This is a genomic window from Treponema sp. SP13 (assembly GCF_050938355.1).
Lineage (GTDB): Bacteria > Spirochaetota > Spirochaetia > Treponematales > Treponemataceae > Treponema_D > Treponema_D socranskii.
Map to the genome: position 1 here is coordinate 691,483 of NZ_JADOVM010000001.1, position 115,343 is coordinate 806,825.

85 protein-coding genes and 3 pseudogenes (2 of these 88 only partly in view) are annotated in these 115,343 nt (G+C 49.5%); 41 read left to right on the forward strand and 47 right to left on the reverse strand.

From position 1 onward, the window contains the following. The 4 genes in view from IZU26_RS03090 to IZU26_RS03105 are tightly spaced (at most 29 nt apart) and all read left to right on the forward strand, a layout consistent with a single transcriptional unit that may run on beyond the window. Nucleotides 1-575 carry the 3' portion of a BMP family ABC transporter substrate-binding protein gene (locus IZU26_RS03090; protein ID WP_433276683.1) on the forward strand. 439 nt of this gene lie to the left of the window's left edge, so only the last 575 of its 1,014 coding nucleotides appear in the window; its start codon lies off the left edge, out of view; it ends in the stop codon at nucleotides 573-575. 29 nt (nucleotides 576-604) lie between these two features. Further along, nucleotides 605-2,047 carry an ATP-binding cassette domain-containing protein gene (locus tag IZU26_RS03095; protein WP_433276685.1) on the forward strand — a complete coding sequence of 481 codons (1,443 nt, stop codon included), beginning with the start codon at nucleotides 605-607 and terminating at the stop codon, nucleotides 2,045-2,047. Beyond that, nucleotides 2,044-3,060 (forward strand): ABC transporter permease subunit, encoded by a 1,017-nt coding sequence (locus IZU26_RS03100; RefSeq protein ID WP_433276687.1) that lies wholly within the window; start codon nucleotides 2,044-2,046, stop codon nucleotides 3,058-3,060. Before IZU26_RS03095 ends, IZU26_RS03100 begins: the two co-directional genes overlap by 4 nt. Then, nucleotides 3,041-3,874, forward strand: coding sequence for an ABC transporter permease subunit (locus tag IZU26_RS03105; protein WP_433276690.1), 834 nt, complete (start codon nucleotides 3,041-3,043; stop codon nucleotides 3,872-3,874). The genes IZU26_RS03100 and IZU26_RS03105 overlap by 20 nt, the downstream gene beginning before the upstream one ends. Nucleotides 3,875-3,973: 99 nt before the next feature. Here the strand turns inward: IZU26_RS03105 and IZU26_RS03110 are convergent, their stop codons facing one another. Beyond that, entirely contained in the window at nucleotides 3,974-4,675 is a 702-nt protein-coding gene (locus IZU26_RS03110; RefSeq protein ID WP_021330620.1) for a YfcE family phosphodiesterase, read from the reverse strand. 5 nt (nucleotides 4,676-4,680) lie between these two features. After that, the gene (locus tag IZU26_RS03115; protein ID WP_310822964.1) at nucleotides 4,681-5,427 is read right to left on the reverse strand and encodes a hypothetical protein; all 747 of its coding nucleotides are present in this window, start codon (nucleotides 5,425-5,427) and stop codon (nucleotides 4,681-4,683) included. Between the two features lie 190 nt (nucleotides 5,428-5,617). On the opposite strand from IZU26_RS03115, the gene IZU26_RS03120 reads away from it, so the two are divergent. After that, on the forward strand, nucleotides 5,618-7,246 hold the full coding sequence (locus tag IZU26_RS03120) for a Na/Pi cotransporter family protein (RefSeq protein WP_433276999.1): 1,629 nt from the start codon (nucleotides 5,618-5,620) through the stop codon (nucleotides 7,244-7,246). Nucleotides 7,247-7,262: 16 nt separating this feature from the next. Here the strand turns inward: IZU26_RS03120 and ybaK are convergent, their stop codons facing one another. Further along, complete coding sequence (gene ybaK / locus IZU26_RS03125) at nucleotides 7,263-7,745, reverse strand: Cys-tRNA(Pro) deacylase (protein WP_433276694.1); 483 nt, start codon at nucleotides 7,743-7,745, stop codon at nucleotides 7,263-7,265. Nucleotides 7,746-7,826: 81 nt separating this feature from the next. On the opposite strand from ybaK, the gene IZU26_RS03130 reads away from it, so the two are divergent. The 3 genes from IZU26_RS03130 to IZU26_RS03140 all read left to right on the forward strand — a co-directional run bounded on the left by IZU26_RS03130 (nucleotide 7,827) and on the right by IZU26_RS03140 (nucleotide 11,756). Then, complete coding sequence (locus tag IZU26_RS03130) at nucleotides 7,827-8,741, forward strand: DUF4097 family beta strand repeat-containing protein (protein WP_433276696.1); 915 nt, start codon at nucleotides 7,827-7,829, stop codon at nucleotides 8,739-8,741. Between the two features lie 128 nt (nucleotides 8,742-8,869). After that, on the forward strand, nucleotides 8,870-10,294 hold the full coding sequence (locus IZU26_RS03135; protein WP_433276698.1) for a lyase family protein: 1,425 nt from the start codon (nucleotides 8,870-8,872) through the stop codon (nucleotides 10,292-10,294). A 127-nt stretch (nucleotides 10,295-10,421) separates the two neighbouring features. Beyond that, on the forward strand, nucleotides 10,422-11,756 hold the full coding sequence (locus IZU26_RS03140) for an acetate kinase (protein ID WP_021330678.1): 1,335 nt from the start codon (nucleotides 10,422-10,424) through the stop codon (nucleotides 11,754-11,756). A gap of 144 nt (nucleotides 11,757-11,900) precedes the next feature. Here IZU26_RS03140 and IZU26_RS03145 read toward each other — a convergent pair whose 3' ends face one another. Beyond that, nucleotides 11,901-12,791 (reverse strand): DUF4349 domain-containing protein, encoded by an 891-nt coding sequence (locus IZU26_RS03145; RefSeq protein ID WP_433276700.1) that lies wholly within the window; start codon nucleotides 12,789-12,791, stop codon nucleotides 11,901-11,903. Nucleotides 12,792-12,915: 124 nt separating this feature from the next. Between IZU26_RS03145 and IZU26_RS03150 the strand changes: the two genes are divergently transcribed. Further along, nucleotides 12,916-14,730, forward strand: a complete 1,815-nt coding sequence (locus IZU26_RS03150; protein ID WP_433276702.1) for a RelA/SpoT family protein — start codon at nucleotides 12,916-12,918, stop codon at nucleotides 14,728-14,730. A 99-nt stretch (nucleotides 14,731-14,829) separates the two neighbouring features. Then, complete coding sequence (locus tag IZU26_RS03155) at nucleotides 14,830-15,636, forward strand: hypothetical protein (protein WP_433276704.1); 807 nt, start codon at nucleotides 14,830-14,832, stop codon at nucleotides 15,634-15,636. Nucleotides 15,637-15,700: 64 nt separating this feature from the next. Here IZU26_RS03155 and rnhA read toward each other — a convergent pair whose 3' ends face one another. Genes rnhA through gdhA form a run of 3 tightly spaced genes read right to left on the reverse strand, consistent with a single transcriptional unit; the run spans nucleotide 15,701 to nucleotide 18,739 of the window. Further along, the gene (rnhA, locus tag IZU26_RS03160) at nucleotides 15,701-16,171 is read right to left on the reverse strand and encodes a ribonuclease HI (protein WP_433276706.1); all 471 of its coding nucleotides are present in this window, start codon (nucleotides 16,169-16,171) and stop codon (nucleotides 15,701-15,703) included. Between the two features lie 60 nt (nucleotides 16,172-16,231). Then, nucleotides 16,232-17,332: a tyrosine-protein phosphatase gene (locus IZU26_RS03165; protein ID WP_433276708.1), complete on the reverse strand. Its 1,101-nt coding sequence runs from the start codon at nucleotides 17,330-17,332 to the stop codon at nucleotides 16,232-16,234. A gap of 60 nt (nucleotides 17,333-17,392) precedes the next feature. Next, nucleotides 17,393-18,739: an NADP-specific glutamate dehydrogenase gene (gene gdhA / locus IZU26_RS03170; RefSeq protein ID WP_433276710.1), complete on the reverse strand. Its 1,347-nt coding sequence runs from the start codon at nucleotides 18,737-18,739 to the stop codon at nucleotides 17,393-17,395. Nucleotides 18,740-18,827: 88 nt separating this feature from the next. Here gdhA and IZU26_RS03175 point away from each other — a divergent pair, with 88 nt between their 5' ends. The 3 genes from IZU26_RS03175 (at nucleotide 18,828) to IZU26_RS03185 (ending at nucleotide 22,056) form a co-directional block, all read left to right on the forward strand. Then, complete coding sequence (locus tag IZU26_RS03175; protein WP_433276712.1) at nucleotides 18,828-19,376, forward strand: histidine phosphatase family protein; 549 nt, start codon at nucleotides 18,828-18,830, stop codon at nucleotides 19,374-19,376. Between the two features lie 188 nt (nucleotides 19,377-19,564). Continuing rightward, the gene (locus IZU26_RS03180) at nucleotides 19,565-20,449 is read left to right on the forward strand and encodes a M15 family metallopeptidase (protein WP_433276714.1); all 885 of its coding nucleotides are present in this window, start codon (nucleotides 19,565-19,567) and stop codon (nucleotides 20,447-20,449) included. Next, complete coding sequence (locus IZU26_RS03185; RefSeq protein ID WP_433276716.1) at nucleotides 20,446-22,056, forward strand: NAD(P)/FAD-dependent oxidoreductase; 1,611 nt, start codon at nucleotides 20,446-20,448, stop codon at nucleotides 22,054-22,056. Before IZU26_RS03180 ends, IZU26_RS03185 begins: the two co-directional genes overlap by 4 nt. A gap of 93 nt (nucleotides 22,057-22,149) precedes the next feature. Here IZU26_RS03185 and IZU26_RS03190 read toward each other — a convergent pair whose 3' ends face one another. Beyond that, nucleotides 22,150-22,833, reverse strand: coding sequence for a D-lyxose/D-mannose family sugar isomerase (locus IZU26_RS03190; RefSeq protein ID WP_021330833.1), 684 nt, complete (start codon nucleotides 22,831-22,833; stop codon nucleotides 22,150-22,152). Between the two features lie 95 nt (nucleotides 22,834-22,928). Beyond that, nucleotides 22,929-23,930 carry an ABC transporter substrate-binding protein gene (locus IZU26_RS03195; RefSeq protein WP_021495535.1) on the reverse strand — a complete coding sequence of 334 codons (1,002 nt, stop codon included), beginning with the start codon at nucleotides 23,928-23,930 and terminating at the stop codon, nucleotides 22,929-22,931. 431 nt (nucleotides 23,931-24,361) lie between these two features. Between IZU26_RS03195 and IZU26_RS03200 the strand changes: the two genes are divergently transcribed. Beyond that, the gene (locus IZU26_RS03200) at nucleotides 24,362-25,969 is read left to right on the forward strand and encodes an ATP-binding cassette domain-containing protein (protein WP_433276719.1); all 1,608 of its coding nucleotides are present in this window, start codon (nucleotides 24,362-24,364) and stop codon (nucleotides 25,967-25,969) included. 20 nt (nucleotides 25,970-25,989) lie between these two features. Beyond that, complete coding sequence (locus IZU26_RS03205; protein WP_433276721.1) at nucleotides 25,990-27,060, forward strand: glycosyl hydrolase family 18 protein; 1,071 nt, start codon at nucleotides 25,990-25,992, stop codon at nucleotides 27,058-27,060. 11 nt (nucleotides 27,061-27,071) lie between these two features. On the opposite strand, the gene IZU26_RS03210 is transcribed toward IZU26_RS03205, so the two are convergent. Both IZU26_RS03210 and IZU26_RS03215 read right to left on the reverse strand, forming a co-directional pair. Then, nucleotides 27,072-30,836 (reverse strand): UvrD-helicase domain-containing protein, encoded by a 3,765-nt coding sequence (locus IZU26_RS03210; protein ID WP_433276724.1) that lies wholly within the window; start codon nucleotides 30,834-30,836, stop codon nucleotides 27,072-27,074. A 14-nt stretch (nucleotides 30,837-30,850) separates the two neighbouring features. Then, complete coding sequence (locus IZU26_RS03215; protein WP_433276726.1) at nucleotides 30,851-33,730, reverse strand: PD-(D/E)XK nuclease family protein; 2,880 nt, start codon at nucleotides 33,728-33,730, stop codon at nucleotides 30,851-30,853. Between the two features lie 317 nt (nucleotides 33,731-34,047). On the opposite strand from IZU26_RS03215, the gene IZU26_RS03220 reads away from it, so the two are divergent. The 4 genes from IZU26_RS03220 (at nucleotide 34,048) to IZU26_RS03235 (ending at nucleotide 39,061) form a co-directional block, all read left to right on the forward strand. Beyond that, complete coding sequence (locus IZU26_RS03220) at nucleotides 34,048-34,779, forward strand: hypothetical protein (RefSeq protein ID WP_433276728.1); 732 nt, start codon at nucleotides 34,048-34,050, stop codon at nucleotides 34,777-34,779. A 419-nt stretch (nucleotides 34,780-35,198) separates the two neighbouring features. After that, the gene (locus IZU26_RS03225) at nucleotides 35,199-36,443 is read left to right on the forward strand and encodes an ATP-binding protein (protein WP_433276730.1); all 1,245 of its coding nucleotides are present in this window, start codon (nucleotides 35,199-35,201) and stop codon (nucleotides 36,441-36,443) included. Nucleotides 36,444-36,603: 160 nt separating this feature from the next. Beyond that, nucleotides 36,604-37,965: a PFL family protein gene (locus tag IZU26_RS03230; protein WP_433276732.1), complete on the forward strand. Its 1,362-nt coding sequence runs from the start codon at nucleotides 36,604-36,606 to the stop codon at nucleotides 37,963-37,965. 97 nt (nucleotides 37,966-38,062) lie between these two features. Further along, nucleotides 38,063-39,061, forward strand: coding sequence for a GNAT family N-acetyltransferase (locus IZU26_RS03235; protein WP_433276734.1), 999 nt, complete (start codon nucleotides 38,063-38,065; stop codon nucleotides 39,059-39,061). A 1-nt stretch (nucleotide 39,062) separates the two neighbouring features. On the opposite strand, the gene IZU26_RS03240 is transcribed toward IZU26_RS03235, so the two are convergent. The 4 genes from IZU26_RS03240 to IZU26_RS03255 all read right to left on the reverse strand — a co-directional run bounded on the left by IZU26_RS03240 (nucleotide 39,063) and on the right by IZU26_RS03255 (nucleotide 43,949). Next, on the reverse strand, nucleotides 39,063-39,956 hold the full coding sequence (locus tag IZU26_RS03240; RefSeq protein ID WP_433276736.1) for a YitT family protein: 894 nt from the start codon (nucleotides 39,954-39,956) through the stop codon (nucleotides 39,063-39,065). A 120-nt stretch (nucleotides 39,957-40,076) separates the two neighbouring features. Beyond that, nucleotides 40,077-41,108: an extracellular solute-binding protein gene (locus tag IZU26_RS03245; protein WP_433276738.1), complete on the reverse strand. Its 1,032-nt coding sequence runs from the start codon at nucleotides 41,106-41,108 to the stop codon at nucleotides 40,077-40,079. A 62-nt stretch (nucleotides 41,109-41,170) separates the two neighbouring features. After that, nucleotides 41,171-42,829 (reverse strand): ABC transporter permease, encoded by a 1,659-nt coding sequence (locus tag IZU26_RS03250; RefSeq protein ID WP_433276740.1) that lies wholly within the window; start codon nucleotides 42,827-42,829, stop codon nucleotides 41,171-41,173. Next, nucleotides 42,816-43,949 carry an ABC transporter ATP-binding protein gene (locus IZU26_RS03255; protein WP_277055281.1) on the reverse strand — a complete coding sequence of 378 codons (1,134 nt, stop codon included), beginning with the start codon at nucleotides 43,947-43,949 and terminating at the stop codon, nucleotides 42,816-42,818. The genes IZU26_RS03250 and IZU26_RS03255 overlap by 14 nt, the downstream gene beginning before the upstream one ends. Nucleotides 43,950-44,238: 289 nt before the next feature. Between IZU26_RS03255 and IZU26_RS03260 the strand changes: the two genes are divergently transcribed. After that, complete coding sequence (locus tag IZU26_RS03260) at nucleotides 44,239-45,279, forward strand: helix-turn-helix transcriptional regulator (protein ID WP_433276743.1); 1,041 nt, start codon at nucleotides 44,239-44,241, stop codon at nucleotides 45,277-45,279. 3 nt (nucleotides 45,280-45,282) lie between these two features. Here the strand turns inward: IZU26_RS03260 and IZU26_RS03265 are convergent, their stop codons facing one another. From IZU26_RS03265 to IZU26_RS03295, 7 genes are all read right to left on the reverse strand, one after another. After that, complete coding sequence (locus IZU26_RS03265) at nucleotides 45,283-45,474, reverse strand: AAA family ATPase (RefSeq protein WP_433276745.1); 192 nt, start codon at nucleotides 45,472-45,474, stop codon at nucleotides 45,283-45,285. Nucleotides 45,475-45,533: 59 nt separating this feature from the next. After that, complete coding sequence (locus IZU26_RS03270) at nucleotides 45,534-46,271, reverse strand: hypothetical protein (protein ID WP_433276747.1); 738 nt, start codon at nucleotides 46,269-46,271, stop codon at nucleotides 45,534-45,536. Nucleotides 46,272-46,648: 377 nt separating this feature from the next. Further along, a complete protein-coding gene (locus IZU26_RS03275; RefSeq protein ID WP_433276749.1) occupies nucleotides 46,649-47,176 on the reverse strand; it encodes an HNH endonuclease in 528 nt (175 codons plus the stop codon). Between the two features lie 76 nt (nucleotides 47,177-47,252). After that, nucleotides 47,253-48,215: a DUF6994 family protein gene (locus tag IZU26_RS03280; protein ID WP_433276751.1), complete on the reverse strand. Its 963-nt coding sequence runs from the start codon at nucleotides 48,213-48,215 to the stop codon at nucleotides 47,253-47,255. 140 nt (nucleotides 48,216-48,355) lie between these two features. Then, nucleotides 48,356-50,299 carry a DUF4139 domain-containing protein gene (locus tag IZU26_RS03285; protein WP_433276753.1) on the reverse strand — a complete coding sequence of 648 codons (1,944 nt, stop codon included), beginning with the start codon at nucleotides 50,297-50,299 and terminating at the stop codon, nucleotides 48,356-48,358. A 168-nt stretch (nucleotides 50,300-50,467) separates the two neighbouring features. Further along, nucleotides 50,468-51,415: a ParB/RepB/Spo0J family partition protein gene (locus IZU26_RS03290; protein ID WP_433276755.1), complete on the reverse strand. Its 948-nt coding sequence runs from the start codon at nucleotides 51,413-51,415 to the stop codon at nucleotides 50,468-50,470. Next, nucleotides 51,408-52,163 carry a ParA family protein gene (locus IZU26_RS03295; protein WP_385974108.1) on the reverse strand — a complete coding sequence of 252 codons (756 nt, stop codon included), beginning with the start codon at nucleotides 52,161-52,163 and terminating at the stop codon, nucleotides 51,408-51,410. The genes IZU26_RS03290 and IZU26_RS03295 overlap by 8 nt, the downstream gene beginning before the upstream one ends. A 45-nt stretch (nucleotides 52,164-52,208) precedes the next feature. Between IZU26_RS03295 and IZU26_RS03300 the strand changes: the two genes are divergently transcribed. The 5 genes and pseudogenes from IZU26_RS03300 to IZU26_RS03320 all read left to right on the forward strand — a co-directional run. Then, a complete protein-coding gene (locus IZU26_RS03300) occupies nucleotides 52,209-53,498 on the forward strand; it encodes a class I SAM-dependent methyltransferase (RefSeq protein ID WP_433276758.1) in 1,290 nt (429 codons plus the stop codon). Between the two features lie 134 nt (nucleotides 53,499-53,632). After that, nucleotides 53,633-53,863 (forward strand): hypothetical protein, encoded by a 231-nt coding sequence (locus tag IZU26_RS03305; RefSeq protein ID WP_433276759.1) that lies wholly within the window; start codon nucleotides 53,633-53,635, stop codon nucleotides 53,861-53,863. A gap of 15 nt (nucleotides 53,864-53,878) precedes the next feature. Next, a pseudogene (locus IZU26_RS03310) lies at nucleotides 53,879-54,454 on the forward strand (Rpn family recombination-promoting nuclease/putative transposase); the annotation flags it as partial. Nucleotides 54,455-54,636: 182 nt separating this feature from the next. Further along, nucleotides 54,637-54,873, forward strand: a pseudogene (locus IZU26_RS03315) (hypothetical protein); the annotation flags it as partial. Between the two features lie 160 nt (nucleotides 54,874-55,033). Then, nucleotides 55,034-55,699: pseudogene (locus tag IZU26_RS03320) on the forward strand (hypothetical protein); the annotation flags it as partial. A gap of 246 nt (nucleotides 55,700-55,945) precedes the next feature. On the opposite strand, the gene IZU26_RS03325 reads toward IZU26_RS03320, so the two are convergent. Next, nucleotides 55,946-57,076 carry a hypothetical protein gene (locus IZU26_RS03325; protein ID WP_433276761.1) on the reverse strand — a complete coding sequence of 377 codons (1,131 nt, stop codon included), beginning with the start codon at nucleotides 57,074-57,076 and terminating at the stop codon, nucleotides 55,946-55,948. Between the two features lie 524 nt (nucleotides 57,077-57,600). On the opposite strand from IZU26_RS03325, the gene IZU26_RS03330 reads away from it, so the two are divergent. Then, complete coding sequence (locus IZU26_RS03330; protein ID WP_433276763.1) at nucleotides 57,601-58,455, forward strand: Rpn family recombination-promoting nuclease/putative transposase; 855 nt, start codon at nucleotides 57,601-57,603, stop codon at nucleotides 58,453-58,455. A 70-nt stretch (nucleotides 58,456-58,525) separates the two neighbouring features. Then, the gene (locus IZU26_RS03335; RefSeq protein ID WP_433276765.1) at nucleotides 58,526-59,992 is read left to right on the forward strand and encodes a DUF6938 domain-containing protein; all 1,467 of its coding nucleotides are present in this window, start codon (nucleotides 58,526-58,528) and stop codon (nucleotides 59,990-59,992) included. A 60-nt stretch (nucleotides 59,993-60,052) separates the two neighbouring features. On the opposite strand, the gene IZU26_RS03340 is transcribed toward IZU26_RS03335, so the two are convergent. From IZU26_RS03340 to IZU26_RS03355, 4 genes are all read right to left on the reverse strand, one after another. Continuing rightward, a complete protein-coding gene (locus IZU26_RS03340) occupies nucleotides 60,053-60,679 on the reverse strand; it encodes a hypothetical protein (RefSeq protein WP_051169972.1) in 627 nt (208 codons plus the stop codon). Nucleotides 60,680-60,711: 32 nt separating this feature from the next. Next, the gene (locus IZU26_RS03345) at nucleotides 60,712-62,004 is read right to left on the reverse strand and encodes an AAA family ATPase (RefSeq protein ID WP_433276768.1); all 1,293 of its coding nucleotides are present in this window, start codon (nucleotides 62,002-62,004) and stop codon (nucleotides 60,712-60,714) included. Nucleotides 62,005-62,016: 12 nt separating this feature from the next. Next, nucleotides 62,017-63,591, reverse strand: coding sequence for a glutamate--tRNA ligase (gltX, locus tag IZU26_RS03350; RefSeq protein WP_433276770.1), 1,575 nt, complete (start codon nucleotides 63,589-63,591; stop codon nucleotides 62,017-62,019). 95 nt (nucleotides 63,592-63,686) lie between these two features. Beyond that, nucleotides 63,687-64,136, reverse strand: coding sequence for a low molecular weight protein-tyrosine-phosphatase (locus IZU26_RS03355; protein ID WP_433276772.1), 450 nt, complete (start codon nucleotides 64,134-64,136; stop codon nucleotides 63,687-63,689). Between the two features lie 314 nt (nucleotides 64,137-64,450). Between IZU26_RS03355 and IZU26_RS03360 the strand changes: the two genes are divergently transcribed. The 3 genes from IZU26_RS03360 to IZU26_RS03370 all read left to right on the forward strand — a co-directional run bounded on the left by IZU26_RS03360 (nucleotide 64,451) and on the right by IZU26_RS03370 (nucleotide 70,244). After that, nucleotides 64,451-66,421: an FAD-dependent oxidoreductase gene (locus tag IZU26_RS03360; protein WP_433276774.1), complete on the forward strand. Its 1,971-nt coding sequence runs from the start codon at nucleotides 64,451-64,453 to the stop codon at nucleotides 66,419-66,421. A 126-nt stretch (nucleotides 66,422-66,547) separates the two neighbouring features. Then, nucleotides 66,548-68,452 (forward strand): flavocytochrome c, encoded by a 1,905-nt coding sequence (locus IZU26_RS03365; RefSeq protein ID WP_433276776.1) that lies wholly within the window; start codon nucleotides 66,548-66,550, stop codon nucleotides 68,450-68,452. A 19-nt stretch (nucleotides 68,453-68,471) separates the two neighbouring features. Then, nucleotides 68,472-70,244, forward strand: coding sequence for a flavocytochrome c (locus IZU26_RS03370; protein WP_433276778.1), 1,773 nt, complete (start codon nucleotides 68,472-68,474; stop codon nucleotides 70,242-70,244). 410 nt (nucleotides 70,245-70,654) lie between these two features. Here the strand turns inward: IZU26_RS03370 and IZU26_RS03375 are convergent, their stop codons facing one another. The 3 genes from IZU26_RS03375 to IZU26_RS03385 form a co-directional block, all read right to left on the reverse strand. Next, on the reverse strand, nucleotides 70,655-71,011 hold the full coding sequence (locus tag IZU26_RS03375) for a hypothetical protein (RefSeq protein WP_021330680.1): 357 nt from the start codon (nucleotides 71,009-71,011) through the stop codon (nucleotides 70,655-70,657). 85 nt (nucleotides 71,012-71,096) lie between these two features. Further along, on the reverse strand, nucleotides 71,097-75,761 hold the full coding sequence (locus IZU26_RS03380; protein ID WP_433276781.1) for a SpoIIE family protein phosphatase: 4,665 nt from the start codon (nucleotides 75,759-75,761) through the stop codon (nucleotides 71,097-71,099). Continuing rightward, complete coding sequence (locus tag IZU26_RS03385; RefSeq protein WP_433276782.1) at nucleotides 75,761-78,778, reverse strand: hypothetical protein; 3,018 nt, start codon at nucleotides 78,776-78,778, stop codon at nucleotides 75,761-75,763. Before IZU26_RS03385 ends, IZU26_RS03380 begins: the two co-directional genes overlap by 1 nt. A gap of 429 nt (nucleotides 78,779-79,207) precedes the next feature. Between IZU26_RS03385 and IZU26_RS03390 the strand changes: the two genes are divergently transcribed. After that, nucleotides 79,208-79,891: a phospholipase D-like domain-containing protein gene (locus IZU26_RS03390; RefSeq protein ID WP_021330729.1), complete on the forward strand. Its 684-nt coding sequence runs from the start codon at nucleotides 79,208-79,210 to the stop codon at nucleotides 79,889-79,891. 144 nt (nucleotides 79,892-80,035) lie between these two features. Then, nucleotides 80,036-81,340, forward strand: a complete 1,305-nt coding sequence (locus IZU26_RS03395) for a UPF0164 family protein (RefSeq protein WP_433276784.1) — start codon at nucleotides 80,036-80,038, stop codon at nucleotides 81,338-81,340. A 100-nt stretch (nucleotides 81,341-81,440) separates the two neighbouring features. Here IZU26_RS03395 and IZU26_RS03400 read toward each other — a convergent pair whose 3' ends face one another. Both IZU26_RS03400 and IZU26_RS03405 read right to left on the reverse strand, forming a co-directional pair. Further along, nucleotides 81,441-83,036, reverse strand: coding sequence for a 1,4-alpha-glucan branching protein domain-containing protein (locus IZU26_RS03400; RefSeq protein ID WP_433276786.1), 1,596 nt, complete (start codon nucleotides 83,034-83,036; stop codon nucleotides 81,441-81,443). A gap of 76 nt (nucleotides 83,037-83,112) precedes the next feature. Further along, nucleotides 83,113-83,778, reverse strand: coding sequence for a DUF4912 domain-containing protein (locus tag IZU26_RS03405; RefSeq protein WP_021330676.1), 666 nt, complete (start codon nucleotides 83,776-83,778; stop codon nucleotides 83,113-83,115). A gap of 114 nt (nucleotides 83,779-83,892) precedes the next feature. Between IZU26_RS03405 and IZU26_RS03410 the strand changes: the two genes are divergently transcribed. After that, on the forward strand, nucleotides 83,893-84,627 hold the full coding sequence (locus tag IZU26_RS03410; protein ID WP_433276788.1) for a helix-turn-helix domain-containing protein: 735 nt from the start codon (nucleotides 83,893-83,895) through the stop codon (nucleotides 84,625-84,627). A 70-nt stretch (nucleotides 84,628-84,697) separates the two neighbouring features. Here IZU26_RS03410 and IZU26_RS03415 read toward each other — a convergent pair whose 3' ends face one another. Genes IZU26_RS03415 through IZU26_RS03430 form a run of 4 tightly spaced genes read right to left on the reverse strand, consistent with a single transcriptional unit; the run spans nucleotide 84,698 to nucleotide 89,462 of the window. After that, nucleotides 84,698-85,132 (reverse strand): response regulator, encoded by a 435-nt coding sequence (locus IZU26_RS03415; protein ID WP_021330844.1) that lies wholly within the window; start codon nucleotides 85,130-85,132, stop codon nucleotides 84,698-84,700. An 18-nt stretch (nucleotides 85,133-85,150) separates the two neighbouring features. Then, nucleotides 85,151-85,636, reverse strand: a complete 486-nt coding sequence (locus IZU26_RS03420; RefSeq protein WP_433276790.1) for a chemotaxis protein CheX — start codon at nucleotides 85,634-85,636, stop codon at nucleotides 85,151-85,153. A gap of 14 nt (nucleotides 85,637-85,650) precedes the next feature. Then, nucleotides 85,651-87,093 carry a CheR family methyltransferase gene (locus IZU26_RS03425; protein WP_433276792.1) on the reverse strand — a complete coding sequence of 481 codons (1,443 nt, stop codon included), beginning with the start codon at nucleotides 87,091-87,093 and terminating at the stop codon, nucleotides 85,651-85,653. Between the two features lie 11 nt (nucleotides 87,094-87,104). Beyond that, nucleotides 87,105-89,462, reverse strand: coding sequence for a chemotaxis protein CheW (locus tag IZU26_RS03430; RefSeq protein WP_433276793.1), 2,358 nt, complete (start codon nucleotides 89,460-89,462; stop codon nucleotides 87,105-87,107). 151 nt (nucleotides 89,463-89,613) lie between these two features. Between IZU26_RS03430 and IZU26_RS03435 the strand changes: the two genes are divergently transcribed. After that, nucleotides 89,614-90,840, forward strand: coding sequence for a hypothetical protein (locus IZU26_RS03435; RefSeq protein WP_433276795.1), 1,227 nt, complete (start codon nucleotides 89,614-89,616; stop codon nucleotides 90,838-90,840). A gap of 173 nt (nucleotides 90,841-91,013) precedes the next feature. On the opposite strand, the gene IZU26_RS03440 is transcribed toward IZU26_RS03435, so the two are convergent. Next, the gene (locus tag IZU26_RS03440) at nucleotides 91,014-92,237 is read right to left on the reverse strand and encodes an LL-diaminopimelate aminotransferase (RefSeq protein WP_433276797.1); all 1,224 of its coding nucleotides are present in this window, start codon (nucleotides 92,235-92,237) and stop codon (nucleotides 91,014-91,016) included. A gap of 174 nt (nucleotides 92,238-92,411) precedes the next feature. Between IZU26_RS03440 and IZU26_RS03445 the strand changes: the two genes are divergently transcribed. Next, complete coding sequence (locus IZU26_RS03445; RefSeq protein ID WP_433277000.1) at nucleotides 92,412-93,608, forward strand: NADP-dependent isocitrate dehydrogenase; 1,197 nt, start codon at nucleotides 92,412-92,414, stop codon at nucleotides 93,606-93,608. 846 nt (nucleotides 93,609-94,454) lie between these two features. On the opposite strand, the gene IZU26_RS03450 is transcribed toward IZU26_RS03445, so the two are convergent. Continuing rightward, on the reverse strand, nucleotides 94,455-95,285 hold the full coding sequence (locus tag IZU26_RS03450) for an Rpn family recombination-promoting nuclease/putative transposase (protein ID WP_433276799.1): 831 nt from the start codon (nucleotides 95,283-95,285) through the stop codon (nucleotides 94,455-94,457). A 389-nt stretch (nucleotides 95,286-95,674) separates the two neighbouring features. Here IZU26_RS03450 and IZU26_RS03455 point away from each other — a divergent pair, with 389 nt between their 5' ends. Next, the gene (locus tag IZU26_RS03455) at nucleotides 95,675-96,541 is read left to right on the forward strand and encodes an Rpn family recombination-promoting nuclease/putative transposase (protein WP_433276800.1); all 867 of its coding nucleotides are present in this window, start codon (nucleotides 95,675-95,677) and stop codon (nucleotides 96,539-96,541) included. Nucleotides 96,542-96,856: 315 nt separating this feature from the next. Further along, entirely contained in the window at nucleotides 96,857-99,169 is a 2,313-nt protein-coding gene (locus tag IZU26_RS03460; RefSeq protein ID WP_433276802.1) for an InlB B-repeat-containing protein, read from the forward strand. Nucleotides 99,170-99,458: 289 nt separating this feature from the next. Here IZU26_RS03460 and IZU26_RS03465 read toward each other — a convergent pair whose 3' ends face one another. The 6 genes from IZU26_RS03465 to IZU26_RS03490 all read right to left on the reverse strand — a co-directional run bounded on the left by IZU26_RS03465 (nucleotide 99,459) and on the right by IZU26_RS03490 (nucleotide 103,510). Continuing rightward, nucleotides 99,459-100,139, reverse strand: a complete 681-nt coding sequence (locus IZU26_RS03465; RefSeq protein WP_433276804.1) for an ABC transporter ATP-binding protein — start codon at nucleotides 100,137-100,139, stop codon at nucleotides 99,459-99,461. Further along, on the reverse strand, nucleotides 100,117-100,875 hold the full coding sequence (locus IZU26_RS03470; protein WP_433276806.1) for an ABC transporter permease: 759 nt from the start codon (nucleotides 100,873-100,875) through the stop codon (nucleotides 100,117-100,119). The genes IZU26_RS03465 and IZU26_RS03470 overlap by 23 nt, the downstream gene beginning before the upstream one ends. Continuing rightward, nucleotides 100,850-101,800: an ABC transporter substrate-binding protein gene (locus tag IZU26_RS03475; RefSeq protein ID WP_433276808.1), complete on the reverse strand. Its 951-nt coding sequence runs from the start codon at nucleotides 101,798-101,800 to the stop codon at nucleotides 100,850-100,852. Before IZU26_RS03475 ends, IZU26_RS03470 begins: the two co-directional genes overlap by 26 nt. A 137-nt stretch (nucleotides 101,801-101,937) precedes the next feature. Then, complete coding sequence (locus tag IZU26_RS03480) at nucleotides 101,938-102,783, reverse strand: hypothetical protein (RefSeq protein WP_433276810.1); 846 nt, start codon at nucleotides 102,781-102,783, stop codon at nucleotides 101,938-101,940. Between the two features lie 65 nt (nucleotides 102,784-102,848). Then, nucleotides 102,849-103,082: a hypothetical protein gene (locus IZU26_RS03485; RefSeq protein ID WP_433276811.1), complete on the reverse strand. Its 234-nt coding sequence runs from the start codon at nucleotides 103,080-103,082 to the stop codon at nucleotides 102,849-102,851. Next, nucleotides 103,079-103,510, reverse strand: coding sequence for a putative toxin-antitoxin system toxin component, PIN family (locus tag IZU26_RS03490; RefSeq protein ID WP_433276813.1), 432 nt, complete (start codon nucleotides 103,508-103,510; stop codon nucleotides 103,079-103,081). The genes IZU26_RS03485 and IZU26_RS03490 overlap by 4 nt, the downstream gene beginning before the upstream one ends. Before the next feature lie 257 nt (nucleotides 103,511-103,767). On the opposite strand from IZU26_RS03490, the gene IZU26_RS03495 reads away from it, so the two are divergent. Next, nucleotides 103,768-104,430, forward strand: a complete 663-nt coding sequence (locus IZU26_RS03495; RefSeq protein WP_433276815.1) for a Crp/Fnr family transcriptional regulator — start codon at nucleotides 103,768-103,770, stop codon at nucleotides 104,428-104,430. A gap of 206 nt (nucleotides 104,431-104,636) precedes the next feature. Next, the gene (locus tag IZU26_RS03500) at nucleotides 104,637-105,290 is read left to right on the forward strand and encodes a cupin domain-containing protein (RefSeq protein WP_433276817.1); all 654 of its coding nucleotides are present in this window, start codon (nucleotides 104,637-104,639) and stop codon (nucleotides 105,288-105,290) included. A 243-nt stretch (nucleotides 105,291-105,533) separates the two neighbouring features. Here IZU26_RS03500 and IZU26_RS03505 read toward each other — a convergent pair whose 3' ends face one another. Continuing rightward, nucleotides 105,534-106,736, reverse strand: a complete 1,203-nt coding sequence (locus IZU26_RS03505) for a dicarboxylate/amino acid:cation symporter (RefSeq protein ID WP_310823046.1) — start codon at nucleotides 106,734-106,736, stop codon at nucleotides 105,534-105,536. 224 nt (nucleotides 106,737-106,960) lie between these two features. On the opposite strand from IZU26_RS03505, the gene IZU26_RS03510 reads away from it, so the two are divergent. Next, nucleotides 106,961-109,351: an efflux RND transporter permease subunit gene (locus tag IZU26_RS03510; RefSeq protein WP_433276819.1), complete on the forward strand. Its 2,391-nt coding sequence runs from the start codon at nucleotides 106,961-106,963 to the stop codon at nucleotides 109,349-109,351. A gap of 150 nt (nucleotides 109,352-109,501) precedes the next feature. Here IZU26_RS03510 and IZU26_RS03515 read toward each other — a convergent pair whose 3' ends face one another. Continuing rightward, nucleotides 109,502-112,117 carry a leucine-rich repeat protein gene (locus tag IZU26_RS03515; RefSeq protein ID WP_433277002.1) on the reverse strand — a complete coding sequence of 872 codons (2,616 nt, stop codon included), beginning with the start codon at nucleotides 112,115-112,117 and terminating at the stop codon, nucleotides 109,502-109,504. Between IZU26_RS03515 and IZU26_RS03520 the strand changes: the two genes are divergently transcribed. Beyond that, nucleotides 112,041-112,307, forward strand: coding sequence for a hypothetical protein (locus IZU26_RS03520; protein WP_433277006.1), 267 nt, complete (start codon nucleotides 112,041-112,043; stop codon nucleotides 112,305-112,307). The genes IZU26_RS03515 and IZU26_RS03520 overlap by 77 nt on opposite strands. Nucleotides 112,308-112,875: 568 nt before the next feature. Here the strand turns inward: IZU26_RS03520 and IZU26_RS03525 are convergent. Then, nucleotides 112,876-115,343: the 3' portion of a leucine-rich repeat protein gene (locus IZU26_RS03525; protein ID WP_433276822.1), read on the reverse strand. It continues 640 nt past the right edge of the window; the window shows 2,468 of its 3,108 coding nt (coding positions 641-3,108); its start codon lies off the right edge, out of view — the gene reads right to left on this strand; it ends in the stop codon at nucleotides 112,876-112,878.

Genomic DNA, 115,343 nt, shown 5'->3' on the forward strand with positions numbered 1-115,343 from the left:
TTACCGGCTATATGGCGGGCCTCATGACGAAGTCGAAAAAGATAGGTCTCATTGCAGGACAGGAATATCCCGTCATGAACAACGTCATACTTCCCGGCTACAAAGAAGGCGCGGAAGCCGCTTCTCCCGGTACGGCGGTCGATTTCCGAGTCGTCGGCAACTGGTACGATGCGACAAAGGGTGCAGAGCTTGCAAACGCGATGTATTCGTCCGGAGTCGATGTGATCCTTCCGATCTGCGGAGGGGCATCGCAAGGCGTCATCAACGCGGCGAAAGAAAAGGGAAAATATCTCGCATTTTTCGACAACGCGAGCTTTGAGCGCGCACCAGACAATATCATATCGTGCACGCCGCTCGAGCAATCGAAGATGGCGGAAAACGTAACGGCCGACTACCTCGCAGGCAAAACCGAATGGGGTACGGCGAAAACGGTCGGCGTCGCGGACGGTTTCGTGCGCTTTGTGCAGGACGCGCCGGATCACAAAAACGATGCGGTGACGGATGAAATGCGGGCAAAGATGCGCGACGTCGTCGCAAGTATAGAAAACGGTACGCTCGTTCTTCCGCAAAATTGACATGATAAATTTTTATTAATTAATTTACTATGGATGTTGCGCTCGAACATATTTCAAAACGATATCTGCACAAAACGGTGCTCGAAGATCTTTCCCTCGTCTTTCAGGGCGGTATGATTCACGCGCTGCTCGGAGAAAACGGCGCGGGAAAATCGACGACGGCGGCTGTTTTAAGCGGCGCGCTCGAACCCGACGGCGGTACGATCCTCATCGACGGAAAGGCCGTGCATTTTTCTTCTCCGCGCGATGCCCTTCGTGCAGGCATCGTCTGCGTGCGTCAGAGGCCGCTTATCGCCGACGGCATCAGTGTATGGGAAAACATTCTCCTCGGAACGGAATACGGAGCTGCGGGAAAAACACTCAAAAAGGGCGAAATCTTTTCGCGCGCGGAATTGTTAAAATCGAAATGGGCGCCGCACTTAAACTTCCGCGCTCTCGCCGCGCATATCGGAGGGAACGAACGCTTTTATACGGCGCTCATATCTGCCCTTATACGCGAACCTCTCATGCTCATCCTCGACGAGCCGTCCGCGCTGCTCGACCGGGAAGAGCGGGTTTCCCTCTATGCAAATATCCGCGAACTTGCAGATAAGGGAATGAACATCGTCGTTATCACGCACATCATGCAGGAAGCTTCTCGCTATACCGATACGATAACCGTGCTGCAAAAGGGGAAGGGTGCCGAGCACTATGAGCGGAGCGCTCTGTATGTGCCGAAGACACAATCGGAAGCCGCGCAGGTTTATGTCCTTCCGGCAAAAGTAAGCAAAAAAAATGACGATGATTGTATTTCGTTCGCTCATATCGGCGTGCGGCCGAAAAAACGGCCGGCTCTTTTCGACGTGTCGTTTACTGCGAAGAGCAGCTGCATTACCCTCATCGAAGGATTGCCCGAAAGCGGACTCGGTACGCTCGAAAACGTCATCACGGGTATGGAAAGCGCGCGTACGGCGGGATTGTGCCGCATCAAAACGGCGGAACGAAGCTTATGCATCGATCTCAAATCGGGAAAGTGGACGCCGTATTTTTTACGAACCGAAGCGAAACTCCGTACGGCTATCATCCCGTCAGACAGAACGTTCCGCGCGTCGAATCCCGATCTTTCGATCGAACAGCTTTTATGCGCAATGTACGGCGGAAAGAGCGCGGACGAATATACGAAGCGACTGATAGAAAAAGCGAAGGTTTCGATTCGACCCGATGAAAAAGCGGCATCTCTTTCGGGCGGCATGCTGCAGCGTTTAATCCTCGCGCGCGAATTCGAAAACGATCCGAATCTGATCATTGCGTGTGAGCCGCTGCAAGGACTCGACGGCAAAGCTGCCGAACGCACGCAGGAGCTGCTTTTAAACTTTGCACATCGCGGCGCCGTCGTCATCGTGCTTTCGTCGTCGGAATTTCCGAAAGCGCTGTGTGCGGCGCACTACGTACTCGAAGGCGGCGGTCTTCGCGAAGTGCGGGAGGCTGCGTGAAAAAATTAACAATATTCGACGCGCTCCCCGTCATCGCAGGTCTCGTTCTCACCGTCGCAGTCCTCGCTCTCTTTTCGCGCACCCTCGTTTCCGCCCTCGATTTTTTGGGGGGCTCTTTTACGTCGCGCTACTATTTCGGAAGCGTGCTCAATACGGCAGCCCTCCTCGCTGCGGGCGCGCTCGGAGACGCGATCGTACTCGCGGCGGGTGAATACAATTTAGGCGGTGAAGGTCAGATTTATGCCGGAGGATTTGCCGCAGCCGTCGTCTTTACGCTTCCCGTCGGATGGCCGCCCGTCTTCGTTACGGCTGCCGCCTTTGCCGCATCTCTTTTGCTTCCCGGCGCGATGGCCCTCATATCGGCATCTCTTCGACAATTAAAAAACGCCGATGTACTTCTCACGTCCTTTCTCGTTTCGGCGGCGGCGATTCCGTTTATCGATTCGCTTATCGCGGGAAAGTTCCGCGGACAAACGAACAATCTCCTTGCAACGCCGTTTATCGCGGAGCGGTTTCGCTTTGCGCATATTTTAAATCCATCCCCGCTTTCAGCTTTGGCGCTTATTCCGCTCGCGCTGTGCGGCGCGGTATGGTACGTCAAATACCGCACGGTAAGCGGAAGACACCTTCAGATTACGGGGATATCGAAAGAGTTTGCAAAATACTCGGGCTATCGGCAAAGCCGCACGCTCTATGCGACGCTCGCAGCGGCAGGCGCGCTTCACGGGCTTGCGGGTTTTATCGCCGTTGCGGGAACGTACTACACGTGCCACGCGGGATTTTACGGCGGTATGGGATGGAATGCGCTTTCGTGCGCGCTCATCGCGAATTCGAATCCCGCAATGATCGCTCCGGCAGGACTTGTGCTCTCGTGGCTTTTTACGTCGGCAAATAGGGTTGCGCTCAACAATAACTTCGGCTTCGATATGAGCTCTCTCATCCAAGGCGTCATGCTTTCGTGCATCGCCGTCAAATATGCAGGAGGCATACGAAATGCAAAACGCGGTCTTTAGCATAGCCCTTTTATCTGCGCCTCTGCTTTTGGCGTCGTTCGGCGCGCTCACAAGCGAATACTCCGGGCGCATGGCGGTTTTTCTCGACGGTATCATCAACCTCGCAGCTTTTTTTTGCTATGCGTTCAGCGTATTGACCGGTTCGTTTATCGCAGGCGCATTCCTCTCGGTCTTATCCTGCACGCTCATCATATTCGTTTCGATCCGCGCCGTGGAATCGCTTCACGCAAATCCCTTTTTGGCATCCCTCGGTTTAAACCTCTTTAGCGGTGCCCTTGCGTCGGTCATTTCCGTCGCCCTCTTCGGCACACGCGGCGTCCTCACGTCTCCCCTCTTTTCGTTTCCTGCCGTAAACGCACGCCTTTCGACGGCACTCGTCGCCTTCGTTTTTACGGCGGCAGGATTCGCATTTCTCTACGGGACAAAATACGGGCTCTACATCCGCATCACCGGAAAAGATTCCGACGTCCTCACTTCGCGCGGCATCGACGTGTCGGCATGCAGGACTGCGGCGTGGTGTATCGCAGCTTTTTACGGTGCGCTTGCAGGCTGCATACTGTCGTTCAGGCTTTCGTCGTTCGTGCCGAATATTTCAAGCGGACGCGGATGGCTCGCCCTCGCAGCGGTATTTTTGGGCAGGCGGACGGGATGGGGCACGGCGGCTGCCGTTATCGTCCTCTGCGCGGCGGAATATTTTGCGGCGAACTTGCAAAACGTCTTTCAAAACATCGCCTCTCCTCTTTTGATCGCCCTGCCCTATATCGCATCTCTCGCGCTCATCGTGCTCGTGCCCGATACGAGGCGAGACGAATAATTTGCTCGCAATCAATGCACGGGGTGTAGAGCTCCGAATGATACGATAAAAATCACATGCCACGCATCGGTTTCGACACGCAGGTGAGAACCCGTTCGCTCACCGCCACAGCGACGTCTTTTTCGGCGCAAACGGAGTAAAGTGCATGCCGTCAAACCGCACATCTATGCGATAAAAAACGGCGTTGCTGTTTTTTCCGTCGAGTTCGAGAACGGCAAACGACGGAGGCATGAGAGATCGCGGATAGGAAATGCTCCCGGGGTTTACGATGTAGACATCTGAACGAATTTCGGCTGCGATATGCGTGTGACCGTAAAGAGCGATGTCGGCGCCGGCAGCTTTACATTCACGCTCAATTGCGTCCGTTCCGTAATACGCGCCTTGCTCGTGACCGTGTACCGCGTAAATGACGTGTCCGGCCGCCAGTAAAATCTGCCGCTTCGGAATAATCAATTCATAAAAAACATGGGACGATTTTTCGTCGCCCGGATTAAAGCGAGAAGGAAACCTGTCGGCGTCTCCGTTGCCTTCGACGAAAGCCGCTACCGGCGGCACAAGATGTGCAAATACAACATCGCTTGCCGCATCGTCCATGCACGAAACAAAATCGCCCGCACCGTCGCCGCAAAATACGAGCGCATCACACGAGGGGCCTGCCTTTTCAACGATGAGGCGAAAAAGTTCACGCTGCCCGTGCGAATCGGAGAGGACAAGAATGCGCGCGCTTGCTTTTTTCGCAAGAGAAGCGATATCGCGCTTTCCGCCGAGCAGATGATGCTCCGTCTGTTTCAGCGTAATCATAAAAATCAATCGGCTAAAATAAAATGATTGACCGACTGCAAGCCCGATTCGGGATCGACGTAACGACGCATCTTCGCATTACCGGTAATTTTTTTCAGATAGACTAAGAGGTCGTTATCTTTTGCGAGCGCCCCGTCAACGGTAAGCATAAAATTGACGGAGCGGCGAACAAAATCCGGCACTTCTTTTACAAAGACTTGCTCCGATTCGTTTTTAATAACTCCGTCGATGTCGGCTTCCTGCGCTTTATCGAGCACGATATCCGCCGTCCCTTCCGTACCCGATACGTCGTCCTGCGAAAAAAACGAAAACACGGGAAACGGAAAGACGCCGTCGTATCTGTCCTGCAGGTGCGCGACGCCGAAATGCGTGTTTTCGGGCGCGCCGAGCAGGATAACGCCGCGCAATTTTTTTTCGCCGACAAGAAGCGGCAGCTCCGCCGCTATGGAGCGGGAGCCTCGCTTAAAGTCGTCGGGAAAAACGATCGGCAAAATAAGACCTCCGTCCGAAGCCGCTCCGTATTTTGCCGACAAGGTTTCCGTCATCGAAGCGACAAAGGCCGCATCATTATAACCGTAGCCGAAAAGTATGCACACGACTTCATCGGAAACGTGCCACAGCTGCGCCGGCAATTTGAGGCTCGCCGCATCTTCTCCCGCAGCGGAAACGGAAAGCGCTCTGTCTCCCGTTGCCGTTGCGACAGGCTTCGCTTTGTCGCTACACGAAAATAAGAGGCAACACAGTACAATCATAATAACTACCGGCACGAACTTCGAGGTTTTATAAACTCGGAGTTTTCCGGGTCTTCTATTCGCCGTATCGACTTTCATGTTTCCCCGCCAAACCCTTGCTCGAAGTATAGCGGATTTGTATTTTCTTGAAAAGAACGCGTATTCGGTATATGATATAAGCGTGAACGGTATACGGGCATTTGCGCAGCTCATGGGCAGTCTCGGATTTCTTTTATACGGCATGAAGCTTATGAGCGGCGGCATTCAAAAAAGTGCGGGAGAAAAGCTTCAAAGCGTCCTCGGCTTTATGACCGGCAACCGATTCGTTGCACTTCTCACCGGTATGATCGTGACGATGATAATTCAATCGTCAGGCGCAACAACGGTCATGATTGTTTCATTCGTAAATGCAGGGCTCATTACGCTGACGCAGTCCGTCGGCGTCATTTTCGGTGCAAATATCGGCACGACGATTACTGCATGGATCGTGGCATTATTCGGTTTTAATTTTAATATCGCAGCCTTTGCGATTCCGATTTTCGGATTCGGATTTTTGCTTACGGCGCTGAAAAAACTTCGAGTACAGAATATCGGCGAAGCGATTATGGGATTCGCACTTTTGTTCGTCGGGCTTTCCATGCTTTCCGGTACGATCACCGTACGCGATGCGGGACTGCTTTCTTTTCCGACAAAATTTCAAAACTCCGGTATCTTATCGATCGCGCTCGCGGCTATTGCTGGCGTCGTGCTTACGGCCATTTTACATTCATCGAGCGCACTCACCGCAATCATTTTGACAATGGCGTACAATCATTTGCTCACATGGGAAACTTCATGCGCTATGGTCATCGGCAGCAACGTCGGCTCTACAATCGATTCGATTCTTGCAGCAATCGGTACGAAAGTAAACGCCCGCCGCGCGTGCTTTGTCCATATCATGTTTAACATAGCAGGTGCCGTCCTTTCGTTTATATTTTTTCATCCGCTGCTCGCATTTGTCGATTATATCGTTCCCGGTCCTGTCGAAAGCGATATCACGTATCACATTGCAATGATGCATACGGCATTCAATGTCATTACCGCGCTCATATTCCTTCCGTTTATAAAATACATCGCGGCCGGTACGGAAAAAATTATTAAACCGAAAGCATCCGATGCGCTGAGCGACTATCGGCTCGAACCGCTGTCGGCACATACGAAAGGCAGCGCGCTCGCCGGGATCATCAGGATAGAAAAAGAAATCGCGGACATGACCGATATCGTATCGGATATGTTCGACCGCATCCAATCGGGAATTAAAAACCGTTCGCAGTCGTTTATCGACGAACACGTTGCGCCGCTCGTACAAGCGGAAAATTACGTCGATCAAATGCACGTACGGCTTTCACACTACATCGTACAGTGCGAACATCTTCCGATCAGTGAAAATCAGCTTAATAATCTGTCGATCATGCTGCAGATCGTCGATGAACTCGAAAGCATGACGGATGACTGCTTAAGTATCGCAATGCTGCTGCAAAAAAGCATCGTAAAAAAGATGTCGTTTTTGCAGGAAGATTTGGACGATCTCATTCCCTATGTCGAACTCGCACGGGAATTTTTGCAATTTATCCATATCAATGCAAACAAGCATCTCAACGCCGAAAAGCTCGCCTTCGCAAAAGAGATAGAAGATCAAATCGATTCGTTCCGCAGAGCGCTCAAAAAGAAAGCGCAAAAGCGGCTCGAAAACGGCGCGGATGTGGCATCCGAATTATTGTATATCGATCTCGTACGGCATATAGAAAAATTCGGCGACAGGGCTTTTTCGATTTCCGCTCTGCTCGCACAGACCGTATAAATCGTACAAGCTGATTTTACAGCGCCAAATCGCATACGAGTGCATCGCAGGCTTTTATCAAATCGTCCGGCTTGATGATGATCTGCTCTCCGCGCGTGCCGGCGCTGATGTAGATTTTTTCGCAATCGAGTGCGCACGTGTCGATAAAGGTTCGATATTTTCGCTTCATGCCGAGCGGCGAACAGCCGCCGCGCACATAGCCGGTCAACTGCAAAAGTTCGTCGGGTTTTACCGGTTCGATTTCTTTTGCACCTGCGACGGTCCGCGCTTTTTTCAAATTGATTTCATTTACGGCGCTTTCACAAAACACGCACAGATCTTTCGTTTCCGTGCGCATGACGATCGTTTTAAAAATAAACTTCGGATCGATGCCGATTCTTTTTGCGAGCGCCTCTGCCGCCCCTCGACCGAGTTCGTGTTCTCCGTCATCGTCGTATGAAGCCGTTTCATACGGAATGTGCGCGCTTTCAAGGATGCGCATTGCATTTGTCTTTTTCATACATTTACACTACAATAATACCGAAAGCCAACACATAGGACAACCGCATCGGAAATGCAAATATAGAAAACAGGAAGCTGTATGGATCATCATGCAAAGACGGCTGTCGCGATCATCGCAACGCTCGTCATCGCCGTCGGCGCGGAAATACTGCTGATCAGCCGTTCGGACGGCGGTACAACGGAAAAACCGGCAAAAAGCGGCAAAGAAAAAGCGAAAACCGAAACGGTATTTTTTCAATCGGACAGGATATCCGAAATCAAAGCGGACGTTTCTTCGTGCGATTTGAAATTTTCTCAATGGGACGAATCGCGCATCGAGCTTTTGATCACGTCCGACCGTAAGCAAAACGACAGACCCTACGCCATCCTCAAAGACAACGCCGTCGTCATCGCCGAAGACAGGCAGGAGCACACGATGCTCGACCGCACGGAGATCGATATAAAAGTACCGCGTACGATGCCGATCGAAATTAATAATTTTTTCATTTCGGTCAAAACGACGAGCGGCGCCGTCAGCGTAAGCGGCTTTACATGCGGCGTGTTCGACGTAAAAACCTCAGGCGGTAAAATCGTGTTCGATGCGTGCTCGTTTACGGCGCTTTCGCTCGCAAGCGAAACGGGTATGATCGTATGCGGCGACACCGACGCAAAAAGCGTACACATAGCGGCGGCAAAAGGCCGGATAAACTACAGCGGCTCGTGCGATTATATCGATGCGGCATCGCAAAAAGGCGGAATCAATTTCAGCGCGAAAACCATGATGAGCGAAGCGTCGTTCTCATGCGGAAGCGGTTCGGTAAACATTGCGCTGCCGGAAAACGAAGGCTACATGCTCGAATACGCCGCTCCCGACGGCAAAGTCAAAGACGCATTTACGAATACCGATGCAAAAGGAAACGGTTCCGTACGGTATAAAAACGATGCGGTATCGATCAAAGTAAAAACCGAAAGCGGCAATATCAATATAACGCGCTCCCCGTCTTCCGCACATTGATCAATTTTATTAAAATCAACATACCCCGACACAAGGCGTCAGGGTATTAAACCCTCCGCACGAATAAAATCGAAGCGTCCGAGCGGAAGCGCATTGCAAGTTTTCCGTTTTTCCTGCATACTTTCCGCATGAAAACCCGTTCCGTTTTTGAAAATATTTCGCCGGTGGATCACCGTTATTCGATTTCCGAAAAAGACGTATACGATAAACTCGCGCGCTGCATTTCCGAAGAGGCGGCGGTGCGCTCGTGCGCGAAAGCCGAAGCAGCTCTCGTAAAAGCGCATTTCGAAGTGCGCGGCGCGCTCACGTCTGAAATCGAGCAGGCGATCGATGCGGCGGCAAATACCGTTGATCCCGAAGAAGTGTACGCCGAAGAAGAAAAGACGCAGCACAATATCCGCGCGCTCGTCAACGTGATGAAGCGGACGGTTCCGAGTGAAATCGCGCCTTTCGTTCACTTGGGTGCGACAAGCGTCGACATACTCGATACTGCGCTTGCACTTCGCATGCGAGACGTTATGCAAAACGTAACCCTGCCCGAACTGAAAGCGCTCGAAAGGGCGCTCTGCGATATCGCGCTGCGCGATGCCGAAACGCCGCAAGTCGGACGCACGCACGGACAGCACGCCGTTCCGATCACCTTCGGTTGGACGATTGCAGAATTCGTTTCGAGGCTCGGAAAATCGATTATTAAAATCGAAGAGCTTGCAAAGCAGCTGAAAGGAAAACTCGCAGGCCCCGTCGGCGCGTACAACGGGCTTTCGATGATCGTCAAAGACCCCGAAGATTTGGAGCGGCGCTATCTCGCATTTCTCGGGCTCGAAGCGAGCGAATATTCGAACCAGCTCGTCGAACCGGAATACCTTTTACGCCTGCTGCTCGAATGCAATACCGCGTTCGGCATCATCGCAAACCTCGCCGACGATTTGCGCAATCTCCAGCGTTCGGAGATCGGAGAAGTGTTCGAGTATTTCAGTTCGACGCAAGTCGGTTCGAGTACGATGCCGCAAAAGCGCAATCCGTGGAACAGCGAGCACGTAAAGTCTTTGTGGAAAGCGATGTGTCCGCGCGTCATCACGTTTTACATGGATCAGATTTCGGAACATCAGCGCGATTTGACAAACAGCGCGAGCCAGCGGTTTATCGCCGATTACGTCGCGGGCTTTACGATGGCGGTGAGCCGCATGAAAAAAGTCGTGTCGGGTTTACAGGCGGACACGGAAGCGATGGCGAAGACGCTTGAAAATGCGGGCGGCAGAGTAAGGGGCGGAGTACTTGCGGAACCGGCGTATATTTTGCTCGGAGAAGCGGGAGTGAGCGACGGTCATGAAATCGTCAGAAAGATTACGCTCGAATGCGAAAAGACGGGAGAGCCGTTTTTTGCCGTGCTGAAGCGCCACACGGATGCTTTTAATAAAATAACCGAACAGCTGAAAAAGCTCGGAGTCGAGAACGCGGAAACGTTTTTCGAAAACCCCGCGCGCTACCGCGGACTCGCCGCGGAAAAATCGAAGCGCATAGCGGAAAAGTATGCGGCGCTGATGAAGATCTGACGCGAAAAGCGGGAGACAGTGCAGCGGGCGCTTCTATATCTGTCGCGCGAGTGCTGCGGCGATACCTTGCGGAGAACGGCAAATACTTTTATAATATTACACACAATTTTTTATTAAGGAAGCGAGTATGGTTATTCTAACGCTTAACTGCGGTTCATCTTCCGCAAAGTACCAAGTTTACGACTGGGACGACAAAGCCGTTTTGTGCACGGGTATCGTAGAACGCGTCGGCCGCCCGGGTTCGGTCATTACGCACTGCGTCGGAGCCGACAAACACAAAATCGAAAGTCCCTGCCCGACACACAAAGAAGCGATCGAACTTATCATGAAAGAAATCACCGACGAAAAAGTCGGCGTCATCAAAGACATGAGCGCTATCGGAGCGGTCGGTCATCGCGTACTCCACGGCGGTGAAAAATTCACAAAGTCCGTCATCATCACACCGGCCGTGCTCGATACGTTCCGCGAAGTACAGGATTTGGGGCCGCTGCACAATCCTGCAAATATCATGGGTATCGAAGCCGCGCAAAAAGTGCTGCCGAAGGTTCCGCACTGCGCCGTCATGGATACAGCCTGGCACCAGACGATGCCCGAAGCGTCGTATATGTATGCGATCCCGCACGAATGGTACGAAAAATATCACGCGCGCCGCTACGGTTTCCACGGCACGTCGTTTATGTACACGTCGAAACGCGCTGCGGTGCTGCTCGGCAAACAGCCGAAAGACACGAATTTAATAATCTGCCATCTCGGAAACGGTGCATCGGTATGCGCGGTAAAAGGCGGCGTATGTTTCGATACGTCTATGGGCATCACACCGCTCGAGGGGCTCGTCATGGGCACGAGATGCGGCGACATAGATGCGGCGCTCCCGTTTTATATCATGCGCAAAACCGGCATGAGCGCAGAAGAGATGGATACGGCGCTCAACAAGCAATGCGGCTTGCTCGGCATCACGGACGGAAAATACACGGACGGCCGTGATATCGAAAACGCTGCGGCATCGGGCGACAAACTTGCCGCTCTTTCGATCGAAATGTTTACGTACCGCTTAAAAAAATACATCGGCGCATACAAAGCCGCTCTCGGCCGCGTGGATGCGATCGTGTTTACGGCGGGTATCGGAGAACACTCACCGATCGTGCGCGGAAAAAGCCTCGAAGGATTGGAAGATCTCGGCATCAAAATCGATGCGCAGAAAAACGAATGGTCGAACACCGGAAACGCGGAAACGTGCATCAGCGCCGACGACGGCAAAACGAAAATCTTCGTTATCCCGACGGATGAAGAACTCGTCATGACCGAAGACGCGTACGCGCTCATGAAGGGCACGTACGACATCCACACGAAGTTTACGTACAGCTTCCAAGATCCGAAATACGTCAACAAAGCGCGCGAAGAGCTTTTGCCGAAGGATTTGGCAAAACGCCCGCACCTCGCGGACATCATCGCGCGTCCGTAAGCAAAAAAGATGCAAACGGGATGCCGAGCGGCGTCCCGTTTTTTATATGCGTAAACCTTTCCGAAATCGTCGGTACCTCTAAAAATCTAAGCAAGTTTTTAGAAGTACCCGTTCAGCTGCTACTTTCGAAACTCGTGCTCGGGCTTATTTTTCTTTTTTCCCTGCTCGTATCTTTCCGAACAGTTTTCGAAGCACGCCGATTTTACCGAAGCAAATCCAATACAGCAACAAGGCGACGCAAAGAATCGGTATGCCGAAAATGATTATATACAAAACGACGAATATAAAGTTTGCAAAAAATCCGACGACGGTTTCACAGAATTCGATAAACGCAGATTTCAAATCGGGAAAAATAAAGCCCCTGTCTTCCGCGTGATTGTACGGCAAGTTCGCTTCGATATAGATTTCCGAATAATCGATCTGCTTGGACAATCGATTGAACTGTCCCTGCATCTGCTCGATTTCGGCCGTCACGTCGTTTATCTTCGTTTCGATTTCGAGCATATCTTTCATATTTTTCGCTTCCCGAAGATACGATTGCAAGCGCTCGAGCAAAACGCGGCGAGTTGCCAAACGCGAATCCAAATCGTAAAAACGGTCGGTAACGTCGACGCTGTCCGCGGATTTCGAAACGATTTTACCGATAGCGCCGGACGACGACATCGCATCGTCAAAAGCGGAAGACGGGATGTGCACCGTCATGCCGAGCGAGCGGCCGTCTTCCGAAAAATCGGAAACATAACCGCCGAAGCGTTTCGCCCATGCTTCCGTCGCCGCCTTCGTTTCGGCAAGGCTCGAAACTTCAAAACGGATATTTCCCGTGCGGATGAGCTTACGGTTTTCGGGCAAAGGCAGCGCAGCATCGGAAAGAGTGCCGGCGGATTTTTCTTCGGCCGCATAGACGCCGCCCGATCGCATAGGCGCACTGTCGGCTGTGTATTTCATTGCGGCAAAGTTTTTGCGCGCGCTGCAGCCGGTCAAAATACCCGCCACTACAAAAACCAGTAACAAAATTATCGATCGTATCCGTTTCATCAATACCCCCAGTATATTTTATTAACAACCGAAATATCGATACGATACAGGATGTACGAATTATACGAGCAAAGGCGATAGAACGATGCTTGCCTCATGACCGGCGATTTGATACGATAATGCGATGAGTATGACCGTCCCGATCAAAGCCGATATACGCGATACCGCCGCACTGCTGAGAGAATTTTTCGGCACCTTCGACTTTTATTCCGATGAAGACAAACAAAAAATCGATGCGGCATGGAATCTCCTCTGTGAAAAATCGCGCGGCAAAAATCGAACCGACGGCTCTCCGTACTATGTGCATCCGCTCCGCATCGCATACATCCTCGCGCAAAACAGAATGGATTCCGAATCGATATGCGCAGCTTTGCTCCACACGATATACGATTTCGACGTCACGAAAGACGACATACGCAAAGCGTTTGACGAAAGCGCTTCCTGCCTCATCGACGGTACGACGAAGATCATGCACATGCCCGTCGGACATTCGACGATTCAGCAGGCGGAAGCGGTACGCAAAATGCTCTTTGCGATGGTCGACGACGTGCGCATCATCCTTATAAAACTCGCCGACAAACTCGATCAAATACGCTGTATCGATACGCTTCCCGAAGCGGCGCAGCGTACGCTTGCCGCGGAGATAATCGATATCTGGGCGCCGCTTGCGGATCGGCTCGGTATGCAGGAAGAAAAAAACGAATTCGAAGATTTGAGTTTAAAGTATACGAATCCCGATGTGTTTTTGCAGATCAAAGCGATCGTTGCACAAAAAAAAGACGAACGAAACGCCTATCTCGAAAAAGCCGTCGAGCAGATTCGAACGGCAGCCGAAAAAGAAGGTATTCACATTCGCATTACGAGCCGTGCAAAACATTTTTATTCGATTTATCAAAAAATGCGCAAGCGCAACGTGTCGCCCGACAAGCTCTACGATCTGCTCGCGCTCCGCATCATCTGCAACGCAAACTCGGAATGCTATACGATCGTCGGCATCGTGCACAATCTTTGGAAACCGCTCGACGGACGATTTAAAGATTACATCGCCATGCCGAAAGCGAACGGCTACCGCTCGCTGCATACGACCGTCATGTGCGACGGGAAACCGCTCGAAATACAGATACGCACAAAAGCGATGGACGAAGCGGCCGAGCACGGTATCGCGAGCCACTGGCTGTACAAAAAAGGAAAGAGCCGCGACTTTGTCGACATCGAACATCTCGGCATTTTCAACGAACTGCGCGAACTGCGCGACGGTCACGTTTCCGACGAAAACTTTTTCAGCGCGCTGAAAAACGATTTGCTCGGCGATGAAATCTATGTGTTTACGCCTAAGGGACAAGTCGTACAGCTCCCGGCAGGATCGAACGCGATCGACTTCGCATACCGCATCCACTCGGCTATCGGCGAAAAAATCGTCGGTGCAAAAGCGGACGGAAAAATCATCCCGCTCGTCGAGCCGCTGCAAAATACGCAGATCATCGAAATCCTCACGAATCCGCAGGCGCACCCGACGGCTTCTCAGCTCGCGGCGGTAAAAACCGCAAAAGCGCGGCAAAAGATCCACGCGTGGCTCACCGCACACGATCCGACCTTTACCGACAAAGCGAAAACGGAAACGGCGCAGGCCGCGAACACGACAACCTCCCGCGAAATTCAGGAAACGAGGCGGCACAAAAAGGGAACGGGCGCACACACCGACACGGTACAGGGAACGGGCAAAATACGCATCGGAAGTTCGACGAATTTTTTCGTCACCTTCGCTCAGTGCTGCAAACCGAAATACCCCGATGCGATCGTCGGCTATATTTCGCGGAACAGGGGAATCACCGTGCACCGCGCCGACTGCCTCACCTACCGGCGCATTCAGGACATCGAACACCGCTCCATAGAAATCGATTGGGATGTCGAAAATAAAAAACAACGGGCGGGCGAATGATCGGTGCCGAAAGGGGGAAGCACAATCGCTGTAACTACAGTATACACAACACGCTTTTTATGCTATAGCTACGGAAATGCCAATTACATCGAGGTTCTTATGAAAAAAATACAATCCTATATCATCGCATTGCCGTTCGTACTGGTCGGCGCGCTCGCATGCGTTTCGTGCAAGTCGACCGAGCCGGCACAAAATCAATCGCAAAGAGACGTATATGCGGCACAAACTTCCGGAACGCAGATACAAATTCCGAAAGCGGATTCCGATGCGGCCGGCAGTGCGGCGCAAAAGAACAAAGGAAACGCTTTTGTCAATTTTTTTACCGGCGGACAACAGGACATCGAAATCGATATGACGCGCGTATTTCAAAAAACCGCGTTCGGCACACTGAAAGAAGAAGACGCGCTGTGCATTTACAATATCGAAACGGGGCTTTCGGGATTTGCCGCGTGGTACCGCGGCGGCATGTATCACGTGCTGCTGAATAAAGCCGGCCGCAGTTTATTTCGCGAAGCCGTCGATCGATATCTCGACGATTTTGAAAACAAACGGCTCGACAGAAAAGGATCGCATACAAAAGAGTATGGGGAACATCCCGTTTCACTGCAGTGGGGATCCTTTGCCACGATGATCGGGAATCGTGCGCGCTCCCGCGTACAGTTCGGTTACGAATTCAAAGACGGTTCTCCCTACTTTTTGCTTTCCGTGCCGTCGGCTGAAAACGAGCAATACAATACCGGCCATTCGAAAATCGCAGCGTCCGCAACGCTCAGGTTTTATTTTACAAAAGCGATGACTTCGCAGATGATGGACGCGCTCTCCGAAGAAAACATAGACGCTGCGATTGCACCGTATATGCAGCGCGTTCAAAGTACGGGCAAAAAACCGGCGCATGACGAGTATTGAGCGAGGAAAACCTGCCGGAATACCCAGTAATTAATAATTATTAATTAACAAATACAGTCGGAGATCAATCTTTTTGCCGGCGGATCTCTTTTTGGCACAGATCGTCGCACAGTTCGTTGTATTCGACTCCCGCGTGTCCTTTTACCCACGACCACGTGATGTCGAGCGATGCGGAAAGGGCGTCGAGCGTTTCCCAAAGATCGCGGTTTAAGACGGGCTTTTTCGCCGCCGTGCGCCAGCCGTTTTTTTTCCACGACCGGATCCACGATGTAATGCCGTTTTTGACGTATTGACTGTCGCAAAAAACGCGCACCGGTCGCCCGCGGTACTGAGAGTTTTGCGCAAGGGCGGAAAGGGCAGCGATTGCGGCAGTGAGTTCCATACGGTTGTTCGTCGTCGATTTTTCTCCGCCGCTCAGCATTTTTTCTTTTTCCCCGTCGATGATGACGCATGCCCAGCCGCCCGGTCCGGGATTTCCGCTGCAGCCGCCGTCCGTGTAGACGACGAGCGTTCTATTTTTGAAAGTTTCTGTCATAGCAAATCGCTTTTTGTTAAAAAATTCCGTCAACGAAGGCGCTGCACGAGCGCTTCGATTTCATCGTCGCTCATGTCGTGTGCCGAAAGATATGCGCGCGCCTTTGACGGGAGACGAGTTTCCGACGATCGTTTTATACATCGGCTCAAAGTTCGCCTTTGCGATAACGTTGTATTTGTAGCTGCCTTTTTCGACGTGATAAAAATCGACGTAGCTTTGCATATAGTCGCGCATAGCCTCTTCTTTGCTTGCACCCATGAGCGATTCGAGCAAAATCATAATAAAGCCGGTACGGTCTTTTCCTTCGATGCAGTGCAGGTAATACGGCCCTTCGTGAATGGTCATAAAGCGCAAAGCTCCGATGATACCGGCCGCAAACAAGTCGCTCGTAAAATCGATATTCATGCTCAGGCACACGACGCTGCCGGTTTTATCGAGCGATGCGTAATACGCGGAGTATTGAGGATTCGACGGATCAAGGTACGACAGGAGTTCGTTTCGGGAATCGGACATATCGACGACCGTTTTGATCTTCGCCCGTTCCATAAGAGCCGACGCATAGGGAGCGCGCGTCCAGCCTTTTTTCACAGGGTGGCTTCCGCGATATAAAATATTTTTTCCGATCGAGCCGAGCGAAACGCCTCTGAAATTGGCAAAGGCTTCATCCGACGCATAGTTACCCCGCTTGTCGCTTTTCGAAAGAGCACGCAGCGCATACTGTTCGCGATAACCGCCTTTTTGTTTCATCGAAACGGTGAGCGCAGAGCCGATGCCGACCTTTGCCGCTTCGTTCAGTTTTCCGTAATTGATACATGCGGCGATAAATCCTCCGGCGTGATTCGTGCGTACGAGAAAAGCGCCCTTATCGACATCGTAGTTTGCAACGACGGGTGCGCTGAAGGTATAGCCGTTGTCGAAGCGTACGGTTACGATATCGCCGTGTTCATAGCCCGCCTTTTGCATATCGGCAAATGCGATATCGGTAACGGCATGACCGTATTTTTCTATCGCCGTCACTTTTCCGCGGAATGTCCGCCACTCGGGTGTTTTCGCCGCCGCAGCAGGAGCCTGCTCTTTTGCAGATGCTTTCGATGCGGATGCGCAGCCCGCGAACAACAATGCCGCCGCAAAAATCGGAAGCATAAAACGAACGCATTTCATAAATTCCTCCGCTCGCCGCAAAACGTACGGCACACATCGCACACTGCGGCGCTTGTATGCTTACACCAGCCCCTGCGCAATCATCGCACGGGCGACTTTGACGAATCCCGCAATATTCGCACCGGCGACATAATCGCCTTTTACACCGAACTCTTTTGCCGTATCGTATGCGTTGTCGTGGATGTTCGTCATGATCCGCCGGAGTTTCGCGTCGACTTCTTCCTTTGACCACGAAAGGTGTTCGCTGTTTTGGCTCATTTCGAGGCCGGAAACGGAAACGCCGCCGGCATTCGAAGCTTTGCCGGGAGCAAACAGGACTTTTGCGTTTTGAAACTTCGCTGTCGCGTCGAGCGTACTCGGCATATTCGCACCTTCGGCGACAAGCCTGACGCCGTTTTTGATAAGCGTATCGGCATCTTTTCCGTTAAGTTCGTTTTGCGTCGCGCACGGAAACGCACAGTCGACTTTTACCGACCACGGTCTCGCATTCGCGGTAAACTTCGCTTCGGGGAATTTTTTCGCGTATTCGGAAATGCCCTTATGTGCGCCGCGGATTTTTTTTACGTAATCGAGTTTTTTTTGCGTGATGCCTCCGGCATCGAAAATGAATCCCGTGTGATCGCTGAGCGTTACCGGTTTTGCACCGAGATGAATCAATTTTTCGGCAACGTACTGCGCGACGTTTCCGTCGCCCGACACCGAACATATTTTACCGGTAAAGTCTTCGCCGATTTTTTTCAGCATACACTCGGCAAAATAGATGAGACCGTAGCCCGTCGCTTCCGTACGGATGAGCGAGCCGCCGAAGTCCAGTCCCTTGCCGGTGAGTACGCCGGAAAACGTATTCGTAATGCGCTTATACTGCCCGAACATAAACGCGACTTCGCGCGCACCCACACCCTTATCGCCTGTAGGTACATCGGTATCGGGACCGATATGGCGGTACAATTCCGTAACGAAAGATTGACAAAAGCGCATCACTTCCGCGTCCGATTTTCCGTGCGGATCGAAATCGCTCCCGCCCTTGCCTCCGCCCATCGGAAGCGTCGTCAAACTGTTTTTGAGCGTCTGCTCGAAACCCAAAAATTTTAAAACCGAAAGGTTCACTTCGGGACTGAAGCGCAAGCCCCCCTTGTACGGACCGATTGCACTGTTGAATTGCACGCGGTAACCGCGGTTGATGTGCGGCACCCCCTTATCGTCCGTCCACGGCACGCGGAACATGACGATGCGTTCCGGCTCTACGAAACGCTCGAGTACCGCATTGCGCTCAAGTTCTCTTTGCATCTTTGCGACGGCGGGTTCGATCGTCGTTAAAACTTCCTGAACCGCTTGGAGGAATTCGCTCTGGTCGGCATTTTTCAGCTGAACGTCTTCCCAAATCCGTTTGACATACGCGTTTTTCATTTTTCTTCTACCCTCTTATCCGGCCGAGTTCATTGAAACCGAATAAATAATACTAGCGCAAATCGCCGTTTTTGGGTAGTATGTCGCTATGACGCTCTACGTTACCCGACACGGTGAAACCGACTGGAATGCAAAACACCTCATCTCAGGTCTTGCCGAAGTCCCGCTTGCGGAAAAAGGCATGCAGCAGGCAGCTTCTCTCGCCGCTCGGCTTGCCGAAAGGCAAAACGATTACCGCATCAAACACATACTCGTCTCGCCTCTCGGACGCGCTCGGGTAACCGCATCCTACATAGAAAAAGCGCTCGGCATCGAAGCCGTCATCGAAAAACGCCTGCACGAAATCGATTTCGGCGAATTCGAACACACGAGTACAAGGGGCGCGGAATTTCTCGCGATAAAAGCGAACCCGTATAAACGCTTTCCCGGAGGCGAATCGCTGCTCTATGCCGCGCACCGCATTTACGGAGCGATCGAAGATGCCCGCGCACGCTATGCGCCCGATAATCTGCTGTTTGTGTGCCACGGCATGGTTTCGTCGCTTATCAGCACGTATTTTCAGGATTACGAAACCATCGAAGAATTCACGAACAGCGGCTTTGAAAACTGCGGCTTACAGGCCTACGAATTCAAGTGATAAAACGCATGCGGATTGTATCGTACACATATTGTTTCGGGCGGCTTTTTGCGGCCGCGCCGCAAAAACCGGGCTTTTCGGGGTTCCGCCTTCCGGCTCCATTCCTTCGGAACTTCCGCCCCTCCAATCCCTGCCGCACGTCTCCCGTGCCGAATTAATAATTATTAAATTATACATGAGGACATACGATGAAAAAACAAACGATACTGCCTGTTTCGGCCATACTGTGTGCCGCATTTCTCGCCCTGATGTTTTTTGCATTCGGACGAAAAGGCGGCAATACCGGCGCGGCAGAGACGGCGTTTTTAACAAAAGCACGGGATACGACCGCCGTGCAAAAAACTGCGGAAGAAGTACAGCGGGAACGGGATGAAGAACGCGCTCGATTAATAATTTCCGACATGAGTGCGCGCGCGCAGGAAACGATCGTCATAGACGATTACGGCGAATTTATCGCGGATTTAAAAGCGCTTCTCGAAGAAGACGCACAAAATCCCAAGGACGATCTTTCGCTTTTGACCCTTGTCGATAAAACGCATCCGCTTCCCGACGGCTACGCGCCTTCGCGCCTCATTCCGCTTGTGAAAAACGATGCGTTCAACGTTATCCGAAACGATCTGTCGCTGCGGCCGGAAGCGTACGAAGCGCTCGTCATTATGGGACGCGCGGCGCGGAACGACGGCGTTACGCTCCTCGCAAGCTCGACATACCGTTCCTACGAATATCAAAAAAAAGTGTTCGAGCGCTGGGTTGCGATCGACGGGCTTGCGGAAGCCGAGCGCGAAAGTTCGCGTGCGGGCACGAGCCAGCACCAACTCGGTCTCGTCATCGACTTCGGTTCCATCGACAATACCTTTGCCAACACCCGTGCGGGTGCGTGGATGAAAGAACATGCGGAAGACTACGGCTGGAGTTTGAGTTTTCCCGACGGCTATGAAGACATAACCGGCTATCGCTGGGAAAGCTGGCACTTCCGCTACATCGGGAAAAAGGCGTGCGCATTTCAAAAAAAATACTTCGGCGATATCCAACAGTTTATGCTCGAATTTATCGACGCGTGGAAATCTTTATGATCACCGAAATCACGCTCATCGTCTGTCCAAAAGACGAGCACGATGAAAATGTATTAAAAAATAAAGCGGCGGAAGCGCTTGCGAAAAAAAACGTCCGCACCCGAACCGAAGACATACGACTCGCAGTCGTAAAGCGCTCGATCGACGCTCGGCACGGAAGTGTAAAACTATGTCTCCGCTGCAAAGTCTATATCGGCGAAGCGCCCGACGTGCAATTCGAAAAGCCCATCCCCGAATGGAAGCGTGCCGACGGAGCAAGACGCGTCGTCATCGTCGGTTCCGGCCCCGCAGGATTGTTCGGCGCACTCCGCCTGTTTGAAGACGGTATCACGCCGATAATCGTCGAGCGGGGCGAAGAGACGGACGAGCGCAAAAAAACGATAGCTAAGATCGGTACGAAAGGCTCGGTCGACGGCGACAGCAATTACTGTTTCGGCGAAGGAGGCGCCGGTGCATTCAGCGACGGAAAGCTTTACACGAGAAGTACGAAGCGCGGAGACGTCGGCCGTATCCTCTCTCTGTTCCGTTTTTTCGGAGCGTCGGAATCGATCCTCACCGACGCGCATCCGCACATCGGTACGGACAAACTTCCGAAAATCGTAAACGCGATGCGCGAAAAAATCATGTCACTCGGAGGCGAATTTCACAGCTGCACAAAATGCATCGATTTTCTCACGGAAACCGAAAACGGCAAAAAACGCATCACGGGAATCGCCGTAGAGCATACGAAAACGAAAGAGCGGCGCACGATCGAAGCGGACGCGGTGCTGCTTGCATCGGGACATTCGGCAAACGACATATACGACCTCGTCGCGCGATACGCACCCGAAGCGCTCGAAGCGAAAACCTTTGCGGCGGGCGTACGCGTCGAACACCCGCGAGAACTCATCGATGCGATTCAGTTTCACGGGAAAAAATTTCACTCCGCAGAATACCGCCTTACGACGCAAGTCTCGGGGCGCGGCGTCTATTCTTTTTGCATGTGCCCCGGAGGTTTTGTCGTGCCGTCGGCGACGAGCGATGACGGAATCGTCGTAAACGGCATGTCGACGAGCGCGCGCAACTCGAAATGGTCGAATGCGGCGATCGTCGTCGAAACGCGGCCGGAAGACATCGGACAAGAATTTATTAAAAAAGCGGACGCCTGTCCCGCCCTCGCGGGCTTATATTGGAGAGCGCACCTCGAGCGCGAAGCGAAGCTGCATGCCAAGGGACAGGCGGCGCCGGCTCAGCGCATGGAAGATTTTCTTACGCATCGCAAAAGCACATCGCTTCCTTCGACGAGCTTTACACCCGGTGTCATCTCAAGCAGGCTCGACGAATGGCTTCCGCCGCACATCGAAACGAGGCTTGAAAAGGCGTTTTCCGATTTTAATAAAAATATGCGCGGCTTTATCTCATCCGATGCACTTCTCATCGCCGTCGAAACGCGCACATCGACTCCCGTACGTATACTTCGCAGCAAAGAAACGGGAGAGTGCACATCGATCGAGCGTCTCTATCCCGCAGGCGAGGGTTCGGGCTATTCGGGCGGCATCGTATCTTCGGCTATGGACGGAGAAAATGCGGCAGCACTCATCGCAAAACGCTTTGCTGCAAGGCAATGAACCGGAGCGCTCCTACAAACTCCGCAGATTTTTAAAAGCAGCCGTCGAATACGACGACATCGCGAACGAGCACGACTCGGCACCCATGCGTTGTCAATCGGCCGCCGGCGGATATTCGTTGCACAAAAGGCGGTACGGCGCTTCATCCTCTTCGATCTTCGGAAATCGCCCGATCGCTTCGTAAAATCGGTTGTCGGTCGTGTCATCGTTGCATTGCGATACTTCTCCGATCAGCACGCTGCCGCTTTTCGGTACGACGTGAAACGCGTGATACTGGTGCGGCCAAAGCGTAATGCTTTCGCCGTTTTTGAGTTCTATTTTGGAACCGGCAGGCACATAGTAGGAACGTCCGTCGGAATTCACGAGAACGTCCGTATCCGCAAGCCCGCCGTTTCCGTCGTCGTTGTATACTTCAATTAATAATGTGCCGCCGCCGCGGTTGATGATATCTTCCGATTTGTACCAATGGAAATGCATCGGCGCGGTCATATCGTCCCGGAGAAACAGCAGCTTTTCCGCGTAGACCTTTTTATATTTCGGATCGTGTTGATTGCCGTTCCGCAACGTAATCAAGCCGAACCCGACTTTGTCAAAATTATTAAGACCGAAATCGGTGATATCCCAACCGAGCATATTGTCGCGGATTTCGTCGTACTCGTGCCCCTTGCCCTTCCATTCATCCGGCGTCCAATGACAAAACGGCGGCAGATGAAATCCGTTGTCGGAAATCAATTTTTCCATCTCTTTGATCACGCTGTTGATTTTTGAACGCTTCACGACAGGCCTCCTTACACGATATTAATAATATACGTATATACTATATCATGCCGACGGAAAATGTACCACCGTTTGCGTTGTACCGCGCAACGGCTTTATCGTTCCGTCAATTTCCCGTTTCGATAAATATAATTCGCGCTGTCCGCATATTTTTTCGGAATCGCAATACCGCACAAAGCTGCCGCGTCGACGTCGATGAGCAGATCGCTGTCGCTCGGGTCGGTCATAAAGCGGATCGGCATATCGGCCGGTTTCGCACCGCGCAAAATTTCTACGACCATTTCACCCGTCGCGCGCCCGGCTTTATAATAATTAAAACCGCTTGCCATAAAGATGCCGCCGTTTTTCGCTCCCGTCACGTCGCCTGAAAAGATCGGTTTTTTCGCTTTGGCAAAAACGTTTACGACGGCGGGAAGCGCGCTGAACACCGTGTTATCGGTTGAAAGGTAGAGACCGTCGACGCGCTTTACAAGCGTTTCGGCCGCCTGCTTTACTTCCGACGAATTCGTAATCGCCTGCGTCACAAGCGCAAGCCCCTGTTCGGCACATCCCTTTTTAACAAGGTTGAGCGCGCTTGCGGAATTCGCTTCGTTGCTCGTGTAAATATAGCCGAGCGTTTTGATACCCGCCACCTCTTTAAATAATTTGATATGCTGATCGGTCGGAATCGCATCGCTCATGCCGGTTACGTTGCGCTCTCCGTGCGCCGTTGTCGATACGAGCCCCGCACCCACCGGATCGGTAATCGTTCCAAATACGACCGGCACGTCTTTGATCGTATTGGCAAGCGCGACGGCAACGGGGGTTGCAATACCGACGGCAACATCGACTCGCTCGTCGCGATAGCGCGATGCGATTTGGGCGGCCGTGTTTACGTCTCCGTTTGCATTTTGTAAATCGTAGTTTGCTTTGATGCCCGATTCGTTGATCACGTCCATAATACCCTGCTCGATATCGTCGAGCGCTTGGTGCTGTACGATTTTCGCAATGCCGATTTTATAGGTTTTGCCCGAAGAAGGCGCATCCTGTCCCCCCATCGCCGACACCGCAGCTGCCGTAAACAACGCCGCCGTAAAAGCTGCACATAATTTTTTCATACAAAACTCCTATAAAAGCTTTTGCAGGAAATATCAATTTCCGAAAAAGTTTTTAGCCGTGCGCGTGCGCGCACACGTTCAATAGTCGAGTTTGCAAAATAAAGCGTATCGTATTCATGCGATTCTTATCGAAACGCCACGTATACACGTCTTCTGCAAACATCCAAGCAAACTCGAGATTAAAAGCGACGGCGATATTTCAGACGGCGCTTTTAATCGTACCTCCTGTCATACATCCGCATCCCGCGGATCGATTTTAATCTGTTTCTACAAACAGTAACAACAGTATAATACTATTTATAGAAACATGTCAAGAGCGAGCAAATCCGAATAATGCGGGATTTGCAGCGAGCGCGAAGTTCCCCCTATTTTTTCGTGCGGCTGCAAAATCGTCCATACACATTTCAGCATTTTTGCGTTATACTGATGCAATGCAACGCGCGCTCATCACACTGGAAAATTGCCGCATCGAAAACGCAAAGCGCATATTAATCGCGTCCGTTTCGTGGACTATGCGGACGGGCGAAGTGTGGCTTGTCACGGGATCGAACGGCGGAGGAAAAGCCGCCTTTCTTTCGGCGCTTGCGGGGGAACTCGGTATCGTACCGAACGACGGCGAAACGCGCGGACGTTTTTTTTCCGAATTTAATAATTCTGCGGAAATCGTTTCACTTGAACGTGCAGCCGCCCTTATCCAAGAAGAGCGTGAGAACGACGAAAGCGAATACTGCGAGGGTGGAGTCGATATCGGACGGACGGGGCGTACATTTATCGCGGAAGCGCTTACAGACATCGACAAAAAAAAATCCGTGACGCCCGAACTCCTCGATTCGATCGCATCGCATCGGGCGGTAAAATTATGCGGCATCGAAGCGGTGCTGGAGCGCGGGCTGAAATATATGTCAACCGGAGAGATCCGCCGCACGCTGCTCGCCCGTGCCCTCGTTTCAGAAAAAAAGTTGTTAATTTTAAGCGATCCTTTCGCAGGACTCGATGCGGAAAGCCGTACGATCCTCAAAAACTTTTTCAATGAGATTGCCCTCGAACAGCGCGCCGAACGCGCATCGAATGAAGCGAACCCCTATATCATCCTCGGTGCGGAACGTTATACCGAAATTCCCGATGCTGTAACGCACGTGATCGAATTTAACGAGGGTGCACTTTCATTTTGCGGGACGCGAGGCGATTACGAAAAAATTCTCAAAGAACGCAAAACCGAAAACGAAAAAACGAGAAGTGCCGACAAGGCGGTATTTGCCCGACAAATTATTAATTTTCAAAGCGATTTGAAAATGACGGATGACGATTCCGCTTCGCAAGGAAAGACGCAATCGGATCGCCGCGTGCTTATCGAAATGCATCGCGTCAACGTCGGATGGGACGGACGCGCCGTGCTTAGCGATTTGAACTGGACGCTGTACGAAGGCGAACACTGGCTCATCAGAGGTCCGAACGGTTCGGGCAAAACGACTTTTCTCGAATTGATAACCGGCGACAATATGCAAGTGTATTCGAACGACGTGTGCGTATTCGGCTCTCGGCGCGGAAGCGGTGAAACGATGTGGGACATCAAAGCGAAGCTCGGCATCGTATCATACCGGATGCACGTCGAATACCGCATGCTCGGCGGGACGGCGCTGCGCGACGTCGTCGTTTCGGGATTCCGCGATTCGATCGGCTTATACGGAAAAGCGACCGATATGGAAACGGCGGCGGCTGAGAGATGGCTTTCGCTCGGCGGGTTTTCCGGACGCGGTAACGAAATTTTTTCCGCGCTCAGCTACGGCGAACAGCGCGCCGTATTGATTTTACGCGCCGCGGTAAAATGCCCGCTCATCCTCGTGCTCGACGAACCTTGTCACGGTCTCGACGAAAGTCACCGGCGAAGGGTGCTTGACTTGCTCGAAACGATCGCACAGAGCGGTACGACGACGCTGCTTCACGTGACGCACGAAAGCGACGAAGCGCTTGCGTGCGAAAAACACATACTCGAACTCCATCCGGGCAAAACGCCGATGTATACGATATTAACGATATAAATAACAGGAGTACGCAAGAGATGACAAACCGCCGACAAAAATTAATAATTTTAATACTGCCGCTTTTTTCCGCGCTTCTTTTTGCCGGAGGGAAAAAAGATAAAACGCCGCCGCCCGAAACTCCGCAAGAACGCGCAGAACGAATACTTGCTGAAAACGAAGGCGCCGCATATCTCCGCGAGCCGATAGACGGAGAACACTCTTCTTTCGGTGAAGTGTGGGGTTTTGCGCTGCAGGAGCGGGGTGAAGAAATCGATTTGGACGCTCCGCTCACCGATATTGCGCTCTTTACGGCGACGCTCAACAATTATGCGGAACTCGACGCAGTGCCCCGCCGCTCATCGCTTCCGTCGTTCGCCGGCCGCGTGCATCTTACCTTTGCATGCGACAGCCGTGCGCTCGTTCATTTTGTGTTGGATAAAGATCTCGGTTTTCGAAAGGGATTTGAAACCTCTCTTGCGGAAGCGTCGGCGGACTTCGACGGATTGTGTATCGATATGGAGTATATCCCCGCGCGCGACAGGGAGAATTTTTTAACATTTTTGCGCGATATGAAAAAAGCGATCGGCGGAAAAATTTTAAGCGTATGCGTACCCGCGCGGACGCGCACGATTTCCGACGACATCTTTCCGTATAAGACGATCGGAGAAATCGCTGACCGCGTTATCATCATGGCGTACGACGAGCACTGGAGTACGAGCAGACCGGGGCCGGTCGCATCTTATGCGTGGTGCGCAAACGTCGCAGACTACGCGCTTACGGTAATCCCCAAAGAAAAAATCGTCATGGGGCTTCCGTTTTACGGGCGTACGTGGACGGGAGAGCGGCATGCGGGTGCGTGGTATTTCAGCGGCGTCAACCGCAAAATGCTTGAAAACGGCGTACCGAAAGTCGAGCGCGACGAAGGCGGCGTTGCGAAAATAAACTACACCGCTACGGTAAACGTGACCGGCTTTTTCGACGATACCTATTCGCTCGTAAAAAAATGCCGCCTCTACGAAGAAAAGAAAATTAACAATATTTCATTTTGGCGGCTCGGGCAGGAAGACAAAACGTTTTGGCAATGGATAAAGATAAATCCGAATAAATAGTCCCGCACAATTCACAGGCCGGTTGCGTTATCTTCGACTGAAAAATCTCCGTGCGGAATTTCCGAAAACTCGTCATGCCTGACGTAGTAGAGCACGCAGCGCACGTTTTCTTCCGGTACATTACGGAGAGTTGCGACCGCCTTTCGGTAGCACGCTTGCTGACGGTAATACCGCACGGGATCGATTTCATGATCGGTTTTATAATCGACGATCGTATATGTGCCGCCGCCGTTATCGAAAACCAAATCGATCGAACCCGTGACGATATAAGAGTCGATGCACATTTTAAAGGCGTATTCGGTTTTTATCCACGCGCCTTCTTCCCGCACCTTTAGGGCACGTGCACCGTATTCGGACGCTGCAAAGCGCGCGCAGATTTTTTCACACACTTCACTCATTTTATCTTGCTGCGCTTCGGACAGTTTCCGCATATACTTTTCCAAAGCGAGTTTTATGCCGGCGGAATCGAAGCCGTTCATAGCGTTTTCAAGGCAGGCGTGAACGAGCGTTCCGAATTCGTCGAAGCCGAAGCGCACGTTTTCTTTTGCAAGTTTTTCAAGCAGCTCGTCGATTTCGGGATAGAGATCGCCTCCTGCCGATTCTCCGAATCCCGCTTCCGTTCGCGCCGCACTTTCACCTTTGCACACCGCAGTTTCGGTGCTTTGAACGATGCCCTCCGTGCGGTCCGCCTCCTCATCATAGAGTTTTTCCAACGAACTCGGCGTAATGCGTTTCGAAAGCACTTCCGGCATTTTAATAAAATCGATTTCGGAAGACGAAAAGACCGCGTCGGCATCCCGTATTTTACGCTTCCGTAGAATATCTATAGATTCGGGTATACGGGAAGACGCGTATATTTCCCGCTTCGATTTTTTTTCGATGCGTTCGAGGTCGAAAGGCGCGCCGTCGGCATATTGCACCGCAGCGTCCGAGTCGAGAAAATCGGGATAATAATATGCGATGACAGGATCGAAAACGGACGCATCGCTTACGCGGTGTTTGTGATCTTTATCGTACGAATATGTTCCGACAAAATAATAATCTTTGATCGCGCGGGTTGCAGCGACGTAGATCAAGCGGCGGAATTCGGCGATGTCTTTCGCAAGGTTTTCATCGCGCTGTTTGATAAAAAAATAATTCCGCTCGCCTTCGGCGGGCTTCAGCGAAACGCCCGCTTCTTCGCTGAAAAAATATTTTTCTTCGCTGTCGTTTTTTACGTTGTCGAAAGCGCCGAGTACGAACACGTGATCGAACTGCAAGCCCTTGCTTTTGTGAACGGTCATTATTTGAACGGCATCTCCTTTTTCGATCGGATAGGATATGTCGCCTATTCCCGTATCGCCGTCTCCGAAAGTGAAACCTTTATCCGCTTCTTTTTGGGATGCGAGCATATCGACAAAATACGCCGCATCTTTTCCGTCCGCGTCCGCCTGCCGCGCCGCTTCGAACAGCAGATCGTACTGTTCGGCAAAGAGACTTACGGCGCGGTTCAGCATCGTTTCATAGCGGTAGCCCATATCGTACCACAGCGTATTGAGCGTTTTCGTGAGCGGCTCGGCGAGCACGCGCTCCTTATGCGTTTTAAAAAAATCCGCTGCGCGGATATAGCGCTCTCGTTCGATCGAACCGTCGGCAAATACGTCGATGATTTTTTCATCGTTCGAAAACGGAGCGAACACGAAATCTTTGCTTCGATAATCTATCGCGTTTGCCAAAATAATTTTCACATCGTTTTCGGTAAGACCTGCGAAGGGCGAACACAAAAATGCCGCGAACGCATTCATATCCGACGGATAGACGCAGAGCCTAAGGAATGCGTATATATCGTTTGCGGGAGCGTCGGCGAAAAGATCGATTTGACGGTCGAGTACATACGGAATGCGGAACTGTTCGAGCCGGCGCTTCAAATAATTTCTCTTTGTACGCGACCTGTCGAGCACGGCGAACGACGCGTAGGGCTCCCCTGCTTCGTGCATCTTAACGATTTTTTCCGCGATATAATATGCGAGCTGTTCCTGTACGTCGGGTACGAGACCCGATTCCTTTTCGAGAGCGTAATCGTTTTTATTGTACGGCAAAAGCGCAAAGTGAGATCGGATATTCGATTTGTCGAGCGCGATCGGCGCACCGCGTTCGTGAGTGCTTTTATCGACATAGCGGGCGACGGTATTTTCCGTGTACAGCGCTTCATAGGAGGCGCCCGGCGTTTGCAAAAAGAGAGAGGGTGTGCCGTCTTTGTACGCGTAATCATCGCCTGCTTTATAAAAGCCGCCGAAAATCTGATTAAAGCTCGTAAGCAGTTCCGGAAACGATCGGTAATTGTACACCATGCGGAGTTCCGCCTCGTCTTCGCCGCGGGCAAGGTCGCGCTTCAATTCATTGAACACCGACACGTCGGCTCCGCGGAATTTATAGATCGACTGTTTTTCATCGCCGACAAAAAATAATGTATCGCCGGCAATATTCGGCACGAGCGCTTTTCGAATCGCAGCCGGATCGTCAGAAGCGACTTCGGTATATTCGTCGAGGCGTTCCGCAAGGAGAAAGAGGAGATCGCGGTTTCGGCCGTTGTTGTCCTGAAATTCGTCGATCATGATTTTACTGAATGCGGCCTTTTCCTGATTGCGGATGTCTTTTTGTTCGATCAATATTTTCAGCGCCATATCGCTCACGTCTTTAAACGTCAGCGCGCCCGACGTCCGCTTTTGCCGGTTTACAAGCTCAAGCAGTTCGTCGAAGAGGCTGCACATATCTTTGATGTACGGAAACTCTTTGACATACACGGCAAGGGATGTGAGTTCGTCGGCGTAACGCGCAAGGTTTTCGGTACAGGCTTTTATCGCTTTGAGGGAAGAAGCGGCGTTGCCGGGCTTAAAGGCGGATAAGACCGTAACCCAATTCGCGGCAGAAAAAAGTTTTTCGTACAACGCTTCGCTCGTCTCCACATCGTCGGGCGAAAACACCGTCGAAGCGAAGTCGGGAAGAGGCTGCGTTTCGATAAAGGAAAAAAGTTTTACGGCGGCGGCGTTTTTTTGCCACTTGCATGACGCATCGCTTTTCGCTTCGGCGCATAGCGAAAGGGCGTTTGAAACGATATCGAAGAGGGAGCCGTCACCCTTATCGCTTACGATTTTTTTCCACGCATCTGAAATTATCGATTTTTGCGTTTTGAGGGAGCGCGTAAACCGGCCGCTTTCGGTTGCAAGAGAAGTGTAGTCGCCGATAATCTTTGCGACAAGGGAATCGGAAAACTCCTGCACTTTTCCCGCTTCGGCAAAACGGCGGATGCCCGGCCGTGAAAGATTTTTCAGCACGAAGAGCAATGCAAGATTTTTAATATTCCGCTCGCTGTCCGTACTTCCCGTCGTAAAATCCGGACGGATGCCGTAACGGTTCGCAGCCTGACGCACGACGGCGCCGCAGTACGAATCGAGCGTTTGAATGCGGGCATCGGCAAATTCGCTTACAGCCCGCGCGGCATTTTTTCTTTGGCGTTCCGGTACCCGTTCGTTTTTTGAAAAAAATACGAGCGTTTTGTAAATGCGCGCGTACATTTCGGCGGCGGCTTTTTTCGTAAACGTCAGCGTCAAAACAGCCGGCGCTCTGATATCGTCGAATTCCATAACGAGCCACGCAAAGCGCGTCGCGAGCACTTGCGTTTTACCCGAACCCGCTCCCGCAGCGACGACGGCGTTTTTTACGGAGCAGCACACTTTTTTTTGCTGATTGTCGAGCGGATGTTCCAAAAGGTCAAGGTATGCATAATCGTTTTTCATCGCAGGCTCCCGAGTTACAGTTTGTGAGATGCGACCGTATATGTCGTGCGGCAGATCGTTTTAAAATCGCAAGCCATACAGTCAGAATACACGTCGGGGGCGATGAGCGCGTCATCCCCGCGCTGCACTCCTCGAACAGGTTCGGGATTTCCGTTTTCGACCGTTTCGTAAAAGAGGGAAGCATAGCGCTCAAATACCGAAAGCGTCGGCTCATAGGATTCGGGCGTTTTTTTTGCGTTCTCATCGTCGATAACGGCGACGCTTTCACCCGCACTTTTTATCGAACAGAAGACCATTTTATCGACTTTAACGGGATCGGCAAGATTCCACAGCGTTACATACATGGCGCATTGGAAATTGTCGAGCGTACCCGTCGTTTCATCCGCGCGGCACGAAGCGATCGACGGAAGAGACGTATTTTTATAGTCGACGATGATGATCCGCCCCGCGTCATCGGAAAGCACGCAGTCGATTTTTCCGAAATACTTGTAACGATTTCCGCGCTCCCACGCTTCACACAGCGCTTCCGTCGAAACGACGCGGCAGCCGCCGAAACCTTTTTCTTTTTTACAAAACTCGTGCAAAAAATCGATGATGATCTTTTCGAATTTATGCGATTGCTCTTCAAGCACGCGAAGCGCAATCGGGCTTTGATAAAAATCGAACGACTTGTCGCGAATCGCTTCCCCTGTTTTTTCTTTTATTAATTTTCGTATGTCGTTTTCACGCTCTCCGAAAGTTCCGTCTTCATCCGTGACCGGCAGCGTATCAAAGGTTTTAAAAAGCAATTCGAGGATTTTGTGATTGATGTTTCCCTGATCGTATTTTTCGAACAAGGACGCATCGAGGGAATCTCCGCAGAGTTTGACGACCGATTTGAAAATCCATTTCCGGGGACACGGGAAAAAATCCCGCATATCGCTTTGGCTGATCTTTACCGCAAAAGCGTCTTCGGTTGAAGAGCCGTTCGGTGTGCGGCGCTCTTTCAAAACATAGTCGATTGTTTTTTTGACACCGGCGTCTACGGATTGCGGGCGGGGAGCGTTTACGGAAAAATCCGAAGACGCTTTCCAATGTTCATACTGCACCTTTTGCAGGTCGCTTAAAGCGCGGGGAGCATTCGATTCCGATAAAAACCATTTTCTTTCATTGAGGATAAAATCGTTTGCATCGAGTTCGTCGAACGGCGTATGATTTTTTTCGACGGGAGCGATATCGAAATACGTATGCGAGATTGCAAAGCCTGAGAAAGTCCGTTCGCTGCACGAAAAGATACTCCGCGCCCCGTCCGTATTATTAAATTTCCCGTACAATCTGATAAAGGCGGTAGACGCCGCATCGGAATCGCGTATGCCGAGCGCACGGCGTTTTTGCGTATTGAGAAAACCGAGCGGCTTACGGACGACGGTGATGGCGTCCTGCGTACAGTTGATGACGATGTTGACAGGATAGGCGGCGCAGGCTGCGACTTTATAATCGAAGACGGAAACTCCCGAAAGCGTATCCTGCGGGCGATAGGTTTTGCTTCTCAGCTCGTTGATAAAAAAAGAAAACGGAGAGCGAAGCTGCAAATCAAGCGGCACGATATAATCTTTTTCGATAGCGACAAGCGTTTCAAGCTCTGCAATGCAGCGTCCGAGAACATTATTCGCTTCGACGCTGAACTCGTCATCGGCAAGGAATTCGTTTTTAAACATAAGCCACGCCGTCCGCAAGCCTTCGAAGGTCTTCGCACCCGTAACGGCTTCGATCGATTTTTTTAATCGCTTGTATAATTCAAGCTCACGCTCGCTTCGTCCGGATTTACCGAGCGATTCGATCCATACGTCTCCGCCGCCGTAATTGCAGATGCAGTGCAGCCGGTTCCCTTCGCGCACGAGGTTTTCGTTGAGCGCTTTGTTTTTCCACGGCACGCGCCCGTCGAGTACGAGGCGGCGCACGCTGTCGTACGAATAATCGGTTTTTCGGCATTCGTCGATATCTTCAAAAATGCTGCCGGCGCTGCCGACCGTAAAGCGCACCCCGCTTCGCACGACAAAGGGAATGCGGTAGTTCGCAAGTTCCCGTTCGATATACGGCCGGTAGGTTTCGAGTTCGGGAACGTGCAGCGCGATATCTTCATACGAAAGCTCTCCGCCGCTTTTTCCGACGATGTCCCGAATGCAGAGCGCCGTTCTTCGAAGCTCCGTCCTCGCATCGGGATAAACGAACACTTCGCTCGCATGCACTTCTTTTTCGGGAAGCACGTAAGAAGTTATGTTTTCGGCAGTAGCAAAGACCGCTTCGTATTCGTCGAAATCTTCAAGCTGTTCCGGGAAAAAAATAATAAATTTTTTACGCTCTTCCGTAAAGTCAGGCACGAGCCACGCAGGCTCGAACATCTCATCGCCTAAAAAATCGACATAGCGCCGGTAGAGCGTAAGATAATCTTCGTCTTCATCGTCTGCCGCTTCGGGATGATCGCTTGCATAGCGGGAAAATTTTTCATACCACGTTTTCAAAAGCGGAAGATTTCCTGCAATCCAATCGGCAAAGGAATCGGCTTCTCCGGCAAACTGCGGATGTACGATGCTCTTAAAAATCGGTTTTCCGCTTCGGACGGCGGCGGCATTTTCTTCGATGAGATTTCGAACGAATACTTTTCGGAGCACGGCAGGCATGGCATGACGGCCGCTCTCTTTTGCGACGGCGTATTTTTCTTTAAAAGTGTCCCACGCGATAAAGCGCTCGAGCGCAACGGCTTTAACACCCGACGCTTGAGGATTTTTTACACACCATTCCGCCCATGAAACGAGGGCGACATCGGTCGGAAAAACAAAGACGACATCTTCCTGTCCGAGATTTTCTTTCAGCACATCCGCGATGCGCGCCGGTTCAAGTTCAATACGTTTCATAATGATATTGCTGTAACCAGTATAGCACATAAAGCGTTTCATAGATACGGCAGGATTCAGGTGCCCTGTCACGCGCTATAAATTACCGTAAGGAGGTACGATAAAAAGCGCCGTCTGAAATATCGCCGTCGCTTTTTATCTCGAGTTTGCGCGGATGTTTGCAGAAGACGTGTATACGTGGCGTTTTGATAAAAATCGCATGAATACGATACGCTTTATTTTACAAACTCGACTATTGAACATGTGCGCACACGCGCACGGCTAAAAACTTTTTCGGAAATTGATATTTCCTGCAAAAGTTTTTATGGGAGGTTTTTATGAAAAAATTAATAATTGCGGGGCTTGCTGCGGCGATCGCATGCGGAGCGTTCGCACAGCAAAATGCTCCGGCCTTCGACGATCCGAAAGCATCCGTCATCGCCGTTTCGTCCGCCGCCGTTCCGGGCAAAATGAAAGACAATATCAAGCTTATCAATTTGTCGGACGACGAAAATATTTCGTTCCGCGTATACATCTACGATTCGAAAAAAGCATCGTGGAATTTATACGGCAAAGCTTTGCTCAAAGGCTTTTACGACGGCGATACTATCGATTCCGATTTTGAAGACAAAATACGCAAAGTCGAATACGTCGCCGTCATTCCCGACGGAAACGGAGTGTACGAATACGAAGCCGAAAAAAAGTACAACGACTTGCGTATCAAAATCCATTCGCCGAACAGCTCAGCCGACGAAAGTTATAAAAAAAATGCGGTGACAGTCGACGTACGGAGCGTTCCCGGCGTTTTCAAAGACAATGTCAAATTCGTCAATGAGACGAGCGATGAAAATATCTCGTTCACACTGTACGCGTTCAACGATAAAAACGGTACGTGGCAAAAAGCAGGCGTCGCCGTTTTAAAAGACTTCGGCGATACGGACACGGTCGATTCTCCGCTCGAAGATTCGCTTCCGTCGTACGCCTGTTTCGCCGTCGTTTCGCGCAACGGAAAAACATACGCATACGATTTTAAAAAAGCGAATAAAGACTTTATCATTACGGTGCGGTAAAAAGCGGGTATGCAAAGCGCACGAAACACGCGTTTTGCATATCGACATGACGATGCTCATACGATACACCTCCGTGCAGCCGAAGCGTTTCGCCCGCCGAAAACTCGAGTGCGGGATTAAAAATCAACAACCCCGACGCAGAGCGTCGCGGTATGTTGTTCTCATAAGGTCGTTGCAGTCGGCTTTAATACCCTTTGTTACGACGCAAGCGTCGGGGTATTAAACCCTCCGCACGAATAAACTTTTTAATTTTAAGGCAAACATTAAGGAAAAACTTTTTTAATTAAAAAATGTAAAAATAGCCTAAACTGCATTTTTTTCAGCTACAAACTTAAAAAATTACTATAACACAAAACTTTTTCAATGTTATACTGAAAAACTTATTGAAAAACGGAATTTTTTCGGTTATAATTTGAAATATGAACGATAAAGAAACAGCAGAACTTTCCAGAATTTTATTTATAGAAAATCTCAAACAATTTAAAGACGAGCAACTCATAAAGATACTATGCGGCATCCGGCGCAGCGGAAAGTCTACCATTCTTAAAAGTTATAAAAAAGAATTGTTTTCTCTCGGTGTAAAAAATCGGAATATTGTAGAACGGCTATATACTTCGATGGAATTTGAAGAAGATTTTGATTCCGCAAAAATGTATGCCGAACTTAAAGAATTTATCTCAAAGGCGGATACAAATCAAAAAGTCTATCTCCTTTTGGATGAAGTGCAGGAAGTACAAGGCTGGGAAAAATGCGTCAATTCGCTTTTTGAAAGCGAAAACGTCGATATATATGTTACGGGTTCCAATTCCAAATTGCTTTCGAGCGAAATTTCAACTTATCTTACCGGCCGCTTCGTTCAGATTCCCGTTTACACGCTTTCTTTTGTTGAATTCATCGAATTTAGAAAATTCTATTACCCGAAAAAAACGGAACCGCCGTTGGAATCGTATTTCGAACAATACCTTCGATGCGGCGGATTTCCGTTCATTGCAAAAACAAATCACACGCAGGAAGAGAATTATCAAATCATCGACGGAATTTTTTCTACCGTCGTTACGCGGGATATATCCAAACGGCACAATATTTCAAACCTTGAAATGTTCAATCGCGCCGTCCGGTTTATTCTCGAAAATCTCGGCAAGAATTTCAGCGCAAAAACGATCTTCGACTTTTTTAAAAGCTGGCACCGCTCAGTCGCTATCGAAACGATTTATAATTATCTTGCATGGTTGGAAGAAGCTTTTATTATATACCGCTGCAATCGATATGCTATTCAGGGAAAAGAAGTCTTAAAAACACAGGAAAAATATTACCTTTCCGATATCGGATTTAAATACAGTCAACTCGGCTATGAGCCGAAAGCGATTGCATCCGTTTTGGAAAATATCGTGTATCTTGAATTGCGCCGTCGCGGGTTTGCCGTTTACATCGGAAAGTACGGCAACAAGGAAATCGATTTTGTCGCCGTCAAACAGGAACAAAGAATGTACGCTCAGGTTTGCAGAACAGTGCCCGAAAATTCCGATCGCGAGCTGGGCAATCTGAAAGCGATAAAAGACAACTACCCCAAATACGTTATTACCATGGATTCGTCCGTGTGTGGAACGGACGACGGCATACGAATCGTCCACATAAAAGATTTTCTGTTACAAAGAGAATGGTAAAATGCGATGACCGATTTAACGCACGAATTTGCAATGGTAGACAATAATCAATATAACATACGGGTATGCAAAGCGCACGAAACACGGAACAGGAAAATCGTACCGCTCGTGCGCGCGTGTTCCGATTTACTTTATTTTCGCCAACTGCTAAAATAGCTCTATGATTTTTTCAGCGACCGAAATCGAACAGACTGTCAATATGTTTATGCGGCAAAAGCTCGACATCCGCGCGATCACGATGGGCATTTCGCTGCGGGACTGCATTTCAGACGACGGCAAAAAATGCCGAAACCGCATCTACGATAAAATTATGAAGCGGGCGGGAAACCTCGTCAAAGTCGGCCGCGAAATCGAAGCGGAATTCGGAGTGCCTATCATTAACAAACGTATTGCTGTCACGCCGATTGCGATGATTGCGGAAGCGAGCGGCGAACGAAATTACGTCGCGTGGGCGGAAACGCTCGACAAAGCCGCAAAGGAACTCGACGTCGATTTTGCCGGCGGCTTTTCGGCTCTCGTACAAAAGGGTATCACTGCGGGCGATGCCGTCCTCATCGATTCGATTCCCGCGGCTCTTGCATGTACCGAACGGGTATGCTCGTCTGTCAATCTCGGTTCGACGAAGAGCGGCATCAATATGGACGCCGTAAAGCTCATGGGTCAAATCGTCAAAAAAACGGCGGAACGCACGAAAGAAAAAGACGGCATCGGCTGCGCAAAGCTCGTCGTGTTCTGCAACGCGCCGGAAGACAATCCGTTTATGGCGGGCGCTTTTCACGGGCCGGGAGAAGGAGACGCGGTGCTGAGCGTCGGCGTTTCCGGACCGGGCGTCATTCTCGCCGCCGCAAAAGAATACAAAGGAAAGCCGATCGACGAACTTGCCGACGGCATCAAAAAAACGGCGTTCAAAGTTTCGCGCATGGGACAGCTTGTCGGAACGGAAGCGGCGCATCGTCTCGGCGTCGAATTCGGTATCCTCGACCTGTCGCTTGCGCCGACTCCCGCCGTCGGAGATTCGGTCGCGCGCATCCTCGAAGAATGCGGCCTTGAAAGCGCGGGCGCACCCGGTACGACGGCAGCTCTCGCTATGCTCACCGATATGGTAAAAAAAGGCGGCGTTATGGCGAGTACGAAAGTCGGCGGTCTTTCGGGCGCCTTCATTCCCGTGTCGGAAGACGAGGGGATGATACGCGCGGTAAAAGAGCACTCGATTACGCTCGAAAAACTCGAAGCGATGACGACGGTGTGTTCGGTCGGCCTCGATATGATAGCGATCCCCGGCGATACGGAAGCGTCGACTATCAGCGGCATCATCGCGGATGAACTGGCGATCGGCATGGTCAACAACAAAACGACCGCAGTGCGCGTCATCCCCGTTCCCGGAAAAACGACGGGTGATTGGGCGGAATTCGGCGGTCTCTTAGGCGGCGCACCGGTTATGGCGGTAAACGCGTTCGGCTGTAAAGAATTCATCGAGCGCGGCGGGCGCATCCCCCCGCCCATTCACAGCTTCAGAAATTAATAAGTCGAACGTCGAGTTTTAGGAAACTCGAAATTGAAATTAATAATTTGCAAGAGTCGCCGTTTATTGATATGCGAAAAAATCGGAAGGTATCGTCATGCGCTTTATTCCGGTCGATGAAAAAAAGAAAGCGGAAACGCTCGCCTTCCTCGCAAAGTACGAGCGCTTTTGCGTATCGCTCGTCGAACACATCCGGCTCGGAGGGGGCGACAGCTTTACAGTCGAAAGCGATGCGCGCGAAACGCTCGGCGTCATAAGCGTCAAAAGCAGAATGCTCCTGTGTATTCCGAATGTACGTTCGTTGCAAAACGACGGGGATTTTTACACCTCCGTCAAAGCATTTTTGTCGGACAAAAAAATCTCATGCGTAAACGGGGAAGCCGAAGCGTCGCACTTTATCATGAAAATCCTTGCGGAACTCGGCCGAACGCTGCTGCACATAAACGAATACGCGCTTATGACGCTTTCCGAAGCGGCGTTAAAAAATATCAAAGCAAAAAGCGAACGGTACGCGGCACCATCGAAAGGACTGCAAACGCGCCTTGATCGGCATGCGGCGGTACGGGGAGAGCCGCAAATGTGCGGTATGCGTACGGAGTGCGCTGCGGCAAATCCGATTTCGGAAAATGCGGCGGCAGCCGGCGCCGGTGAAAAAGCGTGTTGTGAAAAATTTAAAATAGTCCGATGCGGTATAAGGGATGCCGATGCGCTCATGCCGCTGCAGCTCGCATACGAAGCCGAAGAAGTGCTGCCGCCGTGCAGGACGCAAAATCCCGCCGTCACCCGAAAAAATCTCGAACGCATTTTAAAAACCGAATATGTCGTCGCGCTGCAAAACGCCCGCGGCGAGCCGGCCGCAAAAGCGAACACGAATGCTGTCGGTATCCGCTGGGCGCAGATAGGCGGAGTGTACACTGCTCCCGATTTCAGAAGAAAGGGATGCGCATCGCTCCTCGTCGAAACGCTCGCCGAAAAAATCGTCGCATCGAATCGGCTGCCGGTGCTCTACGCACGGAACGGAAACGAAGCCGCGCAAAAAGCCTATTCGGCGCTCGGTTTTACGAAGACGGGCGGCTTTACGATAGCGTATTATTAATTTAATCTTTCGGGCGCAGGTAAAATTGACCGAGTATCCGCTTCGAATGGAAGATATTGATAAATGCGAGAGGGTCGGCTTCTTTTATCTCCCGCGCAACTTTTTGCACTTCATCCGCAGCGACAACCGAATACACCAAATCGCGTTCCGCTCCCTGATAGCAGCCCTTGCCTTTGAAGACCGTCGCATCGTGGTTCGTTATTTCGTGAATCGTCCTGTATACGTCGGCGGGACGGTTCGTAATGACAAAGAGCGTCGTCTTTTGATAACGCTTGTATATGGAATTGAGCAGCTGCGTCGCGGAAAATTGGAAAAAAATCGAATAGAGCGCGCGCTCCCAACCGAAGATCGCGCCGGCGACCAAAAGGATCGCAGCGTTAAAGACGAGCATATAGTTCCACGCGTCTCTGCCGTATTTTTCGGAAATGAAAATCGCGATGATTTCGGTACCGCCGCCCGACGCGCCGGCGCAAAGGCACAGGTATCCGCAAAACGCCGCAATGATACCGCCGAAAACGGCTGACAGCAGCACGTCGTCGATGATCGCAAAATCGGGAAAGAGGTCGACGAGTACGGAAGAGGTGACAACCATGAGACAGGTGTACAGCGTAAAACGTCTGCCGATGTATTTAAAACCGATGACGATAGGGATGACGTTCATGACAAGCATGACGGGACTGTACGGAAGCTCAAACGAAAAATACGTCCGTGCGACATGCTGAATGAGCAGCGTCAATCCGGTAAAACCGCCGGGAAAAAGATCGCCCGCACGGATAAAGGTTTTCATATTTAACGCCGAGATAACGGCCGCAATGAGAATGAGCGCTATTCGCCGAAAAGTCGCACCGATGCCGCCGACGCGCTCTTTAACAATTTTTTGTACCGCCTGTCGCATAGATGCAAGCATATACTATTTTCACGTTCGTGGCAAATGAAAATGAAAAAAGGGGCTGCCCAAAAACTTCAGTTTTTGGGCAGCCCCTCCTCATGTAAAACGCTTTTCGCAACGTCTTCCTTATTTATGATTCGACGTGTAAATCGCGTTCCACCGTTCGAGCACCGCTTTTTTATTCGCAATCAGCCAATCGATATCGCGGCTCACCCATTTCACGTCTTTGCTTGCGGGGAGATACTTCGACGTATACGTCGCTTTCGTATTCGTCAAGCGCAGCGTCTGCAGCGCGTTGCCGAGTTCCGTTTCGCCTTCCGGGCTCATCAAAAATTCTATGAGCATTTTTGCGCCTTCGGGATTTTTGCAGCCTTTAATCATCGCGCAGCCGAACGCCGATGCGGACGTCCCTTCGGCCGGATACACCATTCTGATATTCGTTGCACCGGATTTCAGCAGCGTCGAAGCACCGTCTTCATACGTCAATCCGACGACATATTCGCCCGTCTGTACGCTTTTGAAACACACGGAAGACGACGTCGAAACGACGAGACCGTTTTTAATAAGTTTTTCGATGTAATCCCATGCCTTCGGGCTGTCGTTTCTGTACACGGACATGATATTGCATACATTGTTCCACGCGGCGGACGACGAGTTGGGATCCGAAAAAACGATTTTGCCTTTTAATTTCGGATCGAGCAAATCGGGATAACCTTTAATGTTCAAACCGAGCTGCTTTTCCAAATCGGTGTTGACGCAGAACACGACGGTCGAAAGGTGATCGAGATTGTAAAAACCGTTGTTCGATCGGTAGTCGGCCATGATCTCCGGTTCGTACTTCGTCAAAAACGGTTCGAAGAGATCGGCATTGATTTTACCGTCACTGTTCGAAAGACCGCCCCACATGACGTCGCCCTGCGGATTGTTTTTTTCCGCGCGGATCCGCGCCGTCAATTCGCCGGCAGAACCGTTGACGACTTCGATCGTCATTCCCGGATTTTTCGCTTCGAATAATTTCGTTAAATTGCCGATATCGTTTTCGGTCATCGAAGAATACAGAACGATCCTGTTGTTCTTTTTGTCGGATTCTCCGAGAGAAAAAACCGGGAGACACAGACTCGCCAACAGCGCGGCAAAAATTATCGATTTCGTTTTCATAAATACCTCCATATTTTGTAAATTTGAAAACTAATTTGAGAACCTCAAAAGTACAATGTTTTTTATACCTGTATATCCTCTGCGCCGCTCACTTTCAGATAGACGAGCAGCGATACGAAAGTCAAAACCGTCAAGATGGACGAAAATGCACACGCCATCCCGTAATTTCCCATCGCGATGGAAACGTATGCGGACATCGTCAGCGTGATCGTGCTGTTGTTGTACAGGATGATGGAGCTCGACAGTTCCGTTACGAGCGAAACCCAGCTCAAAATCGCACCCGATAAAATACCGTTCGTCATCATCGGTACGGTGACGGCGCGGAAGGTTTTCAGCTTTGACGTGCCGAGGCTGATGGACGCTTCTTCGATGCTCATCGGGATTTGAATAAGATTTGCCGTCGCCGAACGTATCGTATACGGCATACGTCGTATGACGAACGAAATGATCATGATGAGCATCGTCCCCGTCAGCGCCAGAGGTTTATTGCTGAACGCGATGACGAGCGCAATGCCGATAACCGAACCGGGGATAATATACGGAATCATCGAAATGGAATCGATCAAATTGTTCCAGAGATTGGAACGGCGCACGACGAGATACGCGATAAAGATCGAAAGCAAAATAATGACGAGCAGCGCGAGGCCGCTTATGAGCAGAGAATTGGAAAACGAACGGAACAAGAGCCGTCTGGCCGCAGCACGGTAGCTGTCGAACGAAAAGCCAGCTTTGAACACAGCCATATCGCATTTTTTAAACGACAGATAGATGACATAGAGCTGCGGCAAAAACGAAAACGCGATGATGAGATAGCAATATGCGTTCATCAAAATACCGCCGAACAATCCGGGATTTTTCTTCTGTACGGGGTGCAGCGCGTTGATCGAAAATTTGAATTTATTTGTGCCCCACTTCTGCAATGCAAACACGAGCGCCGTGATGACAATTGCGATGACGCTGATCGTCGCCGCAAAATGAAAATCGGTACCGTTTTCGCCGAGGTATTGATTGTAGATCTCCACCGGGAACGTCCGGAATCCTTCGCCGAGCAAAAGCGGCGTTCCGAAATCTGCAAACGATCGCATAAACACGAGCAGCGATGCCGCGAGAATCGTCGGCATACAAAGCCGCAGAATGATTTTGAGCAGACGGTTTATGCCGACACAGCCGAGGTTTGCGGACGCTTCGAGCAGACTGTTATCGATGTTTTTAAACGCGCCGTTCATATAGATAAACACGAGCGGAAACAGTTTAAGCGTTTCGACGAGGACGATGCCGCCCATACCGTAGATGCTGCCGAACATTTTTATATGCAGCGTGTTTTCCAAAAAAACGGTGAGCACGCCCGACCTGCCGAGCAGCAGAATCCACGCGTACGCGCCGATAAAGGGAGCCGACATACAGCACAAAATACTCAAAATGAAAATCGTCTTCGCGCCTTTTAATACGTAAAACGAATAAAAGTACGAAAACGGAATACCGATGAGGAGTGAGCACAGCGTAATTAAAACGGCGAGCTCGAAACTGTTTAATATCGTACGACTGTAGTACGGCTTCGAAAAAAACGTCGCAAAGTTCTGCAGCGTAAAGCGTCCGCTTTCGTCGAGCACCGCCAGCCTGAAAATTTTTATCATCGGATAAAGCAGCGTCAATATAAACGCCGCCATGATGACGAGAGACACAAATGTCCAAACATCGACTTTTCGTTTATTGTGCAGCATGTACGCTCTCCGTGTCCGCATTGTCGTCTTTTACGCCGGACAAAATATTGTGTTCTCCGTCGGCGGTAAAAATATTGATCTTATCGATATCGAGACCGAGCTTTATATCGCTGTCTTTTTTCAATAAATCGTCGAGCGCCGAAATTTGAATCGTTTCGATTTCCATGCCGTCCGGCAGTGTGATGACAAAGTGCGTGCTCAAACCGAGGAAAATGCAGTCGAAGATCTTTGCGGATATCCCGTCTTCGCCATGCTTCCGCATAAGGAATTCTTCCGGCCGTATGGAGACGACGACATCCTGATCGTGCTTATACCGATCCTGCACGTTTTTCACTTCGACTTCGTAATCGAATATCGACAAAAAGCACGAGCCGCCGCGGACGGTGAGTTTACCGTTTATTAAATTGCTTCTGCCGATAAACGAAGCGACGAACATATTGACGGGGCGCTGATAGATCGCTTTCGGCGTTCCGATATGCTGGATAACGCCGCCGTTCAAAACGGCGATCCTGTCGGAAACCGCCATCGCTTCTTCCTGATCGTGCGTAACGTAAATCGTCGTAATGCCGATTTTTTTCTGCATTTCGCGGATAACCGAACGCATTTCAACGCGGAGTTTTGCGTCGAGATTGGAAAGCGGTTCGTCCATCAGCAAGACGCTCGGTTCGATGCAGAGTGCACGCGCGATCGCGACGCGCTGCTGCTGACCGCCGGAAAGCTGGCTCGGCATCCGTTCCGCGAACTGATCGATCTGCATCAATTTTAAAAACTTTTCCGCTTGGTTGTGTATTTCCGTTCTTGTCAATTTTTTATTTTGCAAACCGAATTCGACGTTTTTTCTGACCGTCAAATGCGGAAAGATCGCATAGTTTTGGAACACCATACCGATATTCCGCTTCGAAGGATCCAAATCGTTTATGCGCTTATCGTTAAAATAGAAATCGCCGCCTTCGATGGAATTAAAACCGGCGATCATGCGCAACAGCGTCGTTTTGCCGCAGCCCGACGGGCCGAGCAGCGTAAAAAATTCTCCTGCACGGACACCGACATTCAATTTGTCGATTATCGTTTTACCGTCAAAAATTTTTACCGCATCCTTAATGGTAATACTTACACTCATATAATAACTCCACTTATGGTATATCTTTTTATTATATTTCAAAAAAAGCGTTTGTCAAGTTTGTAAGAGTTTTATTTTGCAAATTTCCGATATAATTTGCGTGATCACCTGCAAAACAAAGATGCGTTTTGGAACGACGCGAAAAAATCCGGACTGTAGCAAAATGCAAATCCGACGGTAAAACAAAGTTCTCGCCGCAAGCACATCTTTATCAGCCGATACTTTCCGAACTCGCATTCGGCGATAAAAATCGAATGATCGCAATCGTTTTACGTGCTATACTGTGCTCATGAGCAAAGCCCTTTCCGAAGAAGAAAAAAAACAAAGGCAGCTGACGCGCGATGAAAAAAAACTGCAAAAGGAACTCGATCCTGAACTTGACGAGCGTTGTTACGAAATTCTTCGCATACTGCGAGACGCGCCGAATCATCCGGATGTCAAATACAATTCAAAGTATTTTGAAAATCACTTTAAAGTTGCCAACATAACAATACTCAGAGCGATAAAAACCCTAAAGGACATGGACTTACTGGAAGAAAGGCAAGTTCACGGAAGCTACGTAATAAAAAAAGAAGTCGAACAGATTTACTCAAAAAAAACGCGGCAAAACCTCGCTTTAGTCGCCGGCTTGAAAGGTTTGCTGCAGCAATACAAAAATACGCCCCTCTTCGACAGTGTTACAAAGCTGATTTATTTTCTTGAACCCAAGGTCGCAAAGGACGATACGGTTTTATCTTCCGCCCGCGTAATCGTTCCGCCTCAGATAGAATATGACGTCAATGTAAAAAACTGGGATAAGGTTTACGAAGCGATCCAAAAAAATCATAAAATCAACTTCCGCTATACAAAATCATATACGGACACGAAAGCTCTCAGAATCGTACGGCCGTACCAACTTTTGTTGGATAACGGCTCCGTGTATCTTTTCGCTTACAGCGAATACGCCGACCTTGTGCTTTTATACGACTTAAATTTTATGGCGGATATCGTCGTTACGGATGAAGCATTCGAACTTCCCGAAAAATACGACTTCTCTTACTATTGCGGCGGAGGACGGCTCGGAGCATACAAAGGCAATAAGATCGAAAAATATAAAATTAAATTTACCGGCTACGCAAAGGAGTGGATCAAACAACACAAGTGGGCGGACGATCAAAAATTCACGGAAGACGAGGACTCTACCGTGATCACATTTTCTTCAAGTCAGTACGACAAAATTTTCGAGCTGATCCTAAGCTGGGGAACTCAAGCCGAACCGTTTGCTCCCAAGCGCCTTGTCATCCGCTGGAAAAAAGAAATTGCCGCACTGTATGAAAAAATAAATGAGTAATATCTATGACCTTTTCATATTAAGCGAAAGCAGACAGTTCAAACGGCCGAGCGTATATTTTTCAGGGTTATCGTTTCTGTCGGAAACTTCAAGCGCGTTTTTAAATATGTACGGAACAAGTCCTGCGCTTTTAACAAGAGCGCGGGCGTATTCGGTTTTGCCTGATCCGGGAGCACCGTACAGTAAAATATTCACAGTTGTATTATTTTTTAAAAGGCGCAGTGCCAATTCGTTTTCGTCTTTTTTTATAAAAATTATTTGGAATATAATCGGTCAATTTCATCGGCAATGAGCCGGTCTATTTTTCCGTGAAGCTTACTCCATTCTTCGCGAGTAAGACGTGCTTGAGGATGATACGTTCGTAAGGCGAAATCGATATTTTTTATATTGAAAATACACAATTGTGCTTCAGGGAACGGTTTAACTTTTTCTTTGGAAATTACATCAAAGATATGAATATCGGCAATTTTATCTTGAATTACACAATCATAATTCGGACCGGTCAGGAAAATCAGAATATTCGGTTTAAAAAAATTCAATTCATCTTTTATCAATAAAGACGATTCCCGTACCGCGCTTAGTTTATTAAAATATTTTTTCCCCGCCCCTCCTTTTAGGGTGGTAAGTTTTATAAGATTGTTCCACATAAAACCTGCGGACTTACCATACTTTTTTGCAGTCTCTTGAATCAAGTTCCGTAAGCGACGGTATTCCTTGTTAAACGGAGCTTTACGAATACCGCCTTTTTTAAATTCAGCATCATCTCCGTTTAACAATTTCATATAGTCGTCAGGATTATGCCAACGATCCTGTCCGAAAATCATAACTTTAAGATCGGCATGTTCGTATTCGGGCAGAGGACTTAAAAACTGCGGACATAAGAGTTTTTCATCAGCTTTGTGTTGTTTATTCCATTCTTTTACAGCCTCAAAATTACGATTGGCATAAGCCGCATAATAGTCTGCAAAGAATTTTTCATAATCTTTTCCCATTTTCACAAACCTCCAAAATTTATTTTACGAAACTGTCTAAGATAAATTAAGCACTTTTTAAAATCTGTAATCCATAGTGCAGTACGCTCTTAACCTAACATACATTCGGTTGATTTTATTATCCCCCCCCCGATTTTTGTCAAGTCTTTTGACAAATCCTTTACCGAATAGAAAAAACTTTCACTCATAATGATGTAGCCTCTTGTTATATAAGTAACATGCATAGACTATCATTTTGTGATAGTGTGTAGAATTATTTAAGCGAATTCGTTTAGAAATTTCCTTTTACCGGTATGGATATAACTATTTTACTGTGCTTACAGGAAGTATATATGAGAGAAATACCCGCATTCTGAAAAAGCAAATTTTATCTGGTACTATATTTGATTGTGTTCTTTTTCAGTCAGCCAGATTAGGTTTTCAGGACGATTATCATATCCGTTATTATCGATATGGTGAATGACAGATCCATCCCCTTCGTATTCGTTTTTTCCTAAAAAAGCCATGGCTACTAACTTATATACAAGAGGATATCCGTTTGAAACAAGTTTATGTAATTCAGGATACTTTTTTTCGGGATCAATTACTAAATATCCGAAATCCGATCTGCCAGGATCTTCATCTTGATTTAAAAATTCAAAGTTGCCGTTATCTTTTAAATATTTTATACGCGCTTGATTACTTACAAATATCCTTTCCCAGCCTTTTTGCGATAATCTGACCCAGATTTCTCCGGGTAAATTTTCGACTTGACTGTTATATCGTTCGGAATGATATATTTTAAGTCTATGGGTTTCCCGTTCTATTTTATTTTGATCTTTTATCTCAGAACTTGACGGGCATAAATCTTTTAATTTTTCCACCGTATATTTTTTTCCGCCGTAACCATAAATAATTTCTTCCATCGCCTATCCCCCTTGTTAATATTATTATATTCCCGGCAGCCGATTTCGTCAATGATAAACCGCTCTGTTTCCAATCTTATAGTTCATATTTCATAAACCAATAAGTTCCATCCATTTTTCGATTAGGATCGTATTTTCTCAATAAAGCTTCTTTTTCCGACCTTTCCTTTCCTTTCGTGATTTTTCCGTTTTCGAATTTTCGGTTTATTTCATCATATTTTATTTTTATCTCAACATTTGCGATAATGCGTTTTAAAATTCTGAGAATGGCTTGTATCCGCATGTCTATCAAATGCTCCGATATGCAAATATAATTGTGGGCAAACACAACATATCGTGAAGGCTCTCTGTCCCAATTTTCGATTTTGCTCCTAAAAGAATCTCGAATAGTTCCTTCCGTTGTAAAATACGGAAAAAGGAAATTATACCTTTTAAATAATTCCATCGAGTGTACTATATCAAAATAAAATGAATTTGCTTTCATCAATTCGGATAAGATTTTATCTTTATCGGGAGTATCTTCGTAGCATCTATTCAATTCATAAAGAAAGACATCAAAATAATCTTTATATGTGTTCCAATTGCCGCGATACAGATTGATCGTTTGCCCGCTTGCATAAAGGTTCGGCAGCATCGTAAAGTTTCCCAGCACATAACATTTATTTTTAAACTGTTCAACTTCTTTTATAAAAGCCGTATCATTGTTTGAATATTTTACAGCTCTTTCCATATTTTCGCCGAATAACGTATTAAATGTATTCAGCGTGTCCCCGCGATATTTTTTATGAGTTCCTATATCGGAAAATGAAAAATCCAAATCGGTATCATGTACTTTGTTGCTGAATAACAGATAATAAACGGCTCGCGCTATCTCCGTATCATCGGGGTCAAAGCCGGTTCCGAACTCACTGCATCGTCCGAATTTTTTATCATTTTCTAAAAGCAAAAAATTATACTGTTTGAAATTTTCTATATCTCCGTCCAATTTTTCACTTATAAAATCCTTTAAAAGATTGCAGCATTGAAACAAATCAGTCATTTTTTCTTCCCTTTCATCGCGTAATGATTATACCATAGCGAGGAAATACTATCATTTTTGATGGCGAGTAAAAAATGCGATAGTGCGTTTTCTCTTTAGCTCAGCAGTACACGAGCTTCCCGACGGTATCTGCCGCCCGTTCAGCCGGCCTTTACCGTTTTCAGATAATCGGAAAAATCTTTTTCGGCTTTGTCGAGATTTGCGCGGGCGGCTTCCGTCTTCGTTTTAAGCGAATCGAGTTCGCTTTCGAGGCGCATCAGTTTGTCGAGGAATTGTTTGCCCTGCGCAGTCGAAGAGCCCGTCGCTTCGAGGTTTTCGCGCGCGCGCCTTTGCTCGTCGCCGGTATTTTTGCAGTCGGCGGAAAGCTTTTCGTAGGCGCTCTTCGCTTCGTCGAGCTTTGCCTTTTTTGCCGCGATGTTTTCAAACGCTTTTCGCACCTCTTTCGGCATATCGGCATCGCTTGAGCAGGCGATAAAATCGTTTACACTCATCTTTATGAGAGCGGCAGTAGTTTCGACGATTTCGCTTTCGCTTACCGCGAGCGTGCCGGTTGAATTTTTATCGACCGAAAGCGTAAAGCGGTAGAGGGCGGGCGTTTTTTCAAGCAGCGCTTTCGTCGCAACGAGGGCGGCATTGCCCGTGATCGGGTGTTCGATGAGGACTTTCCGCGATTTTGCGGCGGAGTTTTTTACCGTATACGTCGAATCGTAAACGCGTTTTTTCGTGGTACGCAAAAGTCCGCCTGCGATTTTCACCGTATCGATCGATGACGAAGTTTTTTTTGTTAAGCTGCCGTTCACTTCCATATCGTCGCCGTAGCCGATGATGCGCGTATCTCCCGCAGGCAGAAATTCGAGCACGGCGTCTCCCGCATACGCGCCTTCTGACAAAACGGAAACGGGACCTGCCGGGAATTTCATGCCGGACGTATTTTCGATGCGGACGCAGAATTTCGGATGCGTGTTTTCTCTGAGATGCATATTTGAAAAAACGGAAAACTTTTCGGCGGGCAGTTTTACCGCGGCAATCGGGATCATAACGCTTTCCTGCCGGCCGATCGTAACGGGTTTTACCGGCGTAAACGTAAACATTTCGGCGGACACGTCGGATGCCGCGACATTCCGGTTTACGATGTCCCGGATCGAATCGCCGTAATCGTAACTTGAACCCATCTTCGCTTCGGCGGCGACTTTGTTCATGGACATCATCATGCGCGGAGACGAAGCTTCCGTGTACGCTTCATCGGCTTCTCCGTACGCGGAATCGTAGGTTTCCGCAGCGGCGGCCGCTCCCGCCATGAGGGGCAGCGTCGGACGGTATGTATAATACGGCGGATACAGATCCTGTTTAAATCCGACGGGACGTCCGGTCGTCAGCGTCAAGCGCACCGCGTTCCAGTCGATGTCGGTCGAATTGTCGACGATTGCCCACGCTTGAAACTCCGCAGTGCCGGAACCCGCGTCGATGCGGTACGTCGGCTTCCACACGGGGGATTCCATAACGTATGCGAGGCGGACGTCGCGCTTTCCCGCAGCATCGATGAGAATCGAAAGATTTTTTTTCGAAGCGGACGAAGAGCGAAGTAAAACGGAAAGTGCAGTATTTAAATCTTCTCCGCGCTTCGGATCGGTAAAGCGGAACGAACGTATCTCTTTGAACGGAAGGATGTGAACGCCGTCGGAAGCAAGGAGCGAAAGCGTATCGCCGCCGGCTTCGCGCTCGCGTCTGTCGACCGTCAAAATTTTTCCGACGAGTTTTTCGGCTGCCTTTTCTCCGGTGGCAACTTCGATCTCCGCGCCGCGCTGGGCATACAATATATCGGCCAAATCCGAAGCTTCGCTCAGGTTGACGCTCAAACTTTCGAGGATTTTCCGAAGTGCGTCTTCCGACTGATAGGCGACCGAAATATTTTTTGCCGCCGAATCGGAAACGATAAGCGATTTTAAAACGTCGTTGATCTGTTCCGGCGTAAACGATAAGCCGATGCGGGAAGCACCCGACGCTTCTCCTTCGTGTTCGTAATAGGCGACGCCCGACGAATACAGCGTCACGTTTTTCAGCGGAACCGTCGTGTCCTTATACATAGCCGCTCCTTGTGCAAAAACAGCTGCAGATGCAATCGATAAAGATATTAATAAAATATGTTTCACGGCATCCTCCGTAGAAAAACAGATGCGCGCGTACGCAGTTACAAAAAGAGGCGCACGTTTCGGTACCGCAGTTTTCGGCACCGCTGAACGCAAAACTGAAAATTATGTTCCGGAGATGACGTCGTAGAGTCTGTCCAAGTCGGCGCGGCTGAAATAATCGATTTCGATCGAACCCTTTTCAAGCGTCCCGTTGATTTTGCACTTCGTACCGAGCTTTTCGATAAATCTCTGTTCGATTGCGGCGATATCGGTATCTTTTGCTCCGCGCTTTTTTTGCTTTTTTTTCGCGTCCGCAGCTCTGCCCCCGCCGTTGAACGATGCGGCACTTTCTTCGGCTTGGCGCACGGAAAGACCGTCTGCGATAATTTTATTAAAAAGCACGCGCTGGTCTGCGGGGTTTACGACCGAAAGCAACGCACGCGCGTGACCTGCCGTGAGCTTTCCTTCGATGAGAGAAGCCTGCATATCATCGGGGAGCTTTAAGAGGCGGAGCGCATTTGCAACGGTGGAACGTTTTTTGCCTACGCGCTGCGCCGCTTCGTCCTGGCTCAAATCTCCCATCTGCATGAGATTGTAATACGCGGCCGCTTCTTCGATCGGATTCAAATCGGTACGCTGTATATTTTCGATGAGCGCGATTTCGAGCTTTTTTTGATCGTTGTAGCGCCGTATCTGCACGGGAACTTTTTCAAGCCCCGCAAGTTTTGCCGCGCGCGTGCGGCGCTCACCGGCGATGATAAAAAAGTTTTTTTCGCCTGCGGGTTCGATGATGATCGGCTGCACGACGCCGTGCTCTTTGATCGAAGAAGCGAGTTCTTCGAGCAAGGTCTGATCGAATTCTCTGCGCGGCTGACGGGGATTCGGCTGCAATAGAGCGACGTCCGCCCACAGCGCGCCGTCCGCATCCGATTCTATACCTTCGGGCAATTTCGCACCGGCGGCGATATCCGACACGGAAACGACATCCGCATCGACGGAAGCGCTTTCTCCGCCCGTATTCATGAGCGCGTCGAGTCCCCGCCCCAATCCGAGTCCGCCTTTTTTAGCCACGGCGCATCACCTCTTCCGCAAGTTTTTTATAACTGACCGCTCCGACGCACGACGGATCGTATTCGCAGATGGGCTGACCTCTGGACGGCGCTTCGGAAAGCCGCACGTTGCGCGGGATGATCGTAGAAAAAACGAGATCTTTAAAATACGATTTTACCTGCGTTACGACATCCTGTGCGAGACGCGTGCGCGAATCGTACATCGTAAAAAATATACCGCCGATCACAAGATTTTTGTTGATGCCCTGCTGCACTTTTTTTACCGTTTGGAGCAGGAGCGTAATGCCTTCGAGCGCAAAGTATTCGCACTGCATCGGAACGAGCACCGCATCCGCGGCGGCAAGACCGTTCAGCGTCAGAATGCCGAGAGACGGCGGACAATCGATGAGGATATAATCGTATTCGTTCTTTAAGTTTTCGAGCGCTTTTTTGAGGTAAAATTCGCGGTCGCTTTGATCGACGAGTTCTATCGCGGCTCCCGACAAATCGATGGAAGCGCTGACAGCGTCGAGATTTTTTACCGATGCGTGTTTGATGACGTCGGCGGGAGATGCGAGGTCGGCGATGAGTTCGTAAACGGTCGGCTTGTCTTTCGCCACTCCGACGCCGCTGGACATATTGCCTTGCGGATCGAAATCGACGAGAAGCGTTTTTTTGCCGGCGAGCGCCATATATGCGCCGATATTGATAACCGACGTCGTTTTGCCGACGCCGCCTTTTTGATTTACGAATACGAGACATTTACCCATACGCTTTACTATATCATTTTTTCGGAAAATAGTATACTCGATACTATGATACTTTCGGTAACGTTTTCAAAACCGGTAAAAAACGTCGAAGCGATTTTGGGCAAACCGTACACCCGCATAAAAATAAAGCGGCACGCAGCTTCTTCGGGCAAAGCGTATTTTGCGGAAAAATTTACCGCGACGCAGGCCTTTCAGGAGTATTACACGGAAGAAGAATTCGGCGATTTTTTGAAAGCGCACGCGGGTACGACGTTTAAAAACTGCGTCGAGCGCACGGAAACCGAAATCATCACGATACTCGGAAATAAAAACGGAAAAACGACGACGCTCCGAAAGTCGATCGAAAACGTACCTCGCCGGCAATTCGGCTCGAACTGCGGTGATACGGAATGCGGCGATGCAGAACGCGAAAATTCCTGCGCCGGTCAATCGAGTGCGAGAGGACACAACCGTACAAAAAATTACCTCATCCTCGAAGGAAAGCCCGCGCCGTTTTTCGTGCTTCTCGGAGTGATGACGGCCGAAGGAAAAGTCGTCGCGTCGAAGTACGATAAGTTCCGGCAAATAAACCGCTTTCTCGAATTCATCGACGATATCATTCCTGCTGTCATGCGCGCGGTAGGCACTTCGCGCCCCCTCCGAATCATCGACTTCGGTTCGGGAAAATCGTACCTCACCTTTGCGCTTCACTATTATCTCAAAGAGATAAAAAAAATCGACGCGCTCATTACGGGACTCGATTTGAAAAAAGACGTCGTCGCTTATTGCAATAAAACGGCGGCGGCGCTCGGAGCGGAAGGGCTCGACTTTGCCGCAGGGGACATCGCCTCTTATGCGGACGGAGATAAAGCCGACATCGTCATCACGCTGCACGCATGCGATACGGCGACCGATTACGCGCTCGCCTATGCCGTAAACTGCGGCTGCAAAGCGATTTTAAGCGTACCCTGCTGTCAGCACGAACTGAACGCCGCGCTCGATAAAAATACCGCAGACGCCGCGTTCGCACCACTTTTAAAATACGGCATCATCAAAGAGCGTTTTGCCGCTCTTGCAACCGATGCGCTCCGTGCCGAATACCTCGAAAAAGCGGGATACGACGTCAAGCTCCTCGAATTCATCGCGCTCGAGCACACGCCGAAAAATATTTTGATCCGCGCCGTCAAACGGGAATCGGACAGCCGCACAAAAGGAAAAGCGAATGCTGCCGCCGCTCAAGCGGAAGCCCGCGCAAGCAAAGAAGCAAAAGCGCTTACCGATGCGCTCGGTGCCGAGCCGATACTGCGGAAGTTGCTGCAGGAATCGGGCGCTGCCGAACAGGAAACAAAACACTGAATTCGCTTCGATGCTGCAGAGTGCGAGCGGTAAAATCAATGAGATTCTAAGAAGATTGCCGTATCCGCAGTGACCGTAAAAATACTACCGATTTCGTCCGTATTGTGTTATACTATATACAGGAGGGTTACACAGTGCGGAAAAGTTTTGACGAACTGACAATCGCAGACGACTATATGTTCTGCGCCGTTATGGAAGACGCCGCCCTCTGCAAAAAATTACTGAACATCGTGCTTTCCGATACGATCGGTACGATAACGGAATTGAACTACCAAAAGACATTTGCAGCAGGCAGCAGCAAGGGAATCCGCCTCGACGTCTGGGCGGGCGACGACAGGGGCAAACTGTACGACATCGAAATGTAGACGACCGATCAAAAGAACCTTGCAAAGCGATTGCGTTATTATCAATCGGCAATCGATGTCGGTATTTTGAACAAGGGCGGCGACTATAACGATTTGCCCGACACGTTTATTATTTTCTTTTGCACATTCGATTATCCGAATCGGGGACATCCCGTGTATACGTTTAAGAATCTCTGTGAAGAAGATCCCGATCTGTTGTTACCCGACGGCGTGACAAAGGTTATTTTAAATAGTGCGGCGGCCGCAAAAGAGACGGATCCTGAATTGAAAGCGCTGTTGGAATATATGAACGGCATAAAGGGCGAAAACGGATTTATCGGAGAACTCGAAAGCAAGATTCGGGAAGTAAAGGAAAACGATGAAAGGAGGCGCGAATATATGATAATGACTGCATTTGAAGCCGACGCGCGACGGGTCGGTATGCTGGAAGGTGTTCGACAAGGCTTTTCACGCGGCGAAGCACAGGGCTTTTCCGCCGGTTCGCATCAAAAAGCGCTTGAAACGGCAAAGAACTTGCTCGCTCTCAAATTATCGATCGAAAACATTGCAAAAGTGACCGGCCTCACCGAAGAAGAAGTCGAAAAGCTGTAAATAAATTATTAATCGGTGATGTATAGTGTATAATTAATCGGTTCATTGTAAATCGATTTTACCGCTCTCATTTCTTATACCCTTCTTTTATATCCTCAACGTCTTTTCGATAATTTTTTTCAAAAAACTCCGAAATCGCAACATTTCCGCGATATATATGGTGAGTATTTTTCGGAGGTTTTATGGCAAAATATAATCGTCGGTACAAAGATTCGGTGTTCGTCGATTTTTTCGGCGAAGACAAAAACGCAAAGGCGAATTTCCTTTCGCTCTACAACGCGCTCCACGGTACAAAGCTCGATACATCGACCGAGCTCGAACCGCTCCGTCTCGAACAGGTCATGTACATGGCTTTCCGCAACGACATCGCCTGCCTCATCGACGGTAAGATCATCGTATTGGTAGAACACCAGTCCACCGTTACTCATATCCGTCCAAATAGCGCCGGATATGAGTAACGTCGAGTTTGTCTTTCAGACAAACGTCGCATATCCATTGCTGTTTCTCATTACATTACGAAACAGCATAATTAATCGACTCGTAATTTTGAAAAATTACTCGCCGATTAATTCTAAGGAAATCAACGCGAATATGCCGCTTCGCTTTTTGCAGTATGCCGCGCGCCTCTATGAGCGCATCGAAAACCCGCGCGACCGCTATCTCCGTAGGCTTAAAAAGATCCCGACGCCGGAGTTCTACGTGTTCTACAACGGAGAAGAAGATTACCCCGAAACTGCAACGCTCCGTCTTTCCGACGCTTTTATGACGATACCTCAAAAACCGAGCCTCGAACTCATTGTCAGCGTGACGAATATCAATTATAATAAGGGAAGTGAAATCTTACATGCGTGCAAACCGCTGAAAGAATACACGCTGTTCGTAGATGTCGTGAGAAGACACACGAAGCTCGACAGCGAAAACGGCTTTCAGAACGCGATCAAAGAGTGCATACAAAACGACATCTTACGGGAATACTTACAGCGAAAATCGCGGGAGGTGATGAATATGCTTATAGCCGAATACGATTATGACGTGGACATAGCTGTACAGCGGGAAGAAGAACGGGAAATCGCACTGCAGGAAGGTATCGCACAAGGGAAACAGGAAGGCGAAGCGAAAGGTTTTTCTGAAGGCTCATATCAAAAAGCACTTGAAACGGCAAAAAACTTACTCGGCATGGGGCTATTGATTAAAAACATCGCGCAAGCTACCGGCCTCTCCGAAGCGGAAATCGAAAAGCTGTAAGGCAGCGCATTCCGCAAAACGCGGGACGCACACCTCGATTGCTCAAGTCCACAGTTCACCCCTACTCCCCGCTTTTTCTCAAGCGCACGCCCCACACCGCCCCCGCATTCCGGCAACTGCCGCGTACACGTTTGCCCGCTCGTCACGCGCATTCTCCCCGCTATAAAAAAATCCCGCAACGTATGCTGCGGGATTTTTGCCCTACCCGTACAGAGCGCACGGGTCGGTTGTCAAATAAAGTTCAGCTTAGAAAGCGATCTTCATAGCGACAGGGATCGAAAGTCCGAATACAGGAGTACCTTTTGCAGGCGTATCGCTGTAGATCGGAATCGCAGCCTGTACGGCACCGGAAACGGTTACGTTTTCAACCGGTTTCACTGTCGTACCGACTTGGAATTTAATGTTATCCTTTCCCTGATATGCTTTTGTATTCTCATCGAAATATCCGAGTTCACCGAAGAGCGTAAACATATCGTTCAACATATAGCTTGCATTGAGCGCGATGTATTTACCGTCGGTATATGCTTTATTGTCGCCTTGTTTAGCTGTTTCAAGAGAGTAGTTACCCATAACGGTGAAAGAAAGCGCATCGAGCGGCAAAATGCGTACACGCGCGTCGAGACCGATCGTCGTATTGTCGGTTGCGCCGCTATTATCGAATGCAAGCGTACCGCCGACGGCGAAGTCGAGCATATCGATCGGCATCATACGGAAATACACACCGGTTACTGCAGTGTATGCTTTCGGCACTTTTACATCAGCGATGATCGTAAAGAGCTTGGACTGATATGCGGCTTCAAAACCGTAACCGCTCTTGAGGTGCGGGAAACCGGGTTTGGAATCGAAAATGGCGGCTTTTACGAGAAGCTTCGCATCGCCGATCGGGAACGTATAGTCACCGATTGCGGCAAGGTTCTCACCGTTCGTCATATTGTTCGCATCGACACCGACATTACCACCAATTGCCGTACCGAATTTATACGCTTCGACAAACGAAATGCTAACGATTTTGCCTACAGCCTGGCGCATGCGCAGACCCATCGCGTTCGTTGAGCGGCTGGCAAATTTACCTGCGGTGAATTTAAGCGCACCGACATTGAACCATCCCAATACATCACCGACACCGAGAATTGTAGCAGTATCCAAATCAAAATTGACTTCCGCCGTAACGCCGGCATTTTTTCCCGCAGCATCAATACCGATATGCGTATCGTCAAGATTATCCTGCACAAAGTATGCCGCATCCGGATCCGTGTCCTTTTTGAACGTCCAATCCGCGGCGGTAACCTTCGTTCTGAATTCAACTCCGGTCGTAACTTGTGCGAATGCGCCCGCGACGAGTGCGGATGCAAGCACAACACCTAAAATCTTTTTCATACAAAAAACCTCCATTTTTGCATCGGCTGCCGGACCGACGGTCTTTTTATGACAGCCGTAGTTAACAGTTGATACAACTGTAATTCTTTTTTAATATAGCACAAGCCGGCTCCGCTGTCAACTCTTTTTTTGCTTTCTAAAACACCCCTATTTCCCCTTCGTTTCACGGGAAATTTTTAAAAATGCGTTATCGAACGCGCTCCGGGCGGCACAAGCTATACGGTGCGATCCGATTGATGATGTGTCATTCGGTAATCGATTCATTATACACCGTTTCGGCGCCGATATCATCGTCTTAGTCGAACATCAGTCCGCAATAAATCGGAATATGCCGCTTTTGCAACGAGCGCGGAGCGCGAAGTTCCCCGCGCCACTTGCAACGAGCGCGGAGCGCGAAGTTCCCCGCGCAGGAAACGATGTTTCCATTTATTTCCACAAAAAAGCGCGTAATTTGCCGCTTTGTAAACGATATATATTGCAGCGGCTTTCTTTGCCGCGCTATCTCAATAACCGAAGGTGCAGCTATGGAATATACCCATAAACCCGTCGAAGAACTCACCTTTACCGACGACTTTATGTTCGGCACGATCATGAAAAACAAAAGAATTTGTAAAGGCGTATTGGAGCGCCTTTTACATATCAAAGTCGGTAAAATAGAATATCCCTCCCTGCAAAAAACGATCACTCCGTTTTACGAAAGCAAGGGCATACGCCTTGACGTCTATGTCTTCGATTCCGACCGCGTATTCGATATCGAAATTCAAACGTCGATTCCGCCTTTTCTTCCCAAACGTACGCGTTATTACCAAAGCCTTATGGATGTCGACAATCTCTTGCGCGGTCAAAGCTACGCGGAATTAAAAGAGAGCTATGTCATCTTTATCTGTACGCAGGATCCCTTCGGTAGAGGTTTACCCGTATACGAGTTTTGCAATATCTGTACCGCCGACGGCACTCTTTTTCTTGATGACAAATCGTATAAAGTATTTTATAATGTGGGTGCCTACGGTAAAGAGGATGAGCCTGAATTGAGCGCATTGTTGGAATATCTTTGCGAGAGGCGGGCGACGAGCGGTTTTACACAGCACATCGATGCGCTTGTCGAAAAAGCGAAACGGAACGAAAAGTTCAGGAGCTGGTATATGTCGTTGAATATACGGGAAGATGACTTACGTATGGCAGGTGAAAAGATCGGCTTTGAGCGGGGAATACGCAAAGGCAGGAGAGACGGACTCTTACAAGGCCGACGCGACGGTATCGCCGCGGGTTCATATCAAGCAAAGCGGGAAACGGCAAAGCTGATGCAGCGAGAAAGCTGTTCTGTCGATTTTATACGGCGGATGACCGGCCTCACAAAAGAGGAAGTCGAAAAGCTGTAAATCCCGCTCACCGCAATCGACAGTCAAGCCGCGCCTTGCTCCGCGCCGTCCCTTGCATTACAATAGCACTATGAACCCGCACGGCTCTTACACTCAGGCGTTCGGCAATCCGATCGCGCCGTCCGAAGTGCGCTTTGCTTTTTTCAAATACCGCGTATGCCGTTTTCTTTTTTCTCGGGACGATACGCCCGTCGAACCGGGAGCCGTCGCCGCAGGGGAAGCGTACAACGATTTCGGTATGCTCACGATCGTCGACAAAAACAAAACGAAAGGAAAAGTCCGCGATATACAATCGAAACACGCGATCATCATCGGTACGATCCGCATGGGATTCGGACACTGGCGCATCGCAATCGCGATGGCGTCTGCGGCGAAGCACTTCGGCTATACGCCCTATCTTTTGGATTTGACGGCATTCGACGGAAGCACGGCACAAAAATCGATACGCTTTTTGCAGTATTGGTACGACGTGCTTTCGCGCGTTTCGCAGCGCTGGAAGTGGTTCAATAAACACGTTTGGGAAAAAGCGACGTCCGTCGGGAGCAGACCGCTTTCGACGTCGGTGAACGAACGCATCCTCTCGCAGCTTTTCGAACCGATTTTGGAATTGATTCCCGAAGACGTGCCGCTCCTTTCGATGCACCCGTGGGTCGGACACGCGGCGATCATGGGCGGCGTCAAAAACGTCGTCAGCATCATCCCCGACAATTATCCGATGGGATTTTGGCTCGTCGAAGGAAGCCGTCACACTGTGCAGTCGCCGTCGGCATATATGGGTTACCGTACGCTCCTTTCGATGGACGGCAAGTACAAAATCACGCGCTGTCTCGAACCGGACACGCTGCTCGAAACCGGTCACTACGTCGATTACGAAATCGTATCGGCAATCGAAGGAGACTGCAAACGGCGGATAGAACGCATGAAAGAAGGAAAGCCCCGCCGCTTTTTGCTTACGATGGGAGGAGCCGGAGCGCAGGCACGGCGTTTTGCGGATATCATCGAAACGTGCAAAACATTTATCGAAAGCGGCAATGCCGCGTTTTTCGTAAACATGGGAGATCACGCCGGACGATGGAAAGAACTCAAAGCGAATCTCGATAAGAGCGGCGTTTCATATACGATGCACACCGATTGGAATGCGACAAAGCGCTTCGTCAAAGAAACCGAAACGGACGACGTGCGTGGCGTTCACGTATTTTTACACGACGAATTCTACGCGGCCGTCTACTTAACAAATTTGCTGATGCGCGTAAGCGATATCATGATCACAAAGCCGAGCGAACTGTCGTTTTACCCGATACCGAAATTGTTTATCCAGCGCGTCGGAAAACACGAAGCGTGGGGTGCAATCCGCGGCAGCGAAATGGGCGACGGCACGATCGAAACGGAAAACACATCCGACTTGCACCGCACGCTCGCGACGCTCATAGAAACGGACGATCTGCTCGAAATGTACATCAAACACATACGGCAAAACGCAAAAGCGGGCGTATATGACGGCGCTTACAACGCGCTTCGATTTGCGTGCAAGGGGTAAACGCTCATTGCGGCGGCGCGAAGGACGAAGCGACTGTATACGAGGAACGTGAGCGGGGGCTCATCGAGCATCGTTATATTTTTCTACGGTACGTTTAAAATTATTAAAACTCGGCGATTTATTGTTGCAGACGTCCATATAGGGCGCTATCGTCGAAGCCCACTTTGATTTCTGCGTACCGATCGCTTGAAAACCGTCCTTTTTCAATTTTAAATGTCCGCCCTTACAGAGGGCATCCGCAAGCAGTTCCCATGTCCCGCAAATGCTGTCGTTTTTATAGCGGAGTAACACATTGTCGAGCGCCTTCGGATACGCTTTTTTAATCGCAGCTATATCGCCAAGCAGCCACGCTTCCCCTTCTTCTATGGCAAGACAGAATTCCGCTTTGGGCTTTACCGGACAATTATCCGACAAAGATTTCAGTTCGGATAAAAATTCTTTTTCATTACGGTCATCCAAATCGCATACGACGATAAGAATTTGTTCTTTGTCGACTTTATGCACATTACCGTATCCCCGCAATAATCGCGGAAGCTGTTCCAATAAAATCCTATTCGATACGCCGTGCGCGGTTTTCAGATTTTTAGGGATTATACCAAGTCCTTTGTACGCGTGAACACGAAAAGTATTTTTTGTATGTATAATAATTTTCGGCAGCAAATTATCGAGCATCGCTTTACCGGACATATCTTCCACCAATATTTCATAATGCACGGCGGTTAATCCTTATCCAAATATTCGCTATACCACAGACTTCCCAACGGAATACCTTCAGCAACCATATCTTTTACCAATGTATCATCGCTTGCACGATGAATTGCAGAAAAACCGTCGGCTTGCTTTTCAAGGATCCAAACTTCGTCCGGTTCAAGAGCGTTGACAAAATACGGCTGATGGGTTGTAATAAATAATTGGGAGCCGCTTTTTTTTTCGGCTGCATGTTCACGAAACTCAGCTGCGAGGATTTCCAATAATCTATGATATAAACCGTTTTCAGGTTCTTCTATACAGATAAAGGAATGAGGTTCGGGATCCTCCATGAGCAGCATATACGTAAACATTTTAAGCGTTCCGTCGGACATTTGCTGCGCGTAAAACGGCGCTTTAAATCCCTGCCCGTAAAATTTCAAAAGCAAACGTCCGTCGGAAGAAATTTCGGTATCTATTTTTTCAAGCCCCGGTATTTTCTTGGCAATGCGTTCTAAAATCCCTTTGAATCGTTTCGGATGTTCCCGCTGCATAAACTGTACGACATTCGCAACGTTATCACCGTGCACATCGAGATGCTTTTGTACGCCCGCAAGCGGCAATGCACGAGCCGAATCCGGAGAAAAGTAACTGACATACCAACCTTCGATAAATTTACGAAAGGCGGTAATACGGGGATGTTGCTTTAATGCTCCCAATGTCGTAATTGCCAAATGCCGGTTATCGTTAAGACGTACCACTTCCGTCTCATTTGTTTCTTCCGTTTGATCACCCGATTCGATTTTTGAAATAAGCGGATTTACATCAAATACCGTATGCTCATCTTCCTCAATTCGTTTTCCCAATGTTTTTCCTTTCCATGCAATACCCGTTCCGTCATTTAAAATCAAAAATGAAAACGGTCGGCCGTGTCCCTCTCCTCTTCGCCGCTGTCGCAACCGTTCGGTATAGATAAAAGGTCTCCGATTCTTATCCAATTTTATCGAAAATTCATAAGTAATAGGGCTTTCTTCCGCACTCTCCCGATAATACAATTCGAATGCCATAGGTTCATCTATGTTTTGACCTTTCGAAAAAATCTTTTCAAAGCCGCCGCGCACATCGCACGCATCTTCCACGCCCGTTTTTAAACAGTCGGCGATAAAACCGAACGCTTCAAAAATACTGCTCTTACCGCTTCCGTTCTTTCCGATAACGACGGTAAGAGGTGTCAAAGGTCTATTACGATTATTCCATAACTTTCCGAGTGTAATATCTTTCAGAGCTTTGTAGTTTCGGATTCGAAATCCCTGTATTTGAGGCATATTACCCCCCCCCTAAAACTTTTCGAGCGTCTTTTCGATCCGCGAAAGACACCGCTCTTTTCCGAGTATGAGAATCGAGCCGATAAGCGGAGGACTTATTCTGCTGCCGGTTACCGCCATGCGCACGGGCATCATAAAATCTCCGAGCTTTACGCCGAGCGCTTCCGCTTCCGTCCTCGCAAGATTTTCCGCTTCTTCATGGCTCATAGCGAAAGCCGCGTCGACGAAATTCTTTGCGCGAAGCAATATCTCTTTCGTTTTCGCCGCGTCGAGTTTTTTCGGAACGATCTCTTCGACGGGAGGCACGGCCGGTTCGGTAAACAAAAAGCGCACCATTTCCGCGGCGTCGGTCAAATAGTGGAGCCGCTCTTTAATAAGCGGCATGAGGCACATGAGGGCGGCTTTTACGTCGGCGCTTGTCATCTGCATGGAAGCGTCAACGCAAACCGGTTCGCCGTCGTTTCCGAGCGCGATACCCGAATATTCCGGCCCCACGCGCGGAGGCGGCAATTCACCGTCGGAATGGATCGGAAGAGCGGCATCGCCCGTTCCCGTGATAAACGGCAGCGTCATGCGGTAAAGCGCTTCATCCGAAAGCATACGGATATACTGTCCGTTATACCATTCGAGTTTTTTATAATCGAATACCGCAGGTGATTTATTTAAATGCTCGATTTTAAATAAGCGGCACAGCTCGTCGAGCGAATACATATCTCTGCCGTCTTCGTACGAACAGCCGAGCATCGCAACATAATTGATAATCGCTTCGGGAAGATAACCGCGCGCGCGGAATTCATCGACACTCGTCGCACCGTGCCGCTTCGAAAGCTTTTGACCGTCTTTACCGTTGACCATGGGCAAGTGACAGAATTCGGGATGCTTCCAGCCGAAAGCGCGGTACATCTGTACGTGCAGCGGCGTCGACGGTATCCACTCCTGCGCGCGCATTACGTGAGAAATATGCATAAAGTGATCGTCGACGATATTCGCCAAGTGGTAAGTCGGAAAACCGTCGCTTTTGAGCAAAACGGGATCCGGGCTGATATCTTCGTTTTTCCACGTGATCTTTCCGAGCAGATAATCGTGAAATTCCGTTTCGCCTTCGAGCGGCACTTTGAGGCGGATGACGTGCGGTTTTCCCGCCGCTATATTTTCCCGCACTTCTTCAGAGGTCAGCATACGGCAATGGCGGTCGTAACCCGGCGCCATTTTGTTTTCCGTTTGGATTTTTCGGATGCGCGCGAGGCGCTCTTCGTCGCAAAAACAGTAATAGGCTTCGCCCTTTGCGACAAGTTCTTCCGCATATTTTTTATAGAGATCGAAGCGCTCGCTCTGCACATAAGGGCCGTAAGGGCCGCCTTTATCGCCGCCCTTGTCCCAGTCGATGCCGAGCCATGCCATCGTATCGTACAAATTCTTAACAAATTTTTCGTCGTAGCGCGTACGGTCGGTATCTTCGAGGCGCAAAACAAATTTGCCGCCCTGCGAACGCGCAAAAAGATAATTGAACAGCGCGGTGCGCACACCGCCGATATGCTGCATCCCCGTCGGAGAGGGAGCGTAGCGAACACGTACTTCGTTTTCCATAACGAATCGATTATAGCAGAATAATAACGCTCACGCAATTACGCGCATTGCCCGATGTATGTATGCGCGGCGGCCGCGCGGAACGACGGATCCGCTTACGAAAGCTTTGCCGAAATCGCGCGGCAGCCTGCAAGCACGTCGTCCCACGTCGCATCGAAGTTTCCCGTATACCACGGGTCGGCAACGTCGCGATGCACGCCGCACCACTCGAGCAGCTTGCTCATTTTATGCGCGCGGTCTTCTCCGAACGTTTTCCGCATATAGTACAGGTTTTCGTCGTCCATGCCGATCAAAAAATCGTATGCGTCGTAATCGCTTCGTACGATTCTCCGCGCTGCACGCGCTTCGTGCGCCACTCCCATATCGTCGAGCTTTTTTCTCGTGCCGCGGTGAATATCGTTTCCGATCTCTTCGTTGCTCGTCGCCGCCGATTCGATAACGAAATCGCGTTCCCGTCCCGCCTTCCGTACCAAATCTTTCATAACGAATTCCGCCATCGGAGAGCGGCAGATGTTTCCGTGACAGATAAATAAAATGCGATGCATACCGTCAGTATACACAAAACGAAATAAAAAAAGGAGCCCTGCCGACGGCAGGGCTCCAGAAAGGAGAGGAGAAAGCAAATCAGATTACGTTTGCTCTTGCATTCACCTTTCAAACAGCGATCGCGCAAAAAAGGTTACACGCCGCATCGTTACAAAACGGTATTTTACATTGAATAGTTTTAAATATTTTGTTATATTCGATTGTGATACCCGCTTTTCATAAAGTACCATAAACATTATGGAAAAAATAATGGAAAATTTATCGCATAGCTTCGTTGTATGAAAATCATTTTATATCATTTGATGGAGGATATATGAAAAAGATTCGGCTTTTGCAAACGGCGGCGTATGCGCTTTTTGCAACTACATTCCTGTTCGGTGCCGGCGGAAAATCCGTTAAAAACGGAACCTACACGGCTGCGGTCGGCGGCATGAACGGCGACGTCGAAATAAGCGTTACGATCAAGGGCAAAAAGATCACGCAAGTCGAAGTGACGAAAGAAGCGGAAACGCCCGGAATCGGTACGCGCTTAAAAGACATCAACGGTAAGGTTGTAACGGCCGGCGGACTTTCGCCGGTGGATGTCATTCCTCAGCGGATCGTCGAAAACCAAAGCATTAACGTCGATGTCGTAACCGGCGCTACGATTACTTCCCGCGCGATTACGGCCGCGGTAACCAAGTGCTTACAGCAGGCGGGCGGCAATCTTGCCGACTGGAGCAAAAAGCAAAAACCCGCTAAAGCTCCGTCGAATGCGAGCGCCGATGTCGTCGTTGTCGGCGGCGGGGGCGCAGGTCTTGCAGCCGCAATCGCAGCCGGACAAAAAGGCAAATCGGTCATCATCGTCGAAAAGACCGGCGAAGTCGGAGGCGACACGCTCGTGTGCGGAGCCATCTACAACGCTGCCGATGAAGCGCTGCAAAAAAAAGTTAAAATGTCGGATTCGGTAAAACCGACGATCGAAAACGCTCTCGCGGAAAACCCTGCAAGCGACGAACACGCGGCTCTTCAAGCGGCGGTGCGCGCACAGTGGGACGCATACAAAGCAAGCGGACGCACGGATCTCTTCGACTCGAAAGAATGGTACGCGCTGCAAACGTGGAACGGCGGAGATAAAGCCGCAAACCTCGACCTCGTCAAAACGCTGGCATACAACGCATACAGCGGATTAAAGTGGATCGAAGGACTCGGCATGCGTTTTTCCGATAAGATTGCACAGGGCGCAGGGTCTCTGTGGCAGCGCACGCATACGAGCGTTATGAAACTCGGCACAGGTTTTCTTTCGACCTATATCGACAATATCGAAAAGATGGACAACGTTTCGCTCATGGTCGAAACGACGGCGAAATCTCTCGTCAAAGAAAACGGCAGAGTTACCGGCGTCGTCTGTGCGGACAGATATGGAAATAAATTTACGATTTCCGCAAAAGACGGCGTTATCCTTTCGACCGGCGGTTTCGGCGCAAACAGCAAAATGGTACAGAAGTACAACACGTCAGGCAAATGGAGCGATTTGAGCAAAGTCGGAACGACGAACCGCTTTTCCGCTTCTCAGGGCGACGGCATAACCATGGCGACCGCCGCGGGAGCCGCTCTTGCCGACATGGAACAAATTCAGCTTTTGTACCTCGGCAATTTGCAGGATGGTCAGATATCGAAATATACGCTGCGTGCGGCAAACGGTACCGATCAGATCATCTTCGTAAACAAAGAAGGTAAACGCTTTACGAACGAAGGCGGCCGCCGCGACAATATCTGTCTCGCCGTTTTCAATCAGCCGGAACAGTTCTACTACGTTCTCGAATGTGCCGACGGCGACAAATACAAAGACATCAACGATCCGTCGTGGCGGAGTGCCGACGGCTTTACGTTCGACTACTGCGAAAAAAACGGCTTTATGTATAAGGCCGACACGCTCGACGCGATGGCTGCAAAGCTCAGCATGAATGCCGCAGTTCTCAAAGCGACCGTCGATGCGTTCAACGAGAGCGTCGCTTCCGGACACGACGAGTTCGGACGGACGCTCTATTCGGTAAAACTTGAGCACGGCCCGTGGATTGCAACACCCCGTAAAGCGTGCATCCACCACACGATGGGCGGCATCTCCATCGACACCGATGCGCGCGTGCTCGACACGAACGGCAAAGCGATTCCCGGTTTGTACGCAGCCGGCGAAGTTACCGGCGACATCCACGGCGCAAACCGTCTCGGCGGCAACGCCGTCGTAGACACGGTCGTATTCGGCAAACTCGCAGGCGACACCGTCGTTGCTGATGCAAAATAACGATAGAGCCGATTGTATGCGATTATAAAGAAGAGGAAGTATCCTTGTTTATACCGCATACAGGTATAGTAAAAAGAAGCTGTCCAAAAACTTCAGTTTTTGGACAGCCCTAAAAGGGGGTAGGCTATGAACAAAGAACATCTTTCAAAAACGAAAAGAACGGTGGTCGCATTGTCTGCGATTGTTCTCTTGCTCAGCCTCGTTTCATGCGGTAAATCGAAATTCAAAGCAGGAACCTATACCGCTTCCGTCTACGGCAACAACGATTACATCAACGTACAGGTAGTTTTGACTAAAAATAAAATCGCATCGATAGATGTTACAAAGCATTCGGAAACGCGATTCCTCGGAGATGCGGCTATCGATACGATTGCGAAAGATATCGTCGAATACCAAACGCTCAACGTCGACAGCGTTTCCGGTGCAACCGTTACGAGCGCCGCCTTCAAAAGCGCCGTCTATCAATGTATAAAACAAGCAAACGGAGATACCGCGTCGCTGAACGCTCCGGTACCCCCGAAAGGGACGAAAAACGACAACGTCACAACGGAAAGCGCGGATATCATCATCGTCGGCGCAGGAGGTGCGGGACTGGCGGCAGCGGTAACGGCAGCACAAGCGGGCGCACAGGTCATCGTCATCGAAAAGATGCCTGTCATCGGCGGAAATACAGTCCGCTGTGCGAGTGCGTTCAATACGGCGGATCCCCAAAGGCAAGCGGCACTTCCGATGACCGATACGCTCAAAGCAGCCGTCGTCAAAGCTGTCGGAGAAAAACCGGCAAACGCCGCGCACGCAAAATTGATAAACGACGTCAAAGCGAAATACAATGCATACCTCGCATCCGGCTCTCAAACACTGTTCGACTGCCCCGAATGGCACGCGCTGCAAACATACAACGGCGGCGATAAAGTCGGTCACGTCGATTTGATCCGCACCTATACGGAAAATACGTTCAACACCTTGCACTGGATGGAGGGGCTCGGAACGCCGTTCCGCAGCAAAGTCAGCCAAGGCGCGGGCGCTCTGTGGCAGCGGACGCATCAGGTAGACGCCCCCGCGGGAACGGGGCTCATCGGCCCGCTGTATGACGAAGCGATAAAACACAACATACCGATCATTACGAATATGCGTGCCGAACGGATTATCGTCGAAAACGGAAAAGCGATCGGCGTCCGCGCAATCGACCGGTTCGGCAGCACGTACGATTACCGAGGAACAAAAGGTATCATCATCGCCACGGGCGGATACAGCAACAACAAAGAGATGCGTCAAAAATCGAATCCGTCTTTAACGCCCGATATGGTTTCTACAAATCAACCCGGAACAACCGGTGACGGAATTATCATGGCGGTCGCAATCGGAGCCGCTACGACGGGAATGGATTACGTTCAAACGTATCCGCTCGCGACACCCGGCAGCGGCACACTGCAAGGACGCGCACGGAAGATGTCCGGTCTTGACAACGTCATCGATGTCAACAAAGAAGGCAAACGATTTGTCAACGAAGACGCCCGCCGAGATGCATTTGTCGCTGCAATCAAAAAGCAAACCGATGCTATATGCTACGATATCAACGATGCATCGATCGTCGAAGAAAAAAATTCATTCAACGAAAATGTCGAAACGCTCGTATCGCTCGGACGCATCTATAAAGCAGACACGCTCGCGGGACTTGAAGAACAGCTTAAAATGCCTGCAGGCAGCCTGCAGGCGACGGTGGCCGAATACAATAAAATGGTAGAAGCCAAAAACGATCCCGTATTCGGACGCAAGCTGTTCGCAGATAAAATCGAAAAGGCACCGTTTTATGCGACCCCGCGCGCTCCGTCGATCCATCACACGATGGGCGGTTTATATATCGCTACAAATGCACAAGTTATGGATGTAAACGGCAAACCGATCGACGGTCTCTATGCGGCAGGCGAAGTTGTCGGCGGCATTCACGGCTCGAATCGGCTCGGCGGTAACGCGACGGCGGACGTTCTGACATTCGGCAGAATCGCCGCACGATCGATTTTAGCAAAGTAAACTTAACAAGGAGTGTTATATGAAAAAAATCGCATTATTTTTGTGTTCAGCCGCGCTGCTCGCCGGCACGGTAAGCGCTGCGAAAAAAGCGCAGGCACAAACCTATTCGAAAACGATTTCGGGACACAACGCGCCGATGACCGTATCGGTCACGGTGAGCAACGGAAAGATCACCGACATCGATTATTCGAAAAACCTTGAAACGATCGGCGTCGGGAAAAAAGCGCTCGAAACGGTCGCCGCGCGGATTATCGACAACCAATCGCTCGCCGTCGACGTCGTCACCGGTGCAAGCATTTCGAGCCGTTCGCTCATCGCTGCGGTGCGCGACTGTCTCGTGCAGTCGGGAGCCGACATTAAAAAATGGACACAGCCGAAAAAAGCGAAACAGCTTAAAGATGAAACGTACAACACGGACGTACTCGTCATAGGAGGCGGCGGCGCGGGACTTGCGGCAGCCATCTCCGCAGAGCAAAACGGCGCGAAAGTCATCGTCATGGAAAAAATCGGTTTGCTCGGCGGAAGCACGAACGTTTCCGAAGGCGCGCTCAACGCCGTAGATCCCAAGCGCCAAGTGCCGCAGGGTATCACCGATTCCGTCGAAACTTTTTACAACGCAACGATGACCGGCGGTCACAACACCGGCACGCCTTCTCTCGTCCGCTATATGACGAGCAATGCGCTTCCAGCAGTCGAATGGCTCGAATCGATCGGTGTGCAGTTTAAAGATAAAATCGGCGCCGCTACGGGCTCGCTCGGTCAGCGCAGTCACTACCCGAAAACGCCGTCCGGCAACAGCTACATCAGAGTGTTCGAAGCGTACGCGGCAAAACATCCGAACATCACCGTCATCACGGACACGAAAGCGACGTCGCTTATTAAAAAAGGCGACAGAGTTTCAGGCGCGGTCGGAGAAAACAAAGGCAGGAAAATCACGGTCAACGCTTCCAAAGGCGTCATCATCGCAACCGGCGGATTCGGTGCAAACGTCGCGCTCCGTCAAAAAGTGAACACGGGCGTATGGAAAGAAGTGAAGCTCGACAATTCGATCGGCACGACAAATATGTTCCTGTGCGCACAGGGCGACGGCATTACGCTCGCCGAAAGCGCGGGCGCAAACGTCGTCGGTATGCCCGATATTCAACTCCACCCCTGCGGTACGCCGGGAACCGGCCTCATGGAAAACATCCGCACATCCGGCAAAAACCGCATCTTCGTCAACGCTTCGGGCAAACGCTTCGTAAACGAAAACGCGGCGCGCGATACTTTGTGCAAAGCGATTTTCGCACAGGACGGCAGCACCTACTGGATTGTCGTCAATTCCATACGCTATCCGTCACGCGATTTCGTCGACAACAACGGCGCGACGATCGCAAACATGGTCGCACAGGGTTCCGTCATCGAAGCTGCAACGCTCGACGAACTTGCGCAAAAGACAAAAATGAACGCCGACGACCTGAAAGCGTCGGTCGCACAGTACAACTCCGTCGTTTCAAAAGAAGTCGAAAAAGACGAACTCGGATTTACATCGAACAGCCCGGACGACAAAACGCTCGACGCAGGTCCGTGGTACGCGTGCAAAAAAGTTCCGACCGTACACCACACGATGGGCGGTATCCAAATCAACACGGATGCCGAAGTGCTCGGCGCGGACGGGAAACCCGTTCCCGGCTTATACGCCTGCGGCGAAGTTACCGGCGGTATTCACGGTTCGAACCGGCTCGGCGGCAATGCGATCGCAGACTGCATGGTATTCGGAAAAACGGCGGGTAAAACGGCGGCATCGCGCTGAATTAAATGCCGATAAAAAATTATTAATAATTAAATGATCGAACGGCGGGCATGTATAAAGCCCGCCGTTTGTTTTACCTTCCGCCGCTCCCGCTTCGAACGGCGGCGCGCGGTAAAAATCCGTTCCTTAAAATTCAACAGTCGAACAAAATATCAATTTTGGAGACTGTTGAATTGGTGCGCGAGAGCGCGCACGTATATCCGCGAGTTTTCGAAAGAAAACTCGAAGTTAAAAGCGCTGCGCTATTCCAGCGGTGCTTTTAAACCTTCCTTAAAATTGCACAGCGAGTAAATCTTCGGATTTAGGAGCCGTGCAATTCGTGCGCGTAAGCGCACACGTATATCCGCGAGTTTTCGAGAGGAAACTCGAAGTTAAAAGTGCCGCGCTATTTCAGCGGCGCTTTTAAACGTTCAGTCCTGCTTCGGCTTTTGAGCAAGCGCTTCTTCGCGCTTTGCAATCTCTTCGTCGCAGTGTTTTACTTCCGCAACGATCGGTGCGATATCCGCATCGTCGGCGCGAACTGCAGATGCCGTATCGCCTGCAAATTTTTCGAAAACTTTTTTTCCGAGCGCAAGCAGCTGCTCTTCTTTTTTCGTTTCGAACTGATGTTTTTCTATACGGACGACGCTTTTGTCGCTGAAATCCTGAACGGCGCTGCTTGCTTTGTTGAACGCGGTTTTGGACGCTTCCATGCCTTTGTCGAATGCCGTTTTAGACGCTGTGACGCCTTTGTCAAAATACCGTTTGATTTTATCACCGATAGCCATATAACCCCCTGTACATTCCCCTATAATATACATACAATTTGCCGATTTTGCAAAACGTTTTTGTAAAATATTCCGGCGGAATATTTTACGGACGGCGGACGGCGAGCAGCGTCAAATCGTCGAGCTGTTCGTCTTCACGGAGATACATATATTCGAAATAGTTCGGACCTTCCGCGCTTTCCTGTTTTACACCGCAATAATAATTATATCGATTGAAGTGCTTCTCAAGAAATACGTCGATTTTTTTGTCGACGCGTACGACATCGGTTGCCGTTACGTCGGGCGACTTATACATACGGAATACTTTTTCGATTGCCACAAGCGCGATGACGGCTTCTTCGAGCGTACCTTTACACGTCGAAAAATCGAAGAGCAGCTCTTCATCGGGAATCGGATTGTGAAATTTTTCGAGCGTATACACGCGGCGAGCAAATACCGACTCAATGATGTCGCCGACGCGGCGGCTTTCGAGCTGCTCGGAATCCTCTCCGACTTTGTGATTGCCGTGAACGTCTCCCGGATGCAAGCCGCGTTTTGCACACTGAATAACGGCAAACGACGACGGTGAGCGGAATTTCCGCGTTGCTTCTTCGATGCCGTCGGTATAGAGAAAGAGCACGTCGCCTTTTTGTAAGTGTGTCTTTTCGACTTTAAAGCCGCCTTTCGAATCGACGAAAGCGGATGAAAGCGGACCTGCCGCAGGCGTTTCGAACAACGTCAGTTCGGTTTCCTTTTGCGCCATATTGTCGTACATGTGGACGATGTTGTCGCCCGCATTGCACATATAGACGTCGCCCGAGTACGTATCGAAGAGACAGATGATGATCGTTGCGAATTTTCCTTTGATGCCGAGCGATTCGATAAAATCGTTTATCTGCGAAACGATCGTGTCTATCTGCGTACCGTTTTCTTCGTACGACCAGTGTTCAAAATACGTGCGGAACAGCGTCGCGACAATCGTCATGAGAAGGGCAGCAGGTACGCCGTGCCCCGATGCGTCGCATTTTATTAAAACATACCAGCGGTCGTCGAGTTTTTTATAATCGAAATAATCGCCCGAAACTCCCGTCGCACCTTCGTAATAACCGAAACACTGGAGATTAGCTTCGTCGAGTTTTGCGACCGTTCCCTTTACACCGTCTTCGTTTGTCACAAGCGGAAGGAAGGTTTGCTGCACAACTTTGCCGTCCATGAGCAGCCGCTCGTCTTTTGCCGCACGAATCAGTCCGTGAGTCATTTCATTGACGCTTTCACCGAGCCGACCGATTTCATCACGGCTTTTGATTTTTATATCACGTCCTGCAAGCTTCAACTTGTCGCTCGTCGCACCGATAATCTGCACGTGACGCGCAAGTTCCCGAATGGGCGCTACGATGATCGACGCTAAAACAAACGAACCGGCGGCGCCGATCAAAACGGCAAAGGCGCCGATGAGGAGAGCCGTCAAAAACACGGTACGCTGTGCGTTGTAAACCGCAGCAACGATATTTTTGGTAGACACTTGAACGAGGACAATGCCCCGCACGTACTCCTGCGACGTACCGTGACGGTACAGCACCGGCCGGTAAAAAAGGTAATCGGTATTTACGCGGTCGAAGTGCATGTCGTCATACGCGGGAACGGATGAGCTTCCGTTTGCGGCGAGCTCGTTCAGCAAAGCGGTCAGCTTTGTCGAAAGCTGCGTCGTAATCTGCGCAATCTCTTCGCGGCGGGCTACGGAACGCCTATCGGTTCGAAGTGCAAGAGAAATACCTTCCGCGTTGAGTTCCGCTATGTCGGCTGCGATGCCGCTCGCCTCTTTTGCAGCAGTTTCATTGAGCTTTTCACATCTCATCGCGATCTCTTGAACAGTGGGATCTATGATTTCCGATGCGCCGTAGGCAAGCGTCGAATTCGCAATCTTTTGCAAAACATCGGGGTCGTTCGTAGCCCACACATACGCGAGGCTCGTATTCGCATTGTTCGACGGATAGCCGGTAATCGTCACGTACTGCGCTTCTTCGAGCGACGACATTTGATCGGGCAGATAATTCATTTCGAGGATATTCTGCGTCGACATATAGATGCGCGTGCTCGACGTCAAACTTTCGAGCAGCATATCAACTCTTTCGGAAAGTCCCTGCGCAAGCGTACGTTGCTGCGTGCGTACCATATTGACGCCGAACGGGACGGCAACGAGCGCGACGGTGACGATAACGAGAAGCGTCGTAAACAACATTAATTTGAACCTGAGGCTCATGCCTCGCTGTGTCAGCTGCATAAACCGTTTTTTCTTTCCCTGCGGCATAATATCTCCTGCAATGAGCGCTCGTATTTCCATACGGACGGCGAGGACGTCCCGTATCGTCTCCGTCAATCCGAAAAGCGCGAATACAAATCCAGCTGCGGCGAGCACGAGCACTATCCAAAGCAAAACCGTTCCGACTTGCATGCGATACGGCGCCATCGCTCTCATGGGCATCCACGGCGAATCGTATGCGTAGCGCCGTTCCATTTTGACGGTACCGTTTTCTTCAACGCGGAAGAGCGGCTCGCTCATAAAAAGCCCGCGTTCCGGATGCACGATACCGATGCGGTATGCGCCTTCGTTGAGCCCGGTACCGACGCGCATATCGACGATGCGATTGTCCGATGCGACGCGAAAGAGTCCGTCGCTCCGTCGAAGCGTTAAATCGTAGGGCGCTTTTCCGTCCCTGTCGATATAGACCGTATCGACGGTGCCGTCGTACGTAAATCCTCCGCCGACGATATCGAGCGTTATGTTGCCGAACATATCGGACGATGAGGTAACCGACGTAATATACGTCGACGGCACATATTTATTGAGCAAAAACAGCGACACGGCCGCCTCTCCGATATTGCCGACTTCATCGATCGCCGCAACGGAAAACGCATAGAGGCCGTTTTTTCGGTTTGCATACGAAACGCCCTTTTCTTTTCCGAGCATACGCTTCGGCGGTTTTTCCGCATGCAGCGCATCGTCTGCGTGGGACGACAGCAGCGCGGAAACGATCGGCTTCGCTTCATCGACGCCCATGCGTATCGGACGGTGCTTTGCGGAAACGAGGCGATTATCGATCGGCGCAAGGTACTGCAGATGCCACGTGTAGCCTGCAACATCGCTGTCGGCCGCGTCAGGCTGCCAGCGTATACGAAACGAATTCGAATCGATAAAGCCGTATGCATCCGTTCCGGGAACTACGATCGCGGGTTTTGCGGGTGCGGTCAAATCGAGATAATACGCCGCTTCGGCCGGCTCCGACCAGTTGCCCGCATAATCCGCCGCCCGAACTTTAAAATACCAGTCTCCCTCGGACGATGCATTCGTTTCGATCGTCCGTTCGTCCGGAGTATTCATAATCGTTTCGGGCGGTTCCGCCGATTTGTTTTGCGACCAGCTCCACGAATAGCCTGCAATGCCGGATGAATCCGACGGAAGGGTGACGCGGAAACGAACGCGGGACGCGCGAGACCGTTTTCCTTCTTTGAACGAAAGCGGTTTAAGCGTGGGAGCTTGAACCGTTACGTCGGGCTCAAGGCGGTAGATACCCGGATCCCCGTTTACGGGATTTTCCTGCCACACAAACGACAGCCGTACCGCTTTCGACTTTTGCTGCGTGATAACCGGAAACGCAAAGAGAGACGGCACGCGCCCCGAAGAGATCGCCGTTTCTTCCCACAGCGGGCCTTTTTTCTGCGCCATACGCACCGTTTCTACGCCGCTTCTCGTATCGAACCAAACGGCCGACAATTCGTTATTAAATGAAAAGAGTACGGCGCGATTTGCATTTCCTTCACCGCTGATTTGCTTTGCCGTACCGGAGGTGATGCCGTTCTTCGTCAACTGTGCGACCCAAATATTCGAATTCTCGGAAGCGTAATATGTCCGCTCCCACGCGATATAGGTGACACCGGACTGCGTAAACAAAAACGGACGCTGATTGTGATACAAAGAAAAATTGCGCGTATCATCGGGAGCGAGAGAAGCGGCATCGGTCAGCAGCAAGGGCTCAGACCACGTCACGCCCGCATCGGAAGAAAAAGTCGCATAGAGCTGATAGGATATGCGATTTCCCGAAATATACTGCGCTTGAAATACGACGACATCGGCTCTCGGCATCGAAGCAAGTACGGGAATAAACGGATTCGTCAAAGAACCGGCCGGAGTAAACGCTGAAAAACCCGACCATGAAAAACCGTCGGGAGAAGACGCCGTATACATCGCGAACGAAGCATTTTGTCCGAGCGATGTAAACATCATAAAAGTACCGCGTTCGGTCGCATAGATCTGCGGCGCGACAAAAGGTTCGGTATAGCGCGGAATCTTCGCTTCGGTAAAATATGCGCCGCCGTCGGTCGACACGAAAATCGAAAGCGACTTCGTACCGGAAAGGACGGCGACGGCGAGCGTACCTTTTTTCGAAAGGGCGACCGAATAGATATCGGGTATCCTGCCGGAATACGGAAAGGGACCCGCAAAACGGCTGTTTGTCCGCTGCACGCCGCGTGCATCGGTATACTCGCACGAAAGCCATATCGTTTCGCTGCGCGTATCGATTTCCTGCCAAAACACACAGCTCTTCGTACCGTCGGTCGCAACACGGGGAAAGCGCGCATCGCCTTTCGTAATGCGTACGGGATCTTCCCAATACATCGTCTGAGCGGAGAGACGGGAAAGTGATGTACAAAAAACTGTGGCCGAGAACGCGAACAAAATCGCGCGTTTTACTATCGTTATCCTTCGATTCATCACAGCAGCGCCCGAATCTTCTTTTGCAAATCGATAATCTTCGAAGAGTTTTTATTTGACGATTTTTGCAGTAACTCTTCAACGAGCGCATTCGCAGTGACGACATTATTGTTCTGGAGCGCGGCGACCGCCTTTTGATACTTCGCTTCGTCTTCGGATGACAACACGATGAGCGTCTGCCCTCCGATCGCGATCTGTATGCGATCTTTTAAGAGGAGTGCCGTATTGTTATTCGAGTCAAGAGAAATCGCTTCGTCGACGAGTGAAAGAGCCGAGCGCAGCTTTACTTCGTCGCGTCCCGCGCCGTCCATGATATTCTGCGCTTGTTTCGTAAGGGATGCCGCGCGCGTGATCGCAGTACGGTCTTGCGGACGGCGGCGTATGCCCAAATCGATTTCCGTTTCATAGATCAAAGCGGAGAGACCCGGATACGACGGATCGATTTCATGCAAGTCGAGCAAATCGGTATAAGCCGACTGCCGCTTGTCCGGGATTTTGTAATTCGCCTTTGCCATTTCGACGCGCTCCGCAAAAAGAGACGCAAAACCAGATGGGTTGAGCACTTGTCGAATCCGCAGCGCTAAAAGGCTCGCCGCGCGATTAAGCGGATAGACGAGCTGGAGTTCTTGAATTTTTTGGAGCGCTTGGGCGAGAATCGCCCGTCCCTCGTCGGTATCGCCTTTTTTTAATAAATCTTGCCCTTCTTTAAAATACTGCCGCGCAATGCTCAAAAGCTGCGACATTTCGGGATAGAGCGGCGCCGACGGCGAAAGGACGCGCCCCGTACGAAGCGAAAGCGCCGTACCGACCAGGGCGAGCAGCGATACGATTTCTTCGTCTTCTCCGATATTCGTCGATGCCCACAGTGCCTTTGCCTGCGTCAAAAGAGATTCCGCCGCGGTAAAATTGCCGTTGTAGTATTCGTTTCGTGCGCGTGTCTTTATATCGCGTACGCGGCGAACGACGCTTTCGTTTTGGCGTGTTTGAATACGTTCACCGAGTAAAGCAAGCCGTTCGTCGGATTCGGTACGCAGTTTTTCGGATTCCTGATACGAGAGCGATTCGTTATATTTCGTACGCGACTCCTGCAGCCGCCTGCGCGCTTCGTCGAAGTCGTTTGCCGCGAGTGCTTTTTGCGCTTGCTCGTATCGGAGATCCGCTTCGCTTTTTGCGCGCTGCGCCGCTTTTACCTGCTCAAGCGCAGCCGCACCGATAACCTCGACATTCGGCACAAGCGAATCGAGTTTGGTAATCGATGCGTAAATCGATTGAAGCGACAGTGCGTATGCGTCGGCGTTTTCCCCGTCTGCAAGCAGCTTGCGTCCGGAAACGAGGGCGGCTTTATTTTCGGAAATCTTTTTTTGAAAGGTACGGACGGCTTCGGTTACTTGCAGCGGGTAGTGAAACGTCCCCCCCGACGCTTCATCGAACTCGCCGCTGTCCAGCGTTTCGATAGCGGCGGCATCGCTTTCCCGTGCCGTAACATAGGATGTGCCGCACGCAGCGTAATACGAAGCGATTTTCTGCCACAGTTCGATAGCCGTATTGCGGCCGAAGTCCGCCGCATCACGAACGTATTTTCGATATGCACCTGCGAGACTGTCAAACGGGATCACTTCGTCGTCGGCATCTTCGGTATGCTGTGCTTGGAGATACGCGACGGCTTCAGGCGACACTTCGAAAGCGCCTTCCGAAATTTTCGACTGTGCCGATTTTATATTGTCGGATGCAGCGAGGAGAGAAGCCGCATACTCGTTTCCTTCCGCCACCCGTTCATAATCGCTCGGTTCCGGCAGTGCAAGGGCTTTTTCCCGTTCAACCGTCATCGCTCCGCCCGCATCGAGCAGTGCGGCAAAGCGCGACGAAAGCGATACCGCATAGTCGAGGGATACGGTAAAATTCGGAAATATCGATTTTCCCGGAGTGTCATCCGAGTCCATGCGCAGCGCATACAGCGCATCTACCGATTTTCCGATTTCGGCAAACGACAGGATCTCGTCAAGATCTTTTTGCGACGGGAAATCGTTTCCGTCGGCGAAGCTGTCGGAACTCAGCGCATACACGAAAGATTCGGCATGCTGCGTAATCATCGACGCGATTTCATCTTCCATGTATTTTATCAACGCGTCCCATTCGTAATCCAGCACGCCGGCGACACCCGAATCCGCAATCGTATTGACGCCGAGTATACAGCGCGAAACGAAAGGCAAAAACGACGCATCCGTCATCGACGACGTTCCCGCCCGCATCGCCTGTCCCATATCCCACAGCTCATATCCGAGCCGATAGATGCTGTTCCTCACTTCCGCAAATGCATTGAACGCATACTGTACGGAGACAAACGCCGCGCGCGCGCTTTCAACGTCGTTCAAACGAAGTGCATCGGTAAAAGAACGCACCGTATCTTGCAGTACATCTTCGAGCGCTTTATACGCAGCGATCTTGGCGTCAACGTAGGACAGGGCGCTCCGCACCGGAATCGTCACGCTCGGATCCGTATGATCGCGAAAAAAATCGTCGCGATACATAAAAAAACCGCTCTGCGTTTTATCTACCGCACCTCTATAGTTGCCGCTGTGCGCCGCATCCGCACTTTCCTGTAAAATCGCGAGCAGCTGTTTGCGGTACATCGTAAACTGTGCCGCAGTGCGCGCATTGTGAATAAAGGCAAGCTGTTGTTCCGTGGGATTTTTTTTCAGCGATTCAAGCTTCGCTATAATTTCCAATATCTTTCGTCCGTTTTCCGGTTCAGTTTCTATCGCATCGATAAGCTGCAACGAAATCGCCGTGTATCGATCGAGCGTTTTAAAAATTCGATCCGCACGATGCTGCCCATCGTTAAAGCATTCGGGATAGGTTTCAAAAAAATCGTGCAGAGCCGAAAGCGCCGCATCGTACTCCGTCTCTTGAATGAGCCGATCGATTTCCGCAAGAGAACGACCTTCGCCTTTCGGTACTGAAAAAAAAGGCACGGCAATGAGAATACAATATAGTGCGATAAAAAATACTTTTTTCATAAAGGATTGTGATCTTTCGCTCTCATATATTTTATCACGGTTTTATAAAAAAACCTACCGTACGATACGTCCCCAGGTCTTACGCATGAGAATCTATATTCCCCCAAAAATAACCGTACCGTAAAAAATCGGCTGCACTCCCGGCAGCAGCCCTGCCGTTCGCCGCGGCTGACCGTAATTGGAATCGGACTGCGCAAAATTTCTACGAAATTTTGCTTGCCATCGGTCAGAGCGGCTCGGCGGCATTGCCGCTGCCTCGCGTTCCGCCTTTTTTATGTATATACGCTTCTTTTCTGTGTATACATTTTTCATGCGTAATCCCTGAGGCCCCTTTATATTTTCGGTAATTTTGCTGATAAGATAGAGGGAAAAAGCCGAAAATATGATGTACGAATACCCGTACCGGGGTACTTTTGGAGAAAATAAAAAATGGAATTTTTAACAACAAAAGGAATTGCTTCTGAAATAGAAAACATAATTAGAAAAGCAAAAGAATATATTTATATTATTACTCCGTATGAAAAAATTGACAATATATTTTATAAAAGACTTGTAGTCGCACAAGAAAGAAAAATTGAAATAATTTTTATTTATCGTAAACGCGAAAATAACGATTCGGAAAAAGAGAAATTCATTGAATTAAATAAAATAAATTTATATTGTCATGATAATCTCCATGCAAAGTGTTATTTAAATGAGAAAACGGCAATCATTACTTCAATGAATTTGTATGAATTCTCAGAAAAAAATAATTGTGAAATGGGAATAAAAATTAACAAATCTGAAAATGAAGATATTTTTGAAGAAATCTTAGAAGAAGCAAAGACTATAAAACAATTCTCCGAAAAATTACAATTTGAATCTGAAACAGACAAAGAAAAATTTATTTCAGATACTGAAGAAAAACTTGAAAACGGATTTTGTATTCGTTGTAAAAAGGAAATAGCATTTAATTCTTCAAGACCTTTATGTAATTTGTGTTATAGAACTTGGAAAGATTTCAGTAATGAAGAATATCCTGAACACTATTGCCATAAGTGTGGTAAAGAATTTGAAAATATAAGTTTTAAACATTGCTTCTGCAATGACTGTAATGCACACGGAGAGGCATAACGAATGTTTTTGTTAAATGTACCTTATGAAAAAAAGATGAGGCAAAATCCCTTGATGATATATAATCACATAACAAGCACTTCAAAACCGATTCTGCATCAACTGCAAAACGGTTTAGCTGCAAAGTTATACTACAGGATGTCGATGATGAAGACACCGCTCGCTCGCATATCGTTGTTGTTGTTGTTCTCCTCACTTCCCGTACGCGCGCTCGATTTCAGCGGTTCGCGTTCGTTTATTGAAGCGCTTTCCGCATCTTCGGGATACAAAGAACGGGCGATTTCGTTTTATTCGCTTGCCGTGCCGGCCGGCGGCAGAGCGGAAACCCTCGGCAGCGCGTACACGGGCATTTCGGACGACGTATCGCTCCTCGACGCAAATCCCGCGGCAAGTTCCGTGCTCGTGCAAAACGAAATCGGCGTATTTCACAATACGTGGATCGCAGGCACCGCGATGGAAACGCTCGCAGCGGCGGGAAGAAAAAGCGATTTCGGCTTCGGCGGAGCGCTTCGCTTTTTTTACGTACCGTTTGACGAATACGATATGTCGGGGGAACGGATCGCACGCAGCCTGTACTCCGAAACGACGGCGCTTTTCAATGTATCGTACAATATCCGCGCGGGCTATTATTTTAAAGGAATCGCGATCGGCGCAAACGTAAAAGGTGCGTGGCGCAGCATGCCCGACGCATCCGGTTCCGTCATAAGCGCTGCAAGCTTTTCGCGCTCCGCTTTAGCGCTCGCTTCCGACGCCGGCATCATGCTGCGCTTCAACTGCGGCAAATTTTTCGCTTCGCGCGAACCCAACTTACGTATCGGCATAAATCTCCTGAACGCGGGAGCTGCGATCACCGGTTTCGGCAAAAAAATCGAATTCGACGACCCGCTTCCGACAAGCACTTCTTTCGGACTGTCGTACCGCCCGATTAAACGACTGCTCGCCGCCGCAGAATTTAAACAGCCGCTCAACTTTTCCGATATCGGCGAATACGTGCCGCCTTCGGCAGGCTGCGCCCTCGAAATCGATGCAACGGATTTTTTCAGTCTGCTCGCAGGCTGCAGATTCGACGGCGGCGAAAACGGGATGCGCCTGCAATTCGGCGGAGTTGCTGTCGGAGTGGGCTTTACGCTGTTTCAGCGCGTACGATTGAACGTCAACTATACGTTCGACCGCTTTACGTCGTTTCATCCGGTCAATCACATAAGCGCCGGTGTAAAAATCCTGCTCGGCGACGGCGGCAGGGCAAAACGGCAAAGCGAAGTCGAAGGATTGTACGGAAAAGGGCTCAAGCTGTTCGCAGACGGAGATTTTACCGGAGCCGTCGCCGTATGGAACAAAGCGCTCGCGATCGACCGCAGTTTCAGCCCCGCAAAAAAGGGGATCAAAAGCGCGCAAAAACAGCTCGCGTTACGCGAACGCATCCGCAATTCGCAATTTATCGGAAACTGAAACGCACAGGATACGACAAGCGCGTCGCCGGTTTTGCGGACACCGGTTTCTTGCATAATACGGCACTGTTGCATCGCCCCGGCCGGCAAGCGGTTTGGTGTCAGCGCTTTTTGCTGAAAATCCGATAATTGATCCACGGGAATATGGGATGCTTCGCTTCGTACGACGTAAGCCATTCGGTGCTCACCGTATTCGCGCCTAAGGATTCGAACACGTTTATAAACGCTGCGATGCTTTCCGTAAAGCGCGCTTCGGCATATTCGGGGAAGGTTCCGTCCCATATCATATTCGCCCACGTGCATGACTGCGCGAGCATCAATTCGCGCGCGCTCAAATTTAAAAGCCGCGCTTTCAATCCCGTATCGTCGGGAAAGCGTTCGGCCAAATCGATCATACGTTCGCTCGCTTTGCGCGCATGGCGCAAAATCCGATTGTTTTTATTCGCGACGAGCGTCTCCCCGTACCCCGCGCCGATCGCGGCGCTGCAGTAGGGCTGAAGATTTTGCAGCTGCATTCGGGAAGCAAGTATGTCTTCAAAAAAAGAAAACGAAGCGGACTTTTCCGCCGCATAACGATATACGTTTTCAAGCCAGGCGATACCTTCATGCCACTGCAAAAATTGTTCGGAAGAAAATACACACACATGCGAAAGCACGGGCACAGACGGCAAAAGGTTTTCGGCTTGCACGAGCACATTTAGTTTTTTATCGAAAAAAGACGCCGCGTCGGCTTCGCACTGTTCGGCGGCGCGTACGGGATCGTAGACCGACGCCCTGCCGCCCCGCGCTCCGCTTTTACGATAATACTGATAGCCCGAAGCGTAGCGCGATGCGGCTCCCCGAAAAAACGGCTCAAGCTGTTCGTGCGGCAATTCAAACGCGATATCGCGGTTGACGTCGCAGTATGCGGGAGATGCCGCGTATCCCCGTTCGCCGAAAACTTCATCGTCGATGCGGTTATCACGCGCAAACGCAGCGACGTCCGAGCCGCAGCGAACGGGCGCGAATATACCTTTCTCTACGGCAGAGTCGGAAAAGAGAAAGGCGCGGGCGTCGAGCACCGTGTAATCTACGCCGTAGGTGTGCATCACGCGCTCAATGCCCGGCATATAGCCCATTTCAGGCAGCCAAAAACCGGACGCGCGTTCGCCGAAAAAAGAGCGGTGTGCATATAAACCCGTTTCGATCTGCGCGTTGAGCACTTCGCCCATATCCGCATAATGCGGCAAAAAGATATTCGTACCGCAGGTCGCAAGCAGTTCGACATAGCCTTTTTTTTGATATTCGGAAATCTTCTTTAATAAATCCTGTCCGTACACCGACGTAAAACAAAAGCGATCTTCTTGCGCTTTTTCGAGATGATATTTTACGACATCGCACATCGCCGCATCGCCCGTGCAGCGTTCGAGTTCGCTTTTTCCCAACGCGATCTTTCCGTCGAGCCACGCGATGTACTGCTGCTGCACGATGGGATCCTTTAAAAGCGTACACAGCACCGGCGAAAGCACCAGCGCGATTCGAAACGGAACGCCGTCCTTTTCGAGAGAAGCAAACATATTGAGCAGCGGTATATAGATGTATGAAATCGATTCGTACAAATGATTCATCTCCGCCGCAAATTTTTTTTCTTCGGCACCGACGTGATAGATATATGCTTGCGGATTGGAAATTAGCAAAACGATTTTTTTACTTGCCATCGCAGTCTCCGATTTTTGGGAAAATGCTGTCCAAGAACTTCAATTTTTGGACAATTTTCTTAATTTTGGTACCCTTTTATAAAAACGATTCGCGGTGCTGTATGTAATGGTCGAGCAAAAGCTCTTTTATACCGGAAAGCGATGCAATCGGCGTTATGCCGGCGTCATTGCCCGGACGAATATGCGCGAGCAGTTTCGAAGAGCGCGGGATTTCAAGCACGCCTGAAGACGCGAGCACGATCGTTCCCGTTTTCACCGAAGCCGCCAATTCTATGCGTATGATTTTTTTGCCCGCAGGACATAAAAGGTATTCCGACGTATCGGCAGGCGCAATCTGCACATCGTACGCATCGTCGGGTTTTGTATCGGTACGGTTCGCAAACGAGCAAACGCGGAGAAAGATCGTATACGCACCGTGTTTTTTTAAACTGCGGATATCCGGCTCACCTATGTCCCAGTAGACGTAGATCCATGCAGGACTCCTCAGCACCGCTCCTATCTGTGTCATATTATACGATTCGGGAAGAGATGCGCCCGATGCGGGTACCCCCGCTTCTCCCTCTGCGATAATCATATCGGACGGATCGTCCAAAACTACTTCCGCCGCATCGAGCAATTCGCCGATGAGAAATCGTCTGTTTAAATTATCAGGCACATCTATGCCGTACGTATCGGCAAGAGCAAGCAAGTCGGCAAAAGACAACGACTCAAGATATGCGCGCGTAATCGCGTATTTTTTCATAATGCGCTTAATAATCCTAGAAAAAGAAATATTAGTCAAGGCGGATTTTTCATGTTACAATATGATCGAAACACGGATCGGTAAAGCGCAAAAGTCTGCAGGAGAGATGAAAACATGACATTGTATTTTTATACCGTGCACCGAAGCGCATGCGGAAAAATCGCAAAAACGCTGGAAAACAAGGGACATTCGTGCAGCATTTATACAAATTTGGATAATTTTTACAAAGCCGTCTCAAATATGAAAACCTATCCCGACTTGCTGCTGCTCGACCATTCGGGCTACGACTGCAGCATTTTCAACATCTACCGCTATATGCGCGACATCCGCTGCCTCATTCCACTCATCGTCTACAACGCACCGTTTCCGTACAGCTGCGATTCGCGCGTTAAGCACTGGATTATGACGCTCAATCTCTACTACGGACGCACGGGTACGTTCGACGTCGCCGCATATCTTCCCGTTTTAAAGGCGATCGCGGAAACGGTTGAAACGAAGCCGCTCCCGCCGATCGCGTATACACCGCACAGATCGAACGCCGCAGAGGAAAAAACGAAAATGCCGCAACAGAGAAGCTCCGCTCTTATCGCCTACAAGCAAAAATTGCCCGCAGCGCTCTTTTCCGTATTTGAAATACTGTACGATAACAGAGCAGCGGCGATCAGCATTCCCGAACTGCAAATCCTGCTGCAAAAAAGAGGCGTGCATACGAAACAGGGAACGATCTATTCGCACATATCGCGCCTGCGCACCTATCTGACGAAAGAAATCTCAGAGATGTATATTTTGAAAGTGAAAAACGGATATCGGTTGTATACGAGCAAAGAAACGATGCCTGCAGTTTTCTAAAAAAATACAGGAAACGGGGGCTGCCGTAAAAAGTCAATTTCTTTTTCGACAGCCCGTATACATACGATTCTTATTTCATGCTCGCGGAAATACGCTCCAAAACCTTTTTGCGGTCAAGCGGTTTGATGATGTAGTTTTTTGCTCCAAGCAGCAAAGATTTTTTTACCAATTCTTCTTTGCCGAGGGCGCTTACCATAACGACGCGTGCATTTTTGTCGAACGTCATAATCTGTTCAAGCGCAGTGATACCGTCCATGCGCGGCATCGTGATGTCCATCGTTACGAGATCGACATTCGGGCAAAGCTCTTTATATTTGTCAACACCTTCTTTACCGTCTGCAGCCGTAGCGATGATTTCGTAGCCTTCGCTTGAGAGAATCTGTCCAAGCTGTTTTGCAACAAACATCGAATCGTCCACAACCAATACGCGGATCTTCGATCCGTCGGCTTTTAGTCCTTCCTGCGGACGCTCGTTAATTGTCGGAAAATCCTGTTTTGTCTTCATATTCTATACTCCTGCCGTTTATGTACGTTCACGTATTGCCACATTGACTTCGATTTTACCGCACTCGGAAATGAGCGGCACGATAAGCGCTTCGACATTTTCGGTGTGCGTACCGCCGAGCGCCGCGATTTCCATTTTCTGTCCGACAAAAAGCGCCGGCGGCGTCAAATCGAATTTAAACCCGAGCTCCTGCAGCTTTGTAACGGCCTGTGCCGTAATCAAATTCGCAAGCTCGCTGATCGTCGCTTTTGCAAGATCGTCGAATTCGGGAAGCGTTTCGCCGTTCATCTTAGATGCGATATTGAGCGCCGTTTCAATCGTCATATCGTACAAGACGCGGCCTTCGACATCACCGGCAAGTCCGACCAACGCAGCAACTCCCGTCATCGGCATAGCCGTCGATTTGAGATACAAATCGCCGCGTTTGACATCGGCGCCGCCGAGCACTTCTTTTAAAACACTGTAAGAAGTTTCAACGAACGGGTTAATATACTCTACTCTCATTCAAGTCCCCTTGTCTATTTATTTTTTGTGTACACTTTCAGTGCACCTATGGTCTTTTCAACAAAACCCGATCCCGCCGGAAGCGTTTCGTTTTCGCCCACAATGACGATACCGTTCGCTTTGAGCTTTTCGTCGAAATCGGCAATGACGGTTTCCTGTCCGCTCTGCGGCAAAAGCGACAAAACGTCTCGCGCAAAGATAATATCGATTGCAGGCAACGGATTCGTATGCTGGCAATCGTGATACTCAAACATAATACTATCTTTTACGTCTTGTGTAAATGTATAGTCGCCGTTCGCCTTTTTGGACAAAAAGGGCGCATACCAATCGGATGCGACAGCGTTCGGTATGGAAACGAGCGGCGCGTTCGATACGCTGAGCAAATCCGTATCCTGCGCGTAGATGCGAAGCCTCGCAGACGGATATTTTTTCCGCAGTACACACGCGAGCGAATAGGATTCCATGCCCTTGCCGCAGCCGGGATTCCACACGCAGATTTGTTTTGCAGTGTTGTCGGGCAGCGCTTTGTACACGGCGTCGGCATAGGCTTTTGTCCACCATGCGCCCGTGCCCGGCGACCAAAACAGCGACAAAAAGAGATCCGCGTCGTTTTCGTTTTGCAGCTGCGACTTGCCCTTACCGCGCTCTTCTTTCCACGAATCGAAGCGCGCGTTGACCCACTGTTCGTTGAGCGGCGTCACCGTAAATTTTCGATACGTTCTTAAGCTTTCGACAATGAATTTCAAATCCTGCGCGGACGTATCGGATGAGCTCTGCCTTTGAGAAGCGGACGGTTTTGCAGCGGCAGCGGCACGGTCGTTCATCGCATCGGCGGCATTTTTGCGGGCGGAAGTCCGCAGCTGCGGTACGGCATCGGGAACAGGCGACTCGAACACTTGCTTCGCATAGGTGCGATCTTTTTCTTCATCGCCGATACGCGAATTGAAAATACGCGCGACGTCGAGCAAAATATACAATCGCTTTTCGGCTTCGACGATACCGGAAATATATTTGATATTGATATCGCCGAACAGCGGATGCGGCGGTTGAATTTTGCTCTTTTGCACACCGAGCACTTTATCGATTTTGTCAACGACGACGCCGAATGTCTGCTCCCCGACGGAAAGGATGAGCAAGCTTTCGAGTTTGTCTTTTTTGTCCGTACGCTCAGGAACCGGGATATTGAAAAACAGCCTCAAGTCGATAATCGGAATGATATCGCCGCGGAGATTGTATACGCCGAGCACGAACGGAAGCGTGTTGGGTACGTACGTAAACTGTCCCGCTTTTGCGATTTCCCTGACGTGCATGATATCGACACCGTAATCCTTTCCGGAAAGCGAAAACGACACCATTCTGAAATCGACGACGGATAGAGAGCCGCGCGTATTTACGGCAGCGGCTTCCGCCACCGCGAAAGCGTTTTTCAGCCGATCCTGTATTGTCTTTTCTTCCATCGCAACCTCACTCACCGCTTTGCACCGATCGCCTGCTGGGCATTGATTTCTTTGCGCACACCGAGTTCAAGCAACTGGCTTACATCGATAATCAGCGATACGGAACCGTCTCCCAGTATCGACGCGCCTGCGATGCCGGGCGAATTGGTAAATTGGTCGCGCAGCGGTTTGATAACGACGTCTTCTTCGCCGATAAGTCCGTCGACCATAATGCCGATTTTCTTTTCCTGCGAGCCGACGATAACGATAAAGCAATAGCCGTCGTCGTCAATTTCCGCTTCACGGATATTGAACAGGCGCGAAAAGCGCAAAATGCTGATCACTTCGTTGCGCACATTGAGCACTTCGTAATTGTCGATCGTATTTATCTCGCTCAGCTTGATACGCTGGCTTTCGATAACACTCGCGATCGGAATCGAATACACTTCGCTTCCGACTCTGACGAGCAACCCCTGTATGATCGCGAGAGTCAGCGGCAGTTTGATCGTAAACGTCGTACCGCGGCCTTTTACCGACGTGACGAATACCGTACCGTTCAGTTTTTCGATCATCGTTTTGACGACATCGAGTCCGACGCCGCGCCCCGAAACGTTCGTGATCTTATCCGACGTCGAAAACCCGGGTTCGAAGATGAGATTGAACGCTTCCTGATCCGTCAGAATTTTATCGGGATGGATGAGACCTTTTTGGACCGCTTTTTGGCGGACGCGCTGCACATCGATACCGGCACCGTCGTCCGATATTTCGATGATGATCATATTGCCTTCGTTCGACGCTTTTAAAAACACCGTACCCGTTTCGCGTTTGCCCGCCTTTTTGCGATCGCCGGGAGATTCGATACCGTGATCGACGGAGTTGCGCACGCAGTGCATGATCGGATCGAGCAGATCTTCGATGACGGATTTGTCAAGCTCCGTATCTTCGCCTTCAATCTTTAAATCGATTTTTTTATTCAGATCGCGCTGCAAGTCACGCACGACGCGGGGAAAGCGGCTGAAAATCTGGCTGATCGGAACCATGCGGATTTTCATGACGCCTTCCTGCAATTCGCTCGAAATGCGTCCGAGATTTTGCGTCGACGAACGGAATTTTTCGGTCGCGCTTTTGACTTCGGAAACATACGCATCGAAAAGATTCGCCAGATCTCCGTAGCTGTTTAAAATCTCATCTTTGACGTCTTTGACAGACGTACCGTTTTTGATTTTATCGAGATACTGCGGAAGCATTTCAAACAACTGCCGCATCTTTTCTTTATAGCTCGCTTCCATGCCTTGGAACATGACAAACGAATTGACGAGCTGCATGGAAAGCTGATTAAACGCCGCTTTTGTGATAACCGTTTCGCTGACGAGATTTAACAGATAGTCGATCCGCCGTGAATCCACACGCAGTATAGAACCGGTTTGCGCCGCATGAGAGGCGGGAGCCTGTGCCGGCTGAGCGGCAGCGGGTTTTGCGGAAACGGCTTCTTCCGTCGATTCCGCCGCTTGCGGTTCGTCGGAGACGGACGCGGAAACGGCAGCCTCCGATTCTTCACTATTGTCCGACCCGTCAAACGAATCGATACGCTGCGCATCGTCGACAAGAGTTACGTCGGCAAGAAATGCCGTATCTTCGATCTTTTCCTGCGTTTCCGATGTCGCGATATAATAGTACACGTTTTCGTAAAACGTATCTTCATACAGCGCGTCGAAATCGGGAACGGTTTTTAAAACGCTGCCGATCGATTTCAGCGCGGCAAAAACCTGAATGCCGCCGACGCTGTTCATCGGATTGCTCTCGTCGAATTTGACGGCGACGCACCACAGCGACTGCGAACCTTGACAGGCTTCTTTGAGTTCAAGATATTCACTTTCAGAAAGTTCGGGGCGCACAAAGGCCGCATCTCCCGAGTCGGCGGGCTTCGGAAGCGTCGCTTTCGGCGTCGTCTTTTTCGGAGCGGCAGATTTTGCGGCAGGAGCTTTTCCGCCTTTCGATGAAATATACGAATGAATCGTATCGATAAGATCGTCGATATTTTTCGAATACACGGAACCGTTTGTACGCGCTTCGAGCATCGCTTTAATAACGTCGATCGCGTTGAGCAACACATCGATAACCGGTTCGGTAACCTTTAATCTGTCGGAGCGAATTTCGTCGAGCATATCCTCGACCGAATGCGTAAACGACGCAATTTCATTCATCTCTACCGTCGCCGAACCGCCTTTCAGCGTATGCGCAGCGCGGAAAATTTCGTCGATCGCTTCGTGATTCGTCGGATCGTTTTCTATGACCAACACATTGCTTTCAAGATTGTCTACCTGCTGTTCGGCTTCGGCAAAAAAATCTTTCAATAGCTCTTCATTGTTGGGATCAAGATAATCGCTCATACTCTTTATTATATACGTAAACCAATATAATTCAAGCGCTTAACGCGAAAATTTGCGTATTTTTTCCGACTCGCTTCCGATACAGTTATACGCGCTTTCTGCCGATAGTATAGAGACAATCTTTACGGATTTTTTTATCAGGAGCGCCGCCGTGAATCGAAAAAAAACGCTTTGTATCATATACGTATTATCTGCCCTGCTCGCTCATCGCGGATTCGCCGCAGGATTTTTTTCAGGCTATACGGGCATCAAAGCCGACCTCGGATTTGCAAATGCGGGCGGTTCTTTCGATATGCAGCTCAAACTGCAGTCGTTTTTTGCCGGACAATTCAATTTGGCGAACAACCTCATCGCCCGTGCCGAATTTTCGATACGCACCGACGACATCATCGACAATACGATTTTCAATAAAACGCCCGCCGATTTTAAAATCGACGAACTGTCCCTGATTTATCGCAAACAATTTTTAGACAGCGTCAATTTTTTCAGCGTCTTCGCCGGTACGTACGAGCCGATCGGTTCCGATTTGTTCTTACGGCGGCAGTTCGGCATCGAAGCGATTTCATCGAAAATCACCGAAAGCTGGCTCGGGCTGTCCGGCTCAATCGTGTGCCCGCTGTTCGGCATCGGCATTTCCGATATCGTATGCTTTTCGAGCACGCCCGTAGCGAGCGGCGGCTACCTCTACGTCAACCGCGAAAACCCCGACAACAATTTCGTGCTGAACGTCGACGCGCGCTTTGCGTGCGCCTATCAGTATTTTATCCTCGATGCCGCAGCAGGCATCAATTCGCCGATGAAAAACAAAAACGGCGCGGGCGAAGACGTACTTCTCCTCATCGACTCTCTGTATGCACACGCGGGCATCACGATGCTCATCGGCAACAATTATACGCCCTGCTCGCTTTTTATGCAGGCCGGCGTATACGACCTGCCGCTCGAGCAGGGTTCGGACACATTTTCGTTCGATATCGAAAGCATCTATCTTCTTGCGGAATTTCGAACGCACATATCGTCGTACCAAACGATGTTCGCCGTATTCAGCCTCCCCTCCGATACGGTGAGCGAGCTGCTTTTTATCCGCGACACGCTCGGCTGTAATCTTACGATCTGCAATCCTTCGGTGTATATCGGCGCGCAGCGTTTCGAATTCGGGATCCACAACACGCTTTCGTTTAAAGACAAAACGTACATGGATGTGCAGAATTTTATCGATCTGTTCACTTCCCTGCCGACAATCACCGCATCCCCGTATGCGGCGGTAAAAGTCGGACGGGGAGAATTCCGTACGATGCTGCAAGTCCGCATTTCCGATTTGATAAACAATTCTCCCGCCTCCGCATTCGAGTGCAGCTTCGGCTACAAAATGCAGCTGTAAGTGCGAAACACCGCCGCTCGCTTTGCCGTGCGGCAAAAGAATTATATTAATCAACACTCCCGACGCAAGCGTCGGGGGTGTTGTTCTCATAAGGTGGTTGCAGTCGGCTTTAATACCCTTTGTTACGACGCAAGCGTCGGGGTATTAAACCCTCCGCACGAATAATTATTAATTTACAACTTCAGTTCCGAAAGCCGCGCGCACGCTTCGTTTACGGCTTCGTGATGACCGAAAGAGCTGAAACGTAAAAAGCCTTCGCCCGCTTCTCCGAACCCCGAACCGGGTGTCGTTACGACGCGGCATTCGTCGAGAATTTTATCGAAGATTCCCCAGCTCGTGTATTTCGGAAAATGCACCCAAAGGTAGGGCGAGTTTCCGGTGCTGTAAACGCGCACTCCCGCTCTTGCAAAATTATCGCCGGAAAGCGCTTCTCCGATTGCACGGACGTTTTCAAGATAATAATCGATCGTCTTTTTCATTTCGGCAAGACCTTCGGGATCGAGGGCTGCAAGCCCGCCTCTCTGCGCGATATTCGACGCGCCGTTGAAAAGCGTGGTCATAACACGCGACCAATCTTTGATGACGGGATTTCCGTCGGCATATAAAAGCGTTTTCGGTACGACCGACCAGCCGAGCCGGACACCGGTAAATCCCGCAGGCTTCGAATACGAATTGATTTCGATCGCACAGGTACGCGCGCCGCTTATTTCGAAAATCGATTTCGGAAGTCCGGGCGTACGGATAAACTCCGCGTACGCCGCATCGAATACGATGATACAGCCGTGAGCCTTTGCAAAATCGACGAGGCGGCCGAGCTCTTCTCTCGTGGACGCGTAGCCCGTCGGATTGTTCGGCGAACAAAAATAGATGATGCTGTTGTCGCGCACTTTTGTTAAATCGGGGAAAAAATTATTTTTCGGCGTACACGGAAGATAGCTTATACCCTCGTATGCGCCGTTATGTGCCGCGCCCGCCGCACCGATGAGCACCGATCCGTCGACATACACGGGGTATGCGGGATCCTGCACGGCGACGCGCACTCCGCATCCGAACAAAAGCTGTATGCGCGCAATATCGCATTTTGCACCGTCGGACACGAACACTTCGTCGGCTTCCGCAATGCCTTCATAAAAGGTTTCGGCGATTTTTTTGCGGAGTTCGAAAAGCCCCTGTTCGTCGCCGTAACCCGAATAACCTTCGGGAGTCGCAAGGGCACGCGCATAGTCCGACATCGCGTTTGAAATGTGCCCTTCGAGCGGTTCCGTCGTATTGCCGATGCTCAAACTGATGAGCTTCGCATCGGGGTGAGAAGCCGCGTAAGTTTTACTCCGGCGCGCAACTTCGGGAAAAAGGTAGCCTGCGGTGAGATTGGCAAAACATCGGTTTCGTTCTATCATAAACGCATTTTAGCGAATCGCGCAAAACAGTGCAACAAAACGCAAAACGGCAAAAGCTACGCATGGAGTACAGCCGAAATGCAGCGTCGCCGTTCCGACACTGACATCGGCAAAAAGAACGCAGGTCAAACCGCAAGCTGGACGATGCGCGCGAAAGAAGTTATACTCATTGCCATGACCAAGATACCGATGAAAAACGCCGTCGCAGAACTCGACGGAGACGAAATGACGCGCGTGTTATGGCAGCTCGTCAAAGACAAATTGCTTTCCCCTTACGTCGATCTCAAAACCGAATACTACGATTTAAGTTTAACAAAGCGCGATGAAACCGACGATAAAATAACCTACAATGCGGCTGAAGCGATAAAAAAACTCGGCGTCGGCGTCAAATGCGCGACGATTACGTCGAACGCGGCGCGCATGGAAGAATACAAACTCTCGCACCTCACGCCGAGTCCGAACGGCATCATCCGCGCGGAACTCGACGGCACCGTGTTCCGCACCCCCATCTTCGTAGACAATATCAACCCGTCCGTTTCGTGTTGGAAAAAACCGATTGCGCTCGGCCGGCACGCATACGGCGACGTATACAAAAATTGTGAAATCCGCACGCCCGGAGCGGGAAAAGCCGAACTCGTATTTACGGGAACGGACGGCAAAGAGATCCGCAAAACGATCATGGACATGAAAAGCGCCGGCATCATCCAAGGTATCCACAACCTCGACGCGTCCATCGAAAACTTCGCCCGCTGCTGTTTTACCTACGCGCTCGACAAAAACGTACCCGTGTGGTTCGGCGCAAAAGACACGATTTCGAAAACCTACGACGGCACGTTCAAAGAAATCTTTCAGCGCATATTCGATGCCGAATACAAAACGCGCTTCGAAAAAGCCGGCATCACTTATTTTTACACGCTCATCGACGACGCCGTCGCTCGCATTATGAAAAGCGAAGGCGGTATGCTGTGGGCGTGCAAAAATTACGACGGAGACGTCATGAGCGATATGATCGCATCCGCGTGCGGCAGCCTCGCAATGATGACAAGCGTACTCGTCAGCCCCTCAGGCGCATTCGAATACGAAGCCTCTCACGGCACGGTGCAAAAACACTACTACCGCTACTTAAAAGGCGAAAAGACGTCGACTAATCCCGTCGCGCTCATCTTCGCATGGACGGGCGCGCTCGCAAAACGCGGCGAACTCGACGGCACCGAAGCGCTTACCGATTTTGCACGACGCCTCGAAAGGGCGACGCTTTCGACAATCGAAGACGGAGAGATGACCGGTGACATAGCGCGCCTCGCCTCCCCTGCGCCCAAGCGCGTGCTCAACTCGTGGGAATTTATCGACGCGATCCGAAACCGGCTTTAGTACCGCTCATAATTAATTATTAATTTTTTCGGACGACACGTATCGGAAGATCCCGCCCTCCGCGGCTCACTCACGCTCGGCCTCCTCGCTCGCTTGCGCTCGCTCCGGTGGCTGCCTGCGGCACCGCTCCGGCCGGGCGTAGGTTTTTATACTTTATCTTTTCGAATGCAACAAAAGATATACAAGCCGACTGCAATTCCTTATGAGGACACACAGTGTGACGTTTACGGCGCGCAGTGTGATAGGAGACGCGAGCAAATCCTGCGCGGGGAACTTCGCACTCCGTGCTCGTTGCAAGTCGCGCGGGGAACTTCGCACTCCGCGCTCGTTGCAAGTGGCGCGGGGAACTTCGCACTCCGTGCTCGTTGCAAGTGGCGCGGGGAACTTCGCACTCCGCGCTCGACGCACGGCACGGAGGCCGTGTCGTATTTTTGTAAAATAGTCGCGTATTTTTGCTACGCAAAAATACGGTAGTGAGCGGGACACGGATGTACTGCGAACGACCGCTGCTCGGATTTGCTCTTTTAAGTCGTGAGTTGAAAAACGCCTACAGCGTTTTTCTTTTATAGGAGACGCTCACAAATCCTGCGCGGGGAACTTCGCACTCCGTGCTCGTTGCAAGTGGCGCGGGGAACTTCGCACTCCGTGCTCGTTGCAAGTGGCGCGGGGAACTTCGCACTCCGTGCTCGTTGCAAGTGGCGCGGGGAACTTCGCACTTCGTGCTCGTTGCAAGTCGCGCACTGCTCGGATTTGCTCTTTTAAGTCGTGAGGCGAAAAACGCCTACAGCGTTTTTCTTTTATAAGAGACGCTCACAAATCCTGCGCACTGCTCGGATTTGCTCGCTCTTATAAATTTTTGATTTCCGCTTCCGAGAGGCCGGTCGCTTTTGCTATTGCTTCAAGACTCATTTGCATACCCGATAAAATTTTCGCCGTCTCTCGTGCTTTTTGATAAGCTCCCGCAGCAATGCCGTCGCGTCGGCCTTTGCGTATTCCCCGCTCAAAGCCGATCTTTTCACCTGCCATGCGTAAGTCATCTTCCCGTATATTTAACGACATATATACGCTCCTGAACTTTTCGTTCCGTTTCGCTTTTTCGACAAGCTCATCGATCCGCTGTGTAAAACCGCTCGTCGCCCGCCTCTTGCAAAGATACTGCAATAAGGCGCTCAATTCAGGCTCATCTTCTTTACCGTAGGCACTCACATTATAAAATACTTTATACGATTTGTCATCAAGAAAAATACCGTCGTCTTCACTGCATACGTTATAAAATGTATACACGGGTAAGCCTTTGTTAAACGGATCCTGCGTACAAATAAAAATGACGTAGCTTTCTTTCAGTTCAGCGTAGCTTTGTCCTCTCAAGAGGTTATCGACATCCATAAGGCTTTGATAATAGCGCGTACGTTTGGGAAGAAAAGGCGGAAGTGACGTTTGTATTTCTATATCGAAGACACGCTCCGAGTCGGAAACATAAACGTCGAGGCGTATGCCCTTGCTTTCGTAAAACGGTGCTATCGTTTTTTGCAGGGAGGGATATTCGATTTTACCGACTTTGATGTGTAAAAGACGCTCGATGATGCCTTTGCAAATTATTTTGTTTTTCATGACCGTGCCGAACATAAAGTCGTCGGTAAAGGAGAGTTCGTCGACGGGTTTATGGGTATATTCCATGGGGATATCCTCAGTTGTTGAGATAGCGCGGCAAGGAAGCCGCTGAACTATATATCGCCCGTAAATTAACAAATTACGCGGTTTTTATGAAAAATATACGGAAATATTCCAAACGGCGGTTCCGTAGCTCCTTTTCCAAAATTGCCTCAAAAAACTCCGAAATCGCAACATCTCCGCGATATATATAGCAGACATTTCTTGGAGGATGATACAAAGCGCCGTCTGAAATAGCGTCGTCGCTTTGTATCTCGAGTTTGCGTCGCAAACTCGACTTATAGTACATGTGCGCCGCTTGAAACTTCGCGCTTACGCGCTCGTTGCGAGGCACGCGCACAGAAAAAACTTTTTCGGAAGCTGAAGCATCCTGCAAAAGTTTTTTGAGAGGTTTTATGGCAAAGCATAATCGTCGGTATAAGGATTCGGTCTTTGTCGATTTTTTCGGCGAAGACAAAAACGCAAAGGCAAACTTCCTCGCTCTCTACAACGCATTGCATGGGACAGAGCTTGACGCATCGACGGAACTCGAACCGCTGCGGCTCGAACAGGTGATGTATATGGCATTCCGCAACGATGTCGCCTGCCTCGTCGACGGAAAGATCATCGTATTGGTAGAACACCAATCTACAATCAACGCCAACATGCCGCTGCGATTTTTACAGTACGCAGCCCGTCTCTACGAACTCATTCAAAACCCGCGCGACCGCTATCTCCGCAGGCTTAAAAAGATTCCGACGCCGGAGTTCTACGTGTTCTATAACGGGGAAGAAGATTACCCCGAAACCGTGACATTACGCCTCTCCGATGCCTTTATGACGATGCCCGAAAAACCCTCTCTCGAACTCGTTGTCAGCGTGACGAATATCAATTATAATAAGGGAAGTGAAATCTTACATACGTGCAAACCGTTAAAAGAGTACACGCTGTTCGTAGATGCCGTACGGAAACACACGAAGCTCGACAGTGAAAACGGCTTTAAGAACGCGATCAAAGAGTGCATACAAAACGACATCTTGCGGGAGTATCTGCAGCGAAAAAGCCGGGAGGTGATGAATATGTTAATTGCCGAATACGATTACGACGTGGACATAGCCGTGCAGCGGGAGGAAGCATTACAAGAAGGCGAAGCGAAAGGTCTTTCCGAAGGCTTACATCAAAAAGCGCTTGAAACGGCAAAAACCATGCTTGCTATGCACTATCCGCTTGAAGACATTTGCAAGATTACCGGTCTCACCGAAGCGGAAATCGAACAACTGTAAGCCGAGCCGTCCCGCGCGGCAGCGATTCGTCACATCTCCGATTCGGCGTGCCCGCTCTGAAAACAATAATTAATAAAACGAAAATATCACGTGTCCTCGATAAATAATTAATAAAAGTTGTGAAAATCAGCGGAATATGTTATAATACCGATAGGATGCCGGAGGCATTCGACATCGGAAGTCGTGCATCCTGTAAAAGTTTTCAGAGGAGGTTTATGATGAACAAAGTAAAATCGAACCCTGTACGTTTGTATAGGGGGGGGGGAGCTCGGTAAAGCCCTTTTAAAAAAAGTACCGATTGCAGCGGCCGGCGTTTTGCTTTTTGCCGCAGCGCTCGTTTTTACAGGCTGCTCCAACGGCAGCGATTCGGGCGGCGGCACTCCGCCCACACCGCCAACTAAATACGCCGTAACCTTCGGCGTGGACGGCGGAAACGGTACGATCAAAGCGACGGTCGGCGGAAGCGAAATCAGTTCGGGCGATGAGGTGGAACAGGGCAAAATCGTCGAGTTTACCGCAACACCGGACAATCCCGCGACGCACAACGTTGACTTTTGGTCGATAGACGCAGGTACCTTTGAAGAAGGAACCGGAGGAAGCGGCAGCACGATTGCAAAGATAAAAGTAGTGCAGCCGGTAAGCGTAACGGTGAAGTTTAAGCTTACAAGCGCGCCGCCGACAAAGTACGCGGTAACCTTCGGCGTAGAAGGCGGAAACGGAAAGCTCACAGCAAAGGCGGACGGCATACCGGAAACAGCGGTAAGTCCCGTAAACGTCGAAAAGAACAAAACCGTAACCTTTACGGCGACGCCTGCTGCAAATCACAAAGTAAAAGAATGGAAGGTAGACGGCGCCGTTATAAGCAATACGACGACTACCCATACCCTCATCGTAACAAAGGCGGCAGATGTCAAAGTGAGCTTCGAAGCGCTTCCGGCAGGCCAAGCTTCGTATACGGTAGAGCACTATCGGGAAAAAACGGAAGGCACCTATCCTGCAACGCCGACGGAAAGCGAAGACAAAAGCGGCACGGCGGGAGACCCCGTCGTATACACGCCGAAAATCGGCGGAGACTACGAAGGCTTTACCTACAAATCGAACCTCACCGAAATAAACGGCACCGTGCAGGAAAACGGCACGATAGCCGCCGACGGTAGCACTGTTATAAAACTCTATTACGAGCGCAAAACGGTGAACGTAACTTTTAAACTTGCAGGCGGTAACATTGCAGGCAATACGGCCGATGTCGTAAAAACAGGTAAATACGGCACGGCATTGGAAGCTCCCGATCCCGTACAAGCGGGTTTCGTTTTTAAAGGATGGACTCCCGCGCTGCCTGTACCGCTCGTCTTTCCCGCTTCAAATGCGGAATATACCGCAAACTGGGCGCAGCTTTATACTATCGATTTCGGCGTAGACGGCGGACACGGTACGCTTACAGCCGAAGTTGACGGTACGGAAATCCATTCGGGCGATACGGTCGAACAGGGTAAAACCGTAACCTTTACCGCAGAGGCTGATCTCGGCTATGCGGTGGAAAAATGGACGGACGGCGGCAGCGACATCGCGGGAGAAACAAATGCAACGTACAGCCATACGGTAACGGCGGATGCCGACATCGCCGTGCACTTTAAAACCGTCCCCGTCGACGTGTACGTTACGGGAACAAGCGATAACAAACCCTACGTATGGAAAAACGACGCGCCTACACAACTGAGCGCACACGAAGCTGCCCCCGGCGAAGTATCTCCGTATGCAGTGCGCTCACAGGGAAAGGACGTATACATTGCAGGCGAGGAAAACTGGGGTTCTGTTTATCCGCGCGTGTGGAAAAAAGACGGCAGCCTGCACTGGCTCGGCACGAACCGGTGGAGCATGGCGTATGACATCGCCTTTTATAAGGGGAAAACCCTTGTTGCAGGCCACACGTATGACGGCACTGACAGCGGTGCAAGCATTACCGACATCAGCGACACTGCCAACCCTGTCGTAACCTATTTGTGTAAAGAATCGCCCCAGATACACCTTACGAAAGTCCGCGCACTGTACGCAGAGAGCGGCAAGTTGTACGCGGCAGGTTATAAACAGGACGGGACTACCTACAAAACCACCGTCGTTTTATGGACAGTGACTGATGCAGGCACGGTGAGCGAACTGGAATTGGGTCGTGACGGTCAGGGTGCTGGTACTTCTACCGGCATGATGTACGGCCTGTGTACGGCAGGCTCTTCGGTCTATGTTGCAGCAGGAAACTTATGGAAGGTAGAAGGCACGACCGTTACCTCGATTACCGTTCCCGAAGCCAACGGAGTCTATGCCCTGTGCGTGTGTAACGGCACCGTCTATGCCGCAGGACAGACGGACTACGACGGCGGCTCCAAAGCCGCAGTATGGAAAATCGAAGGAACAAACGCATCGCTGTACAAAGAGCTTTCAACCGTTAGTAGCGGAGTGTATGCACTGTGCACCGGCCGCGATGACTTGTATGCCGCAGGCTTTTATTACGACACCGGCCACAAGTTCAAACCCGTGTGGTGGCACATCGCGGCAGACGGAACCCTTACCGAGAACAAACTCGGCACCGCCGAAGGCGAAGCACTCGGCATTTGCCTTGCGGCACAGGAATAAGGGATAATAATTGAGCACCGCCCAAACCTCCGGTTTGGGGATTCCAAAGGGGTGTCCCCTTTGGAAGTGCGAGGAAGAAGGATGGGGTTATAGGGGCAGGGAGAAACCCCTGCCCTGAACGGGGGTGTCGCCCTGCCCCTGTTTTATTACAAATTAAACTAATCTGACCGCTCTCAAATCGGAAAAAGCTCCGGCTTGGGGCGGTTTTTTTGTGTGTGATGTAAGTGCGCAGAAAACTTCCGGACGCAGCCACAGCGGCATCCCTTGAAAAGCGTTACGGCTGTCGCCCTCACGCTGCTATTATCTTTAAAATCCCGTCTTTTAATTCCTGCTTTTTTGCGGGCGTAAGTTCGCTTTTATCGTGCAGGTCGATCGTGTCGGCAAGGCGCATCGGATTTTTTTTGCACACGAAAATAACGTCGGCAACCGAAAGCGCTTCTTCGATGTCGTGCGTAACGAATAAAATCGTATTGTTTTCTTTTTGATGGATCGCAAGCAAATCGGCGATCATCTTATGTCTGATACCGTAATCGAGCGACTTGAACGGTTCATCCATAAGCAAAAGCTCACTGCCGTAATAAAGAGCGCGCGCAATCGAACAGCGCTGCTTCATACCGCCGCTCAGTTCGTCAGGGTAATAGCGCTCGAATCCGGTAAGGCCCGCCATATCGATAAAGCGCTGCACTTCTTTATCATCGCCTTCGGGATTTACCGATTTGATATTTTGTGCGACGGTCAGCCACGGAAGAATTCTGTCTTCCTGAAACACATAGCCGATTTTTTTTCCGCCCGTTTGCAGCGAGCCTTCAAAATTCGTATCGAGACCGGCGACAATATTGAGCAGCGTCGACTTTCCGCAGCCGGAAGGCCCGACGATAACCGCAATATCGCCGCCGTTCACAAAAAAAGAAAGACGGTCGATAACCGTTTTGCCGTTGTAGATTTTTTTAAGATTGTTTACGCTGAGCATATTTTTGTTCCTTCGGCACAAACAGCAGGGCGACGGCGGCTTCCAGCACATAGTACATGCACACCGACACGACCGTCCACGCGATAATCGCTTCCGGCTCGATGTTCAAACGCGCGTTCACAATTTGCCCGCCGATGCCGGAAGAAGTCGTCAGCACTTCGCCCATAACGACCGTTTTGGATGCGGTACCCAAGGCGATCCGCAAGCCCGAATAAAACTGCGGCTTTACGGACGGCCACGTGATTAAAAAAAAGCGCTGCTTTTTCGTATATTTGAAGACGGTTCCCATCTCAAGCAGTTTTCGGTCTACGTGCAAAACCGCATCCTGCACCGAAATCGCGATGATCGGAAAAATCGCAACCGCGACGATAAGGACGGCGGGCTTTCCGTTAAAACCGAACCAGATAATCGCAAGCACAAGCAGCGCAACGGGCGGCACAACCTGCAGCACGCCGAGAACCGGTTTGCACAGTTCCCGGCACGTTTTGCACATGCCGCACACATAGCCGACGAGACAGCCCGCCGCAATGCCGAAAAAAAGCCCGGCGGCAAGCCTGCCCAAAGTTTTTGCCGCTTCGTGCAAAAGATCGGGAGCGGACAAAATGCGTGCAAGTATTTTACCGACGGCCGGAATCGGCGGTACTACAAGCGGCGGGTACGCCAAAGAGAGCACCTGCCACAGTGCAAGCATGGCGAGCGCCGCTATGCAGTTATTTTTTATAGAGGATTTTTTCATCGGGAACTTTTCCGCCGATCGTCGCCGGATCAAAATCGACTAAAAGCTGCCAAAACTGCTGCAAGTCGGCTTTCGCATCGTATGCGTTTTTATAGATAAGCCCCATGCGCGGAATCGCTCTTTGCACAACCTGCGCTTTCATGCCGAGCTTGGAATCGGCAAGAGCAGCCGCCTTGTCGGGATTTTGCAGCACCCAGTTCAGCGCCTTTTCGTATTCCGCTTCAAAGCGTGCGACAAGTTCGGCATTGTCTTTTATGAATTTTGTTTTTGCGCCGAAACCCGCATTCGGAATAATCGTGTTGTCGTCGGTAACTTTTTTCCATTCTTCTTCGAACGAAAACGCGACACGCGCATTTTTATTCTGTATTAAAATCGCCGTAACCTGCGGCTCGATCATCGTCGCATATTGAATTTTTCCGGCGGCCATCATCTGCGCGATTTCCGGACGCGAAGAGTAGATAATCGTTACGTCTTTTTTCGGCGTAAGACCTGCTTTTTTCATAAAAAACTGCGTGATAACGTCGGGCGGAGAAGACTGCAGCGGGACATACACGGTTTTCCCTTTTAAGTCCGACCAGTTTTTAAGCGCGGGATCGGTCGTCAAAAAATACGAAACGCCCCACGTGTCCACATTCGTCAGCGTTACGGGAACGCCCTTGTTGTACAGCTTTGCGACAACCGTCAGCGGAAACGCAAACATATCGAAATCGCCGCTTTGTACCATCGCGATAAGTTTTTCCGGCGCATCCCAAATCGTATATTCGATTTTGACGTTTTCGCCGAGCGCATTCGATTCGATCATGCGCAAAACGGGCAAAGCGGGCGGCGCTTTCGGCATACCGATGCGGATTACCTGTTCCTTTGCAAAGGCGGCACAGTTCAGCGCAATAAACAGCGCGGCCGCAGCAAACACTATCTTTTTCATCTCTGATACCTCCGGATGATTGACACTGTCTAAAAGTTAGCATAAACTAATAATAAATTCCGTTGCCGCAGCAACAAACGGGGAAAAAATGCTGAATTTTTGTGAAAATAAAGAGTCGGAAAAGCCGTTCGTAAAGACTATTTTATTTCAGGATTCGGGCCGATTTTCTTTCGTCTAAAAAATTTCCCTTCCACCGGCAGCACGATATACTTGCTGGTATACAGAATATTCGGTGAACCGTCTTTTATTTCATAGTTTACCGCAATAAGTTTCGTTTGATCGCTTATTTTTGAAATAACCGCCATATTGCCGTACTCCGCATCGACAAACGTTTCATAGTAAACCTTACGGGATGGTTCTATAATAAATTCATTGGCGCTGATAAAATACGCAACAGATATTCCGCCGGAAATTAAACAGGAAATCAGAAAGATAAAGAACCTCACCTTTTTCGGCCTCAATTCTTCTATATTGCATAAGCCCCATATAGCCATAAAACAAAAAAAGGCAACAACAATCATCGTTACCCACCCGCATTTACCCGAAATCCAACAAATCCATCTTGGACTATTCTGATTTGAACAGAAAGACCTTATGGCCCCTATATCGAAAAGCCATAGAAGGAAAACGGAAGTCAATAAAAGAAACAAATTTGCAAATTTTGTAATTGCACCCTCTTTTTCCATCGGATAAATCTTTTTTACTATAACAGGTGATCCGATAAAAACTATCAAGATTAAATACAATAGCGTTAAAAATAAATTCTTATTCGAATTGATTGCAAAATACTCCGTCGGCATTTTATAAAAAATATTTGCATTTTGCTTATATGTTTGATCTATACAAAAATCACATAATATTTTTAGAAAACCTAAAATCGCAATAAGATGCATTATTTGCGATATAATATTTTCTTCAAGAAAAGAGTTCAGTACTCGCTTGAAAACACCTACCTTTTTAGCCTCATGTGTATTTTCATCCATAAAAATTATCTCCTCAAAGCAGGGCATATTGAACCGGTATATCAATACGGTAATTTTATGTCGTTTTACCTATCGTATTCTTCCGGTTCGGTATTCGACGCGTTATTTAAAACCGCCAGAAATTTTTCCCGCGAACCTCTTTCCGCTCTTTTTTGAAGATAGGCGGCGGTTTGCATTGCGGACAGCTTTTCGCCGATCGCCGAAGCTATAAACTGATTTATTGAAATTTTATCTTTTTGCGATACCGTCTTTACCATTTCATGATAGGAATCGGGGATGTTGATACTCAAAGTACTCATTCGGTCTTTTCTCCCATGTATTTCAAAAATTCTTTCGGCGTCACTATCTTTATGCCTAAAGATTCCGCTTCCTTAAAATCTTTTTTATTATACGTTATTATAAATTCACTCTTGGATTGAATTGCAACTTCCAATACGTGATCGTCATACGGATCTTTTAAATACGGTCTCCACAGGTAAAATAATTCTATGTGTTTACCGACGCGGCAAAGATAATCCAAAAAATCGTCGATAACCTCGTCCGAATAATCCGCTCGATTTAGGTATTCCTTTAGAACGGCTTCATATTCCAAAACAAGCGGTACCGACAACGCAAAATCAAATACGCCCGTATTTATCTTTTGCAGTAATCGGTTCGATTGCCCGTTGATACTTTTTAATGCGGATAAAATCACATTTGTATCTATGACGACAACCGGTCCGTTCATAATCTATATTATATATGAGATAGGCTATCCGTCAATATTTTAAAACTGAATGTACGGATGATTTATATGATGATTGACACTGTCTAAAAGTTAGCATAAACTAATCGACATACCTCGCTGGTTTACGGCGAGGTATGTCGTTCTCAAAAGGTATCGCAGTCGGCTTTAATCCCCTTTGTTACGGCGCAGAGCGCCGGGGTATTAAATCCTCCGCACGAATAATAAATTCCGTTGCCGCTGCAACAAACGGGGAAAAAATGCTGAATTTTTACACGTCGTTTTTAGCGCGAACGGCGGTATTCAAAGGGATTCCCGCCAAAGATATAGACAAAGCGATCGCCTGCCTGCGCGGATTTTACCGCTCCTTCGAGTGCGGGCAAGAGATATACCGTTCCGGCGATATAGTCTCTTATGCGGGAATCGTCGTCGAAGGAAGCGTTCACGTCGAACAAATCGGTGTTGACGGCAAAACCGTGCTGCGCAAAGAAATCGGGCGCGGGGAATCTTTCGGAGAAGCGCTGTGCTGTCTCAGACAGGCAAACCCGTTCTTGCGCATTATCAGCGCGGAAAAGACAAAGGTTTTGTTTATTCAACTTCCCTCGGAAGACGGTACCAATCGGTGCGGCTGCCCCTACCGCATAATCGTGCTCGAAAATCTGTTGCGCGAAATGGCACGCGACATTCAGCACCTCAACATGAAAATTCAGCTTTTAGCGCAGCCGACGCTCCGCGACAAGCTTTTGTTTTATCTGCATCTCACGCAAAACGCGCTGCACCGCAATCCGTTTACGCTGCCGTTTACGCGCGAAAAACTCGCACAATTCATATCTGCCGACAGAAGCGCCGTCTCGCGCGAGCTGAGCCGCATGAATCGTGAAGGAATTATTCAAATTGAAGGAAAAACGATAACGCTGAATTGAACTTGCCGCACCGGCAGTTTATCGCCCGATGCACGATGTGTACGGAAAAACTCCAGCGGTACCGATTGATAGATACGAATTATTACTTTTTCCATAAATTATTAATCAAATCGATTTTGCATAGCTCCAATATTTTTGTTGCCTGTGCAACGGATTCGGCAGCGGATTTACAGTATGTTTATTGCAGACGATTTACGGAGGCGGATATGTTGGAAAGCAGACATATATTTTCCATCGCAAAAGACAATGCACCGGTAGAGGGGTGTACGGTTTCGGAAAAGGTGCTGCAGGGCAGCGCGTGCAGCATGAGCGTTTTTTCGATCGCGGCAGGCACGAACATCAGCCCCGAAAGCTACGACTATCCGAAAATTTGGAAGATCGAAGAAGGCGGCGCCGAAGTGCTGTATTTGACGGCGGAAACGCAAGCGCTTACACGCGGTGACATTTTCATCGTACCGCAGAATATTCCCGTCGGCATACGAAGCAAAACGGGATGCATATATTCGGAAATACTTTTAGATAAGGAGTGTGTTATGAACGACATTTTAAAAAGCGGAAAAATTTTCGCATTAAAGGATCTTCTTCCCTATAAAGACGGAAAGATTGTAAACATGGATCTTATCGACAGCGACAAAACCAAATTTGTGATTATGGCTTTCGACGCGGGAACGGGATTGTCCGAACATTCCGCCCCCGGAGACGCGATTATATTCTGTCTCGACGGCGAAGGCATTATCGGATATGAGGGAAAAGAGTACCGCATTCACGAAGGCGAAAACTTTAAGTTCGATAAAAACGGCAAGCACTACGTCAAAGCGGAAGGCAAATTCAAAATGGCTTTGCTGCTCGTCCGCGACTGATTGTACGCATATCGCAGGCGGAATAATCGACAAAAACGCCGTACAAAATATTCCCTTTTCTCACAAAGTACAATCACCGCATATCCTCACATTGAAACCGCACGATATTTTTATAAAAATATCGTGCGGCGCTTCGGCGAGGGCGACAAAATTATTGATATCGATGAGATTCGAACAGATATCGACTGTCTCACGGTACTTTATAAAATACTGCAGCCCTATGTTCGGACCGGCTGAAAGCGATCAATCGGCACTCTTTGCCGCCTGTTTTATCGTCCCGTCGGGTTTGTAAAAAAGGCCGCGTAAAATCAGCGCAAGGGCACCGTCACCGGTTACGTTGCATGCCGTACCGAAGCTGTCCTGCAGCGCAAAAATCGCAATGAGCAATCCCGTACCGACTTCGTTAAAACCGAGCACGCTGATGACGATACCGAGAGACGCCATAACCGTTCCGCCGGGAACACCGGGCGCGCCTACGGCAAAAATTCCGAACAGAAACGAAAACAAAATCATCGTTCCGACCGAGGGGACGGAACCGTAAAGCAGCTGGGAAATCGTCATGGCAAAAAACGTTTCGGTCAAAACCGATCCGCACAAATGCGTCGTCGCTCCGAGCGGAATGGCGAAGTCAACGATATCCGAAGGCAAAACGCTCGATTTATGTGCGCATTGCAATGCGACCGGCAGCGTCGCCGCGCTCGACATCGTACCGACGGCGGTCGCATACGCAGGGCCGTAGTGCTTTACGACTTCCAACGGATTTTTCTTTGAAACCGCGCCGCCGATGAGATAGAGCAGCGTCATCCAAATAAAATGTCCGATCAATACGATTACGATAACCTTCAAGAATACCGGAAGCTGGCGCGTCAAACTGCCGCTGTATGCGAGTTCTGCAAAAGTCGTCGCGATAAAGAACGGCAATATCGGCACGATAACGCGGTTTACGACTGCGAGTACCATCGCCTGCGTTTCTTTCAGCACTTTTTCGACGGTCGCAGCCTTCGTCCAGATAACCGAAATACCGACCAAAATCGCAAGCAGCAACGCGGTCATAACCGGCATGATAGGTTGGATATTCAATACGAACGGAGTCGCCGGAACTTCAATCAGCGCGGCGGCCTGCGAAGGAACGTGCAGGAACGGAATCAGTATGTATCCGGCAACCGTTGAAAACAGCGATGCGCCGACCGCCGAAGCGTACGATATGAGTAAAAACGAACCGAGCATCTTTCCTGCATTTACTTTCAGATCGCAGATTGCCGGAGCGATAAAGCCGAAAATGACGAGCGGAACGGCAAAAAAGATGAGCGAACCGAGCAATTTTTTAATTGTTGCAATAATACCCATCACCGAAGCGGGGACGAACAAGCCCAACAGTACGCCGGCAAGAATTCCCAAGCCGAGCTGCGGCAAGAGACCCAATTTGAAACTTTCTTTTTTTTCCATAATTTTAAAAATCCTCCTTTTTGCGGCGTCGATCCGGCAGCATAGTAAAATGTTCCGATTCCGCAATATAAAACAGTATAAATCCGCTTTTTCAGGTTGTCAAATTTTTTATGCAAAGCCGTACATTATAAGCCGATAAAAATTTTCCGTTTCGATCGGCAGATTTTTTTGTTCTTGACACAATAATACAATTAGCATAAGCTAACAACGAAACAGGAGCTTCTATGAAAGTATTGGAAATAAACAAAGCGTTCCGAAAATTCGGAGAAATCCAAGTAAAATTTCGATGGCTTTTTTTGCTCGCGATGTTTGTCGTTACCGCGGTCGGGCTTTCGGGTTTGCGAAAATTCGTCGCTGAAGATCTGCAGGAAGACTGGTTCGGTGACAAAGAGAAAATCAAACTCGCAACCGATCGCTTTGAAGAGACGTTCGGCAACGAAGACGTCATCACGGTTTTGGTTCAGACAAAAGACGTATTCGATTCCGACGTGCTCAACATGATCGACCGGCTCGGAAACGAAATGATGGAAACGATTCCCTATGCACGCGATGTCATGTCCGTCGTCGAAGTTTCGGTCGCAAAAGGTACCGATGACGGTATGCAAGTCGTCACGCCGTTCGAAGACGGCATACCCGACACGCACACGGCCGAAGGCAAAGCGGAGATGGAATCGATCAAAAAATTTCTACTCTCGCGCGAAGCGATTGCAAACAAACTCGTCTCCGAAGATGCGACCGAAACTTGGGTCATCCTCTATCTGTACGGCTACGGCGAAGAAGACAATAAAGCGCGCACCGGCATGTACAAAGCAGGCAGAGCCGCACACAAGCTGCTCGAAGACCCGAAGTGGCAAAGCGATAAATGGAATCTTATCTGCGCGGGAACGCCGTACACGGAGTGCGAAGAATCCGACGTCATGAGAAAAGAAATGTCGCGGAACCTTTTCAGCGGCTTTATCGCGATGATCATCTGTTTGATTTTATTCGTGCGCTCGCTGCGCGGTCTCATCGTCCCTCTTTTTTCGACGGTGGGCGGCATCGGCGTCGTGTTCGGTTTTATGTCATATTTCGGCATCGTAGCCGATCAAAATATGATGACGATTCCGATCTTGCTCGGCATGGCGCTGTCGGTCGGCTATTCGATCCACTACATCAATTCGTTCAAACTGCATTTCAGACAGACGGGTATTCGAAAAGAATCGGTCATCATGTCGGTCGAAGAAACCGGCTGGCCGCTTTTTTTTACCGCGCTCACGACGATCGCATCCCTCATCTCTTTCGCCCTCGTTGACATCGGTCCGCTCAAATGGCTCGGCTTGACATCGTCGGCAACCGTTTTGGTCGTTTTCCTCTACGCGATCATCCTGATCCCCGTGCTGCTTTCGTTCGGCAAAGACAAAAAAAAGGAAGAAAGCGCAACGGTGCAAAAAATGACGAAAGCCGACCTCGCGTTCGAGTCGTTCGGAAAACGCGTGTTGAAACACAGCAAAGCCGTCCTCATCGTCGGCTTCGCGATGATCGTCGTCTTTATTCCGGGAATTTTTAAAATCCGCGTAACGCTCGACTATATCGAAATGCTCGGATTAAAGATCCCGTACATCGCTCGCTTGGCAAAACTGCAGGAGACGCAGCTCGGTTCGGTGTATTCGTATAAAATATTAATCGAATATCCCGACGTCGATGAATTCAAAAAACCCGAACGCATGTTCGCACTCGAAAAGCTCGAAAACACGCTCGGCAATTTAAGTTTGACGAGAAAATCGAACGGGAAACCCCGCGTCAAATCGGTGCTCGACATCGTAAAAGAAACGAACCGCATGCTGAACGGAGACGATCCGGCGTATTATTCGATCCCCGACGACGAAGACCTTTTGACACAGGAACTCTTCCTGTACGAAATAACCGGCGGCTCTCGGCTCTACGATTGGCTCAACGCCGATTACAATATGGCATACGTCAATGTCAACCTCGCGACATACAACAGCAGTCAAATCGCATCGAACATCGCGGATGCGGAAAAAGCCGCCGAAGAACTTTTCCCCGGCGCCGAAGTTTCCGCTATCGGAGCGGTCGCCGAGTTTGCCGAAATGAACGGAAAAATCGTACGCGGAGAATTGAAATCGTTTGCAGGCTCGTTTATCATGATCGCTGCGATGCTCATCCTCGTGTTTATGAGCATTCGGACGGGACTCATCGGAATGATCCCGAATATCACACCGGTCATCATTCTCGCCGGCATTATGGGCTATTTCCGCTTCCAGCTCGATATGATGACGATGACGATCATGCCGATGATACTCGGCATCGCCGTCGACGATACGATTCACTTTATCAATCACGTCAAATATTATTACGAAGTACACGGAAATTACAAAGATGCGATTTTGCGTACCTATCTTGAAATCGGAAAGACGATGTGCATGACAACGGTTATCATCTGCGCCATGTTCCTCATCTACGCGTTCAGCCCGATGACCACGATGCATCGCATCGGAATGCTTTCGATTATCGGTTTGACGGCAGCTTTGGTTGCCGACTACCTCATGACGCCCGCGCTCATCTATGTGACGAAACCGTTCGGAAAAGAATTCGACGGGATCGAACGGAAGCGCTGATCGACAATCGACGCAAACGCCCCGCAGTTTTGCGGAGCGTTTGCGCGTGAGAAAATCAAGAAAAAAACGGAAGCGTTATAATTACGCAAACCGAATGCCTTCGTGCGGGTGACGAGACATTCGAGCTTGCGATGCGGTTATTACGGTATTTTACAACTGGACATCGACGTTATCGCCGAGGCACTTTACCGCCGTCGCGGGAATGCCCATGTTCCATTCTTTTTCTTTTTTTATTCCATTCCATTCCGCCGACGTACCTTCGAATTCGATCGTCGTAAGCTTCGTACAATTACTGAAAGCGCTTTGTCCTATCGTTTTCATGGATGAGGGAATCGTAACCTTCGTCAATTCTTTGCATTCGGCAAAAGTATAGTCGGGAATCACTTTGCTGCCGGCTGCAAACGTTACCTTTGAAAAATTCGCTCCATAGAAAACATAACTTTTATTTTCATTCAGCACCGGAACTTCCGGCTCCGTAACCGGTTCATAAGACCATTCATACAAGCCATTTTTTTTGCCGATATACAGCCGGTGTCCGTATTTTAGAGGATTCGCATCAGACCCTGCAAAGGAAATATTACACCAGTTCTGTATTGTATCACGATAGTACACCTTTTCTATAGAAGTACAGCCGAGAAAAGCCTTTTCTTCAATTTTTTTAATTGTTGAATATAGAATTATGTTTTTAAGATTACTACACTTAGAAAACGTATTTGCTAACACTGTGTCTACAGATAGTTCAGCCTCTTGTATACTTATGCAATTGGCATATGTCGTGCTATAAAAAATGATAGGCATTATGACAACCTTTGTAGCCTGATTATCATTGATGTACAATTCATACGGATAGTCAAATACAATCCCGCCCCAAATATCGGTCCATTTTCTCGCATTGGGATTATTATTATCATAGTAATAATAAATCTTCGATAAATTTCTACATCCATTGAAAGCGAGGGAATCAATACTGCCTTCACAAATCTTTTCAAGTTTTATACTTGAAAGATTTGAACATCCATCAAAAGCATTGCGCGCAATTGTTCGAATATCTCTCATGTTTATCGTTTTAATATTGGTACAATTGACAAACGCAAATTGCGTTACTTCCTTATTGCGTGTTGTATCGGAAAGCGTAATATTTTCCTCAAGCACGTCGTTAAAATACAATTGCTTTGCAAAATAAACAGGATTCGCTTCTTTGTCCTTGAACTTTATCGCCGCCCACTGGGAAGGGCTGCCTTTATAGCGTACTTCCGCTAATGCACTGCAATCCGCAAACGTACCGCTCGGAAACGAAACGAGATCCGTCCCTATTGTCAATTTTTTAAGAACTGTATGACGCCGAAATGGAGAATTCCATGAATACACAAATTTAATAGTATCGGGAAGGACTACTTCTTCCAGTCCGGTAGCAACGGCTAAAAGCTGTTTTAAATTTTTCTCATAAATACAATTATTTTCAGAAGCGTATGTCGTATTTGCAGGATCCACCGTGAGTTCGGTCAAAGCGGTACAGTCCGCAAAAACTTCGTGCAATTCAGTAACGCTTGCCGGAATGTGTATACGCAGAAGCTTGCTGCAGCCGTTAAATGCCGAGTATATCTTTTTTACGCCATTGCCGATCGTAACCTGTTCCAATGCAGTACAGTTCGAAAACGCATAATTAACGGACGGAACACCATCTGCAATCACGGCGTTTTTTATCGCAGCATTTCCACTAAAATTGAATTTTCCTTCCGTCACTCCTTCCGTATGAACGACTGCAACATCGGTCAGTTTTGTACATTTTGAAAAATCGGATCCGCGACTCCGGCAGCCGTCCGCCATCGTAACTTTTGTAAGTTCGGTACAATAGACGAACGCATTCGAAGCAATTTTTGCAACAGTTCCCGACACGGTTACTTCCGTTATGCCGGGTGCCGCACAAAAAAGTTCTTTCGAACCTTTTGTATAAACATAACTGTTCTCAGCCGCATAGGTTGTATTCTCTGCGGCTACCGCAATTGTTGTAAGCTTATTGCAGTTTTCAAAAATGTTCGGCTCGAAACTTGAAACCGAAGCCGGCAGTTCGATTGAGCGTAAACTGCTGCAATTGGAAAAAACCCCTCCTTTCAATGTTGTAAGCTGTGAGCCCGCTTCAAAATTTACGGAACTGAGCGCCGTACAATTTCCGAAAGCGGACGACCCAAGCGTTTTAACGGATTTGGGAACGGTTATCGATTGCAGAGCGGTACAACCTGAAAATGCACGATCAGCTATCGTCTTTACCGACGGAGGAATCTCAATACTTGTAAGCGAAGTACATCCGGCAAAACCGATAAGCTCTTCCACCTTAGCCGTTTCCTCGAAAGAAACGGTTGTAAGCGAAGTACACAGGGAAAAAGCATTTTTACCGAGCTTTGTAACAGACGCAGGAATTTCCACTTGTTCAAGCGCTGCGCATCCGCTGAAACAGTTAATTTCGGTAAGCTGCGATTCTTTGTCAAAGGTAACTTTTTTTATGCCTGACTTATAAAAAGCATCTTCTGCAATCGATGCAACGTTTTTGGGAATGGTTATTTCCGATAATGACGTGCATTCGTAAAATGTGTTCTTCTTAATCGTCGTAACCGCCGAAGGAATATGTACATCTTTCAGAGCGGAACATTTATAGAATGCGGATTCGCCGATTTCCGTTACGGAATCCGGTATGAAAATTTTTACAAGATTTGTACACCCCCAAAAGGCTTCCTTACCTATGACAGTATTGTTCTTAGAAGCAGGCAAGGAGATTTCGACAAGCGATGTCGCGCCTTTAAAATCTTGGAGTGTTATGCCCGGAAAATCTTCGGTAGCGGATAAATCGAGCGTAACTCTTTTTACAGGAGTACCCGTCAATGCGCTCCCGATCAACGACAATAAAATATCTGCAGGAAATAGACTTTCGTTGAAAGAACCGGTAACTTTGACTATATAACGGTTATCTGCATCGAGCTGTTTAATATATGACGGAGCTTCCCCTACCGTTACCGTTTTTGTTATGAGGGTCCCCCCCCCGCTACTACCGCCTCCGCCGCCCGAGCTTCCTCCGCCTCCGGATCCGTTTCCACCGCCGGAAGAACCGCTATCGGAATCGTTACTGCATCCGATACATAACGCTGTCAAAGCGATACATACGCTTACAAAAAATACAAACCCGCGTTTGCTTCTTTTCATAATAGCCCTCTTTCAAAATCATTTCTATGCAATAAATGAAAACTTCATTTACAAGACTCAAAAATTGATGCACAACTCTATCTATGATTATCAACGATAACTATTCAACACCGCTTTGTCAATCGTTTTGCAAAACGCGCCGAAAAATGTAAAAGTCGCCTGCTTCGGTTAGAGGATTAAGTTTGAGACGATGAAATCGATATGGCGCCGGAAACCCTGTATGCCGAAAGCGTCGCGTACCGTGCTCCGTGATTCCTTTACTGTATGTTACACTATGTCTGATAAAAAAGCCTGCCGCATATAAACGGGCAGGCTTTTTGTTTTTTATTTTATTCGGGATTCTTCACGGCAAACCAATAATAGCTGGCATCTTTATTATAAATTGCAAAAGCTTTATCCGTATCTCCCAAGTCGAGATTAGCTAGATAATTGATTTTTTCCGCCTTTGACACATCGGACGCTTTCCACACTGCTTTATCGGTTGTTTTATACCAAGTATAAGTAATACGGAATTTGGATGAGTCACCTATTTGAAGATCAAAATACGTTATGGATGATGCATCCGCAAATGCATTCTTACCGAAATGCGTAATCGACTCAACCCAATGACGATTAAACCTCTCCACGCTCTTACAATTCTGAAATGCACAATCTCGTATAAATATAACATCCTTTAATGTACTGTCCGAAATATCTTTAACGAGCATCTCCTTATTATTACACATAACATACAGCGAATACGAACTCGACAGTGTATCAATACGAGTCGCTTCGTCGCACCAGTCCGCAAGCGTTCCGGTAAAGTGCACTTCGATATTGTTCGGAAATCCTGCACTTCCATACTTTCCTTCAACAACGGTATTTTTACTGAGCGTTATGCGGCGGAGACCGGTACAGCCTGAAAAGGCAACAGCTTTTACCGTTACGTTATTCGGAATGACGACGGCGGAAAACGACGTACAGTGATCGAATGCTCCGTCCTCTAAGGTTTTGACCGCATCGCTTTCGGAAATCGTAAGACTGTGAAGCGCAGTACAGTCGTAAAACGCTTCTTTTCCGACGGTTACGGCTCCTTTTCCGATAGAAACCGTTTCAAGCGCAGTACAGTTGTAAAACGCTTTTTTTCCGATGCTTGTCACGGTATCGGGGAGCATAACTTTTTTCAGTTTCGTACCCGAAAAAACTTCTTCCCCGATCGTTTTCAAATTCGGCGGAAGCGTCTCTATTTCGAGATTTGTACAATTTGAAAATGCATACGGTTCTATCGATGTGATGCCCGGAGGGAGCGTTACGGCCGTTAAAGAGCTGCATCTTGCAAAAACGAATCTATTTAGAACGGAAAGCTGCGAATCATTCATCTTCAATGAAGAAAGCGCCGTACACTCATAAAATGCGGTGTCGCCCAACTCACGGAGCTTTTTCGGCAGCGTTACGGCAGTGAGCTTTTCACAAAGATAAAACGCCCTTTCTCCGATCGTCTCTACGGTCGTAGGAATCGTAATCGTCGTAAGATTTTTACACTCCGTGAAAGATTCTTTAGGTATGCTCGTAACCCCTTCTTCTATGACGACTTCCTTTACCGCCGACTTATAAAATATATTGCCTTGCCAGCCTTCGGTATTGCCTTCGGCGTGACGGACGACGGCTTTATTCAGATTCGGACAGTCGTGAAGCGGCTCTTCATTACTGAATCTCACATCAACGGTTTTCAGAGAATCGTATATGCTTATCGATTTCAACGCTGTGCATCCGATAAAAGCTTTTACTCCTACTTTTGTTAGACTTGCAGGAAGTGAAATATCGGTAAGTGCCGAACAATACCCGAATGCGCTTTCCCCGATAATCAGATTATCCGAACCTCCCGCTTCCGAAAAGACAACGGTTTTAAGCGCCGTGCATTTTGCAAATGCATTGCTGCCGAGCGTCGTAAGATTTTTACCCAAGGTCACTTTCGTAAGCGCAGTGCAGTCGATAAACGCACTTCCATCAATTACCCTTACCGAATCCGGTATCATTATGTCCACAAGGGCGGCACAGCCATTAAACGCACCTGCTCCGATCTCCTCGATCCCGTCATTGAGCGTTAAATTCGAAAGCGCAGCGCAGCCTGCAAATGCACTCGTCCCGATCGATCGTACGCTGCCGGCAACGGAAACCGTCGTAAGCGAGGCGCATCCTTTGAATATTTCATTTTCTATTTTCGGGACGCCGTCCGATACGACAAGCGTTTTTATGTTTTTCCCTGCAAATATTTTTTGCGCGATACCCGTCGTATTACCGGCGGTATGGATAACCGTAACGGACTCCAGGTTCGTACAATCTTTTAAAAACCGTGCCGCCTTATAAAAATCGTCCGTAACGAACGTACCGTCGGAAATCGAAAGTCTTTTCAAAGCGCTGCAGCCGCCGAGCGCATCGTACGCGATTTTCGTTACCGCAGTTCCGAGCGTAAGTTCGCCCAATGCCGTACAACCCGAAAACGCGTTCGATTGAATTTCCGTAACGCTGACGGGCAGTCGAATATTTGTCAGTTTTGTACAGTACTGAAAATAACCGTAATACGAACTGGCAAAATAATTGTAGCAAATCTGTGTTATACCCGTCGCTGCAATCATATCGAGAGAAACGTTTGCGTTCGAGTTTTTTATTTTAGTACCGAGCGTTTTTACATCATCATTCCGCCACGCACCGAAAATCACGACATCCACACTATCCGATTCTTTTGTTAAATCGAGTTTGTCTATTTCGGAAACGGTGTATTGAGACCCGTTTGCCCGCGTTACCCGAATCGAAAGGG

Coding starts and splice junctions, on each gene's coding strand:
- IZU26_RS03095 (WP_433276685.1), top strand. CDS start 605: ATGGATGTTGCGCTCGAACATATTTCAAAACGATATCTGCACAAAACG.
- IZU26_RS03105 (WP_433276690.1), top strand. CDS start 3,041: ATGCAAAACGCGGTCTTTAGCATAGCCCTTTTATCTGCGCCTCTGCTT.
- IZU26_RS03110 (WP_021330620.1), bottom strand. CDS start 4,675: ATGATTACGCTGAAACAGACGGAGCATCATCTGCTCGGCGGAAAGCGC.
- IZU26_RS03115 (WP_310822964.1), bottom strand. CDS start 5,427: ATGATTGTACTGTGTTGCCTCTTATTTTCGTGTAGCGACAAAGCGAAG.
- IZU26_RS03120 (WP_433276999.1), top strand. CDS start 5,618: ATGGGCAGTCTCGGATTTCTTTTATACGGCATGAAGCTTATGAGCGGC.
- ybaK (WP_433276694.1), bottom strand. CDS start 7,745: ATGAAAAAGACAAATGCAATGCGCATCCTTGAAAGCGCGCACATTCCG.
- IZU26_RS03130 (WP_433276696.1), top strand. CDS start 7,827: ATGGATCATCATGCAAAGACGGCTGTCGCGATCATCGCAACGCTCGTC.
- IZU26_RS03135 (WP_433276698.1), top strand. CDS start 8,870: ATGAAAACCCGTTCCGTTTTTGAAAATATTTCGCCGGTGGATCACCGT.
- IZU26_RS03140 (WP_021330678.1), top strand. CDS start 10,422: ATGGTTATTCTAACGCTTAACTGCGGTTCATCTTCCGCAAAGTACCAA.
- IZU26_RS03145 (WP_433276700.1), bottom strand. CDS start 12,791: ATGAAACGGATACGATCGATAATTTTGTTACTGGTTTTTGTAGTGGCG.
- IZU26_RS03150 (WP_433276702.1), top strand. CDS start 12,916: ATGAGTATGACCGTCCCGATCAAAGCCGATATACGCGATACCGCCGCA.
- IZU26_RS03155 (WP_433276704.1), top strand. CDS start 14,830: ATGAAAAAAATACAATCCTATATCATCGCATTGCCGTTCGTACTGGTC.
- rnhA (WP_433276706.1), bottom strand. CDS start 16,171: ATGACAGAAACTTTCAAAAATAGAACGCTCGTCGTCTACACGGACGGC.
- IZU26_RS03165 (WP_433276708.1), bottom strand. CDS start 17,332: ATGAAATGCGTTCGTTTTATGCTTCCGATTTTTGCGGCGGCATTGTTG.
- gdhA (WP_433276710.1), bottom strand. CDS start 18,739: ATGAAAAACGCGTATGTCAAACGGATTTGGGAAGACGTTCAGCTGAAA.
- IZU26_RS03175 (WP_433276712.1), top strand. CDS start 18,828: ATGACGCTCTACGTTACCCGACACGGTGAAACCGACTGGAATGCAAAA.
- IZU26_RS03180 (WP_433276714.1), top strand. CDS start 19,565: ATGAAAAAACAAACGATACTGCCTGTTTCGGCCATACTGTGTGCCGCA.
- IZU26_RS03185 (WP_433276716.1), top strand. CDS start 20,446: ATGATCACCGAAATCACGCTCATCGTCTGTCCAAAAGACGAGCACGAT.
- IZU26_RS03195 (WP_021495535.1), bottom strand. CDS start 23,930: ATGAAAAAATTATGTGCAGCTTTTACGGCGGCGTTGTTTACGGCAGCT.
- IZU26_RS03200 (WP_433276719.1), top strand. CDS start 24,362: ATGCAACGCGCGCTCATCACACTGGAAAATTGCCGCATCGAAAACGCA.
- IZU26_RS03205 (WP_433276721.1), top strand. CDS start 25,990: ATGACAAACCGCCGACAAAAATTAATAATTTTAATACTGCCGCTTTTT.
- IZU26_RS03210 (WP_433276724.1), bottom strand. CDS start 30,836: ATGAAAAACGATTATGCATACCTTGACCTTTTGGAACATCCGCTCGAC.
- IZU26_RS03215 (WP_433276726.1), bottom strand. CDS start 33,730: ATGAAACGTATTGAACTTGAACCGGCGCGCATCGCGGATGTGCTGAAA.
- IZU26_RS03220 (WP_433276728.1), top strand. CDS start 34,048: ATGAAAAAATTAATAATTGCGGGGCTTGCTGCGGCGATCGCATGCGGA.
- IZU26_RS03225 (WP_433276730.1), top strand. CDS start 35,199: ATGAACGATAAAGAAACAGCAGAACTTTCCAGAATTTTATTTATAGAA.
- IZU26_RS03230 (WP_433276732.1), top strand. CDS start 36,604: ATGATTTTTTCAGCGACCGAAATCGAACAGACTGTCAATATGTTTATG.
- IZU26_RS03235 (WP_433276734.1), top strand. CDS start 38,063: ATGCGCTTTATTCCGGTCGATGAAAAAAAGAAAGCGGAAACGCTCGCC.
- IZU26_RS03240 (WP_433276736.1), bottom strand. CDS start 39,956: ATGCGACAGGCGGTACAAAAAATTGTTAAAGAGCGCGTCGGCGGCATC.
- IZU26_RS03245 (WP_433276738.1), bottom strand. CDS start 41,108: ATGAAAACGAAATCGATAATTTTTGCCGCGCTGTTGGCGAGTCTGTGT.
- IZU26_RS03250 (WP_433276740.1), bottom strand. CDS start 42,829: ATGCTGCACAATAAACGAAAAGTCGATGTTTGGACATTTGTGTCTCTC.
- IZU26_RS03255 (WP_277055281.1), bottom strand. CDS start 43,949: ATGAGTGTAAGTATTACCATTAAGGATGCGGTAAAAATTTTTGACGGT.
- IZU26_RS03260 (WP_433276743.1), top strand. CDS start 44,239: ATGAGCAAAGCCCTTTCCGAAGAAGAAAAAAAACAAAGGCAGCTGACG.
- IZU26_RS03270 (WP_433276747.1), bottom strand. CDS start 46,271: ATGGGAAAAGATTATGAAAAATTCTTTGCAGACTATTATGCGGCTTAT.
- IZU26_RS03275 (WP_433276749.1), bottom strand. CDS start 47,176: ATGGAAGAAATTATTTATGGTTACGGCGGAAAAAAATATACGGTGGAA.
- IZU26_RS03280 (WP_433276751.1), bottom strand. CDS start 48,215: ATGACTGATTTGTTTCAATGCTGCAATCTTTTAAAGGATTTTATAAGT.
- IZU26_RS03285 (WP_433276753.1), bottom strand. CDS start 50,299: ATGTATAAGGACACGACGGTTCCGCTGAAAAACGTGACGCTGTATTCG.
- IZU26_RS03295 (WP_385974108.1), bottom strand. CDS start 52,163: ATGGGTAAATGTCTCGTATTCGTAAATCAAAAAGGCGGCGTCGGCAAA.
- IZU26_RS03300 (WP_433276758.1), top strand. CDS start 52,209: ATGATACTTTCGGTAACGTTTTCAAAACCGGTAAAAAACGTCGAAGCG.
- IZU26_RS03325 (WP_433276761.1), bottom strand. CDS start 57,076: ATGAAAAAGATTTTAGGTGTTGTGCTTGCATCCGCACTCGTCGCGGGC.
- IZU26_RS03330 (WP_433276763.1), top strand. CDS start 57,601: ATGGAATATACCCATAAACCCGTCGAAGAACTCACCTTTACCGACGAC.
- IZU26_RS03335 (WP_433276765.1), top strand. CDS start 58,526: ATGAACCCGCACGGCTCTTACACTCAGGCGTTCGGCAATCCGATCGCG.
- IZU26_RS03340 (WP_051169972.1), bottom strand. CDS start 60,679: ATGTCCGGTAAAGCGATGCTCGATAATTTGCTGCCGAAAATTATTATA.
- IZU26_RS03345 (WP_433276768.1), bottom strand. CDS start 62,004: ATGCCTCAAATACAGGGATTTCGAATCCGAAACTACAAAGCTCTGAAA.
- gltX (WP_433276770.1), bottom strand. CDS start 63,591: ATGGAAAACGAAGTACGTGTTCGCTACGCTCCCTCTCCGACGGGGATG.
- IZU26_RS03355 (WP_433276772.1), bottom strand. CDS start 64,136: ATGCATCGCATTTTATTTATCTGTCACGGAAACATCTGCCGCTCTCCG.
- IZU26_RS03360 (WP_433276774.1), top strand. CDS start 64,451: ATGAAAAAGATTCGGCTTTTGCAAACGGCGGCGTATGCGCTTTTTGCA.
- IZU26_RS03365 (WP_433276776.1), top strand. CDS start 66,548: ATGAACAAAGAACATCTTTCAAAAACGAAAAGAACGGTGGTCGCATTG.
- IZU26_RS03370 (WP_433276778.1), top strand. CDS start 68,472: ATGAAAAAAATCGCATTATTTTTGTGTTCAGCCGCGCTGCTCGCCGGC.
- IZU26_RS03375 (WP_021330680.1), bottom strand. CDS start 71,011: ATGGCTATCGGTGATAAAATCAAACGGTATTTTGACAAAGGCGTCACA.
- IZU26_RS03380 (WP_433276781.1), bottom strand. CDS start 75,761: ATGAATCGAAGGATAACGATAGTAAAACGCGCGATTTTGTTCGCGTTC.
- IZU26_RS03385 (WP_433276782.1), bottom strand. CDS start 78,778: ATGAAAAAAGTATTTTTTATCGCACTATATTGTATTCTCATTGCCGTG.
- IZU26_RS03390 (WP_021330729.1), top strand. CDS start 79,208: ATGGAATTTTTAACAACAAAAGGAATTGCTTCTGAAATAGAAAACATA.
- IZU26_RS03395 (WP_433276784.1), top strand. CDS start 80,036: ATGATGAAGACACCGCTCGCTCGCATATCGTTGTTGTTGTTGTTCTCC.
- IZU26_RS03400 (WP_433276786.1), bottom strand. CDS start 83,036: ATGGCAAGTAAAAAAATCGTTTTGCTAATTTCCAATCCGCAAGCATAT.
- IZU26_RS03405 (WP_021330676.1), bottom strand. CDS start 83,778: ATGAAAAAATACGCGATTACGCGCGCATATCTTGAGTCGTTGTCTTTT.
- IZU26_RS03410 (WP_433276788.1), top strand. CDS start 83,893: ATGACATTGTATTTTTATACCGTGCACCGAAGCGCATGCGGAAAAATC.
- IZU26_RS03415 (WP_021330844.1), bottom strand. CDS start 85,132: ATGAAGACAAAACAGGATTTTCCGACAATTAACGAGCGTCCGCAGGAA.
- IZU26_RS03420 (WP_433276790.1), bottom strand. CDS start 85,636: ATGAGAGTAGAGTATATTAACCCGTTCGTTGAAACTTCTTACAGTGTT.
- IZU26_RS03425 (WP_433276792.1), bottom strand. CDS start 87,093: ATGGAAGAAAAGACAATACAGGATCGGCTGAAAAACGCTTTCGCGGTG.
- IZU26_RS03430 (WP_433276793.1), bottom strand. CDS start 89,462: ATGAGCGATTATCTTGATCCCAACAATGAAGAGCTATTGAAAGATTTT.
- IZU26_RS03440 (WP_433276797.1), bottom strand. CDS start 92,237: ATGATAGAACGAAACCGATGTTTTGCCAATCTCACCGCAGGCTACCTT.
- IZU26_RS03445 (WP_433277000.1), top strand. CDS start 92,412: ATGACCAAGATACCGATGAAAAACGCCGTCGCAGAACTCGACGGAGAC.
- IZU26_RS03450 (WP_433276799.1), bottom strand. CDS start 95,285: ATGGAATATACCCATAAACCCGTCGACGAACTCTCCTTTACCGACGAC.
- IZU26_RS03455 (WP_433276800.1), top strand. CDS start 95,675: ATGGCAAAGCATAATCGTCGGTATAAGGATTCGGTCTTTGTCGATTTT.
- IZU26_RS03465 (WP_433276804.1), bottom strand. CDS start 100,139: ATGCTCAGCGTAAACAATCTTAAAAAAATCTACAACGGCAAAACGGTT.
- IZU26_RS03470 (WP_433276806.1), bottom strand. CDS start 100,875: ATGAAAAAATCCTCTATAAAAAATAACTGCATAGCGGCGCTCGCCATG.
- IZU26_RS03475 (WP_433276808.1), bottom strand. CDS start 101,800: ATGAAAAAGATAGTGTTTGCTGCGGCCGCGCTGTTTATTGCGCTGAAC.
- IZU26_RS03480 (WP_433276810.1), bottom strand. CDS start 102,783: ATGGATGAAAATACACATGAGGCTAAAAAGGTAGGTGTTTTCAAGCGA.
- IZU26_RS03485 (WP_433276811.1), bottom strand. CDS start 103,082: ATGAGTACTTTGAGTATCAACATCCCCGATTCCTATCATGAAATGGTA.
- IZU26_RS03490 (WP_433276813.1), bottom strand. CDS start 103,510: ATGAACGGACCGGTTGTCGTCATAGATACAAATGTGATTTTATCCGCA.
- IZU26_RS03495 (WP_433276815.1), top strand. CDS start 103,768: ATGCTGAATTTTTACACGTCGTTTTTAGCGCGAACGGCGGTATTCAAA.
- IZU26_RS03500 (WP_433276817.1), top strand. CDS start 104,637: ATGTTGGAAAGCAGACATATATTTTCCATCGCAAAAGACAATGCACCG.
- IZU26_RS03505 (WP_310823046.1), bottom strand. CDS start 106,736: ATGGAAAAAAAAGAAAGTTTCAAATTGGGTCTCTTGCCGCAGCTCGGC.
- IZU26_RS03510 (WP_433276819.1), top strand. CDS start 106,961: ATGAAAGTATTGGAAATAAACAAAGCGTTCCGAAAATTCGGAGAAATC.
- IZU26_RS03520 (WP_433277006.1), top strand. CDS start 112,041: ATGAAAATTTTTACAAGATTTGTACACCCCCAAAAGGCTTCCTTACCT.